This window comes from Nocardia jiangsuensis, from assembly GCF_042650385.1.
GTDB lineage: Bacteria > Actinomycetota > Actinomycetes > Mycobacteriales > Mycobacteriaceae > Nocardia > Nocardia jiangsuensis.
In genome coordinates, this window is sequence record NZ_JBHSAX010000023.1 from 57,672 (window position 1) to 170,117 (window position 112,446).

General features: G+C 71.0%; 106 protein-coding genes and 1 tRNA gene (2 of these 107 running past the window's edge). 36 read left to right on the top strand and 71 right to left on the bottom strand.

Features of this window, described 5'->3' with window-relative positions; translation table 11 throughout:
• Nucleotides 1–536: the 5' portion of a helix-turn-helix domain-containing protein gene (locus tag ACFO0B_RS27675; protein WP_378615960.1), read on the bottom strand. 613 nt of this gene lie to the left of the window's left edge; 536 of the gene's 1,149 nt are visible here — the first part of the coding sequence; the start codon lies at nt 534–536; the stop codon falls past the left edge of the window.
• Between the two features lie 18 nt (nt 537–554).
• Here ACFO0B_RS27675 and ACFO0B_RS27680 point away from each other — a divergent pair, with 18 nt between their 5' ends.
• The 4 genes from ACFO0B_RS27680 to ACFO0B_RS27695 all read left to right on the top strand — a co-directional run bounded on the left by ACFO0B_RS27680 (nt 555) and on the right by ACFO0B_RS27695 (nt 3,717).
• Nucleotides 555–749 carry a hypothetical protein gene (locus ACFO0B_RS27680; protein ID WP_378615962.1) on the top strand — a complete coding sequence of 65 codons (195 nt, stop codon included), beginning with the start codon at nt 555–557 and terminating at the stop codon, nt 747–749.
• Nucleotides 737–997, top strand: coding sequence for a hypothetical protein (locus ACFO0B_RS27685; protein ID WP_378615963.1), 261 nt, complete (start codon nt 737–739; stop codon nt 995–997). The genes ACFO0B_RS27680 and ACFO0B_RS27685 overlap by 13 nt, the downstream gene beginning before the upstream one ends.
• Nucleotides 998–1,167: 170 nt before the next feature.
• Entirely contained in the window at nt 1,168–1,389 is a 222-nt protein-coding gene (locus tag ACFO0B_RS27690; protein ID WP_378615965.1) for a hypothetical protein, read from the top strand.
• Nucleotides 1,390–1,632: 243 nt separating this feature from the next.
• Entirely contained in the window at nt 1,633–3,717 is a 2,085-nt protein-coding gene (locus tag ACFO0B_RS27695; protein WP_378615967.1) for a hypothetical protein, read from the top strand.
• A gap of 97 nt (nt 3,718–3,814) precedes the next feature.
• Here the strand turns inward: ACFO0B_RS27695 and ACFO0B_RS27700 are convergent, their stop codons facing one another.
• Together ACFO0B_RS27700 and ACFO0B_RS27705 are read right to left on the bottom strand one after the other, a co-directional pair.
• Nucleotides 3,815–3,925, bottom strand: coding sequence for an IS3 family transposase (locus ACFO0B_RS27700; RefSeq protein WP_378615969.1), 111 nt, complete (start codon nt 3,923–3,925; stop codon nt 3,815–3,817).
• Between the two features lie 214 nt (nt 3,926–4,139).
• On the bottom strand, nt 4,140–4,412 hold the full coding sequence (locus tag ACFO0B_RS27705) for a transposase (protein ID WP_378615971.1): 273 nt from the start codon (nt 4,410–4,412) through the stop codon (nt 4,140–4,142).
• Nucleotides 4,413–4,604: 192 nt separating this feature from the next.
• On the opposite strand from ACFO0B_RS27705, the gene ACFO0B_RS27710 reads away from it, so the two are divergent.
• Nucleotides 4,605–5,180 carry a HEPN domain-containing protein gene (locus tag ACFO0B_RS27710; protein WP_378615973.1) on the top strand — a complete coding sequence of 192 codons (576 nt, stop codon included), beginning with the start codon at nt 4,605–4,607 and terminating at the stop codon, nt 5,178–5,180.
• 80 nt (nt 5,181–5,260) lie between these two features.
• Here ACFO0B_RS27710 and ACFO0B_RS27715 read toward each other — a convergent pair whose 3' ends face one another.
• From ACFO0B_RS27715 to ACFO0B_RS27725, 3 genes are read right to left on the bottom strand one after another with little or no spacing between them, the layout of a single operon-like run.
• The gene (locus ACFO0B_RS27715) at nt 5,261–5,680 is read right to left on the bottom strand and encodes a hypothetical protein (protein WP_378615975.1); all 420 of its coding nucleotides are present in this window, start codon (nt 5,678–5,680) and stop codon (nt 5,261–5,263) included.
• Complete coding sequence (locus tag ACFO0B_RS27720; protein ID WP_378615977.1) at nt 5,680–7,029, bottom strand: hypothetical protein; 1,350 nt, start codon at nt 7,027–7,029, stop codon at nt 5,680–5,682. Before ACFO0B_RS27720 ends, ACFO0B_RS27715 begins: the two co-directional genes overlap by 1 nt.
• On the bottom strand, nt 7,026–7,325 hold the full coding sequence (locus ACFO0B_RS27725; RefSeq protein ID WP_067655985.1) for a WXG100 family type VII secretion target: 300 nt from the start codon (nt 7,323–7,325) through the stop codon (nt 7,026–7,028). The genes ACFO0B_RS27720 and ACFO0B_RS27725 overlap by 4 nt, the downstream gene beginning before the upstream one ends.
• Nucleotides 7,326–7,545: 220 nt before the next feature.
• Here ACFO0B_RS27725 and ACFO0B_RS27730 point away from each other — a divergent pair, with 220 nt between their 5' ends.
• Together ACFO0B_RS27730 and ACFO0B_RS27735 are read left to right on the top strand one after the other, a co-directional pair.
• Nucleotides 7,546–13,854, top strand: coding sequence for a DEAD/DEAH box helicase (locus tag ACFO0B_RS27730; RefSeq protein WP_378615979.1), 6,309 nt, complete (start codon nt 7,546–7,548; stop codon nt 13,852–13,854).
• Nucleotides 13,854–16,043 (top strand): 3'-5' exonuclease, encoded by a 2,190-nt coding sequence (locus ACFO0B_RS27735; protein ID WP_378615981.1) that lies wholly within the window; start codon nt 13,854–13,856, stop codon nt 16,041–16,043. The genes ACFO0B_RS27730 and ACFO0B_RS27735 overlap by 1 nt, the downstream gene beginning before the upstream one ends.
• A gap of 41 nt (nt 16,044–16,084) precedes the next feature.
• On the opposite strand, the gene ACFO0B_RS27740 is transcribed toward ACFO0B_RS27735, so the two are convergent.
• From ACFO0B_RS27740 to ACFO0B_RS27765, 6 genes are all read right to left on the bottom strand, one after another.
• Entirely contained in the window at nt 16,085–16,678 is a 594-nt protein-coding gene (locus tag ACFO0B_RS27740; protein WP_378615983.1) for a hypothetical protein, read from the bottom strand.
• Nucleotides 16,656–17,936 (bottom strand): hypothetical protein, encoded by a 1,281-nt coding sequence (locus ACFO0B_RS27745; protein ID WP_378615985.1) that lies wholly within the window; start codon nt 17,934–17,936, stop codon nt 16,656–16,658. The genes ACFO0B_RS27740 and ACFO0B_RS27745 overlap by 23 nt, the downstream gene beginning before the upstream one ends.
• Nucleotides 17,933–18,226, bottom strand: a complete 294-nt coding sequence (locus ACFO0B_RS27750) for a type VII secretion target (protein ID WP_378615987.1) — start codon at nt 18,224–18,226, stop codon at nt 17,933–17,935. Before ACFO0B_RS27750 ends, ACFO0B_RS27745 begins: the two co-directional genes overlap by 4 nt.
• Nucleotides 18,227–18,422: 196 nt before the next feature.
• A complete protein-coding gene (locus ACFO0B_RS27755; protein WP_378615989.1) occupies nt 18,423–18,947 on the bottom strand; it encodes a DUF3558 family protein in 525 nt (174 codons plus the stop codon).
• Nucleotides 18,948–18,961: 14 nt separating this feature from the next.
• On the bottom strand, nt 18,962–19,621 hold the full coding sequence (locus tag ACFO0B_RS27760; protein ID WP_378615991.1) for a hypothetical protein: 660 nt from the start codon (nt 19,619–19,621) through the stop codon (nt 18,962–18,964).
• Nucleotides 19,614–19,925, bottom strand: coding sequence for a hypothetical protein (locus ACFO0B_RS27765; protein ID WP_378615993.1), 312 nt, complete (start codon nt 19,923–19,925; stop codon nt 19,614–19,616). The genes ACFO0B_RS27760 and ACFO0B_RS27765 overlap by 8 nt, the downstream gene beginning before the upstream one ends.
• Before the next feature lie 147 nt (nt 19,926–20,072).
• Here ACFO0B_RS27765 and ACFO0B_RS27770 point away from each other — a divergent pair, with 147 nt between their 5' ends.
• The 4 genes from ACFO0B_RS27770 to ACFO0B_RS27785 are packed head-to-tail and all read left to right on the top strand — an operon-like array spanning nt 20,073 to nt 28,118.
• Complete coding sequence (locus ACFO0B_RS27770; protein ID WP_378615995.1) at nt 20,073–21,605, top strand: TIGR02677 family protein; 1,533 nt, start codon at nt 20,073–20,075, stop codon at nt 21,603–21,605.
• Nucleotides 21,602–22,771, top strand: coding sequence for a TIGR02678 family protein (locus ACFO0B_RS27775; protein WP_378615997.1), 1,170 nt, complete (start codon nt 21,602–21,604; stop codon nt 22,769–22,771). Before ACFO0B_RS27770 ends, ACFO0B_RS27775 begins: the two co-directional genes overlap by 4 nt.
• On the top strand, nt 22,762–26,889 hold the full coding sequence (locus ACFO0B_RS27780; protein ID WP_378616248.1) for a TIGR02680 family protein: 4,128 nt from the start codon (nt 22,762–22,764) through the stop codon (nt 26,887–26,889). Before ACFO0B_RS27775 ends, ACFO0B_RS27780 begins: the two co-directional genes overlap by 10 nt.
• A complete protein-coding gene (locus ACFO0B_RS27785; RefSeq protein WP_378615999.1) occupies nt 26,889–28,118 on the top strand; it encodes a TIGR02679 family protein in 1,230 nt (409 codons plus the stop codon). The genes ACFO0B_RS27780 and ACFO0B_RS27785 overlap by 1 nt, the downstream gene beginning before the upstream one ends.
• 23 nt (nt 28,119–28,141) lie before the next feature.
• On the opposite strand, the gene ACFO0B_RS27790 is transcribed toward ACFO0B_RS27785, so the two are convergent.
• From ACFO0B_RS27790 to ACFO0B_RS27830, 9 genes are all read right to left on the bottom strand, one after another.
• Nucleotides 28,142–28,576 (bottom strand): PIN domain-containing protein, encoded by a 435-nt coding sequence (locus tag ACFO0B_RS27790; protein ID WP_378616001.1) that lies wholly within the window; start codon nt 28,574–28,576, stop codon nt 28,142–28,144.
• Complete coding sequence (locus ACFO0B_RS27795; protein WP_378616003.1) at nt 28,573–28,824, bottom strand: CopG family transcriptional regulator; 252 nt, start codon at nt 28,822–28,824, stop codon at nt 28,573–28,575. Before ACFO0B_RS27795 ends, ACFO0B_RS27790 begins: the two co-directional genes overlap by 4 nt.
• 30 nt (nt 28,825–28,854) lie before the next feature.
• A complete protein-coding gene (locus ACFO0B_RS27800) occupies nt 28,855–29,367 on the bottom strand; it encodes an arginine repressor (RefSeq protein WP_378616005.1) in 513 nt (170 codons plus the stop codon).
• On the bottom strand, nt 29,364–30,308 hold the full coding sequence (gene argF / locus ACFO0B_RS27805; RefSeq protein ID WP_378616250.1) for an ornithine carbamoyltransferase: 945 nt from the start codon (nt 30,306–30,308) through the stop codon (nt 29,364–29,366). Before argF ends, ACFO0B_RS27800 begins: the two co-directional genes overlap by 4 nt.
• 95 nt (nt 30,309–30,403) lie before the next feature.
• Nucleotides 30,404–31,594 (bottom strand): acetylornithine transaminase, encoded by a 1,191-nt coding sequence (locus tag ACFO0B_RS27810; RefSeq protein WP_378616007.1) that lies wholly within the window; start codon nt 31,592–31,594, stop codon nt 30,404–30,406.
• A complete protein-coding gene (gene argB, locus ACFO0B_RS27815) occupies nt 31,591–32,487 on the bottom strand; it encodes an acetylglutamate kinase (RefSeq protein ID WP_378616009.1) in 897 nt (298 codons plus the stop codon). Before argB ends, ACFO0B_RS27810 begins: the two co-directional genes overlap by 4 nt.
• A complete protein-coding gene (argJ, locus tag ACFO0B_RS27820) occupies nt 32,484–33,695 on the bottom strand; it encodes a bifunctional glutamate N-acetyltransferase/amino-acid acetyltransferase ArgJ (protein ID WP_378616010.1) in 1,212 nt (403 codons plus the stop codon). Before argJ ends, argB begins: the two co-directional genes overlap by 4 nt.
• On the bottom strand, nt 33,692–34,747 hold the full coding sequence (gene argC, locus ACFO0B_RS27825; protein WP_378616012.1) for an N-acetyl-gamma-glutamyl-phosphate reductase: 1,056 nt from the start codon (nt 34,745–34,747) through the stop codon (nt 33,692–33,694). Before argC ends, argJ begins: the two co-directional genes overlap by 4 nt.
• 78 nt (nt 34,748–34,825) lie before the next feature.
• On the bottom strand, nt 34,826–35,320 hold the full coding sequence (locus tag ACFO0B_RS27830) for a pyridoxamine 5'-phosphate oxidase family protein (protein WP_378616014.1): 495 nt from the start codon (nt 35,318–35,320) through the stop codon (nt 34,826–34,828).
• A gap of 62 nt (nt 35,321–35,382) precedes the next feature.
• Here ACFO0B_RS27830 and ACFO0B_RS27835 point away from each other — a divergent pair, with 62 nt between their 5' ends.
• Nucleotides 35,383–36,351, top strand: a complete 969-nt coding sequence (locus ACFO0B_RS27835; protein WP_378616016.1) for a helix-turn-helix transcriptional regulator — start codon at nt 35,383–35,385, stop codon at nt 36,349–36,351.
• A 154-nt stretch (nt 36,352–36,505) separates the two neighbouring features.
• Here ACFO0B_RS27835 and ACFO0B_RS27840 read toward each other — a convergent pair whose 3' ends face one another.
• A complete protein-coding gene (locus ACFO0B_RS27840; protein WP_378616018.1) occupies nt 36,506–37,636 on the bottom strand; it encodes an FAD-dependent monooxygenase in 1,131 nt (376 codons plus the stop codon).
• 84 nt (nt 37,637–37,720) lie between these two features.
• On the opposite strand from ACFO0B_RS27840, the gene ACFO0B_RS27845 reads away from it, so the two are divergent.
• From ACFO0B_RS27845 to ACFO0B_RS27860, 4 genes are all read left to right on the top strand, one after another.
• Nucleotides 37,721–38,293 carry a TetR/AcrR family transcriptional regulator gene (locus tag ACFO0B_RS27845; RefSeq protein ID WP_378616020.1) on the top strand — a complete coding sequence of 191 codons (573 nt, stop codon included), beginning with the start codon at nt 37,721–37,723 and terminating at the stop codon, nt 38,291–38,293.
• A gap of 36 nt (nt 38,294–38,329) precedes the next feature.
• Nucleotides 38,330–39,139, top strand: coding sequence for an NmrA family NAD(P)-binding protein (locus ACFO0B_RS27850; protein WP_378616022.1), 810 nt, complete (start codon nt 38,330–38,332; stop codon nt 39,137–39,139).
• Nucleotides 39,140–39,181: 42 nt separating this feature from the next.
• Nucleotides 39,182–39,511, top strand: a complete 330-nt coding sequence (locus tag ACFO0B_RS27855; RefSeq protein WP_378616024.1) for an MmyB family transcriptional regulator — start codon at nt 39,182–39,184, stop codon at nt 39,509–39,511.
• Nucleotides 39,512–39,590: 79 nt separating this feature from the next.
• On the top strand, nt 39,591–40,139 hold the full coding sequence (locus ACFO0B_RS27860; RefSeq protein ID WP_378616026.1) for an SDR family oxidoreductase: 549 nt from the start codon (nt 39,591–39,593) through the stop codon (nt 40,137–40,139).
• On the opposite strand, the gene ppc is transcribed toward ACFO0B_RS27860, so the two are convergent.
• The 12 genes from ppc to infC all read right to left on the bottom strand — a co-directional run bounded on the left by ppc (nt 40,067) and on the right by infC (nt 52,753).
• A complete protein-coding gene (gene ppc, locus ACFO0B_RS27865) occupies nt 40,067–42,829 on the bottom strand; it encodes a phosphoenolpyruvate carboxylase (protein WP_378616028.1) in 2,763 nt (920 codons plus the stop codon). The two genes, ACFO0B_RS27860 and ppc, sit on opposite strands and share 73 nt — an antisense overlap.
• Nucleotides 42,830–42,911: 82 nt before the next feature.
• Nucleotides 42,912–44,030 carry an AAA family ATPase gene (locus ACFO0B_RS27870; RefSeq protein WP_378616030.1) on the bottom strand — a complete coding sequence of 373 codons (1,119 nt, stop codon included), beginning with the start codon at nt 44,028–44,030 and terminating at the stop codon, nt 42,912–42,914.
• Nucleotides 44,031–44,138: 108 nt separating this feature from the next.
• Nucleotides 44,139–45,164 (bottom strand): hypothetical protein, encoded by a 1,026-nt coding sequence (locus ACFO0B_RS27875; protein WP_378616032.1) that lies wholly within the window; start codon nt 45,162–45,164, stop codon nt 44,139–44,141.
• A 34-nt stretch (nt 45,165–45,198) separates the two neighbouring features.
• The gene (locus tag ACFO0B_RS27880) at nt 45,199–45,705 is read right to left on the bottom strand and encodes a PspA/IM30 family protein (RefSeq protein WP_378616034.1); all 507 of its coding nucleotides are present in this window, start codon (nt 45,703–45,705) and stop codon (nt 45,199–45,201) included.
• Between the two features lie 9 nt (nt 45,706–45,714).
• Nucleotides 45,715–46,518, bottom strand: a complete 804-nt coding sequence (locus tag ACFO0B_RS27885) for an alpha/beta hydrolase (protein ID WP_378616036.1) — start codon at nt 46,516–46,518, stop codon at nt 45,715–45,717.
• The gene (locus ACFO0B_RS27890) at nt 46,515–46,796 is read right to left on the bottom strand and encodes a DUF427 domain-containing protein (protein ID WP_378616038.1); all 282 of its coding nucleotides are present in this window, start codon (nt 46,794–46,796) and stop codon (nt 46,515–46,517) included. The genes ACFO0B_RS27885 and ACFO0B_RS27890 overlap by 4 nt, the downstream gene beginning before the upstream one ends.
• Before the next feature lie 31 nt (nt 46,797–46,827).
• The gene (gene pheT / locus ACFO0B_RS27895) at nt 46,828–49,329 is read right to left on the bottom strand and encodes a phenylalanine--tRNA ligase subunit beta (RefSeq protein WP_378616040.1); all 2,502 of its coding nucleotides are present in this window, start codon (nt 49,327–49,329) and stop codon (nt 46,828–46,830) included.
• Nucleotides 49,330–49,359: 30 nt separating this feature from the next.
• The gene (pheS, locus tag ACFO0B_RS27900; RefSeq protein WP_378616042.1) at nt 49,360–50,418 is read right to left on the bottom strand and encodes a phenylalanine--tRNA ligase subunit alpha; all 1,059 of its coding nucleotides are present in this window, start codon (nt 50,416–50,418) and stop codon (nt 49,360–49,362) included.
• A gap of 82 nt (nt 50,419–50,500) precedes the next feature.
• Nucleotides 50,501–51,307 carry a TrmH family RNA methyltransferase gene (locus tag ACFO0B_RS27905; RefSeq protein WP_378616044.1) on the bottom strand — a complete coding sequence of 269 codons (807 nt, stop codon included), beginning with the start codon at nt 51,305–51,307 and terminating at the stop codon, nt 50,501–50,503.
• Nucleotides 51,308–51,386: 79 nt separating this feature from the next.
• Complete coding sequence (rplT, locus tag ACFO0B_RS27910) at nt 51,387–51,767, bottom strand: 50S ribosomal protein L20 (protein WP_378616046.1); 381 nt, start codon at nt 51,765–51,767, stop codon at nt 51,387–51,389.
• A gap of 115 nt (nt 51,768–51,882) precedes the next feature.
• Nucleotides 51,883–52,077, bottom strand: a complete 195-nt coding sequence (gene rpmI, locus ACFO0B_RS27915) for a 50S ribosomal protein L35 (protein WP_378616048.1) — start codon at nt 52,075–52,077, stop codon at nt 51,883–51,885.
• Between the two features lie 55 nt (nt 52,078–52,132).
• On the bottom strand, nt 52,133–52,753 hold the full coding sequence (gene infC, locus ACFO0B_RS27920) for a translation initiation factor IF-3 (RefSeq protein WP_378616252.1): 621 nt from the start codon (nt 52,751–52,753) through the stop codon (nt 52,133–52,135).
• A gap of 374 nt (nt 52,754–53,127) precedes the next feature.
• On the opposite strand from infC, the gene ACFO0B_RS27925 reads away from it, so the two are divergent.
• Both ACFO0B_RS27925 and ACFO0B_RS27930 read left to right on the top strand, forming a co-directional pair.
• Nucleotides 53,128–53,625 (top strand): DinB family protein, encoded by a 498-nt coding sequence (locus ACFO0B_RS27925; RefSeq protein WP_378616050.1) that lies wholly within the window; start codon nt 53,128–53,130, stop codon nt 53,623–53,625.
• 5 nt (nt 53,626–53,630) lie between these two features.
• A complete protein-coding gene (locus ACFO0B_RS27930; protein WP_378616052.1) occupies nt 53,631–54,008 on the top strand; it encodes a DUF1844 domain-containing protein in 378 nt (125 codons plus the stop codon).
• Nucleotides 54,009–54,567: 559 nt separating this feature from the next.
• On the opposite strand, the gene uvrA is transcribed toward ACFO0B_RS27930, so the two are convergent.
• Entirely contained in the window at nt 54,568–57,651 is a 3,084-nt protein-coding gene (gene uvrA / locus ACFO0B_RS27935) for an excinuclease ABC subunit UvrA (protein ID WP_378616054.1), read from the bottom strand.
• Nucleotides 57,652–57,871: 220 nt separating this feature from the next.
• Here uvrA and ACFO0B_RS27940 point away from each other — a divergent pair, with 220 nt between their 5' ends.
• Nucleotides 57,872–58,504 (top strand): response regulator, encoded by a 633-nt coding sequence (locus tag ACFO0B_RS27940; RefSeq protein ID WP_378616056.1) that lies wholly within the window; start codon nt 57,872–57,874, stop codon nt 58,502–58,504.
• On the opposite strand, the gene ACFO0B_RS27945 is transcribed toward ACFO0B_RS27940, so the two are convergent.
• Nucleotides 58,501–59,328, bottom strand: coding sequence for a sigma 54 modulation/S30EA ribosomal C-terminal domain-containing protein (locus ACFO0B_RS27945; RefSeq protein ID WP_378616058.1), 828 nt, complete (start codon nt 59,326–59,328; stop codon nt 58,501–58,503). The two genes, ACFO0B_RS27940 and ACFO0B_RS27945, sit on opposite strands and share 4 nt — an antisense overlap.
• Before the next feature lie 276 nt (nt 59,329–59,604).
• Between ACFO0B_RS27945 and ACFO0B_RS27950 the strand changes: the two genes are divergently transcribed.
• The 3 genes from ACFO0B_RS27950 to ACFO0B_RS27960 all read left to right on the top strand — a co-directional run bounded on the left by ACFO0B_RS27950 (nt 59,605) and on the right by ACFO0B_RS27960 (nt 65,244).
• Nucleotides 59,605–61,326 (top strand): sensor histidine kinase, encoded by a 1,722-nt coding sequence (locus ACFO0B_RS27950; RefSeq protein ID WP_378616060.1) that lies wholly within the window; start codon nt 59,605–59,607, stop codon nt 61,324–61,326.
• A gap of 206 nt (nt 61,327–61,532) precedes the next feature.
• Nucleotides 61,533–62,882, top strand: coding sequence for a diguanylate cyclase domain-containing protein (locus ACFO0B_RS27955; RefSeq protein WP_378616062.1), 1,350 nt, complete (start codon nt 61,533–61,535; stop codon nt 62,880–62,882).
• 91 nt (nt 62,883–62,973) lie between these two features.
• Nucleotides 62,974–65,244, top strand: a complete 2,271-nt coding sequence (locus ACFO0B_RS27960) for a HelD family protein (protein WP_378616064.1) — start codon at nt 62,974–62,976, stop codon at nt 65,242–65,244.
• 153 nt (nt 65,245–65,397) lie between these two features.
• Here the strand turns inward: ACFO0B_RS27960 and ACFO0B_RS27965 are convergent, their stop codons facing one another.
• The 3 genes from ACFO0B_RS27965 to ACFO0B_RS27975 form a co-directional block, all read right to left on the bottom strand.
• The gene (locus ACFO0B_RS27965) at nt 65,398–65,850 is read right to left on the bottom strand and encodes a universal stress protein (protein WP_378616066.1); all 453 of its coding nucleotides are present in this window, start codon (nt 65,848–65,850) and stop codon (nt 65,398–65,400) included.
• 325 nt (nt 65,851–66,175) lie between these two features.
• Nucleotides 66,176–66,592 carry a DoxX family protein gene (locus tag ACFO0B_RS27970; protein ID WP_378616067.1) on the bottom strand — a complete coding sequence of 139 codons (417 nt, stop codon included), beginning with the start codon at nt 66,590–66,592 and terminating at the stop codon, nt 66,176–66,178.
• A 67-nt stretch (nt 66,593–66,659) separates the two neighbouring features.
• On the bottom strand, nt 66,660–67,595 hold the full coding sequence (locus ACFO0B_RS27975) for a DUF6597 domain-containing transcriptional factor (protein ID WP_378616069.1): 936 nt from the start codon (nt 67,593–67,595) through the stop codon (nt 66,660–66,662).
• Here ACFO0B_RS27975 and ACFO0B_RS27980 point away from each other — a divergent pair.
• Nucleotides 67,594–68,064: a VOC family protein gene (locus ACFO0B_RS27980; protein ID WP_378616071.1), complete on the top strand. Its 471-nt coding sequence runs from the start codon at nt 67,594–67,596 to the stop codon at nt 68,062–68,064. The two genes, ACFO0B_RS27975 and ACFO0B_RS27980, sit on opposite strands and share 2 nt — an antisense overlap.
• Before the next feature lie 115 nt (nt 68,065–68,179).
• On the opposite strand, the gene uvrB is transcribed toward ACFO0B_RS27980, so the two are convergent.
• Complete coding sequence (gene uvrB / locus ACFO0B_RS27985) at nt 68,180–70,342, bottom strand: excinuclease ABC subunit UvrB (protein WP_378616073.1); 2,163 nt, start codon at nt 70,340–70,342, stop codon at nt 68,180–68,182.
• A 69-nt stretch (nt 70,343–70,411) separates the two neighbouring features.
• Here uvrB and ACFO0B_RS27990 point away from each other — a divergent pair, with 69 nt between their 5' ends.
• Entirely contained in the window at nt 70,412–70,936 is a 525-nt protein-coding gene (locus tag ACFO0B_RS27990) for a DUF402 domain-containing protein (protein ID WP_378616075.1), read from the top strand.
• Here ACFO0B_RS27990 and coaE read toward each other — a convergent pair.
• The gene (gene coaE, locus ACFO0B_RS27995; RefSeq protein WP_378616077.1) at nt 70,923–72,098 is read right to left on the bottom strand and encodes a dephospho-CoA kinase; all 1,176 of its coding nucleotides are present in this window, start codon (nt 72,096–72,098) and stop codon (nt 70,923–70,925) included. The genes ACFO0B_RS27990 and coaE overlap by 14 nt on opposite strands.
• A gap of 304 nt (nt 72,099–72,402) precedes the next feature.
• Here coaE and ACFO0B_RS28000 point away from each other — a divergent pair, with 304 nt between their 5' ends.
• Both ACFO0B_RS28000 and ACFO0B_RS28005 read left to right on the top strand, forming a co-directional pair.
• Nucleotides 72,403–72,573: a hypothetical protein gene (locus tag ACFO0B_RS28000; RefSeq protein ID WP_378616079.1), complete on the top strand. Its 171-nt coding sequence runs from the start codon at nt 72,403–72,405 to the stop codon at nt 72,571–72,573.
• Between the two features lie 112 nt (nt 72,574–72,685).
• Nucleotides 72,686–73,537: an alpha/beta fold hydrolase gene (locus ACFO0B_RS28005; protein WP_378616081.1), complete on the top strand. Its 852-nt coding sequence runs from the start codon at nt 72,686–72,688 to the stop codon at nt 73,535–73,537.
• 63 nt (nt 73,538–73,600) lie between these two features.
• Here the strand turns inward: ACFO0B_RS28005 and rpsA are convergent, their stop codons facing one another.
• A complete protein-coding gene (gene rpsA / locus ACFO0B_RS28010) occupies nt 73,601–75,076 on the bottom strand; it encodes a 30S ribosomal protein S1 (RefSeq protein WP_378616083.1) in 1,476 nt (491 codons plus the stop codon).
• Nucleotides 75,077–75,439: 363 nt separating this feature from the next.
• Between rpsA and ACFO0B_RS28015 the strand changes: the two genes are divergently transcribed.
• Nucleotides 75,440–76,285 (top strand): class I SAM-dependent methyltransferase, encoded by an 846-nt coding sequence (locus ACFO0B_RS28015; RefSeq protein WP_378616085.1) that lies wholly within the window; start codon nt 75,440–75,442, stop codon nt 76,283–76,285.
• A 3-nt stretch (nt 76,286–76,288) separates the two neighbouring features.
• Here ACFO0B_RS28015 and ACFO0B_RS28020 read toward each other — a convergent pair whose 3' ends face one another.
• From ACFO0B_RS28020 to ACFO0B_RS28035, 4 genes are all read right to left on the bottom strand, one after another.
• Nucleotides 76,289–76,876 (bottom strand): hypothetical protein, encoded by a 588-nt coding sequence (locus ACFO0B_RS28020; RefSeq protein ID WP_378616087.1) that lies wholly within the window; start codon nt 76,874–76,876, stop codon nt 76,289–76,291.
• 55 nt (nt 76,877–76,931) lie between these two features.
• Nucleotides 76,932–77,132 (bottom strand): hypothetical protein, encoded by a 201-nt coding sequence (locus tag ACFO0B_RS28025; RefSeq protein WP_378616089.1) that lies wholly within the window; start codon nt 77,130–77,132, stop codon nt 76,932–76,934.
• An 11-nt stretch (nt 77,133–77,143) separates the two neighbouring features.
• Nucleotides 77,144–78,025 carry an SPFH domain-containing protein gene (locus ACFO0B_RS28030; protein ID WP_378616091.1) on the bottom strand — a complete coding sequence of 294 codons (882 nt, stop codon included), beginning with the start codon at nt 78,023–78,025 and terminating at the stop codon, nt 77,144–77,146.
• A gap of 67 nt (nt 78,026–78,092) precedes the next feature.
• The gene (locus ACFO0B_RS28035) at nt 78,093–79,358 is read right to left on the bottom strand and encodes an FAD-binding oxidoreductase (protein WP_378616093.1); all 1,266 of its coding nucleotides are present in this window, start codon (nt 79,356–79,358) and stop codon (nt 78,093–78,095) included.
• A gap of 70 nt (nt 79,359–79,428) precedes the next feature.
• Here ACFO0B_RS28035 and ACFO0B_RS28040 point away from each other — a divergent pair, with 70 nt between their 5' ends.
• Nucleotides 79,429–80,322 (top strand): LysR family transcriptional regulator, encoded by an 894-nt coding sequence (locus tag ACFO0B_RS28040; RefSeq protein ID WP_378616254.1) that lies wholly within the window; start codon nt 79,429–79,431, stop codon nt 80,320–80,322.
• A gap of 75 nt (nt 80,323–80,397) precedes the next feature.
• On the opposite strand, the gene ACFO0B_RS28045 is transcribed toward ACFO0B_RS28040, so the two are convergent.
• From ACFO0B_RS28045 to ACFO0B_RS28060, 4 genes are all read right to left on the bottom strand, one after another.
• Complete coding sequence (locus ACFO0B_RS28045) at nt 80,398–81,150, bottom strand: amino acid ABC transporter ATP-binding protein (RefSeq protein ID WP_378616256.1); 753 nt, start codon at nt 81,148–81,150, stop codon at nt 80,398–80,400.
• Nucleotides 81,151–81,158: 8 nt separating this feature from the next.
• A complete protein-coding gene (locus ACFO0B_RS28050) occupies nt 81,159–82,085 on the bottom strand; it encodes an amino acid ABC transporter permease (RefSeq protein ID WP_378616095.1) in 927 nt (308 codons plus the stop codon).
• 1 nt (nt 82,086) lies between these two features.
• Nucleotides 82,087–82,956, bottom strand: a complete 870-nt coding sequence (locus ACFO0B_RS28055; protein ID WP_378616258.1) for an ABC transporter substrate-binding protein — start codon at nt 82,954–82,956, stop codon at nt 82,087–82,089.
• A gap of 173 nt (nt 82,957–83,129) precedes the next feature.
• Nucleotides 83,130–84,212 carry an isocitrate/isopropylmalate dehydrogenase family protein gene (locus tag ACFO0B_RS28060; RefSeq protein WP_378616097.1) on the bottom strand — a complete coding sequence of 361 codons (1,083 nt, stop codon included), beginning with the start codon at nt 84,210–84,212 and terminating at the stop codon, nt 83,130–83,132.
• Between the two features lie 63 nt (nt 84,213–84,275).
• On the opposite strand from ACFO0B_RS28060, the gene ACFO0B_RS28065 reads away from it, so the two are divergent.
• Complete coding sequence (locus ACFO0B_RS28065) at nt 84,276–84,794, top strand: 2'-5' RNA ligase family protein (protein WP_378616100.1); 519 nt, start codon at nt 84,276–84,278, stop codon at nt 84,792–84,794.
• Between the two features lie 46 nt (nt 84,795–84,840).
• On the top strand, nt 84,841–85,209 hold the full coding sequence (trxA, locus tag ACFO0B_RS28070) for a thioredoxin (RefSeq protein WP_233016870.1): 369 nt from the start codon (nt 84,841–84,843) through the stop codon (nt 85,207–85,209).
• A 69-nt stretch (nt 85,210–85,278) separates the two neighbouring features.
• Here the strand turns inward: trxA and ACFO0B_RS28075 are convergent, their stop codons facing one another.
• A complete protein-coding gene (locus ACFO0B_RS28075; protein ID WP_378616102.1) occupies nt 85,279–85,713 on the bottom strand; it encodes a 2-keto-3-deoxygluconate kinase in 435 nt (144 codons plus the stop codon).
• A gap of 585 nt (nt 85,714–86,298) precedes the next feature.
• On the opposite strand from ACFO0B_RS28075, the gene ACFO0B_RS28080 reads away from it, so the two are divergent.
• Nucleotides 86,299–86,805 (top strand): hypothetical protein, encoded by a 507-nt coding sequence (locus tag ACFO0B_RS28080; protein ID WP_378616104.1) that lies wholly within the window; start codon nt 86,299–86,301, stop codon nt 86,803–86,805.
• 257 nt (nt 86,806–87,062) lie between these two features.
• Here ACFO0B_RS28080 and polA read toward each other — a convergent pair whose 3' ends face one another.
• From polA to ACFO0B_RS28120, 8 genes are all read right to left on the bottom strand, one after another.
• Nucleotides 87,063–89,798 (bottom strand): DNA polymerase I, encoded by a 2,736-nt coding sequence (polA, locus tag ACFO0B_RS28085; RefSeq protein ID WP_378616106.1) that lies wholly within the window; start codon nt 89,796–89,798, stop codon nt 87,063–87,065.
• Between the two features lie 51 nt (nt 89,799–89,849).
• Entirely contained in the window at nt 89,850–90,845 is a 996-nt protein-coding gene (locus ACFO0B_RS28090) for a neutral zinc metallopeptidase (RefSeq protein WP_378616108.1), read from the bottom strand.
• Between the two features lie 192 nt (nt 90,846–91,037).
• Nucleotides 91,038–91,769, bottom strand: coding sequence for an ABC transporter ATP-binding protein (locus ACFO0B_RS28095; protein ID WP_378616110.1), 732 nt, complete (start codon nt 91,767–91,769; stop codon nt 91,038–91,040).
• Nucleotides 91,769–92,737: an ABC transporter ATP-binding protein gene (locus ACFO0B_RS28100; protein ID WP_378616112.1), complete on the bottom strand. Its 969-nt coding sequence runs from the start codon at nt 92,735–92,737 to the stop codon at nt 91,769–91,771. Before ACFO0B_RS28100 ends, ACFO0B_RS28095 begins: the two co-directional genes overlap by 1 nt.
• Nucleotides 92,734–94,110, bottom strand: a complete 1,377-nt coding sequence (locus tag ACFO0B_RS28105) for a branched-chain amino acid ABC transporter permease (RefSeq protein ID WP_378616260.1) — start codon at nt 94,108–94,110, stop codon at nt 92,734–92,736. Before ACFO0B_RS28105 ends, ACFO0B_RS28100 begins: the two co-directional genes overlap by 4 nt.
• Before the next feature lie 92 nt (nt 94,111–94,202).
• Nucleotides 94,203–95,240, bottom strand: a complete 1,038-nt coding sequence (locus ACFO0B_RS28110; protein ID WP_378616114.1) for a branched-chain amino acid ABC transporter permease — start codon at nt 95,238–95,240, stop codon at nt 94,203–94,205.
• Nucleotides 95,241–95,343: 103 nt separating this feature from the next.
• Entirely contained in the window at nt 95,344–96,546 is a 1,203-nt protein-coding gene (locus ACFO0B_RS28115) for a branched-chain amino acid ABC transporter substrate-binding protein (RefSeq protein ID WP_378616262.1), read from the bottom strand.
• Nucleotides 96,547–96,851: 305 nt separating this feature from the next.
• Complete coding sequence (locus ACFO0B_RS28120; protein ID WP_067655508.1) at nt 96,852–97,469, bottom strand: ANTAR domain-containing response regulator; 618 nt, start codon at nt 97,467–97,469, stop codon at nt 96,852–96,854.
• A gap of 144 nt (nt 97,470–97,613) precedes the next feature.
• On the opposite strand from ACFO0B_RS28120, the gene ACFO0B_RS28125 reads away from it, so the two are divergent.
• Nucleotides 97,614–97,700, top strand: a tRNA-Leu gene (locus tag ACFO0B_RS28125).
• 46 nt (nt 97,701–97,746) lie between these two features.
• On the opposite strand, the gene ACFO0B_RS28130 is transcribed toward ACFO0B_RS28125, so the two are convergent.
• Nucleotides 97,747–98,343, bottom strand: a complete 597-nt coding sequence (locus ACFO0B_RS28130; protein WP_378616116.1) for a hypothetical protein — start codon at nt 98,341–98,343, stop codon at nt 97,747–97,749.
• 263 nt (nt 98,344–98,606) lie between these two features.
• On the opposite strand from ACFO0B_RS28130, the gene ACFO0B_RS28135 reads away from it, so the two are divergent.
• Together ACFO0B_RS28135 and ACFO0B_RS28140 are read left to right on the top strand one after the other, a co-directional pair.
• Nucleotides 98,607–99,224, top strand: coding sequence for an arsenate reductase/protein-tyrosine-phosphatase family protein (locus ACFO0B_RS28135; protein WP_378616118.1), 618 nt, complete (start codon nt 98,607–98,609; stop codon nt 99,222–99,224).
• Nucleotides 99,225–99,397: 173 nt separating this feature from the next.
• The gene (locus tag ACFO0B_RS28140; protein WP_378616120.1) at nt 99,398–99,811 is read left to right on the top strand and encodes a hypothetical protein; all 414 of its coding nucleotides are present in this window, start codon (nt 99,398–99,400) and stop codon (nt 99,809–99,811) included.
• A gap of 21 nt (nt 99,812–99,832) precedes the next feature.
• On the opposite strand, the gene ACFO0B_RS28145 is transcribed toward ACFO0B_RS28140, so the two are convergent.
• The 11 genes from ACFO0B_RS28145 to ACFO0B_RS28195 form a co-directional block, all read right to left on the bottom strand.
• Entirely contained in the window at nt 99,833–100,744 is a 912-nt protein-coding gene (locus tag ACFO0B_RS28145; protein WP_378616122.1) for an acyl-CoA thioesterase, read from the bottom strand.
• A 52-nt stretch (nt 100,745–100,796) separates the two neighbouring features.
• Nucleotides 100,797–102,215, bottom strand: coding sequence for a pyruvate kinase (pyk, locus tag ACFO0B_RS28150; protein WP_378616124.1), 1,419 nt, complete (start codon nt 102,213–102,215; stop codon nt 100,797–100,799).
• A gap of 70 nt (nt 102,216–102,285) precedes the next feature.
• A complete protein-coding gene (locus tag ACFO0B_RS28155) occupies nt 102,286–102,954 on the bottom strand; it encodes an amino acid ABC transporter permease (protein ID WP_378616126.1) in 669 nt (222 codons plus the stop codon).
• A gap of 6 nt (nt 102,955–102,960) precedes the next feature.
• Complete coding sequence (locus ACFO0B_RS28160; RefSeq protein ID WP_378616128.1) at nt 102,961–103,728, bottom strand: amino acid ABC transporter substrate-binding protein; 768 nt, start codon at nt 103,726–103,728, stop codon at nt 102,961–102,963.
• A gap of 101 nt (nt 103,729–103,829) precedes the next feature.
• On the bottom strand, nt 103,830–104,369 hold the full coding sequence (locus ACFO0B_RS28165) for a TM2 domain-containing protein (protein WP_378616130.1): 540 nt from the start codon (nt 104,367–104,369) through the stop codon (nt 103,830–103,832).
• 73 nt (nt 104,370–104,442) lie between these two features.
• Nucleotides 104,443–105,747: a prolipoprotein diacylglyceryl transferase gene (lgt, locus tag ACFO0B_RS28170; protein ID WP_378616264.1), complete on the bottom strand. Its 1,305-nt coding sequence runs from the start codon at nt 105,745–105,747 to the stop codon at nt 104,443–104,445.
• A 91-nt stretch (nt 105,748–105,838) separates the two neighbouring features.
• Complete coding sequence (trpA, locus tag ACFO0B_RS28175; RefSeq protein ID WP_378616266.1) at nt 105,839–106,666, bottom strand: tryptophan synthase subunit alpha; 828 nt, start codon at nt 106,664–106,666, stop codon at nt 105,839–105,841.
• Nucleotides 106,630–107,880, bottom strand: coding sequence for a tryptophan synthase subunit beta (trpB, locus tag ACFO0B_RS28180; RefSeq protein ID WP_378616132.1), 1,251 nt, complete (start codon nt 107,878–107,880; stop codon nt 106,630–106,632). The genes trpA and trpB overlap by 37 nt, the downstream gene beginning before the upstream one ends.
• Nucleotides 107,880–108,698: an indole-3-glycerol phosphate synthase TrpC gene (gene trpC / locus ACFO0B_RS28185; RefSeq protein ID WP_378616134.1), complete on the bottom strand. Its 819-nt coding sequence runs from the start codon at nt 108,696–108,698 to the stop codon at nt 107,880–107,882. Before trpC ends, trpB begins: the two co-directional genes overlap by 1 nt.
• Before the next feature lie 205 nt (nt 108,699–108,903).
• The gene (locus ACFO0B_RS28190; protein ID WP_378616136.1) at nt 108,904–109,791 is read right to left on the bottom strand and encodes a TIGR02234 family membrane protein; all 888 of its coding nucleotides are present in this window, start codon (nt 109,789–109,791) and stop codon (nt 108,904–108,906) included.
• Nucleotides 109,788–111,344 carry an anthranilate synthase component I gene (locus ACFO0B_RS28195; RefSeq protein ID WP_378616268.1) on the bottom strand — a complete coding sequence of 519 codons (1,557 nt, stop codon included), beginning with the start codon at nt 111,342–111,344 and terminating at the stop codon, nt 109,788–109,790. Before ACFO0B_RS28195 ends, ACFO0B_RS28190 begins: the two co-directional genes overlap by 4 nt.
• Nucleotides 111,345–111,433: 89 nt before the next feature.
• Here ACFO0B_RS28195 and ACFO0B_RS28200 point away from each other — a divergent pair, with 89 nt between their 5' ends.
• Together ACFO0B_RS28200 and ACFO0B_RS28205 are read left to right on the top strand one after the other, a co-directional pair.
• Nucleotides 111,434–111,895: a peroxiredoxin gene (locus tag ACFO0B_RS28200; RefSeq protein WP_378616139.1), complete on the top strand. Its 462-nt coding sequence runs from the start codon at nt 111,434–111,436 to the stop codon at nt 111,893–111,895.
• Nucleotides 111,896–112,043: 148 nt separating this feature from the next.
• Nucleotides 112,044–112,446 carry the 5' portion of a permease gene (locus tag ACFO0B_RS28205; RefSeq protein WP_378616141.1) on the top strand. Its footprint extends 170 nt past the window's final position, so 403 of the gene's 573 nt are visible here — the first part of the coding sequence; its start codon is at nt 112,044–112,046; the stop codon falls past the right edge of the window.

Consider the following 112,446-nt stretch of genomic DNA (forward strand, 5'->3'; position numbering starts at 1 on the left):
TCATCCAACCACGACGGCGTCTTCCCCTGAGCAGCCAGCGACTTCAACACGGGCAACATATCCACCCGCTGATACAACTGGCACAACCGCCGCAGATCCGCATCCCGCACGACGACATTCGGCGCCCCGGTCTCCAACCGGTGCAACGTCCCCGCCCCGCGCCCGATCGCCCGCGCCGCCACCTCGATCGACAACCCCGCCTCCTGCCGCATCCCGCGCAGACACCGCCCCAAGCTGCGGTGTGGAACGCCCCCGGTCCCCCGAATCCCCGCGCTGAGCTGGCGATCATCAGCACCGGCAACCCGCTCCCCCATCCTGTTTGCTCCCCTCTGTGGAATATCCGTCCACACGATATGGAATATCGCCGAAAACATTGTGGAAGAACATTTTTCGGCCGTCTGGAAACAATTCTGCCGGGTCGCTGGAAGATGTCCAGGGCATTCGCGACTTTCTTCCGGCAATTTCCATCGGAGCATTCCCCGCGGCCCGTCTCCGGTGCTCTGCTGACCCGGCCGGGCTGCCCCGCCCGCCCCCATTCGACCCGCGGAGGGCACATGACCAACGCACTACCGCGCCGGGTTCCGTTCCCCCGGTCGCGCGCACCCTACCGGGCCGTCCCGGCCCCCGTGCTCGCCCGCTACGCCCGCGCGCTGCGGCAGTGGGCCGCCGCACCCGAACGTCCCGGAGGCGGGGTGCCCACTCCCCCGCCTCCGGTGACCCTCACCGAGGCGCTCTCGTGGATCGACTGACCCGCTACCGCGTCGATGTCCACTGCTGCGGCCCGCGCTGGCTCATCCATGTTCCGTCCGTGGCGCGATGGACCATCACCGGGGAGAAAGCCGCGATCCGCGCCACCGCCCGGCGGATGATCGTCGCCACCACCGGGCGGCGTGCGGAATCGGTCGAGTTGGATCTGGTCGCGGGGCGGGCGCTGCGCAGTGTCGAGGAGTTCACGGCGGTGCATTCGGTGCGGACGCGGTGGAACCGGATCGGGTAGCTGGCGCTCGATGGCGTCAGATCACCGATCGGGCCGAGGTCGCCGCCTCGCGTCGGGATCGCGCGAAGCCGTGTTCGAGTTCGATGTCACTGCCCGGACGAGCCCAGATCGTCCGCGGGCTGCTGATCGGTGGCCTATAGCCTGCCGATCGCCGCAAGGAGGGTGTCGCAATGATCGCGGGCAATGGCGATGTGCTGCTCAAGCCGTTGACCGCCGAATCATCAGCGTCGTCCGAGCGGCCGGCGACAGCCTTGGCCTCTGGCTTCCGGCGGATCGCCTGGGCAGTGGGAGAGTCCCCAGCCGGTGAGGCGATCCCAGTTCGCCGCCCGCCTCTGCTGGGTCCCGAGCTCGGCAATGTAGCGGTCGGCGGCACCGGCTTTACCGCTGCGTGAGGCGGGCGATGCGCGAGCAACCGCAGCAAATGAACGCCACGCCCGCCCCGAGCCTGCTGCGGTTGCGTCGCATCAATTCCCGTGCGAGGATCGGCGCTCCATAGTCTACGTAGCGATGGCAACCTCAGATCGCACATTGCCGCTGATCGCATCAGGTTCGCAAACCTTCAAACCGAACAGTCCGTATAGCGGGAATGACTCGGACCTACAATTACATTGAACACATAGAAATGAGACTCCCGATTGGGCAACCAAGAAAAGCTTGAGGTACTTCTCGCCGATTATGCTGCCGCCCGCGACGACGAGCGTGAATTTCCAAATCAGCAAGTCGCAATGTTCAGCGGCGTACTGGCCACACTAACACTCTTCGGAGTCTTCGCAGTCAGCATCGGCGGCCAAAACATCAGCCTGCCAGATCCTGTCGCAGCGGCAACTCCGCTGATTCCCCTCTCATTCTTTTGTCTGCTGCAAATTCTAGGCTCAGAAGCCACAATTCGAAGTTTCTATCTCCGGGCATTAGAACGAGAAATTCGCCGAACAGCATCTGTCACTATTCCACTTGCGGAATACCCACCACTGCGACCAATGATGTACCGCGAGTTGATCGATGAGGCGCGCTCACTGAGTCGTGGAGCGAAACGTCTCAGAGTCATCACTTATATAGTGTTTTTCTCCGTAACATTCGTCTTCATCGGCCTGGTCGCTTATATGGCACGCGACTTCAATGGCGCATTGAAGGCTGCGATGCTCGCCGTATATGGACCAGCCATTGTTCTGCTCTACCTAGAAGCTGTCCAAGCTACCGTGAAGGGCCGACAGTACTTCGAATCCGTAGTGAATAGTGCAGATTTACGCTTACACGAGTCGCTCAGGCCTCCGCCGTCCCCTCCTTCGGGCTCTTTGTTGAGGCAGCCAGGCCTGATCGCCTACCTAATCCTTCCACGGCCGAACGATTTACCAAAAGGACTGTTTTTCCCTGTTGGCGTTATGGTGTTGGTTACACTCAGGCCAGAGATCGCGGGGCAGTCCTTCTTCTGGCAGCGGGTATTGATTCTCTGGTTCATACTGGAGTTCCTGATCTACCAGGGTCGCTATCAGATAAATGACGTTCGCGGGATCAAAGAGGATGCGGTGTCGCCTGGAGCAGTACAGCGGCGACGAATACCAACAGCTTCACTCGACCCATCAACAGCCGTAAAGGTGGTACTTTTCACTGTTCTAGTTCGATTTGCCTTATCGGTTATATTGTGCGGACTCAGCTTTATTTCTTTCTTTCATCATGTTTTGCCAATGATAATCGGCGTTTGGCTCATTGCTGCCCTATACGAGTTTTTCCGGGGACAAGAGAGGAAAAGGTTCGAGGCGTCCACCTCGATATCCATACCACCCAAATCTACCATGCTAGCTGTTGTCGTTACCGTACTCGTCGGCCTAGGTTATCCCGTGCGGATGCTACTCGGAGTCTTCCTCCCTCCCACAAATGGTGAAGGGCAAGATGTTCCATGGGAGTGGAAGTGGCCGTGGAATTCTGAGTACGTATGGACGGATGGTGGCATCAACCCAATCGCGCTGGAACCTCAAGTCTCGTGGCAGCTGATCGCTACACTTTTCGCATATAGCTATCTTCTCGGCATTATCTTCGTGTCAATGACGTGGTGCCTAGAAGGCGGAAGCTACGTAACTCGATCCGCTGGTCCATTATCCTTCTCAACCGTTATAGCAGGTGCAACTTACTATTATGATCGCAAAATTTTCAAGAAGCCGCACTTGCCCCTGATGACTGGGCAGCTTATCTGCGATTTCAGCCTACAATCGACGCCTTTTGGCACCCCCGTAGATGGAAGGACCGTGAAGTGGTTGCTTCGCGGTTCGAAGAGGCGGGGTGTGTGGAACCTTGCTATATTCCCATGCTCGGTTCTCGCTGTAGTCCTGGTGCCTGAATTCTGGAAAGCGCCAGGCGGGGATTTGTATTGGTCGGCTGGCGCAATTTTTATTCTCGTGGAAGTTGTATGGATTTTCCACCGTCGACGAAGCGCACTATTGGGTCGTCTCTACCTGGTGATAACTGCCGCTTCTGGGCTCGTCATGATCGCAGCTTCGCTAGGCGCGGCTCACTCAAAGCAGGTCCCGCCGAATTCAACTCAAACAATCCTCTATACAGGTCTCAGCTTGGCCGCTCTCGCGTTACCTATGGGACTCTATAAGTTTTTCGAACTGCAATCATATGAACAAGTAATGAAGCCGATCGTACCGCCCGGCATTCTAAATAAATTCGCTCGCTTTTTGCTCCGTTTGATTGTAGGAAAGGAGACTGCTTCACTTCTCTGATCCGGGATTCGCTGGCTTCTCTGAGCAGTCCCCGATAGTGCGACCACCTGGGAGTAGAGCCTGTGTCCGGTGCGTCCGCAGTGACCGCTGGCACCGACTACGAGCCGGCACGTTTTCGTCGGTGACGGCTGCGCACCTGCAAGCCCTCCTGCTTCCACAAACGGTGGACCCGTTTGCGGTTGACCCGATGTCCTTCGTCGAACTGCAACCCGCCCAGGCCCGACGGAACCCGTGACAGGGGTTCTTGCGCGCGTATTCGCGCAGCCAGGCCCGTGCACCGACGTCGGGATCATCTGGTGTCTGGTCGAGGGGCAGCCGCCGGAAGGTGGACCGATGCACCCCGACGACCTTGCAGGCGAACCGCTCAGACACGCCCTTGACCTGCACGAGCATGTCCACCGCCCGCCGCTTGGCCGCCAGGCTCAGAAGTTTCCCTTCGCGATCTCCCGCAGCGCGTCCTTCTCCAACTCCGCATCCGCCAACAACCGCTTCAACCTGGCGTTCTGCTCCCGCAGCTCCTTCGCCGCGTCGGCGTCCACACCGCCATACTGGCGGCGCCAGTTGTACAGCGTCGCCGCCGAGATCCCGATCTCGGCCGCGACCTCTTCGCCCGTCCTACCGGCGGCGGTCAGCTCGTCGGCTCGCCGCAGCTTCCGCACGATGTCCTCCGCGGAGTGCCGCTTGCGTCCTGCCATGTCCCTCAGTGTCCCTTCTCGGCCCTCACCAGACCAAACAGGACTCTAATACCGGGCGGTCTCAATCACGGGGGACAGCTCACTCACGCCTGACAGACAAGCCAGGGCACGATGGAGAGACACAAGTTGCAGACCGAAAGCGGGGACATGGAATTTTATTCCAGCGCATACGTCATGACATACAAATCGCTCATGGAGGATGTCAAGAACCTGCTCGTTGCGCACCCGGCTCAGAGTGGATCGCCCGGTCGGCCAGCGGGAGACACTGGACCACTACTCCGGTCCTCGATAGTGCTGCTGCACACGGCTTGGGAGAATTACGTCGAGCAGATCGCGATCGAGGGGCTCAATGACCTGCTGAAGCAAATCGGCTCCGACCATACTAGGCTGCCCCATCGACTGCGCTCCGAACTTGGGGCAGCAAAGAACCCATGGGCGCTCGCTGGCGACAGCTGGAAGACGGAGGCCCGCGCCGCCGTCGAGCGTGAGGCTCACCGACTCAACACTCCCAACGTCGCGAATACAGAGAAGCTTCTCGACCTCGCGGTCGGCCTCCCGAATGCCCTCCACAGTGTTTCGTGGCGAGGTGTCAGCAACCAGAAGGTGCGAGACAACCTAGACGAATTCGTACATGAAATTCGGGGCGAGATAGTACACAAGGGCATTACGCCGGGACCACTCCACAAAGCTGGCGTCGAGGGGTGGATTAGATTTTTCGATCGTCTCGTTTCCCAGGTTGATTCGAAGGTGCTCAAGCATAAAATCTAACCCGACTGATCTACTTCAAGAAATGCGGGGCGACGCGGTCTGCGCGCCGCCGGGAGAGGCATGGTTCAAGATAGACAAACTCACGGATCTGCACGTGAATAGGGGTCGTCAATCCACGGGTCCCCGTACTTGTCGTAAGGGTCGCCGAGCTGACGCAGCCGAGCAAGCCCTGCCTCGGTGATCTCTGCGCGAAGAACCTCGTTAACGTAGATCTCACCGTCCGCGATCTGCAGGTAGCCGGGCTCACCATTATAGCCATTCGCTACACGCGCGATCGACTCGGCGACAGGAACGTCCCACGCAGTCCAAGGTCGGACCGGCGCGGTGAACGAACCGAACCGAATCAGGCCGCGTTCCCCTAGGTCTCGCATCACGTCCAAGACGTAAGCCCGGGAGTAGTTGTCGGGCTCAAGCCTCGCCACGAGGACATCGAAGTCGTTCAGAGGCGTCCAGTCATCAGCGATCGCGTACAGGAGAAAGTTCTCGGTCTTCTCGTCCATTAGGGCAGATGAACCTTTCGGATTTGACCCCCTGGGTATTTGATCTCGATCGTAACCCCTCCACTCGTACTGGATTCGCGCAACGCGATTTCCGTTCCGTCCGAAAGCCTGCTCCGCTCTCCAGGAGCATTGCTTCCCGTCACGGGTTTGCCATTGACAGTCAGGTCTTCGTACAGTTGCCGTATCTCGGCTTCCGTCTCCATTTGCCGATGAGGTTTGCTTCTTCCTCGATCGGTTCGGTCCAAGAGAATGCCTTGAACTTCGTCCCGGTTCGTGGGTCCGGTCGCCGGAACTGGTTTGCCGCTGGCGCTCTCATCACTCGCATCGGTTTCATCGTCCAGGTACACCCGCATTGCGATGATCGAGGCGAGTCCACTGCCGACCTCGGTCAGGCTGGGAATACCATGGAAGGCTGAGAGAGTGACGTAAGCAGTAGCGGTGGCCGCACTGAGCCCAACCAGCTCCAGCCATCTGGTCGAGACGTACGCGGTACGAATCGCGTTGACCGCGTTCGCGATCAACGCGACGGTCCCGCCCGACGCCGCCACCGCACTGGCCCCGAAGGTGAAGAACGCCGTCGCGACCCCGATCACCACCGTGGCGGCGATCGCCGCGGCGGCCGTCGTCACATCGGTCGAGATCTGATCGCGGATCTTCTCGGTCCCGTCACGGAACGCCGTGACCCGCTTCGACAACTCCATCGACGTCGACGCGAGCTGGGTCGAGGCACTGTGCAGGGAGTCGAAGTGCCGGAGGAGCGGATCGAGGTTGGGGTCCTGCATGGTGTCGAACATCGCTTTGATCGCGGCGATCTGGGCGGGGGCGCCGGTGATCGTCGTGTTCGCCGCGAACTTCTCCCAGCCGTCCTTCGCTTTCGAGAGGTCGGAGACATTGCCGTTGGGGAGCTTGCCGAACGCTTCGATGATCTTGTCGGCGAAGAGGTCGAACAAGCCCTCGCTGTCGGCGTCGTCGCGACTGGTGCCGAGGCCGTTGTCGCCTACCGCGCTGGGCAGTGCCACCCGGTGCTGTTCGAGTTCTCCGACAGCCGGGCGGGCCGGTGCGGGATTGCTGCGGTTGTTGATGCCGTGGTTGTAGCCGAAGGCGGCGATGACGTAGCCGAGGTTCGACAGGGCATCGGCCATATTGGTGCAAGTCTGCAGGGTGCTGGTGGAGAGAGCGTCGTAGTCGCTTCCCCACTCGCGGCAACCGGGTGCGTCACCGGCCATACCGCTGCAGTCGTTCTTCAGGACCGCGTGTAGCGGAGCGTCGGCCCGCCGGATCTCACCGGCCAGATCGTGGCACTTCTGAGCCGCTTCGTAGTACACCTGCCAGTCGATGAGCTGGCTCATTCGCCGCTGACCATCCGCCGATTCAGGTCGTTGGCGCGGGTGTAGCGGCCGTGCATGGTGCGGGCGGCGTCGCTCATGTCCCGCAGGCCGGTGACGAACTCGCGGGCGCCCGCGGTCCACTGGGTGTGGGCGTCGGCGTAGGCCGCCGCGGCGCGCCCCTCCCAGCCGGTGCCGGTGAGGGTGGCGATCTTGTCGTCGATGTCGTCGAGATTGTCGGCGATGAAGCCTGCGAGGCCGGAGATGCGCGCGACGATATTGTCGAGTTCTTCCAGATTCACCGAGAACTGTGAACTCATGGCGCACCCCGCAGGTTCATGGCGCATGCGCTGTAGGACAGCGCCCCCCGGTATCGCTCATGGAACGACGGTACCAGCAGCCTCCGGCACCGATACCGACCGGAAACATTACCCCGTCCCCACACCATGCCCTCCGGACAACCACGCACTCGCCCCCACTGCGATAGCGTCGAACCGCGGGGACCGGGTGATCGAAGACATCGACCGAGGAGCGAAGTACATGGGGGCACTCCTGCCTACGTTGCAGGCCAATCACCTGCGCGAAGGCTTGACCGACTACCTCGCGACCACCTTCGCCCTCACCGACCCGGACGCCCAGGCCGCGCTCATCGACTTCGTCGGCCACCCCCGCGACGGCATGTTCAAGGGCCCCTACGTGCGGCTCCGCCTCCCCTTCGCCCCGGCCCGCGGCAACTGGGGCATGCACCTGGACTGGCTGCCGAAGGGTTTCGTCCCCTACGGCCACCAGGCGAGGGCGTTCGAGCGGCTCTCCACCAAGTTCCAGCCGCGGCCGCAGCCGACATTGGTGACCACCGGTACCGGGTCGGGCAAGACCGAGTCGTTCCTCATTCCGATCCTCGATCACGTGCTGCGGGCGAAGAAGCGGGGCGTCGCGGGGATGAAGGCGCTGATCATCTATCCGATGAATGCGTTGGCGAACGATCAGGAGCAGCGGCTTGCCCGGTTGATCACCGGCAGTCCCGAACTGGCTGGGGTGAGTGCCGGGCTGTACACCGGGGAGCAGTCGTCGGGTGGCCGGACGATGGTGTCGGCGGACGGGCTGATCACGGATCGGCGGCTCATGCACGATTCCCCGCCCGACATCCTGCTCACCAACTACAAGATGCTCGACCACCTGCTGCTGCGGCCGGATCGGGCGGCGATGTGGCGGCAGTCGGCGGAGTCGCTGCAGTACCTGGTGCTCGACGAGTTCCACACCTACGACGGGGCGCAGGGCACCGATGTGGCGATGCTGCTGCGGCGGCTCGGGCTGGCGGTGAAGTCGTACTCGACGGACCACGGCGAGGTGCGGCCGCTGGGGCGGATCACGCCGGTGGCGACCTCGGCGACGCTGGGCGGTCAGGGTGAGCCGACGGCCATGCTGGAGTTCGCGCACACCGTGTTCGGCGAGGTGTTCGCGCCGGAGGCGCTGGTCGGAGAGACGCGGCTGGGGCTGGACGAGTGGCTGGCGGATCGCGCTACCGACCTGGACCGGCGGTACCTGCCGATCGCGCCCGCGGTCGAGGACGCGGTCAGCTCGCTCGACGCGCTGAAGCGGACCTCGCCGGGCAATGCGCAGCTCACGGCGGCGGTATTGGCGACGCTGTTCGAGCGCGCGGGCGACCGGCACCTCGAGCCGGGGGAGCTGGCTGCGGAGCTGCGGCGGCTCGACGAGGGCGAACAGCTCGACCTGCTGAAACAGCACCAGCTGTTCGTGCGGCTGGTGGAACGGGCGCAGGAGGCGGTGTCGCTGGCCGAGCTGGCCGCGGTGCTGCTGCCGGCGCCATCGGGGGAACGGGACAGCCCGAAGTCGCAGGCCACCCGGCAGCGGTACCTGGACTTCGTGTTCGCGGCGCTCTCGCACCTGCGGGCCGAGGTGGGGCGGTCGGCGCTGAATGTCGATGTGCACCTGTGGGTTCGGGAGCTCTCCCGGATCGACCGGGCGCTCGCGGTGTCGGCGGGGTTCCGCTGGGCCGATGACGGCGCCGCGGAGGGGGCGGAGGTCGAGTACCAGCCTGCGCTGTTCTGCCGGCACTGCGGGCGCTCGGGCTGGGGTGTGCGGATGGCGCCGACCGGCAGCTGGCTCGACCCCGACCAGGAGTCGGTGCGCAGCCTGCACCTCACCGGGGACGCGCGGATCCGCGCGCTGATCTCGGCGCCGCTGGAGGCCAGGCAGGAGGCGGCCGTCGAGGGGCTGCGCTGGCTGCGGCTCGGCGACCGGGAACTCAGCGACGAGACGCCCGACCCGGAGAGCGCCGAGGTGCTCGAGGGGCAGGCGTTGCCGGTGCTTGTCCTCACCGGGCCGGGCGCCGACGAGGAGTCGCAGAAGGACGTGTGCCCGGCCTGCAATGCCGCCGACGGCATCCGGTTCCTCGGCAGCGCGGTGGCGACGCAGCTCTCGGTGGCGCTGTCGAACATGTTCGGCGACGCCGATCTGGACGCCGACGAGAAGAAGGCGCTCATGTTCACCGACAGCGTGCAGGACGCCGCGCACCGGGCCGGTTTCGTGCAGGCCCGCTCACACACGCTGAGCCTGCGCTCCACGCTGCGGAACGCGCTGGGCGCGACGGCATCCGGCGGGGCGATGGTGACGCTGGCCGAGCTGTGCGACGCGGTGCTCGACCGCGCGGGGACCGATCCGGCCCGGCGCTACCACCTGCTCGCCCCTGACGTCGTGGAGCGGGACGAGTTCGTCGCCTTCTGGCAGCCGGACAAACCCGCCGCCGAGCGGCGCACGGCGCTGGCCCGGGTGCGCAGGCGGGTCCAGTTCGACATCGACCTCGAGTTCGGGTTGCAGTCCCGCCTCGGCCGCACCCTGGAACTCACCGGCAGCGTCGTCGCGGAGGTCGCGCTCGACGACGCCGCCGGGCTGGGGCGGCGGGCGCTCGACGGCGCGGAGCACCAGCTCGCCTTCTCCGAGCCCGCGGTCACCGCGGTCGGCCGGTGGGTGCGCGGCACTGTGGAGCGCATGCGCACCCAGGGCGCGATCCGCCATCCGTGGCTGGACACCTTCGTGCAGCGCGATGCCAACCGGCGTTGGGTGTGGGGCGGGCGGCCGCGTGGCCAGGGCATGCCCGCCTTCCCGAAGGGCCGCCCGGCGCCTGCGTTCCCGGCGATCGGGGCGCGCACCGTCCCGGAGGGCTTCGACCCGATCACCGCGCCCTCCTCCTGGTACGCCCGGTGGGCCGCGCGCTGCCTCGGGGTGTCGCCGTTCGAGGGTGGCTTCCTGGCGCGGTCGCTCTTCGCCGTGCTCGCCGAGGAGCGGGTGCTGACCACGGTCACCACCGAGAAGGGGCTCACGGCTTATCTGTTGAGCGACAGGGGCATTCTGGTCGGCGCCCCGGCGCTCGCCGATCTGGAGGCGGGCGGGCACCTGCTGGTGTGCGGGGTGTGCCAGACCCAGAATCCGGGCAGCGCGACCGTGGTCGACCAGCTCGACGGCGCCCCCTGCCTGCTCACCCGCTGCCCGGGCACCCTGCACCGCGCGCACCGGGGCGAGAACTTCTACCGCAGGCTCTACGACCGCTCGGAGATGAAGCGGGTGGTCGCCCGCGAGCACACCTCGCTGCTGCCCACCGCGACGCGGTTGGAGTACGAGACCAAGTTCAAGCAGGGCAGCGCCGACCCGACGGCGCCGAACGTGCTGGTCGCGACGCCCACCCTGGAGATGGGCATCGATATCGGCGACCTCTCCGCGGTCATGCTCGGCTCCATGCCGCGCACCGTCGCCTCCTACCTGCAGCGGGTCGGTCGCGCCGGGCGGCTCACCGGCAATTCGCTGGTGCTGGCCTTCGTGCGCGGGCGCGGCGAGCATCTGCCGAAGCTCTACGACCCGCTCTCGGTGATCTCCGGCGAGGTGCGGCCGCCGGCCACCTTCCTCACCGCGGAGGAGATCCTGCAGCGCCAATACGTCGCACACATCGTGGACCGGCTGGCCAGGCAGCCCGGCGCGCTGGACCCGGTTGACGCCCGCGCGGTGCTCGGCAGCCTGGACGAGAACAGCTGGATGGCCGGGCTCATCGGCACCGCGGAGGCCGAAGCGGACGAGCTGCTCAACGGCTTCCTCGCCCAGTTCGGCGCGCTGCTCGACGACCCCGCCCGCACCGGCCTGCGCGGCTGGGCGACGCCGGGCGGGGACGACGGCAGCGGGCTGCGGCGGCACCTGACCGAGGCGGTGCACCGCTGGCGGCGCGACGTCGACGAGCTCGTGGAACGCCGCACCGCCATCGACGCCGCCATGCCCGAGTTCGAGCAGCGCGCCAACTCCCCCGCCGCCACCGACGACGACCGGCGCGCGCTGCGCTCGGCGAAGGGCACCTTCCGGCTGATCGGCAGGCACCTCAACGACCTCACCACCGAGCACTGGGTCGGCGTGCTCGAGCGCTACGGCGTGCTCCCGAACTACACCCTGCTCGACGACTCGGTGACGCTCGACGTCGGCATCACCTGGATCGACCCGGAGAGCAACGAGTACCAGGGCGACACCGAGACCTATCAGCGCGGCGCCAGGAGCGCGCTCACCGAGCTGGCCCCCGGCGCCACCTTCTACGCCCAGGGCCTCGCCGTGCGGATCGACGCCATCGACCTCGGCGCGGGTGAAGCGAGCATCCACACCTGGCGCATGTGCCCGTCCTGCGGCTGGGCCGACATCAGCGCGGGCGGGGAGGCGCCGCGGCACCGCGGCAGCTGCCCGCGCTGCGGCGAGGGCGCCATCGCCGATGTCAGCCAGCAGCTGCGGGTGGTGGAGATGACGAAGGTCTCGGCGGAGGTGCGCCGGGACGAGGCCGCCATCACCGACTCGCGCGACGAACGCCACCGCGAGGTGTACTCGGTGCTCACCGCAGCCGACGTGAACCCGGACAACATCACCCGCCGCTGGTTCGCCGCCGAGCACGACTTCGGCGCGGAGTACCTGCGCCACATCGACATCCGCTGGCTCAACATGGGCAGGCGGACCTCGCAGGGCAGCAGGCGCACCATCGCGGGCACCGAGGTGACCACCGGCCTGTTCCGGGTGTGCTCGGGCTGCGGCCAGCTCGACCGGGTCGCCGGGCGCAACGAGGCCTACGAGCACCGCACCTGGTGCCGGTTCCGCCGGGCCGCCGACGAGGCGCACGTGCGCGATATCGCGCTGGCCCGCACGCTGCGTACCCAGGCGGTGCTGCTGCACGTGCCGCCCGAGCTGCGCTACGACACCTTCGCCTACCCGAGCCTGAGCGCGGCGGTGCTGCTCGGCCTGCGCCAGGTGATCGGCGGCGCCCCGGAGCACCTCGACGTCGTCGCCATCCCCGACGCCCTGCACGACCGGAACCAGCAGGCGCTGCTCATCCACGACACCGTCCCCGGCGGCACCGGATACCTGGCCGAGTTCGCCGACCCCGGCAAGGTGTGGTCGGTGCTGGCCGCCGCCAGGGAGCTGCTGCACGCCTGCTCCTGCGCCGAGGAGTCGCGGCTGGCCTGCCACAACTGCCTGCTCCCTTTCACGCCGCCCAACGAGCTGGACAGAGTCTCGCGCCGGACCGCGGCGAAGATCCTCGACCGGATTCTCGATGCCGAGGGCGCGGAGCCGTCCTGGCCCGCGTGGTCCGCCTCGATCGTCGAGGAGAGCCCGGCGAAGGCGGTCGGCAGCAGGGAGTCCCCGCTGGAGCGCCGGTTCTACCGGGCGTTCCTGGAGCGGCTGCGGCTGCTCGGCGCCACCATCAAGGAGACGCCGGGCACCTACGCCAACAAGGCCACCATCACCGTGCCCGGCCCGCACCCCAGGACCTGGACCCTGACGCCGCAGGTGCAGATGGGCAACAGCCTCCCGGACTTCGCGCTGGAGACCCTCGACCCGGACATTCCGGTGATCGCGATCTTCGCCGACGGCAAGCGGTACCACGCCGACCCCGCCGCGAACCGGGTCGGCGACGACGCCCGCAAGCGCGAGATCTTGCGCTCGGGCGGGGTCATGGTGTGGTCGTTCGGCAGCCAGGACCTGGACCGGTTCGAGGCCAAGGCGCACGTTGTGCCGTCCTGGTATTCGGCGAAGGGCAGCCAGTTCATTGTCAAGCAGGGCACCCTGCGCCGCGCTGTGGTCGACCTGGTCGTCCACGACCCGGTGACCCAGCTGTTCGAGTTCGTGGCCGAGCCCGATATCGTGGAGTGGGCGAAGGTCGGGCGGTGGCTGCCCGCCATGTTCCTGGTCGGCAACTACGTGCGGGGCGACGGCGGCACGCTCGGCGAGTGGGCGCTGGCCCTGCTGGATCGGCCCGATACCGCCATCGCCACCGGCGACCACGCCTGCGCGTCGTACGTGGACGGGCCGCTGACCCTCACCGCCGCCCTGCGCGCCGACACGAAGACGGTGACCGCGGTGCTCGTCCTCGATGACCGCGACGACGCCATCGGTGGCCGGGACGGCGACGGCTGGCGGGACTGGCTGCGGCTCTCGAACTGGCTCGGGCTGAACGACACCCACCTGGTCACCACCCGCAGCCTGCTCTCCGGCGATGCCACCGCGCCGGAGCCGCGTGCCGAGGCCGGAGATCTGACCCCGCAGTGGCAGCGGCTGGTCGACGAAAGCATCTCCGACGCGGAGCGCACCCTCGTGCTGGCTCTCGCGGAGGCCCGAACACCGCTGCCGACACAGGGCTTCGAGACCGACGACGGCGACGTCGTCGACCTCGCCTGGCCCGGCCCGCTGGTCGGCGTGCTATTCGACGGCGACGAGAGCGCCACCACGACCCTGACCGCCCAGGGATGGACGGTATGCCCGCCGGAGATGACCCCGATCATCGCGGCCCTGACTGCGAACGGAGCCCTGTGATGGCCAACATCGTCATGACCAACGAAAGCAAGGCCCCGGCCAAGCTCGACGGCTCACTCGTGCAGCGGGTCTTCGCCTTCCTCGCCAAACTGCAGGCCGACGACACCTCTCCCGGGCTGCACATCGAGCCGCTGAAGGGCGCGGTCGACCGGCGGGTGCGCACCGGCCGGGTGGACCTCAACCACCGCGCCGTGCTGTTCCGGGTCGACCCCAAGGAGGGCGGCACCACCTACGTCTACCTGGGGACCTGGAAGCACGATGTCGCCAACGGCATCGCCGAACGGGCCGTCCTGCAGGTCAATCCGGTCAACGGAATCCTCGAGGGTGTCGTCGCCGAAACTGTGGAGGTGCCCGCCGCCGAGCCGGAACGTCCCGCCGCCGAGCCGAAGCAGGCGCAGGGCTTCCTCGCCGCGGCCGGTTTCGGGCTCGGCGACCTCACCGACCGCCTCGGGCTCGACGCCTCGCTGGCGCGCCGCGCGCTCGCCGCCGCCGACGACTTCGAGCTCACCGACATCGCCGCCGACGCCGTCGAGTGGCAGGCCGACGCGCTGATCGAGCTCGGCAGCGGCACCAGCATCGACGACATCCGCGAGAAGTACCGCTTCCCCGACGCGCCGGTGGACACCACGGCCGACGAGGACGACCGGATCATCGAGGCGCTGACCAGGCCCGCCTCCCGGATGCAGTTCACCTACATCGAGGGCAGCGACGAGCTGCGCCGGGTGATCGAGGGCGGCGACTTCGCCGCCTGGCGGGTCTTCCTCCACCCCGAGCAGCGCGAATACGCCGAGAAGGACTACAGCGGCCCCTTCCGGCTCTTCGGTGGCGCAGGCACCGGGAAGACGGTCGTGGCGATCCACCGCGCGCGCAACCTGCTCGCCCGCAACCCCGCGGCCCGGATCGTGCTCACCACCTTCAACAAGACGCTCGCCAAGAACCTCGAGACCGACCTGCGCGCACTCGACCCCGGCATCGAGATCGCCAAGCGCCCCGGCGACCGCGGCATCTACGTCGCGGGGCTGGACAAGCTGGCCAACGACATCGTCCGGCAGGCCGACGACATCGGGCCCGCGATCGAGGCGGTGCTGGGGGTGCGCACCGAGATCCCGGTCGCAAGGACGCGGCAGGACCAGGTGTGGCGGGATCTGGTGCAGACCATCGACAGCGGCCTGGAGCCGCGGCTGGCCTCGGCCTGGTTCCTGGAGACCGAGTACACCTCGGTGGTACTGGCGAACAAGATCACGACAGTGGAGCAGTACGCGCGGGTCGCGCGGGCCGGGCGCGGGGTGCGGCTGTCCCGGCAGCAGCGGCTCGCGATCTGGAAGCTCGTCGCCGCGTATCGGCGGCGCAGCCGGATGGACGAGACGCTCGGCTTCGCGGAGATTCTCGCGATCGCGTCGGAGTACCTGCGGCAGCGGGCGAGCGCGGTCGCCGATCACGTCATCGTGGACGAGGCGCAGGATCTGCACGCGACCCACTGGCTGATGCTGCGGGCGTTGGTCGCCGAGGGGCCGAATGACCTCTTCATCGCCGAGGATTCGCATCAGCGGATCTATGGGCAGCCCGTTGTGCTCGCGCGGCTCGGCATCAAGATCGTGGGGCGGTCGCGGCGGTTGACGTTGAACTACCGCACGACGGCGCAGAATCTGGCGTTCGCGGTCGGGGTGCTCAGCGGGGCGGACTATCACGATCTCGAAGAAGGCAAGGAGACCGCGCACGAGTACCGCTCGGCGCGCACCGGGCCGATACCCGAACTCCTGGCCTGCGAGTCGGCGGCAGCCGAGCTGGAGGCGGTCGCGGGCCGGATCAACGAGTGGCTGGATGACCCGGCCGTCGAGCCGTCCACCATCGCGGTGCTCACCCGCGGGCTGGGTGATCGCGGTCAGCTGGTCCGGGCGCTCGCCGAACGCGGGATCAGCGCGCGGGTGCTGGACGACAACCCGGCGCTGCCGGGGCACGTCCAGGTGCTGACCATGCACCGGGCGAAGGGGATGGAGTTCTCGCGGGTGATCCTCGCGGGGATCGATGAGGCCCATGTGCCTGCGAAGGCCGGATTCGCCGGGGTGCCGGAGGAAGAGGTGAACGAGGCGCGGCTGCGGGAGCGGTCGCTGCTGTACGTAGCGGCGAGCCGGGCTCGAGATCAGGTGATCGTCACGTGGAGTGGGCGGCGGTCGGAGCTGCTCGGGTAAGTGCCATCGCTCGGCAGCGCCGAGGCCGCCCACAGCAGAGATCAGGCCTTGAAGTAATACCAGGAGTCACCGAGGTGGACGTACTCGTGATCGAGGTCGCTGACGGGGGCCGCACCGTTCGGTAGGTAGAGGAACCCGCTCCGCACTCCCGGGTAATGCTTCGACAGGTAGAACTCGCATTCTCCACCGGGCCCGCTCTCGACGTGGTGGAAGTCGTAGACGCCTACGGTTTCAGAGCTGTACGAGTCGTCCGATCGCTCGCCCTGCAGCGTGTCGCATTCCGCGGCGGCCCGATCCATCTCGCTTCGAGCCAGCAGCCAACCGATCCGGCCGGGGACCGCGAACTCGACCAAGACCACGGTCGCCACCACACAGAGGGGAACCAGAAGCCCCAGGCGCCACCAGCCCGCGTACCGCACGCAGCCGACGGCGATCAGTACGAACCACACTGCTGCGGGTACGGCGACCAGTAAACCGAATTGCAGCCAGAATTCCTCGTCGGCGAACACGGTCACATCCGCCCACACCTTCAGAGCGCAGCACAGCGCGGTCGCAGCGGCTGCCACCACCATCATCACCTTCCAGGCCGCAGGCACCGGCGGCCTGGAAGGCTCAGGCGACTCCCTCTTCGACATGTCTGTACTCCGTGTTCCCATTGGCCGGATTCTCGTTCACCAACGTATAACGCAGCGGAACCTGTTCACCGGTGTACTTGTCGGTCATGGACACGCCCATATCGGAGGTGAACCGGCTCCAGTCGTCTGGAGGCATTGTCTGGCAGCCCGCACTGGCCACGTCCCCTTCTCGCCCGCAATGCCAGAACATGGACTCCCCACCCGGGCCGGTGGCATTGTCGGCGAAGAATCCGTCGTGGTTCGTATCGTATTCCGCCGCGACTCGAGCGCCTTCTGGCATGGTGAAGACGTTGCCGTCCCCTACCGTGTCGTGCTTGTTCTTGAACCAGTTGTGTCCGTACTCGTAGGTTCCTGCGGGAAGGCGGCCCAGTTCTCGCGTTCCATCGCCGTTCACGTCCCGGGTCTCACTGGGGTTGTCGATGTACCGTGCCGTGGGGTCCGTGTTCGCCCGGTATTCGCTCACGTGCCGGACGCCGTGGTCATCGACCCAGATCAGGACAGCTTTGTCGTCATAGACTCCCTGTCCGTTGTTCGCGAAGACATTGGTTTCCCGGCGAATCGCGATCATATTCTTCCGGTCCGGTCCGGAGTCGACAGAGCCACCATTCTTCTCGATGAGGGACGCGTAGTAGTCGTACTTTGCATCGATCTCCTGCTGGGCGGGCGAGGTCTGCCCAGGAGCGAGAATTACCGGATCCGACACCCCGAGCAGCTGACTGCTCGCGTTGTCCGCGCTGTCACCTTCGCCGAGATTGTCGCCCCGGGCGCGGACTTCCTCCGCCGCAGCAGTAATGGCCGTGTGAATCCCGACCTGGGCTCCGAGCAACTCGTTGAGAGCGGTGGCGACAGCCGTCTGGTGATCCGCGCGATCGGCTTCGCGATCGGCCGTGGAGCTGCCCGGGGTGACCACCGTCCAGCTGTCGGACACGGTGAAACCGTCTTCAGTGGCGAGAGCGACCTTGTCGAGAACGACCCGGCGATAGTCGGTGAGCACCCCGCCACCGTGAATCATGGCGTCGGCAAGCTCATCGACCGCTTGCTTGACCTTGTTGCCATTGTCGCGATCCCCGACGACTCGGTCATAAGCCGACCAGTACGCGTCACCCTCCCACTGTTTGCCCGCATCCCGGATTTGCGCGGCGGTGCTGTCGATGAGACCGAGGAAGTCGGTGTTGCGCGCCTTGACTTCGTTGCCGGCTTCGGAAAGTTTCCACGGTTCCCACGATCCGAGCTGGATACGAGTCGGGATCTCGGTCACAGGTCCTCGCCCATCTGCGCGAGCTGGTCGCGAAACTCGTTCTCGGTGACCTCGTAGTTGTCGGCGCTACCTCGGCACAGGTTGGCGACTCGCCGATGCCGCATGGCCATCCGCAGCCACGCGCCCTCGATGTACTCGGTCGCCGTCGCGCAGGCAGCACCGAGCGGAGATCCCGGCAACGCCGCGGTGACCGTGTCTCCTTTGGTGCGGACGTCGAGCGCGTCGACTTTGCCGCCGATGTCTGCCATCGACTGCGCGAGCGCGCGTAGCTGCTGTGGATCGACCTGCATATCCGTCCCCCCTGCGATACCTTCCCCACCACATCACATCCCGATGGCCACCGGCAAGCCGAAGTACTGATCGACGAACTCCAGCAGTTCAGCGCCGTCGCCCCGGTAACCGATCCCACCGAGCCCGTTACCGCCCGGATTCGAAACGTCGATTTTCCGCTGAAAGCACTTTGAAATCGTTGGCAGCGAGCGAATATCAGCTTCCAGGCGGGAGCGTGATGACCACCTCGGTGGCTATCTCGGCCAAATCCGCACACGGGTCACCCGGGTGCACGCTGTGCCGCGTGAAAAGAAACCACAGTCCACCCACGGCCATATCGACGAGCAATCGACACTTGTAGACGTCCGAGCTCCCGGTCTGCGGGCCATTCTGCACCGCATCTCTGCCACCGATCCGCACCGGCTCGAAAGTCTCTTTGTACGCGATCTCTGGATAGCCGAGTTCAGCGGCCGTGGTAGCGATGAGAAGTGCGTAACCATCTGTCGAATTGAGATAACGGCATACGCGCCCCGGCTCGCCTCCTATCACATTCTCCGATCGATAGCCGCCAAGCATTTCGAGGCCACGTCGCTCCACGATATCCGGTGACATGTCATCACAGGGTCCGAAATCGGCAAGCACCGGCTGCGAGGAGGTCGCGGAAGTCGAAGTCTCGCCATCGACCGCGCCACAAGCAGACAGGCTTAAAACGGCGGCGATGACGGCCGAACCGGAAGTCACGACACGACTTCGATTCATACTCCTGCCCTTCCAGGGCTCAGGACGGGCTGCGGGAGTTGCGCGGTGATGCGGTCGATCGCCGCCTCGTCGTTGCGGCGCACCGCATCGGCGAGGTCGGCTCCGTCGCCGCGGCCGAAGCAGGCGGCCTGGGTATCGGCGTCGGCCACGTCCAGGCTGGAGCCGAGCAGATCACCGGCGGAGCGGGTCTCGACCGCCTGCTCGGTGATCCGCTGCGCGGCCTTGGACACCGCGTCCTCGAACGGCCAGCGGGCGCCGTCGATCAGCTCCTGGTGCGCCTGCCTGACCTCGGGCTCGGCGGTGTCGTAGTCCATCACCTTCCACACGTCGTCGATCACCATGCCGAGCGCCTGCGCGTCCGCGACCCGGCCGAGCAGCGACTGCCGGTGGTATTCGACGTCGTTGGCCGCGGCCTCCACCACGCCGACCAGCTCGTCGATCTCCGTCGCGAGTTTGCGCACCTGGTCGTGGTCCTGCGCCACCCGGTCGTAGGCGGCGTCGTAGGCACGGCCCTGCCATGCGCTCGCGGCCGCCTGGAAATGGTTGCGGGTCGTGTCGGCCTCGTCCATTTCGTTGCCGCGAGACTCGGCCAGCTGCCGCGCCCAGGCCCGCACCGGCTCGACGTTCCAGGATTCGACGGTGGAGCGCCTAAGCACGGTGCACGTCCAGGGCGGCGAGTTTGCCCGCGAACTCTTCCTCGGTGGTCTCCGTCCGGTCGGCGCAGACCACGCACACCGTGCCGACCTGGCGGTAGCGTTCCGCCGCGCGGAGGTAGGCGCCCTCGACGAACTCGGCGGCCTGCCCCAGGGCCTGCGCGAGCACGGACGGTCCGCTCCAGTCCGGCAGTGCTGATCCCAGCGCGTCGGCGCTGGTGCGGACATCGACCAAGTCGATGTGATCACCGGCCTCGCCCAGCTTCCCCGCGAGAATTCGTATCTGCTCGATATCGGCATGCAGCATCCGCCCGGCCCCCTTCGTACGCTCACGTCCCCGGCGCGGACAGCGTAGCTGTGAGCGAGGGAACCAGACAATGCGGTCGGAAGGGTTCGGGTTCCCGCCGGGCACAAGCTCGGCACGATGTCGGTGCCCGGCTCTATCGTGGTCGCTATGCGCAACGGGGGTGGTTCGCAATCGGAGACGGAACCGGGCGGGGTGGCGAACCTCGACCTGTTCCGCTACTTGGCTGCGGAGGAGCGCGGCGATTACCTGGCGATCATGTCGCTGTTCACGGCGTCGCTGCTCGCCGACATGTCGGCGGCGGCGGTAGCCGAGCAGTTGGCAGCGGCGGGAACCACGCTGCCTGCCGAAGTCGTGGAGGCTCGGTGTAAACAGCTCGTCCGCTGGGGGAATCTCATCCCTTCACTGCGGGACGCCCGGGTCGGCACGGTGGCCGAGTATCTGCGGGCGCGCTCGCGCTACCAGGTGTCCACCCTCGGTGGCCGGGTACATCGGAGCGCGCTGGAGATCATGGCCACCGCCGATGGCGCGCGTGAGGTCGCCCGCGAGCTGCTGGGGCGGATCGCGGATGCGCTCGCGGAGATTCCCGGGTTGCTGGACGCCGCCGCGACCCCCGAGCGGGACGAGCGGCTGGCGGGCATCGTGACCACGATCTTCAACAACCAGCGGCTGTTCACCGCCAGCGTCACCGACTTCTACGCCTACCTGTCCGGCGTGCTCTCCCGGTTCGATCTGGGCGGCGACGAGTACGCCCGGTTCAAGGAACTGCTGCTGGACTACGTCGACCTGATCAATGCCGATGTCAACCGGCATGCTCCGCTGATCGCCCGTGCGCTGGACCGGGTGCTGCCCCGGGGCGACGAGCTGCTGGCCGTCCTGGACGCGCTGCCGGGGCTGAGCCTCGGCGACGAGGTCGCGGTCGAGCGCTCGGCGGGCCGGTCGCGCACGGACTGGACGCAGCTGCACCAGTGGTATTCGGGAGCGGATTCGGGCCCAGGGCAGCTGCGCAATGCCGCCGGGCAGGCACTCGGACAGCTGATCGCCAATGCCAAGCGCATTCTCGACTCGTCCCGCACCGGGTACTCGCGCCGCGCCGACCTACTGCGCCTGGCGAAATGGCTCGAGCACTCCGCCGACGACGAGGCGAGCCGGTTGTTCGCGGCGGCGTTCGGCGCCTGGCCGACCAGGCATCTCGGTCTGGGCCCCGACGAGCCCGACCCGCGGGTGTCGCCGACGACATCGTGGCGCGCCGCGGACCCCATCGAGGTTCCGGTCTCGCTGCGCGAGCGGGGAAACCGGGTGTCGCGCGGCCGGGTGTCCCGCGTTCCCGATTCCAGCGCCGATCGCAGGGCTGTCGAGGCCGCGGCCCGTGCCGAGGCGCGGCGGCACCGCGAAGCCGCCGCGGAACTGCTCGCCTGCGGGAAGCTCGACGGCGGGAGGCTCTCGGCGGCGGCCCGCACGGTCCTCCTCGACCTGCTGGCCAGGCTGCTGGCGGTGCGCACGGATTTCGCGGACGACATCGTCCTCGTCGACCACGACCTCGGGCTGGTGGTCGCGGCCGTGGCGGGCGGGCACACCCGGGTGGAATCCCCGGACGGCACGCTGACCGTCGACGGGTACACGCTCTCCGTCCGCCCGGTGGCGGAGGCGGGCGGCGCCGGGGCTCTGCGGGTGGCCCGATGAACGACGACACCGGTCGGCCCAGGTCGCTCGGCACCCGGTCGTACGAGGCGGCCGCGGTGCGCGAAGCCGCCCGCGTCCTGCTGGAGACGCCGATCGTGACGGCAGCGCGCGCCCCGGATTCGCTCGCGCTGATCCGGCGCCATGCGGCAGCGCTGCGCACGATGTTCGGCGCCCAGCTCGGCTACCAGCTCGTCGTCGAGCCGGGCTTCGCGCGGCTGGCCAAGTCACCACCGGAGGCCGATGCCCCGCTGCGCAATCTCGCGCGCCGCAGCGGGACGCCGCTGGACGCCGCGACCTACACGCTCGTCGCGCTGGCCTGTGCGGCACTGCTCGCCCCCGGTGTCGGGGAGCAGATCCTGATCTCGCAACTGGTCGCCCAGATCCGTGCCGATGCCGCCGAACAGCGGATCGCGCTCTCCGACGGGCTGCCGGGGCGCAGGCGGCTGGTGGCCGCCCTCGGGGTGCTGATCGAGTGGGGGGTGCTGACCGAGACCGACGGCACCGTCGCGCAGTGGGGTGACAGTCAGGACAGCGAGGGGCTGCTGACGGTGTGCAGGCCACTGCTGCCGCACATCCTGATTCGATCGATCGGGCCCGCCGTCGGGCCGGACGACGTGCTGGCCCCGGAGACCGGGGCTCCCCGCCAGCGGCTCCGGCGCAGGCTCACCGAGAACCCGGCGGTGCTGCGGGAGAACCTGAGCCCAGAGGAGCTCGACGTGCTCTCCAGGGAGCGGAACGAACTCGCCCGGCTGCTCAACGACAACTTCGGCCTGACCCTCGAGGTCAGGGCCGAGGGCGCGCTGGCCTACGACCCGGCCGACGCACTCGGCGATGTTGCCTTTCCCGGCCCCGGCACCGTCAAGCAGGCCGCGCTGCTGCTCATCGGCGAACTCGCCGATCGTGGCGATGGCGAGTACTTCCCGTTCGATCTCGTCGACACCGTGCTCGGCACGCTGATCGAGCGGCACCGGCGGATCTGGAAGGCCGAGTACGGCGCGGCTCCGGGCCGGCTCCGCGAGGACATCGTCGAGCTGCTGCGGTCGCTGTGCCTCGCCGAACGGCACGACGGCGGGCTGCGACTACTGCCGCCCGCCCACCGGTATCGGCCGCGGATCACCGTGAGCACGCAGCTCACCCTCGAGGTGCGGGGGGAGGAATCGCCGTAAACGCCACTCCGGTCAAACACTTCGAGGAGCGCTGGCGGCTCGTCCGCGCGGGCGTCGTCAATGTCTGGCACTACCTGGACACCGAGTTCGCGATCTCCGGTGGCAGGCTCATCCTGCGCGGCGCGAACGGCTCCGGGAAGTCGCGGGCGCTGGAGATGCTGCTGCCGTTCCTGTTCGACGCGGACCGGCGGCGGATGGACGCGACCGGGTCGCAGAAGGTCAGCCTCGACGAACTGATGCGCACCGGCGCCCGCGGCCAGACCAACCGGATCGGCTACCTGTGGCTCGAGCTCGCGCGCCCCGACGGCCATCTCACGCTCGGCGCGCACATCAGGTACAGCGCATCGGCACACCGATCGGAGGTGCAGTTCTTCGTCACCGGCCGCCTGGTCGGCGCGGAGCTGCCGCTGCTCGACGACGACCGGCAGGCGCTCTCCAGGGAACGGCTGCGCGACCTGATCGGCGCCGACGCGCTGACCGACGCCGAGCAGCATCGGGAGCACGTCCGCGCCCGGGTCTTCGGGCTGCGCGGCGACGGTGACCGGGACAGGTTCACCGGGCTGATCCAGCTGCTGCACACGCTGCGCTCCCCCGATGTCGGCAACCGGATCGACGAGGGCAAGCTTCCGCAGATCCTCTCCGACGCGCTGCCACCGCTGAACGAGCGGACCCTGGAAGCGGCGGGGGAAAGGCTGGACGGGCTCACCGCGACCCGATTGGCGCAGGAACAGCTGGCCGGAACCCTGGAGCAGGTCAGGCGCTTCCACGCGGTCTACCGCGGGTATGCCGCGGGCGTGCTCACCCAGAGCGCCGCAGCGCTGCGAACGGCGGCCGCCGGCCTCATCGAAGCCCGACGTACCCGCGATGAACTCGCCGGTACGCGCGATGGATTCGAGGCGGCCGAGAGCGCCGCCGAGGTCGAGGTGACCGAGCTGACCGCGACCAAGGCCGAGTTGAAGGACGCCATCACCGCGCTACGCGAACGTCCGCTCTTCGACGACCTGAAAGACCTGGAACAGTACGAGTCGACGGTGGCCGCGCTGCGTAACGGTGCGGAGCAGGGCCTCGGCACCGCGCGGCGTTCACGGAAGGCGGAGGAGACCGCCGCGCAGCGGTACGCCGACGCCGCGGCGGGGTTGCGCGAGGCCGCAACCGAGGCGGGCGCGGCGCTGCGCGAGGCGGCGGCCGCGCTCGCCGCCGTCGATCTCCCGCACGGCAGGTTGCCCGGCTCGATCGGGGTGGAATCCACCGGCGAGGAGCAGACCATCGACGCCGTCATGGACTCCCTCGACCAGGCGCCGATCCCGATCACCCGCCCGCGGGCGGCCGTACTCACGCTCGTCCCCGGCGAGCTCGCCGAGACGCGGGCGGGTGCGGAGGCGTCGCACCGGGCAGCGGCCGACCGGCGGGACAAGGCCGACCGGCGGGTGCGGGAGGCACGGCGGCTCGACGACGAGCACCGCCGGATCCGGGGTCTGGAGGATGTCGCCGCGGACCGGGAGGACAGCGCCGCCGACGCGGCGGCGCGGACCGAGGCCGACGCCACGGCCAGGGATCAGCTCGCCGTCGAGATCAACCGCGGCTGGCGCGATTGGCTCGCCGCGCCAGGCACCATGCGGTTGCTGCCGGAGGTGGACCGTGCGCACCCCGTCCTCGCCGCGCTACTCGCCGATCCCGAGGCACTCTGCGGCGACGCCGACGACACACAGCTCACCGGTCTGGACGCGCTGGCCGCCGAGCTCGCGCAGCCGGTCAGGGACGAGCTCGTCGGGCGCTCGGCCGCGATCACGCTCCAGGTCGAGCAGCACCGCGCAGGCATGCGTGCGCTGCGGGAGCGGCAAGTGCGACTGCTGGCCGCCGAGGACCCCGAACCACCGGCGGCGCCGTGGCAATCCACCGGCCGCGGCATTCCGCTCTGGCGGGCCATAGATTTCCGCGAAGAAACGCCCGAATCCGAGCGCGCGGGAATCGAGGGCGCGCTGCTCGCCGCCGGGCTGCTGACCGCCTACTGCACCACGGCGGGCGAACTGCACGCCGAAGACGGCGAGGTCCTGCTGCGCGCGGGGCAGCCGGCCGCCGCCGTGCCGCTCTCTCTGGTACTGCGGCCCGATCCCGCCGCACCAAAGGCGACCACCGCAGTCGAGCAGATTCTGGCCGCGATCGGGTGGCGGGATCCGGACGCGGTGACCGCCATCGGCGGGGGCGGCAGCTGGCGCAACGGCATGCTCAGCGGCAGGCACCACCCGCCCGCCGCACGCCACATCGGCGCGACCGCCAGAGCCGCGGCGCGCCGCGCCGAACTGCTCGAGATCGAGCGCGAGCTGGATGAGATCGCCACCGCGATCGAGGAATTCGAGAGCGAAGAGCTGGAGCTGCGCGGCCGCCGCGACGAGCTGGACGACCTGGTACGCAACGCACCGCGCTCGCAGAAACTGGTGGCCGCCAGGCAGCACGCGCGGACGCAGGAAGGCCACGCGACCCGGCTGCGCGCCGAAGCGGTCACCGCCAGGGCGGCCGCCACCGCGCACCGTGCGGCGTGGAGCGCGGCTGAGCGCGAACACCGCGCGCTGTGCGAAGGATTCGGTCTCCCCGCCGAGCTCGACGACCTCGTCCGGTCACGCGATGGGTGCGAGACCGCTCGCGCCGCCTGCGCCGCGCTGGAACGGAGCTGCCGGGACACCGAACGGCAACGTGCCGCGGCGGACAGCGCCTACCAGCGGCTCCTCGACAGCCGCACCCAGCGGGCGGAGGACGAGGCGACGGCAGCCCACGGGCGCGACCTGTGGCAGCGCGGAGCCGTCAAGCTGGAGGCGCGCCGGGAAGCGCTGGAGCTCCCGCTGCAGCAGCTGAACGCGGAAATAGCGCGCAGCGAAGAGGAACTCGGGCGCACGCGAGTCGAGCTCGGCGCGGCGACCACGCGCCGCGACGAGGCCCGCGCGAAGAAGATCCAGGCGACCTCCGACCACCGTTTCGCGGAGGTGGCCGTGCGCGAGGGCGCTGTGGCACTGCGCCGGGCGGCCGAACTCCTGGACGCGCGGCTCCGGCTCCCCGGACTCACCGCCGCCGCGACCGATACCGCGCTCCCCCCGATTCCCGACCCGCAGGACGTGGCGGCCTGCGTCGATACCGCGGACACGATCATCGCCCACCTGCGCGGCCACAAGGCGACGACCGACGCGCAGCTGGGGAACGCACTCGCCCGCTTCGGGGCCGATACCTCCGGTCAGCTCGATATCTCGCAGACCGACGGGCCCGGCGTGATCCTGGTGCACATCGAGGGCGCCGAGCACCACCACGACCTCCCCGCGGTGCTGGCGCACCTCACCGACAAGGTCGAGCGCGGCCGACAGGCGCTGACCGAGCGGGAACGCGAGGTCTTCACCGAGTTCATCCTCGGCAATGTCACCGACGAGCTGCGCCGCCGCGCGCTGCAGGCCGGGCAGCTCGTCGACGCGATGAATGCCAGCCTGGCCCACACCAGGACCAGTCACAACATCGGCGTACGGCTCCGCTGGGAACTGAACGACGCCGACCCCGAGCTGCGCAGGCTCATGGAGCTCGTCGGCAAGGCCGACGAGCTGCGTCCGGACGACGACAGCGAGGAGCTGGTCGCGCTGGTCCGGGCGCGGGTGGAGCGGCAGCATGCCGCCGACGCCGCCGCCGGGTACGCCGCCCACCTGCGCGAAGCGCTCGACTACCGCTCCTGGCACGCGGTCGAGGTCACCATCCTCGGCCCGGAGCAGGGGCAGACCAGGAAGATCTCGCGGCGCGCCAAGATCTCCCAGGGCGAGACCCGCTTCGTCTCGTACGTGACGCTCTTCGCGGCCGCGGACGGCTACCTCTCCGGGCTCCCCGATGCCGCGGGCGCCCTGCGCCTCGTCCTGCTCGACGACGCCTTCGCCAAGGTCGACGAGCGGGCGATCGGCGAGCTCATGGGGTTGCTGGTCCGGTTGGACATCGACTTCGTGATGACCGGCCACGCGCTGTGGGGTACCGTCCCCGAGGTGCCCGCGCTGGACATCTACGAGATCCGCCGGATGGGCGACAGCTGCGTCGTCCCCACCCACATCCACTGGGACGGACGCAACAAACACTTCCTCACCACGGTGGGCCGCTGATGGCCATCCCGCCGCGGGCCCGCGAATTCCTCGCCGCACCGAGCCTGGACGAGTTCTGGGCGAAACTGCGCGAACGGCTCGAACGCACCGGTCACGCCATCAGCGGCACGGTCAGGACGGATCTCGATTCCGATGCGGCGGAGCGGATTTCCGGTCTGCTCGCCCGCAGGGTGGCCCCCGGCCGGCGCACGGTGTCGATCTCCGAACTCGACGCGGCGCTGCGGCACAGCGCCGCCGGAGCCGGGTTGATCACCGTGCTCGCCGAGCTGACCGGCGGCCAGCTGCGCGATCGCCCCTCGGAGCGGATGGCCCGCCAGGACATCGTGAGCGCGCTGTGGGCCGAGGTCGAGCGGGTGCTCGAGGACACCGGGCTGGCGGCGGCGCCCTGGGCCGAGACGTGGAAGCAGTGGCTGCACGGCACCGGTCTGCTGCTGCGTGCGGCCGCTCCCGGGCACGCCGAATTCGCCACCGCCGCGCAAGCTGTCGCGACAGCGCTGGACGACCGGCGGCAGCCACCCCGGATGCTCGGCCAGCTGGCCACCGAGGTGGCCGGTGACGCGCACGCGCTGGACAGCGACCGGCTCGCCGGCCGCCTGGCGATCCGCGCGCTGAGCCTGGCCTTCGATCGGCCCGACCCGCTCACCCCCCGCGATCGCAGCACGCTGTGGCAGCTCGCGGGCATTACCGTCGACGCGGTCTCCGGCACCGTCCTCACCTGGGGGCTGCGCCCGCCCGGGCGCGATCAGTGGTCGGCGATGCTCCGCACCCGTACCGAGCTGGGGCTGGTCACCCACCTCACACTCGCCGAACTCACCGCCTACCCCATCCCGCTCACCGCCCCGGACATCACCGTCGCCGCCTGCGAGAACCCGCAGGTGCTCCAGCGCGCGGCGGAGAGCGGGGTGTCGTCGCCGCTCGTCTGCTTCAGCGGCAATCCTTCCGCCGCAGGCATTGCGCTCGCCGAACGTGTCCGCATCCGCTACCACGGCGACTTCGACTGGCCCGGCATCGGCATCGCCGCCCGGCTGCATGCCCTCGGCGCCGAGCCGTGGCGGATGTCCGCCCGCGACTACCTCGCCGCCATCGACTCCGGCGTGCATCGGCTCCCGCTCACCGGTCAGCAGGTACCGACGCCATGGGATCCCGAACTCGCACCGACCATGCGCCGTACCGGGCTCGTCGTGCACGAGGAGTCCCTTCTGGAGGTGCTGCTCGCCGACCTTCGGTGATCCTCGCCCTCCGCCGCCATCGGTCAGAGATCGTCGGGCAGCAGGCGGAACGCGGAATGGCTGGAGAGCGGGGTGATCGCACGAAAATCGCGACGGTCGAGCGTCAGCACGTCCGCCGTCTCGTATCGCTCGGCCACGGCGACGTTGACCGCGTCGGCGAGGTCCAGATCCAGAGCCAGGTAGCGGTTCTGCACCTTGTGCGCGACCCGCAGCACCTCCGCCGTGACGGCGGGCACCTCCACCCGCCCGGCACGTTCTTGCGCCAGGAGCCAATCATTGACGGCGTAGGCAGCCCGACGATTGATATTGCGGGTGGTGATGTGCTCGATCTCGAGCATCACGAGCGGCGAGACAACTGTCAGCGCGGCGTGCTGTAGCGCCACGCGCGCGTTGGAATGCTCCGGATCGGAGGCATTGAAGGCGGCGACCAGACCCGAGGTGTCACCGACGACGATCATCCGGCGTCGGAGCCGGAATCAGCGATCCCGTCGCGCACGACGCTGTCGATTTCCTCCGCGGTCACCGCGTGCCCATAGTCGAGCACCGGGATGTCCCAGGCATCGTCCCACCTGCGAGTGCGTACCGCGGCCAGGTGAAAGGCCTCGCGGAAGTACTCGGACTCGGGCCGTCCCTCGCGGGCTGCGGCGAGTTTCACCAAAGCGAGATCCGCCTCATCGACCATCACCGTCGTCTTCTTCAGAGCCATATGGTTATGGTACCTGCACCATAACCCACTTCAGGCCAGCTCCTCGATCTTCGCGGCCAGCTCTGCGCCGGTCAGCGGCTCTCGCGCGATGACCGCGATCGTGTCGTCCCCGGCAATCGTCCCCACAATCCACGGCAGCGCCGCTCGATCCAACGCGCTCGCCAGGTAGTGTGCAGCCCCCGGCGGGGTGCGGAGGACGGCCAGGTTTCCACTGGCGTCGGTGGAGACGAGCAGGTCGCCGAGGAGTTTGGAGAGGCGGTCGGTGCCGCCGGTGACGCCGCGGACCGGGCTCCCGTCCTCGGGAACGACGTAGACGCCCGCTCCCCCATCGGCGGCGCGAAGCTTGACGGCCCCGAGCTCGTCCAGATCACGGGAGAGGGTGGCCTGGGTGGTCTCGATGCCTTCGGCCGCGAGCATGGCGGCCAGCTCGCCCTGGCTGCGAACGGGATTGGCGGCGAGCAGCTCGATGATGCGGGATTGCCGTCCGGCCCGGGTCCGCGCGATGGCGGGGCCCCGGCCGGACTGGCTTCGGGGAACGCTCACTGTCGGGCCCGTTTCTCCAGCAGCCAGACCAGCAGCGCCTTCTGGGCGTGCAGGCGGTTCTCGGCCTCGTCCCAGACGGCGCTGTGCGGGCCGTCGAGCACCTCGTCGGTGACCTCCTCGCCGCGGTGCGCCGGGAGGCAGTGCAGGACAACGACGTCCGGGGCGGCCAGAGCGAGCAGGGCGGCGTTGATCTGGAAGGGGCGGAAGGGGCCGACGCGGTCGAGGCCGTCGTTCTCCTGGCCCATGCTGGTCCAGGTGTCGGTGACCAGGACGTCGGCGCCGGTGGCGGCGGCGATCGGGTCGTCGGTGACGAGCACGGTCGCGCCGGTCTCGGCAGCGCGCTTCGTGGCTGCGGCGAGGACCGCGGGGTCGGGGACGAAGCCGGTGGGCGCGGCGATCACCACGTTCAACCCGGCGGTTACGCCGCCGAGCAGCAGGGAGTGCGCCATGTTGTTGGCGCCGTCGCCGAAGTAGGCCAGGGTGCGGCCGGACAGCGAGCCCAGCCGTTCACGGAGGGTCAGCAGATCGGCGAGGACCTGGCAGGGGTGGAATTCGTCGGAGAGGGCGTTGACGATCGGGACGGTGGCCGCCTCGGCCATCTGCTCCAGGCGGGCCTGGGCGAAGGTGCGCCACACGACGGCGTCGACGTAGCGGGAGAGGACGCGGCCGGTGTCGGCGAGGGTCTCCTCGCGGCCGAGCTGGGTGTCGCGGCCGTCGACGACCACCGCGTGGCCGCCGAGCTGGGCGATGCCGACCTCGAAGGAGAACCTCGTGCGGGTGGAGTTCTTCTCGAAGATCACGCCGACGCCGCGCGGGCCGTCGAGGGGCCTGCGGGAGAACGGGGCTGCCTTGAGTTCCGCTGCGAGGGCGAGGATCTCGGCTTGCTCGGCGGGGGTGATGTCGTCGTCGCGGAGGAAGTGGCGCAGTCCGGCGGCCGGCACGGCGCCCACCTCGGAGGCGGGGCCGGTGCCGGTGAAGGCGGCCGAGGCGGCGGCTCCGATCGGTGTCACGGAGCCGGTGTCGGCGGATTCCGAGGTCACGCTTCCTCCTTGGCGTCGGCGGCGGCGGCATCCAGGATCGCGGGCAGATCCGCGACGAAACTCTCCGCCTGGGTTTCGGTGAGCACGAGCGGCGGGGCGAGCCGGATGGTGTCCGGCTTGGGGGCGTTCACCAGGTAGCCGGCCTCGCGGGCACGCGCCTCGACGAAGCCGGAGATACCGCGGCGAAGCCCGATGCCGAGCAGCAGCCCGGCACCGCGCACGTGATCCACCTCGGGGTGCTCGAGCAGCTCGATACCGTCGACGAGCCGCTTGCCCACCGACTCGACGTGCGCGAGCAGCCCCTCCTCGTCGATGGTGCGCAGCACGGCCAGCGCGGCGGCCGCGCAGACGGGGTTGCCGCCGAAGGTGGTGCCGTGCGCGCCGGGCTGGAGCAGGTCGGCGGCGGTGCCGCGGGCGAGGACGGCGCCGATGGGAAGGCCACCGCCGAGGCCCTTGGCCAGGGTGATCACATCCGGGACGATGCCGGCGGTGTGGTGGGCGTAGAAGGCGCCGGTGCGGCCGATGCCGGTCTGTACCTCGTCCAGGATCAGCAGGGCGCCGTGCCGCGAGGTGATCTCGCGGGCCTTGGCGAGGTAGTCGATGGGCGGGACGATCACGCCGCTCTCGCCGAGGATGGGCTCCAGCACCACAGCGGCGGTGTGCTCGTCCACCGCGGCCTCCAGCGCGGCGGCGTCGCCGTACGGGATGTGCCGCACGCCGGGGGGCATGGGCGCGAACGGCTCTCGCTTGGCGGGCTGGCCGGTGAGCGCCAGCGCGCCCATGGTCCGGCCGTGGAACGCCTCCTCACAGGCCACGATGTTCGGCCGCCCGGTCAAACGCGCGATCTTGAACGCGGCCTCGTTGGCCTCGGCGCCGGAGTTGCAGAAGAAGGCGCGCCCCTCGCCGAACTGGGCGAGCAGCCGCTCGGCCAGCTCGATCACCGGCTCGCTGACATACAGGTTGGAGACGTGCCCGAGCGTCCCGAGCTGCTGGGTGACCGCGGCCAGGATGGCGGGGTGCGCGTGGCCGAGGCTGTTCACCGCGATGCCGCCGAGGAAGTCGAGGTAGCGCTTGCCGTCGGCGTCGTAGACCACGGCGCCCGCGCCGCGCACCAGCGCGATCTCGGGGGTGCCGTAGTTGTTCATCAGGGCGGCGTTCCACCGGCCCTGCAGGTCGGCCGAGCTCATATCGTCTCCTCGGGGGTCACCATGGTGCCGATTCCTTCTCCGGTGAACAGTTCCAGCAGCACCGAGTGCGGAACGCGGCCGTCGATCACGTGCGCGGTCGGGACGCCGCCCTGCACCGCGCGCAGACAGGCCTCCATCTTGGGGACCATGCCCGCGTCCAGCCGGGGCAGCAGCGTGGCCAGCGCGGCGGCGCCGATCTCGGTGGTCAGCGAGGAGCGGTCCGGCCAGTCGGTGTAGAGGCCCTCGACGTCGGTGAGGACCACCAGTTTCTCGGCGCCGATGCCTTCGGCGAGCGCGGCGGCGGCGGTGTCGGCGTTGATGTTGTGCACGACGCCGTCGATGTCGGGGGCGATGGTGGAGACCACCGGGATGCGGCCCGCGCCGATCAGGTCGAGCACGGCGTCGGGGTTGACCTCGGTGACGTCGCCGACCAGCCCGATATCGGTGGCCTCGCCGTCCACGAGCACGGTGCGGCGGGTAGCCGTGAAGAGCCCGGCGTCCTCGCCGGAGATCCCGACGGCGTACGGGCCGTGCGCGTTGATCAGCCCGACCAGCTCGCGGCCGACCTGCCCGAACAGCACCATCCGCACCACGTCCATGACCTCGGGCGTGGTCACCCGGAAGCCACCGCGGAACTCACCCTGCAACCCGAGTTTGCCGAGCATGGCGGTGATCTGCGGGCCGCCGCCGTGCACCACGACCGGGTGCACGCCGACGGTGCGCAGGAAGGCCATGTCGGCGGCGAAGGCGCGCTTGAGCCCGTCGTCGACCATGGCGTTGCCGCCGTACTTGACCACGACGACCTTGTCCCGGAACTTCTGCAGCCAGGGCAGCGCCCCGGCCAGCACGTGCGCCTTGTCCAGCGCGCTGAGGTCGTGCGCGATCCCGGTCACGAGCTGTAGGCCGAGTTCTCTTCGACGTAGCCGTGCGAGAGGTCGGTGGTGCGGATGGTCGCGGTGCCGTCGCCGAACTTCAGGTCGACGACGACCTCGATATCGGGGCCGGAGAGGTCGGCCTCGCGGGCGCCGGGGACGCCGGCGCCGTCCACGCAGACCGGTCTCCCGTTGAAGGACACGGTGATCCGCTCGTGCTCCAGCGTCACCGGCGCCATGCCGACCGCGGCGAGCACCCGGCCCCAGTTCGGGTCGGAGCCGAAGAGCGCGGTCTTGACCAGGCTGTCCCTGGCGATGGTGCGCGCGGCGGTCAGCGCCTCGTCCTCGTCCAGCGCGCCGGTCACGGTGACCAGCACCCGCTTGGTGACGCCCTCGGCGTCGGCCATGAGCTGGGCGGCCAGGTCGTCGCAGACCGCGAAGACCGCGGCATCCAGCTCCTCCTGCGACGGGGTGACCTCGCTGGCGCCGCTGCCGAGCAGCAGCACGGTGTCGTTGGTGGAGCAGGAGCCGTCCACGTCGAGCCGGTCGAAGGTGCGCGCGGTGGCCTTGCGCAGCGCGGAGTCCAGCTGTTCGGCGGTGACCGCGGCGTCGGTGGTGAGCACGACCAGCATGGTGGCGAGCGAGGGGGCGAGCATGCCTGCGCCCTTGGCCATGCCGCCCACGTTCCACTTGGCACGGTGGTGGTAGGCGGCCTCTTTCGGCACGGTGTCGGTGGTCATGATGGCGTGCGCGGCGTCGGTGCCGCCGGAGAGCCCGCCGCCCATCTCGCGCACGATCTCGGTGATGGCGGGAACGATCTTGTCCATCGGCAGCCGGTCGCCGATCAGGCCGGTGGAGCAGACCGCGATCTCGCCCGCGCCGGTCTCGGTGCCCCAGCTGCTCAGCGCGGCGGCCAGCTCCTCGGCGGTGCGGTGCGTGTCCTGGAACCCGGCCGGGCCGGTACAGGCGTTGGCGCCACCGGAATTCAGGATCACCGCGCGCAGCCTGCGGGCGGTGAGCACCTGCTGCGACCACAGCACCGGCGCGGCCTTGACCTTGTTCCTGGTGAACACCCCGGCGGCGGCGTACTCCGGGCCCTCGTTGAAGACCAGCGCCAGGTCCGGCCTGCCGCTGGCCTTGATCCCGGCGGCGATCCCGGCGGCGCGGAAGCCGAGCGGCGCGGTCACCCCCTGGGTGCGGACCAGCCTGCCTGCTTCGGTCGTCGTCACGGTGCCACTCCTACGGTGGGAAGCCCGGCGGTCTCGTCGAAACCGACGGCGAGGTTCATGGATTGCACCGCGGCGCCCGCGGTGCCCTTGGTCAGGTTGTCGATCGCGCCGACCACCACCAGCAGCCCGGCGTCGGTATCGACGGCCACCTGCAGGGTGACGGCGTTGGAGCCGAGCACGGCGCCGGTCGAGGGCAGCGCGCCCTCGGGCAGCAGGTGCACGAAGGGTTCGGCGGCGTAGGCCTTCTCGTAGGTGGCGCGCACCTCGGCGAGATCGGCGGTGGTCGGGGCGGTGCAGGTGGCGAGGATGCCGCGCGGCATCGGGGCGAGCACCGGGGTGAAGGAGACCGCGACCGGAGTCCCCGCGGCGGCGCTCAGGTTCTGCGCGATCTCGGGGGTGTGCCGGTGCGCGCCCGCGATGCCGTAGGCGCGGGCCGAGCCCATGACCTCGGAGCCGAGCAGCCCGACGTCGAGTTTCCTTCCGGCGCCCGAGGTTCCGCTCACCGCGACCACGGTGGCGTTCGGCTCGGCGAGCCCGGCGGCGAAGGCGGGGGCGAGCGCGAGGCTGGCGACGGTCGGGTAGCAGCCGGGCACCGCGATCCGGCGGGCGCCGCGCAACTGTTCCCGGTTGTCGCCGAGCTCGGGCAGGCCGTAGGGCCAGGTGCCCGCGTGCTCGCCGCCGTACCAGCGCTGCCAGGCGGCGGCGTCGTGCAGCCGGAAGTCGGCGCCGCAGTCGATGATCACGGTGGACTCGGGGAGGGTGTTCGCCAGCGCGGCGGACTGGCCGTGCGGCAGCCCGAGGAAGACCACGTCGTGCCCGGCCAGCTCGTCGACGGTGGTGGCGGTGAGCACCCGGCCGGCCAGCGGATGCAGGTGCGGCTGCAGCGAGCCGAGCGGCGCCCCGGCATTGGAACCCGCGGTCAGCGCCCCGATCTCGAGGCGCCCGCGTCGGTACTCGGGGTGCTCCAGCAGTAGACGCAGGACCTCACCGCCCGCGTACCCGCTCGCTCCGGCCACCGCGACCCGCAGGGTCCCGTTCGAGGAATCAACCATGTGATGATTATGCACGACTGTGCAAGCTCATTCACGCCCGGGGCGCACCTCCAGGGTACGCAGGAGTGGTACGAGTTCTCAGTTCTTCCGCTCGACCCGCTCCCCCGCGCCCGGGGTCCACACCGCGATCTCCATCTGGCCGTCGACCAGCTCCACGGTGGAGCCGCCGGTCAGCCGGTCGGCGACGAAGAAGTGATCGAATTCCCTGCCCCGGATGTCGAAGCCGGTCTCCTCGAACAGGTGCTGCGCGAAGCGGGTGTGCAGCTCCCGGTCCGGCAGGTCGGTGACGCTGCCGAAGAGCTTGGCGTCGCCGTCGCCGACCATCGGATCGGCGGTGGCGGTGTGCAGGCAGAACCGGGGGTCGCGGAGCAGATCGGCGAACTTGCGGGTGTTCGGCATGCCCGCGAGCACCAGCATGTCCTCGAAGACGCGCGGCTCGATCGGGCTGATCCGCGGCGAGCCGTCGGCGCGCAGGGTGCCGAGCAGGCAGAGGTTGCCGGTGGCGCGGTGCCTGCGGGTGAAGACTTCGGCGACCCGCGGCGCTTCGTCCAGGAACTGCTTCCAGGTGGTCATGGGGCGACGGTACGACCGCATGTTGACACCTGCTGTCAGGGTTGCCCGGATAGTGTCGGTCGATGCGCGCGAGCCGACTCCTCCGCCTGCTGCTGCTCCTGCAGACCAGGGGCCGGTGCACGGCATCCCAGCTGGCCGCCGAGCTGGAGGTGTCGGTGCGGACGGTGTACCGCGACGTCGACGCGCTCTCCGCCTCCGGGGTCCCGGTCTACACCGAGCCGGGCCGCGCGGGCGGCATCCGGCTGCTGGACGGGTACCGCACCCGGATCACCGGACTGAACCCGGACGAGGCCGACGCGGTGCTGCTCGCCGGGCAGCCCGGTGCCGCCGCCGACCTCGGGCTCGGCACCGTGCTGGCGACCGCGCAGCTCAAGGTGCTCGCCGCGCTGCCGCCGGAGCTGCGCGGGCGGGCCACCCGGATCGCCGAGCGGGTGCACGTGGACGCCGCGGGCTGGTTCCACCGGCCGGACCGCACGCCGGCGCTGGCGGTCGTCACCGAGGCGCTGTGGGCGGACCGGCTGCTGGAGATCGGGTACGAGCGCGGGGACGCGGTGGTGCGGCGGCGGGTCGGGCCGCTCGGGCTGGTGCTCAAGGCGGGGACCTGGTACCTGGTGGCGCTGGCCGGTGGTTCGGTGCGGTCGTACCGGGTCGGGCGGATCGCCGAGGCGACCGATACCGGCGAGACCTTCGCCCGGCCCGCCGATTTCGACCTCGCCGCGCACTGGGAGCGGGCGGCGGACGAGTTCGCCAGGACCATGCTCCGGGTGTCCGCGCGCTGCCGGATCGACGCCGCGCAGCTGTCGCTGCTCCGGCTCGGCTTCGAGCCCGCCGCCGTGGCGGACGCCGTCGCCTCGGCGGACGAGCCCGATGCCGAGGGGTGGGTGCGGGTGACGGTGGCGGCGGAGTCGTACGAGGTGATGGCGCACGGGTTGCTGCCGCTCGGGGCGTATGCGGAGGTGCTGGAGCCGCCGGAGTTGCGCGCGGTCATGGCCGGGACGGCGGCGGCGATGGCGCGCCGGTACGCGGAGTGATGCCGCGCAACTCCTGCGGGTCGACCTGGAAGCTGCCGCACCGCCGGCTCCGGCGTCCGACGAGCGTGACGATGCGCGACGGATGGCTCTCGGCGATCTCGGCGGCGGACAGTGCGGGGGCGTCCCGCGTGACACCGCCGCACAGTGACGCCGGTCACGCTACCTCCGCCGCGACCTCCTCCGGAGACCACTCCAGCATCGCGGCCATGGCATTCAGCTGCGCACGCGCCGGGGTGCGCCGCATGACCGCGTCGCGCAGCGCGACCACCGGGCCCGCCGACAGCTGCCCGGCCCGGCCCAGCCGCCGCGCCCGCGCGGCGATCCACTGGGTGCGCGGGCGGCGCAGGGCGTCGTAGCGGCGCAGGTCGCCGTCGGCGGCGAGGATCGCGCCGAGCGTGACCGCGTCCTCCAGCGCCTGGCAGGCGCCCTGGCCGAGGTCGGGGGTCATGGCGTGCGCGGCGTCGCCGACCAGGGCGATGCGGCCCGCGGTGAAGCGCGGGAGCGCGGGGAGGTCGTAGATGTCGTGGCGGAGGACCCCGGCCGGGTCGGCGGCGGCGAGGAGGGCCGGGATGGGGTCGTGCCAGTCGGCGAAGCGGCGGCGGAGTTCGGCGAGTTCACCGGCCGCGGGCTCGGTCGACGGGGCGGCGTTCGCGGTGGCGAAGCAGTAGACCCGGCCGCCCGCCAGCGGCGCGAAGCCGAAGCGCTGCCCGCGCCCCCAGCTCTCACCGAACTCGGTGACCGGCGCGGACGGCGTCACCACCGTGCGCCACGCGGTGTACCCCGCGTAGCGCGGCGCGACCTCGCCCGCCACGGCCCGCCGCAGCACGCTGCGGATACCGTCCGCGCCGACGACCAGCTCGGCGGCGCGCTCCCCCTCCGCGGTGACCACCCGCCCGGACTCGTCCGCCCCCGTGACCCCGACCCCGGTGCGCAGCACCCCCGCGGGCAGCGCGTCCCGCAGGATCGCCATGAGCTCGGCCCGGTGCACCACGATCGGCTCCCCGAACCGCTCCCGCAGGGCAGCGGCGTCCGCCCGCAGCAGCAACCGCCCGGCGTCGTTCCGGATCCCGCCGGAGGCACCGGAGACCGCGCGCGCCCGCACCGCCGCCCCCACCCCGAGCGCGTCGAGCGCCCGAATCGCATTGGGCCACAGCGAGAGCCCGGACCCGACCACGGCCTGCTCCGGCGCCCGCTCCAGCACCAGCGGCCGCTTCCCGGCCCGCAGTGCGGCGAGCGCGGTCGCCAGCCCGCCGATTCCACCTCCGACGATCAGTACCTCGTCCATCCGGCCCACTCCTTCTGTTCACTACCGATGTAGTGGAATCTACTACATCGGTAGTGTCTAGCACTACCCCTGTAGTATTCCGGCGTGACCGGCAAACGGACCCTCGTGCTCGACACCGCCCTGCGCCTGCTCGGCGAACGCGGCCCGCGCGCGCTCACGCACCGCGCGGTGGACGAGGCGGCCGGGCTGCCCGCGGGCTCCGCCTCGAACTACTTCCGCACCCGCGCCGCGCTACTCATCGGCATCACCGGGCGCCTGGAGGAACGCGACCGCGCGGCCTGGGATCGCGCCCCCACCCCGCGCGACACCGCCGAGCTGGTGGAGGTGCTCTGCGCGGTACTCCGCCACGCCGTCACCGCGGACGAACCAGCCACCCGCGCCCGCTACGCCCTCACACTCGAGGCGCGCGAGCTCCCCGAGGTGTGGGAGGCCCTGCGCGCCGGGCACCTCCGGCTCACCACCTGGCTCACCGGCCACCTCCGCGCGGCCACCGGCGACGCCGCGATCCCGGAGGCCGCGGTCCGCCCGCTGATCGACTACATCGACGGCTTCGCCCTGCACCACGCCCTGATCGGCGCCTTCGACACCGCGACGGTGCGATCGACGCTGCGCACCCTCGTCACCGCCGCGACCACCCTTGACCTGAAGCAAAGTTGAGCTTCTAGCGTCGTCGTCGACGAGAGGAGTTCGACGATGACAACACTGGTGACCGGCGCGACCGGCAACACCGGCCGACATGTGGTGCGCGAGCTGACGAGGCGGGGAGAGCGGGTCCGGGCGCTCACCCGGAACCCCGCCGCGGCCGCGGGGCTGTTCGCGCCGGAGGTGGAGCTGGTGGCGGGCACGCACATCGCTCCGGAGACGCTGGAGCCCGCCATCGACGGGGTCGACCGCATGCACATCACGGTGACCTCGGGGCTCGCCGAGGCCGGTCCCGAGCTGGTGCGAAGGGCGGTCGACGCGGGCGTGCGGCGGATCACCGTGGTGTGGGGCGGCGGGGTCGGGCCGGTCGAGCGGGCGGTGGCGGATTCCGGGGTGGAGTGGACCCGCCTGGAACCGCAGGAGTTCATGTCGAACACGCTGACCTGGATCGACGCCGTGCGCGGCGAAGGCATCGTGCGCGAACCCTACGACTTTCCCAGCGCACTGGTGCATGAGGCGGACATCGGGGCCGTGGCTGCGGTGGCGCTGCTCGACGACGGCCACGCGGGCCGTGCCTACAACCTCACCGGACCGCGGTCGCTCACGCCGCGGGAGCGGATCGCGATCCTGTCCCTGGCTACGGGGCGCGAGATCGCCTTCGTCCCGATCACGCACGAGCAGGCCGTCGACCGGCTGACGGCCACCGGTGTACCCCGGGCGGATGCCGAGTACGTGATCGGCTGGTACGCCACCTCCGACCCGGCCTCACGGACCGTCGACGACACCGTCGAGCGGGTAACCGGCCGTCCGGCTCGAACTTTCGAACAGTGGGCGGCCGAGCACGCGGACCGCTTCCGGTAGCCAGCGGTCACCGGCCGTCCGCCGACCGGCTGACGGATCGGGGTGCGCGGCGCGGGAAATCCCCGCGCGGCGCCCGGCGTGGTCGCGGCATTCCGTGCCGACGCCGCGCACGCGGCCGACGATCCCGGATTCCGTGCTGTGATCACCGAACTCGGTACCCGCAGCGCGGAGTTCGCCGAGCTCTGGGCACGACACGACGTGGCGGCGCCGGTGCAGGCGGTCAAGGAGGTGCACCATCCGGAACTCGGCGCGCTCACCTTCGACGCCACGGCCCTTGCCGTCGTGGACCGGCCCGGCCAGTTCCTCGAGCTCTACGACCCGCGCCCCGGCACCCCGACCGCACAGCGCATGGAGCTGCTGGCCGGGCGCTGAGCGGTCGCAGCGTGGTGTCGGCAGACCCATGATCAGCACGCTCTGGCCCCGGTGCCGCGCACTGCGCAGCCTGGATCCCATGACGCACAACGCTTCCGCTTCCCCCGACTCCGTCGCGCTGGTGACCGGAGGTACCAGCGGTATCGGCCTCGCCGTCGCGCGCAGGCTGCTCGACGAGGGCGCGTTGGTGGTGATCACCGGGCGCGACGAGCACCGGCTCGCGGCCGCTACGGCCGAGCTCGGCGAGCGCGCCCTCCCGGTCCGCGCCGATGTCGCCGAGCTCGGCGACCTGACCGCGCTCACCGAGCACATCCGGGACCGCTTCGGCAGGCTCGACGTCCTGTTCGCCAATGCCGGGATCGCCGCCATCCGGCCCGTCACCGAGGTCACGCCCGTCGAGCTCGACGAGTTCGTCGCGGTCACCCTGCGGGCGTGTACTTCACGGTGCGGCAGGCGATTCCGCTGTTCGCGGCGGGCGGTGCCGTGGTCGTCAACGCCTCGTGGACGCGGCTGCGCGGCCTGGTGGCCGCCGCTCCGCGCGCGCTCGGCCGAGCGCTACCCCGAGTTCCGCAGCGCCGTCGCCAGCCCGTTCATGGTGAGCAGGATCCCCCGCTTGACCAGCTCCTGATCGTCCCCGGCGCGCAGTCGGCGCAGCAGCTCGACCTGCATCTGGTTCAGCGGCTCCAGGTACGGGAAGCGGTTGTGGATGGACTCGGCCAGCGAGGCGTTGTCGGCGAGCAGGTGGTCGTTGCCGGTGACGGCGGCGTGCATGCGGATGGTGCGGGCGTGTTCGTCTCGGATCATGCCGAAGATGCGCTCCCGGAGCGCGGCGTCGGTGACCAGCTCGGCGTACCGCTCGGCGATCGCGAGATCGGTCTTGGCGAGCACCTGGGCCAGGTTGGAGAGCACCGTGCGGAAGAACGGCCAGCGCCGGTAGAGCTCGGTGAGCACGGCGAGCCGGTCCGGGTCGCCGTCCACCCACTGCTCCAGCGCGGTGCCGGTGCCGTACCAGCCGGGCAGCATCACCCTGGCCTGGCTCCAGGCCATCACCCAGGGAATCGCGCGCAGGTCGGAGACGGAGTTGGTGGGTTTGCGGGAGGCCGGGCGGCTGCCGATGTTCAGGTCGCCGACCTCGGCCACCGGGGTGGACTGGCGGAAGTACTCGACGAACCCGGGCTCGTCGTGCACCAGCGCGGCGTAGGCGGCGCGGGCGCGGGCGGCCAGCTCGTCCATGAGCTCGTAGGAGGGCTCCGCGGCCGGTCCGAGCCCCTCCACGTCGAGCAGCGTCGACTCCAGGGTCCCGGCGATGAGCGACTCCAGATTGCGATGCGCCGCACCGGGTTCCGCGTACTTGGCGGCGATCACCTCGCCCTGCTCGGTGAGGCGGAGCGCGCCGCGCACGGCCCCCGCGGGCTGGGCCAGGATGGCGTCGTAGCTGCGCCCGCCGCCACGGCCGACGGTGCCGCCGCGGCCGTGGAAGAGCCGCAGCCGGATCCCGGTCTCGCGCGCCACCTCGACCAGCTCCAGCTCGGCCCGGTAGAGCGCCCAGTTGGCGGCGAGGTAGCCGCCGTCCTTGTTGGAGTCGGAGTAGCCGAGCATGATTTCCTGGCGCATTCCGGCGCCGGCCACCAGCTCCCGGTACACCGGAACGTCCAGCGCCGCGGCCAGGGTCGTGGCGCCGGCGGCCAGATCCTCGATGGTCTCGAAGAGCGGCACGATGCCGACCGGAGACGACGCCGGGCTGCCCGGCTCCAGAATGCCCGCCTCCTTGAGCAGCACCGCCGCCTCCAGCATGTCGCTCACCGAGGTGCACATGCTGATGATGTAGTTCGGCACCGCCTCGGCGCCGAAGGTCGCGATCACCTCGGCGGCCGCGCGGACGATGCCGAGTTCCTGGGTGGCCTTCTCGCTCAGCGCCGCGTGCGGGCCGAGCAGCGGCCTTCGGGTGCGGAGTTCGGCGGCGAGCAGCGCCACCCGCTCGTCCTCCGGCAGGCTCGGGTAGTCGGCGTGCACCCCGGCCCAGGCCAGGATCTCGGCCACCACCTGCTCGTGCACCTCGGAGTTCTGCCGCATGTCCAGGCTCTGCAGGTGGAAGCCGAAGGTCTCCAGCGCGAAGCGCAGCGCGGCCAGCCGGTCGTCGGCGAGCAGCCCGTCGCCGGCGGCGCGCATGGACTCGTCGACCGCGTCGAGATCGTCGAGCGCCTGCTGCGGGGTGTCGTACGGCTCGGCGCCGACGTCCGAACCGTGCACCGGCGCGGTGCCGAGCGCGCGCAGCGCGGTGGCGGTGAGCCGGTTCCGGATGGCGTGCAGCGCACGGCGATACGGCTCGTCGGCGTGCGTCTCCTGCTCCGGGTAGCCCGCCGCGGCCAGCCCGGCGACGCGCTCCGAGACCGGGACCAGCCGGGCCGACTGGGCCAGCACCTTCTCCAGCTCGGCCAGCTCGCGCAGGTACCGCTCGAAGGCGACGCTCGCCGCCTGCCCGGCCGCGGTGCGCACCACCTCGGCGGTGACGAACGGGTTGCCGTCGCGGTCGCCGCCGATCCACGAGCCGGGGCGCAGGATCGGCCGCCGCAGCAGCTCGACGCCGGGCCACCGGGCCCGCAGCGCGGCCCTGACCTCGGCGTTGATCGCCGGGATGACGTCGAAGAGGGTGAGTTCGTAGTAGCGCAGCCCGACGGCGATCTCGTCCTGGATCCGCAGCCGCGCCAGCCGGATCAGCGCGGTGCGCCAGAGCGCGAGCACCTGCCGCCGAATGTCGAGTTCCAGCGCGGCGCGCTCCCGCTCACCCTCGGCGAAGCGGCCGCGCTGCCGCATCAGCTCGGTGATCCTGGCCTGCCCGTCGAAGACGGTGCGGCGCCTGGTCTCGGTCGGGTGCGCGGTGATGACCGGGGCGACGAGGGCGTCGGAGAGCAGGTCGGCGACGGTCGGGCCGTCCAGCGCGGCGGCGTCCAGCTTGCGGTAGGTGGCGGCCAGCGAGGAGTCCTGCGGCGGCTCGCCCGCGCCGATGTGCACGGCGCGGCGGCGGTCGCGCTGCAGATCCTCGGCCAGGTTGGCGAGCAGCACGAAGTAGCTGAAGGCGCGGATCAGCGGGATCGCCACCGCCACGTCGACCCCGCGCAGCATCTCCGCCACGGCGCTGCGGTCGACCTCCTCGCGGCGGATCCGGAACGCCTCCTTGCGCACCCGCTCGATGAGGTCGAAGACCTCCGGCCCCTCGTGGTCCCGGATCGTGTCGCCGAGCACCTCGCCGAGGAAGCGGATGTCGTCGCGCAGCGGCCGGATGGCCTCGGGTTCGGTCTCGATCCTCGGGTCGCTCATACGCCGAGCGTATTGCGGCGGCCGCCGCCCCGATATGCGACGCGGCGCACATCGGGGGGAATTCACACGCTGGTCACGCCGATCAGCGCATGGGCCAGGCCCACGGTGGCTCGTCGAGCAAACCCTGGCCGGCCAGGTAGCTGCGGCCGTCGTCCTTGCGCAGCTCCAGCACCGAGGCCCGCTCCTCGCGCGCGAAGGCGGTGAGCAGCGCCGCGGCGTGCGTCACCACGATCACCTGGGTGTGCGCCGACGCGGTGACGATGAGGTCGGCGAGCGCGCTCATGAGCTCGGGGTGCAGGCTGGTCTCCGGCTCGTCCAGCACCAGCAGCTCGGGCGGGCGCGGGGTGAGCAGCGCCGCCACCACCAGCAGGTAGCGCAGGGTGCCGTCGGAGAGTTCGGCGGCCTCCAGCGGACGGCGCAGACCGGGCTGGTGCAGCCGCACGGTGAACCGGCCCGCGTGCGCGGCCACCTCGACCCGGCTGCCGGGGAACGCCTTGTCGACAGCGGCGTCCAGCTCGACCGCGTCGCCGATCTCCCTGATGGTCTGCAGCGCGGCGGCCAGGTCGGCGCCGTCGTGGCCGAGCCGGACCGTGCGGGTGCCGATCTGCGGGGCCCGCGCCGGCGCGCCCGCGTCGGTGCGCAGCCGGTCGTAGAAGCGCCAGCCGCGCACCCGGTCGCGCACGCTGAGCAGGTCGGGGGCGCGGCTCGGGTCGGAGAGCTCGCCGAGCATGCTGTCGAAGGAGCGCAGCGTGTGCGGCACGGTGTTCCAGCGCCTGCCGGTGCGCACCCGGACCACCGGGCCTGCCCGCTCGGTGAGCACCGTGGCCGGGCGCAGCATCGGCCCCGACCACACCGCCTCCGCCTTGATCTCCGGGTCGCGGTCGAACAGGGAGTCGGCGGGCGCCGGGATGCCGAGGTCGGCGGCGTAGCCGAAGTCGTCCGCGGCGAAGCCGACGCGCAGCGCCACCGGGGTGCCGTCCGCGGGGCGCCCCGGGCCTGCCCACAGCGTGGAGTCCAGCCCGCCCTCCCTGGCCAGCGCCGCCACCGCGCCGTTGCTCGCGAACTCGGCGAGCAGCCGCAGCACCCGGTACAGGCTGGATTTGCCGCTGCCGTTCGCCCCGGTGACCGCGGTGAGCGGGGTCAGCGGCACGATGAGGTGGCGCAGGGACCGGTAGTTCTCGACGGCGAGGACGGTGAGCACGTCGGCCACCGTAGCCCGACCCACGGCGGCAGCGGCGCGTAAGTCCCGGCGACACGCCCAGCGGTTCGGGGCGCCGAAAGGCGGGAGACCGGGCGGTTTTTCGCCTGGTCAGCCCGCGCCGAGGATGGCGAGCACCGGCTCCGAGAGGTAGAACGGCTCGAGTCGCTCGCGGATGAGCCCGGCCAGCACACCGTCCGCCTTGGCCCGCTCGATGACCGCGGGGCCGTAGCGCAGGATCTCGGTGCGCAGGTCGTCGCCGGTCAGCCCGAGCTCGGGGAGCAGCGCGGCGAGCGTGAACTCGCCGTACTTGCCGAGGAAGACGTCGACGCACTCGTCGAGCAGCAGCCCGAAGTACGGCTTCTCCCTCGTGGTCACCGCGATCTCGTAGCTGAGCAGCACCAGATCGCGCAGGTCCTGCTTGGTCAGGTACTCGCGCAGCCCGTGCACCGGCTCCCCGGCGTGCAGGTCCCAGAACTCCATGGCGGCGCTGTGCACGGGAGCGTCGCGCAGCACCTCGCGGATGGCGTTGTTGGTGCGCTCCAGGGCGAAGCGCGCGCCCTTGTCCGCCATGTCGCTGAGGAAGGCGTTGTCGGCGGCGGCTTTCCGCGCCCGGTTGGCGGCCGACTGGCCCAGCGAGACCAGCGAGCCGACGCCGGGGATCTTCTCCGCGCGCTGCCGGTTGGCCTGCATGAAGTCGTCGATCAGCTTGTCCACGAACTTCGAGGCGACGGTGGCGACCAGCGGGCTCTCGGTGAGCCGGGTCAGAATCCGCTCCTGCGCCTGGTGCATGCCGAGAATCTTCTCCAGCAGCGCCTCGACCGGCTGCCGCTCGACCACCTCGCCGAGCGTGTACTCGTCGTTCTCCGCGATGTGGGTGTAGATCGAGTCGGCGAAGACGCCGGACATGTCGGCGAAGACCGGGCTGCCGCCGATCAGGTCGACCACGGTCGCCACGGTCTGCTTGGCCTGCTCCGGGGCGACGACGTCGCGGACCAGGATGGTCTCGGCGACGCCGAGCACGGACCCGACGTCGCGGGCAACGACCTCGGCGAAGCGCTCGCCGGTCACCTCCGCGAGCAGGAAGTCGACCTGGGCGTCGAGGAGTCGTTCGGCGATCTCGCGCGGCTCGGGCATGTTCTCCACTCTCGTGTCGCCGAGCCGGCGGGTGTCACGGCCCGGAGGGTTCGTCGCGCATCGACTTCCGGATCTTGTCGAGGCGGTCGCGGGCCGCGTCCTCGCGCGCCTGCCACTGTTCTTCGACGCTGCGCTGAACGCTTGTCTCGCGTTCGAGCTCCTCCCGGCCCTGGGCGGTGCCGAAGCGCTGCTCGACCTTATCGCGAACGGAGTCGAATGTCGGCACGCCGGAGGCGGTATAGCCGCCGGTCGGCGGCGTTCCGGACATACCCTGCGGCGGTACCGGTACCGGCGGTACCGCGAACCCGCCGCCGACCTGCTGCGATCGGGGTGGCTGCTGCGGGACGGCACCGGCACCCGGCTGCGGGGTGTCCGGAATCACAACGGTGTCGAGCGGCCCGCCGGAGGTGGCCTGCTCGGTGAGCGCGGCGTAGACCCGCGCGAAGGAGGGGCGCTGCGCGGTGGCGCTGCGCAGCACGGCGAGCAGTTCGTCGTCCGGGAGCGCGGCGAGCAGCGCGGCGATTCCGGCTGAGTCGGTCATGCCACCAGGCTACGGAGTCCGGCCGAGACCGCACTCCGCGCGCGCCCACTCGGCGATCAGCCCGACCCAGCGGCGGCCCGCGCCCATGATGAGGTCGTTGTGGCCGCAGCCGGGGAAGATCTCCAGGCGCTTGGGGTCGGGGGCGGCGGCGTACAGCCTGCGGGAGTGCTCGACGGGGAGCAGTTCGTCCCGGTCGCCGTGCATGAGCAGCAGCGGGACACGCAGGTCGCCGATGCGGCGCAGGGTCGGGTAGGCGTCCGGCACCAGCGGGGCGGGGATGACCGGGAAGACCGAGCGGGCCGCGGCACGCAGCCCGGTGAAGGTGGACATGAGCACCGTACCCGCGGGCGGGTGCGCCGCCGCGAGCTCGGTGACCACCGCCCCGCCGAGCGATTTTCCCAGGTAGACGATGCGCGCCGGATCGACCTCCGGCCGGGCGAGCAGCGCCGCGCGGGCGGCGCGGGCGTCCAGGTAGGTGCCGCGCTCGCTGGGCCGGCCGGTGCTGCGGCCGTACCCGCGGTAGTCGAAGGAGAGCACGTCGAACCCGGCCGCGGTGAGCAGCGCGAAGATCGGCAGCCGATCGCCGATATTGCCCGCGTTGCCGTGCGCGAAGAGGATGTGCGCGATCGGCTCGCCTCGGGCGGGCAGCCACCAGGCGTGCAGCGTCTCCCCGTCCGCGGTGCGCGGCGCGAGCTCGGCGAAGTCGAGCCCGAGCAGGTCGGGGGTCCAGGCGATCTCCCTGGTCGGGTGGTAGGTGAGCGCGTGCATCACCGGGTTCGCCGGGTGCCGCGCCGCGCGCACCGCGAGCGTCATCCGGTGATCTCGACGCCGCGCCAGAACGCCACCCGGTCCCTGATCTCCTCGGCCTCCGGCTTCGGGTCCGGGTAGTACCAGGCGGCGTCGGGGTTGCGCGCGCCGTCGACGGTCACCGAGTAGTACGACGCGGTGCCCTTCCACGGGCACACCGAGTGCTTGTCGCTGTCGCCGAAGTACGCCCGGTTCAGCGACGACGCCGGGAAGTAGTGGTTGCCCTCCACCACCACGGTGTCGTCGCTCTCGGCCAGGACCGCGCCGTTCCATTCCGCTCGCATGATGCGCCTTTCGCCGGGGACTCCCCCGACGTTACCCGCGCAGTTCCGCGCCGACGGCGCTCGCCGCTGCGGCCACCGCGGCATCGCGGGCGGCGCTCGCCTCGTCCTCGGTGAGGGTGCGGTCGGGCGCGCGGAAGCGGAGCGCGTAGGTGAGCGAGCGACGGTCCGCGCCGGCCTGCGCGCCCTCGTAGACGTCGAAGAGCGCGATCTCCTCCAGCAGCGTGCCGCCGCCGTCGCGCAGCGCCGCCTCGACGGTGGCGGCGGGCACCGAGCGCGCGACCGTCACCGAGACGTCCTGCAGCACCGCGGGGAACGGCGACACCACCGGCACCGGGCGGGTGTCGCGCAGCGGCAGCGCGTCCAGGTCGAGCTCCAGCGCGCAGGTGCGGGCGGGCAGCCCGGTCCGTTCCAGCACCGCCGGGTGCAGCTCACCCGCGTAGCCGACGACCACGCCGTCCACCACGAGCTCGGCGCAGCGGCCCGGGTGCCAGGGCAGGTGCGCGGCCGGGCGGCGCTCGATCGCGACCCCCGCCGCGTCGCCGATCGCGTCGGCCAGCGCGAAGGCGTCGGCGGCCTCGGCCTGCCTGCCCGGACCCCACGGCCCGCGCGGCTCGCGGCGGCCGGTGAGCACCGCGCCGACGTGCACCGGCTGCGCGGGCAGCGAGTCGAGCAGCTCGGCGATCTGCTCCGGGGCGGGCCTGCGGTCGACCGGAAGCGGCTCGACCGGCCTGACGTTCGGCCCGGGCAGCACCACCTGCGCGATGCCGTAGAGCGTGAGGTCGCGGGCGCCGCGGGAGATATTGCGCGCGGCCACCTCGAGCAGCCCGGGCAGCAGCGTGGTGGCGAGCTCGGGTCGCTCGGCGTCGAGCGGGTTCAGCACCCGGGTGGTGGCGCGGCGCGGGTCGTCGTCGTCCAGCCCCCACAGGTCGAAGACCCCGGCGGGCAGGAAGACCGGCGGCGGCACCTCGACGCAACCGGCGAAGGCGAGCGCCCGGCTCACGGCCCGGCGGCGGCGCTGCGCGGGGGTCAGCCCGCGCCCGGCCGGTGCGGTGGGGACGACGGACGGGATCTGCTCGAGCCCCTCCAGCCGCAGCACCTCCTCGACCAGGTCGGCGGGCTGGGCCAGGTCCGGCCGCCAGCTCGGCGGGGTGACCAGCAGCTGGCCGTGCCCGACCTCGCTCACCGCCACCTCGACGGTGCAGCCGATCTGGGCCAGGCGGCGCGCGGCGGTGCCGGTCGGGTAGGTGACGCCCGCGACGCGATCGGGCAGGTCGATGTCCATGGCGATGGCGGGCGCGGGCTCGACCGGCACCCGGATATCGCTGAGCACGTCCCCGACGGTGCCGCCCGCGATCTCGGCGAGCAGCGCGGCGGCGCGGTCGAGCGCGACCACGTTCAGCTCCGGGTCGACCACCCGCTCGTACCGCTTGCCCGCCTCGGAGACCAGCCTGTGCCTGCGCGCGGTCCGGTAGACGAGCAGCGGGTTCCAGGTGGCGGCCTCCAGCAGCACGTCGGTGGTGCCGTCGTGCACCTCAGTGCTCGCGCCGCCCATGACACCGGCCAGCGAGACCACGCCGGACTCGTCGGCGATCACCACGTCCTCCGGGTCGAGCGTGCGCTCGACGTCGTCGAGGGTGCGCAGCTTCTCCCCCGGCCGCGCCTGCCGCACCACCAGCTCACCGCGGACCGCGGCGGCGTCGAAGGCGTGCAGCGGCTGGCCGAGCTCGAGCATGACGTAGTTGGTGACGTCCACCGCGGGCGAGATCGGCCGCACCCCGGAGAGCAGCAGCCTGCGCTGCAACCACCACGGCGACACCGCCTTCGGGTCGATCCCGGTGACCCGGCGGGCCGCGAAGCGGGTGCACTTCGACTCCGGCTGCAGCGTGATCGGCCACGCGGGCGCGGCCGAATCCGGCAGCGTGCGGACCGCCGGGTCGGCGTACTCCAGGTCGAAGCCGCAGGCCAGCTCGCGGGCGAGGCCGCGCACCGAGAAGCAGTAGCCGCGGTCCGGGGTGATGTTCAGCTCGATGACGGTGTCGTCCAGCCCGAGCAGCTCGTTGGCGTCGGTGCCGGGGGAGGCGGTGCCCGGCTCCAGCACCAGGATGCCGGAGTGGTCCTTGCCGATACCCAGCTCGGCGACCGAGCAGATCATGCCGTGCGAGGTGTGGCCGTAGGTCTTGCGCGAGCTGATCTGGAAACCGCCCGGCAGCGTCGCGCCGGGAAGCACGACGACGACCAGGTCGCCGACGGCGAAATTCCGCGCGCCGCAGATGATCTCCTGCGGCTCCGGGTTGCCGACGTCGACCTTGCAGAACCGGATCGGCTTCTTGAACTCGGTGAGCTCGGTGATCTCCAGCACCCGGCCGACGACCAGCGGCCGCTCGATGTCACCGGTCACCCGCTGGAGCCGGTCGACCTCCTCGACCTCCAGCCCCACCCGGACGAATCCCGCGTCGAGCTCCTCCGGCGTCACCGACCACTCCGGGACGGTGCGGGCGATGATCTCGGTCAGCCAGGACTGCGCTACTCGCACGTGACGTGTCGCTCTCTCGTATCGGAAGGGTCAGGACCGGACGCCGAAGGGCAGGGTGAACCGCACGTCGCCCTCGACGATGTCGCGCATGTCGGGAATCCCGTTGCGGAACTGCAGGGTTCGCTCCAGCCCCATGCCGAAGGCGAAGCCGCTGTACTCCTCCGGGTCGATCCCGCTCGCGATCAGCACCTTCGGGTTCACCATGCCGCAGCCGCCCCACTCGACCCAGCCCGCGCCGCCCTTCTTGTCCGGGAACCAGACGTCGACCTCGGCCGACGGCTCGGTGAAGGGGAAGTAGTTGGGGCGCATGCGGGTGCGGGTATCCGGGCCGAAGAGCGCGCGGGCGAAGGCGTCCAGGGTGCCGCGCAGGTGCCCCATGGTCAGCCCCTTGTCCACCGCCAGCCCCTCCACCTGGGAGAAGACCGGGGTGTGCGTGGCGTCCAGCTCGTCGGTGCGGAAGGTGCGGCCCGGGCAGACCACGTAGATCGGCAGCTCGCGCTCCAGCAGCGAGCGCACCTGCACCGGCGAGGTGTGCGTGCGCAGCACCTGGCGCGACCCCTCCGGCGCGATGTGGAAGGTGTCCTGCATGGTGCGCGCGGGGTGGTCGGGCAGGAAGTTGAGCGCGTCGAAGTTGAAGTGCTCGGTCTCCACCTCCGGCCCCTCGGCGACCTCCCAGCCCATGGCGACGAAGACGTCGGCGATCTGCTCGGAGATCACGGTGATCGGGTGCCTGGCGCCGACGGGCGACCGCCGGGCGGGCAGCGTGACGTCGATGGCCTCGGCGACCAGCACGGCGGCATCGCGCTCGGCGAGCAGCGCGGCGCGGCGGGCGTCGAAGGCATCGGAGACCCGGGTGCGGGCGGCGTTGACCCGCTTGCCCGCCTCCTTCTTCTCCTCCTTGGGCAGGGTGCCGAGCGCGCGCTGGGCCAGCGCCAGCGGCGCCTTGCCACCGAGGTGCTCGGTCTTGGCGACGGCCAGAGCGTCCAGATCCGCCGCGGCGGCGAACGCCTTCTCGGCGGCGGCCGCGGCCGCGGCGAGTGCCTCCTCGGTCAGCGCGGTGCCCTGCTCGGCGGCGGTGTCGTCGGCCACGGTAGCTCGTCTCTCCCTGCGGTCGGGTGCGGAATTGTCCCGGTCGAATCGTATTCGATGGGCCGTGCGGGCTTCACCCGCATTACCCGGCGTGCCTGATCCGCGAGCTCGCGTACAGGCAGATGGCCGCGGCGGCGGCCAGGTTCAGGCTCTCGGCGCGGCCGCGGATCGGGATGCGCACCCGGTGGTCGGCGCGCTCGGCGAGCTCGGGCGCCAGCCCGTGCGCCTCGTTGCCGAAGAGCCAGGCGACCGGGCCCGCCAGCACCGGGTCGGCGTCGTCCAGGTCGAGTTCGCCGCGCGCGGTGGTGGCGAGCAGGGTGACGCCGGCGGCACTGAGCGCGTCCAGCGCGGCGGTGACGTCGCGCTCGCGCGCCACCGGGACGTGGAACAGGCTGCCCGCGCTGGCCCGCACGCACTTGCCGTTGTGCGGGTCGACGGTGTCGCCCGCGAGCAGGACGCCGTCCACCCCGACCGCGTCGGCCACCCGGATCAGGGTGCCCGCATTGCCCGGCTCGGCGATCTCGACCGGAACCGCGAACAGCGCGGGCGCGGCGGCGCGGATCAGCAATTCGTCGAGCGGGATGTCGAGCAGGTCGCAGACGGCGACGAGGCCGGGCGCGGTCACGGTCTCCCCCAGGTGCTGCGCCGCGCGCTCGCTGACCACCGTGGTTCGCACCCCGGAGGCCGCCGCGCCTGCGACCAGGTCGTGCTCCCGCTGGGCGGCGCTCGCCGAGTAGAACAACTCGCGCACCCGCCCGGTCTCCAGCGCGGCGGTCACCGCGTTCGCCCCCTCGGCGAGGAACGAACCGGTCTTCCGGCGCTGCGCCGAGCGGTGCAACTTGGCGGCCGCGACGACCCGCGGGTTCCGCGGCTCCAGCGGCTCAGCCACGGGCACCGCCCGACACGGAAACGACCCGCGGGATGCTCCCAGCGGGTCGTTCCGGATATGCGTGGTTCAACGGGTGCCGTCAGGCGGCGGGGGCGTTGACATCCTCGGGCAGCGCCGCCTTCGCGAGCACGACGAGGCCGGCGAACGCCTCGGCGTCCGACACCGCGAGCTCGGCCAGGATCTTGCGGTCCACCTCGATACCGGCGGCCTTCAGGCCCTGGATGAACCGGTTGTAGGTGATGTCGTTGAGCCGGGCGGCGGCATTGATGCGCGCGATCCACAGCTTGCGGAAGTCACCCTTGCGCGCCCGGCGGTCCCGGTAGGCGTAGGTGAGCGAGTGCAGCTGCTGTTCCTTGGCCTTGCGGTACAGCCGGGACCGCTGGCCCCGGTAGCCCTTGGAGGCCTCGAGGATGGAACGGCGCTTCTTCTGAGCGTTGACGGCCCTCTTGACGCGTGCCACTGATCGATTCCTGTTCGAGGTTCGTGGGCGCGGCGAGGCACCCTGGTTCGATAGATTCTGGCGTCCGGGTCAGCGGACGCGGGGTCGCGCGGGCTCGCACCCGCGCCGGAGCACGTCAGATACCGAGCAGCCGCTTGACGCGGGGAGCGTCGGCCACGGAGACGGCCTCGACGCCGTCCAGACGACGAGTCCGGCGGCTCGGCTTGTGCTCGAGCAGGTGGCGACGGTTCGCCTGCTGACGCAGCAGCTTGCCCCGGCCGGACACCTTGAATCGCTTCGAGGCGCCGCTGTGGCTCTTCATCTTCGGCATGAGTGTCCTCAATCTGTGTGCCGGCGGCCCGTGGGCCGCCGAGTGCTTGTTCGTCCTACTGCGGCGCGGCCGTTTCGGCCGGCGCCGGCGCGGGGGCCGGTTCCGGGGCCGGGCCGGTCCGGGGGCGCGGCGCCGCGTCCTGCTGCGCCTTCACCCGGGTCTTCGCGCCCTTGTGCGGGGCGAGGACCATCGTCATGTTGCGGCCGTCCTGCTTGGCCGAGGTCTCCACGAAACCCAGCTCGGTGACATCGGATGCGAGCCGCTGCAGCAACCGGAAGCCGAGTTCGGGCCTGGACTGCTCACGGCCGCGGAACATGATCGTCACCTTGACCTTGGACCCGGCCTCGAGGAAGCGAACCACGTTGCGCTTCTTGGTCTCGTAGTCGTGGTCGTCGATCTTGGGGCGGAGCTTCTGCTCCTTGATGACGGTCTGGACCTGGTTCTTCCGGGACTCGCGCGCCTTCTGCGCCGTCTCGTACTTGAACTTGCCGTAGTCCATGATCTTGCAGACCGGCGGACGGGCATCCGGGGCCACCTCGACCAGGTCGAGATCGGCTTCGAGGGCGACGCGTAGCGCATCTTCAACACGCACGATCCCAACCTGCTCGCCGCCGGGCCCGATGAGCCGGACTTCGGGAACACGGATGCGATCGTTGATGCGGGTCTCAGTGCTGATGGGGCCTCCTAGGTCAAGCGGTGTCGTCGACGACCGCGTGCAGGTAACCCCGGTATCAACGCGAAAGCCCCGGTCCGGTATTTCACCGGCCGAGGCCCGAGTCGACCGATCACCACGGAACCCGGGCACCGAGGGGCGCACGAGAATTCCGGCCCCGGAGGGCTGGTGACCGGACCGCGTACCGGACACGAGGGTCGGCGGCGGTGGGAGTCGGGCTCCACTTGCGACCCCGGACGGAGAGTGAGCATGCGAATGACATGCTTACCACCGACCAGGGCGGTCGTCGCGAACAACTCTAGCAGTTATGCGCCCCGGCTCCCAATCGCGCCTTATTCCCTTGCGGGCGACGGCCCCGCGCTGGGACCGTTCCGCCCGTGACCGACCTGCTGCGCTGGCAATTCGACCTCACCTGGTCGCTCGCCACCATCCACCTCGACGACCTCACCGACGACGACGCGCTGTGGGAGCCGGGCCCGCTGATCTGGACCGTACGCCCGGACACCGGCGGGGTCTGGCGCCCGGACTGGGCGGAGACCGAGCCGTCCCCGATCCCGGTCCCGACCATCGGCTGGCTCACCTGGCACATCGACTGGTGGTGGTCGGGCGCGCTGGCCACCGCGCGCGGCACGGCGGCGCCGGGGCCCGGCGACGTCCCGTGGGCGGGCAGCACCGCCGCCGCGGTGGCCCGGTTGCGCACCCTGCGCAGCGAGTGGCTCGCCGCGCTGGAGACGCTCGGCCCGGACGAGCTGGCCGAGCCGGCCGGCGCGTGGCCGTCGGTGGCCCACCTGGTGGCCTGGGTGAACGCGGAGCTCATGAAGAACGTCGCGGAGCTCGGGCAGCTCCGGCTGGCCCGGCGGGCATCGCTAGCCTGAACGCCATGACCGACCAGCCCGAATTCGCCGCCGCCACCGAGACCGCCGCGCACACCGAACCCGATGTGCGCGAGCTGGCCGATATTCCGGCGGTGGAGGTGATCAGCCGGGCCGCCGTGATGCTGATGAGCTCGGCCGCGGAGAAGCTGGGGCTGGCCGACGAGGATCCGGCCGCCAGCCCGCGGCGCGATCTGGACGAGGCGCGGCGGGTGATCACCGCGCTGGCCGGGCTGGTCACGGCCTCGATCGAGTACCTGGGGCCGCACGCGGGGCCGATCAGGGACGGGCTGCAGTCGCTGCAGCGGGCCTTCCGGGAGAGTTCGGCGCACCCGGACGCGCCGGGCACCGGGCCGGGCGAGAAGTACACCGGGCCGGTGCACTGAGCACTGCCGGCAGTGCGCGACCGGGCGGAGCCGCCGATCGGCGGCTCCGCCCGGTGCCGTTCACAGCCCCGGCGGGGTTACCGAGATGGACGAGCCCGTGGCGATGACCTGGGCGAGGGCAGCGAAGATGCCCGCGATCCCGGCACTTCCGGTATCCATGTATTCGTATTCCTTTCGACGGACGCGCTCAGGCGCCGGTGCCGGGGTTGTAGTTGAGCGACGAGCCGGTGCTCAGGGCCGCTAGCACCGCAGCGACCAGCGCCGCGATATCGACGCCTTCCATGTGAATTCCTCTCTGGCGGAACCGATTCCGAGTCGTGCCGCCGCCGCGCCGGCGATCGGGAACGACTCGGATCGAACGGGTGCCGCTGCTGCCCGGGACACGATCCGGACGCGGCGCCGCCGATCTTACATACGCCTGTTTCAGATTGGGCCGGAATCTGGACGTTCGACCGATTGCGCACTCGGCATGACCGGAAATGCGGTGCCCGCGCACGGTGGCGCGGCCACCCGACGTGCTACTCGGCGGCACTCGCCGCCCGCGTCGGAGAGCTCCTGCTCAGCGCAGGGCGGCTGCCTTGCGCGAGAGGCGCTTGGCGGTCGCCGCCGCGCGCTGCGCCGGCTCGGCATCGGTGGCCGCCACCTTCTCGACAGGCGCTTTCTTGGCCGACGCCTTCCGCGCGCTCGCCTTCGCCGGCGCGGCCTCGCCGCGAGCGGCCTTCGCCGGCGCCGCCGCAACCGCCTTGCGCGACTTGCGCGCGGGCGCCGCGACAGCCCCGCGCCGCTCGGCGGCGGCCAGCGCCTCCCGCAGGAACCCGCCGGTGTAACTGCCGTCGACCCCGGCCACCTCCTCGGGCGTGCCCTCGGCGACGACGGACCCGCCCCCGGAGCCACCCTCCGGCCCCATGTCGATGATCCAGTCGGCGGTCTTGACCACATCCAGGTTGTGCTCGATCACGATGACCGTGTTGCCCTTGTCCACCAGCCCGTTGAGCACGATGAGCAGCTTGCGGATGTCCTCGAAGTGCAGCCCGGTGGTCGGCTCGTCGAGGATGTAGGCGGTGCGCCCGTTCGAGCGCTTCTGCAGCTCGGCGGCGAGCTTGACGCGCTGCGCCTCGCCACCGGAGAGCGTCGGCGCGCTCTGCCCGAGCCGCACGTACCCGAGCCCGACGTCGACCAGCGTCTTGAGGTACCGGTGGATCGAGGTGACCGGCTCGAAGAACTCGGCCGCGACCTCGATCGGCATGTCCAGCACCTCGGCGATGGTCTTGCCCTTGTAGTGCACCTCCAGCGTCTCCCGGTTGTACCGGGCGCCGTGGCACACCTCGCACGGGACGTAGACGTCGGGCAGGAAGTTCATCTCGATCTTGAGCGTGCCGTCGCCGGAGCAGGCCTCGCAGCGCCCGCCCTTGACGTTGAAGGAGAACCGCCCCGGCTGGTAGCCGCGCACCTTGGCCTCGGTGGTGGCCGCGAAGAGCGTGCGGATCTTGTCGAAGACGCCGGTGTAGGTGGCCGGGTTGGAGCGCGGGGTGCGGCCGATCGGCGACTGGTCGACCTGGACCAGCTTGTCCAGGTGGTCGAGCCCGGTGATCCTGGTGTGCCTGCCGGGCACCTGCCGCGCGCCGTTCAGCTTGTTCTGCAGCACGGTGGCCAGGATGTCGTTCACCAGGGTGGACTTGCCGGAGCCGGAGACGCCGGTGACGGCGGTGAGCACGCCGAGCGGGAAGTGCACGTCGATCCCGCGCAGGTTGTGCTCGGTGGCGCCGACCACGGTGAGCCTGCGCTTGCGGTCGATCGGCCTGCGCACCAGCGGCAGCGCGATGCTCTCCCGGCCCGCGAGGTAGGCGCCGGTCAGCGAGGTCTCGTTGGTCAGCAGCTCCCGGTAGGTGCCGCTGTGCACCACCCGGCCGCCGTGCTCGCCCGCCATCGGGCCGATGTCGACCACCCAGTCCGAGGCCCGGATGGTGTCCTCGTCGTGCTCGACCACGATCAGCGTGTTGCCGAGGTCGCGCAGCCGGGTGAGCGTCTCGATCAGCTTGCGGTTGTCCCGCTGGTGCAGCCCGATCGACGGCTCGTCCAGCACATAGAGCACGCCGACCAGGCCGGAGCCGATCTGGGTGGCGAGCCGGATGCGCTGCGCCTCGCCACCGGAGAGCGTGGCGGCGGCGCGCGAGAGCGACAGGTACTCCAGCCCGACGTCGAGCAGGAATCCGAGCCTGGCCTGCACCTCCTTGACGATCTGCCCGGCGATCGCGGCCTGCCGCTCGCCGAGCGTGAGCCCGTTCAGGAAGGCCGCGCAGTCGCCGATCGACAGATCGCTGACCTCGGCGATGGAGCGCCGCTCCGACCCCGAGGCGATGGTCACCGCGAGGATCTCCGGACGCAGCCTGCTGCCGCGGCACACCGGGCACGGGATGTCGCGCATGTACCCCTCGTAGTGCTCCTTCATCTGCTCGGACTCGGTGTTCTCCATGCGCCGCTGCAGGAAGGGCATGACGCCCTCGAAATCGGCGTAGTAGGAGCGCTTGCGGCCGTAGCGGTTGGTGTAGGAGACGTGCACCTGGTCGGTGCTGCCCTCGAGCACCGCCTTGCGCGCCCTGACGGGCAGGTTCTTCCACGGCGTCTCGATGGAGAAGCCGTTGGCTTCGGCGAGGCCGGACAGCAGCCGGGTGAAGTACTCCGCGGACTGCCCGCGCGACCACGGCGCGATGGCACCCTCCGACAGACTCAGCTCCGGGTCGGGGACCACCAGCTCCGGGTCGACCTCCTTGCGGATGCCGAGGCCGGTGCAGTCCGGGCAGGCGCCGTACGGCGAGTTGAAGGAGAAGGAGCGCGGCTCCAGGTCCTCGATGTCGAGCGGGTGGCCGTTCGGGCAGGCCAGCCGCTCGGAGAAGCGGCGCTCGCGGTCGTGCGCGTGCTCGTCGCGGTCGACGAAGTCGAGCACGACGATGCCGTCGGCCAGCCGCAGCGCGGTCTCGATGGAGTCGGTGAGCCGCTGCTTGGCAGTGCCCTTGACGGCGAGCCGGTCGATCACCACCTCGACGTCGTGCTTCTCCTGCTTCTTCAGCTTCGGCGGGTCGGTGAGCGGATACACGACGCCGTCCACCCGCACGCGCGAGTAGCCCTGGCTGTTCAGCTGGTCGAAGAGATCGACGAACTCGCCCTTGCGGGTGCGCACCACCGGGGCGAGCACCTGGAAACGCAGCCCCTCGTCCATGGCGAGCACCTGGTCCACGATCTGCTGCGGGGACTGCTTGGCGATCAGCTCGTGGCAGACCGGGCAGTGCGGGGTGCCCGCCCGCGCGTAGAGCAGCCGGAGGTAGTCGTAGACCTCGGTGATGGTGCCGACGGTCGAGCGGGGGTTGCGGTTCGTCGACTTCTGATCGATGGACACCGCGGGCGAGAGCCCCTCGATGAAGTCCACGTCCGGTTTGTCCATCTGGCCGAGGAACTGCCGGGCGTACGCCGACAGCGACTCCACGTAGCGCCGCTGGCCCTCGGCGAAGATGGTGTCGAAGGCAAGACTGGACTTGCCGGAGCCGGAGAGCCCGGTGAACACGATCAGGCTGTCCCTGGGCAGATCGAGGTCGACCCCCTTCAGGTTGTGCTCCCGAGCTCCGCGAACGGTGAGGCGTTCCGCCACCAGAAGTCCCTTCTCGATCGTGTTCCTACATGCACAGGTGCCCCCGGCGGCGATGCTAGAGGCGACCACCGACAAGTAGCGGCCGCGAGGTCGGGGCGGGGGCTAAGGTGGGGTCGCAGAACACGACGACCGCGGCCGCCGGGGTGCAGGCGCCGCACGTATTCGTCGTCCAGCATACGGACGCGGCGCCGCGTCGGCGGCGGGCGGAGCGGAGGGCGGGATGCTCGGGGTGTTCCTGGTCGACGATCACGAGATCGTCCGGCGCGGGCTGGTGGACCTACTGCAGAGCGATCCGGAGCTGACCGTTGTCGGTCAGGCCGGTACCGTCGCGGCCGCGCTCGCCGGGGTGCGCGCGGTGCATCCGGACGTCGCGGTGCTGGATGTGCGGCTGCCGGACGGCAACGGCATCGAGCTCTGTCGCGATCTGCTCGCCGAGCACGACGGGCTGCGCTGCCTCATCCTCACCTCGTTCAGCGACGAGCACGCCATGCTGGACGCGGTGCTGGCCGGGGCGGGCGGCTATGTGGTGAAGAACATCAAGGGGATGGAGCTGGCCGAGGCGATCAAGCAGGTCGGCGCCGGGCGCTCGCTGCTCGGCGGGCGCTCGGCGGAGACGCTGGAGGCGCGGCTGCGGCACGCCAGCGGCGCCGCCACCCTGGAGCGCCTCACCGAGCAGGAGCGGCGGTTGCTCGCGCTGCTCGGTGAGGGGCTCACGAACCGGCAGATCGCCGCGCGCATGTTCCTCGCCGAGAAGACGGTGAAGAACTACGTCTCCCGGCTGCTCGCCAAACTCGGCATGGAGCGCCGCACCCAGGCGGCGGTGCTCGCCAGCAAGCTCGATCCGGGGAACTAGCCCGCGGCGGCGGGCGTGACCAGCGTCAGGTCGCCGTCGTAGCGGCGGTAGAGCAGGGCGCCGCGGCCGGTGGCGGTGTCGGTGAAGAACAGGAACGGCAGGCCGGCGCGGCAGAGCCGGTGCGCGGCGGCGGCCTTGGCCAGCACCGGCGCCGGCTCGGTGCTGGTGCGCACCGTGAGCGCCCCGACCTGCAGCGGCCCGGTCATCGGGGACGGCGCGGGCCGGGTGGAGCGCTGCCGGATGAGCCCGGCGCCCACCCCGTCGACCCAGTGCACGACCGCGTCCTCACCGGTCTCGGCGTCGACGAACAGGTACGCCTCGTAATCCATGGCGTCCAGCACGGCGGCCGCCTCGGCGACGGTGCCGTCCAGCAGCAGGCACTGCTTGCCGCGCACGATCGGCCGCACCGCGGTGACCGCGGTGAGCGGCGGCCGGGCCGGGTCGGGCCAGGCTCGCGCCTCCCCGGCGGCGGCACGGGCCAGCCTGCGGTCGAGCCGCTCGGCGGCGAAGGTCACCGCGAAGCCGCGCGGGCCGGTGACCTGCACCCGGGTCGGCAGGTCGCGCAGGCAGAGGTTGGCCTGCACCAGGGTCGGCTCGCCGGGGCGGGCGGGCGCCGTCACCCTGACCCTGGTGGTGGCGTCCAGCCGGTGCCTGCGCAGCACCCGGCCGATGGCGCGCACCGCCCTGGTCACCTCGGCCGGCTCCACCTCGCCCGAGGTGGTCACCGCGAGCACCGGATCACCGGCGGTCGTCCACTGCTGTACCGCCCGCTCCGGCGCGGGCGTGCTGCGGATCCGGCCCGCCGCCACCGGACGGCGGCGCATCGCCACCGACCGCGGCGCGGACGACCGGCCCACTCGTTTCGACGAATCCATCTGCCACACCCCACTTCCGATTCGTTCCCGCTGACCATGGAACAGCCGCCCACAGCACCGGGCCAGGGTCGAAAGTCCTCTGTCACCGGCCCGGGTCTGCGACACGGCCCCCGCACGCGGCCGGCTCGCGACCCCGGCGTTCTAAACTGGACCCGCGCGGCCGGTGCCGCGCAGCAGGGGTTTTCGAGTTCGGGCGCCGATGCCCGGCAGCAGGGGAATGCGCGGATGACCGACGAGAACGGCAGCGATCCCTTTTCGGTGCGCGACACCCTCTCCCAGCTGCGGCTGCGCGAGCTGCTCGGCGAGGTGAAGGAGCGGGTCGAGCTCATCATCGACTCCAGGGACCGGATGGACGGCCTGGTCGAGGCGATGCTCACGGTCACCAGGGGGCTGGATCTGGACGACACGCTCCGGGCCATCGTGCGCGCCGCCACCCAGCTGGTCGACGCGCGCTACGGCGCGCTCGCGGTGCGCGGCCACGACGAGCAGGTGGTGCAGTTCCTCGACGAGGGCATCGACGACGCGACAAGGGCGAAGATCGCGGCCCAGCCCGCCGGGCACGGGGTGCTCGGCACGGTCTTCGGGCACACCCGCCCGGTGCGGCTGGACGACCTCACCGCGCACCCGGATTCGGTCGGGTTCCCGCCCGGCCATCCGCCGATGCGTACCTTCCTCGGCGTCTCGGTGCGGATCAGGGACGAGGTGTTCGGCAGCCTCTACCTCACCGAGAAGGCAGGCGGCCAGCCCTTCACCGAGGACGACGACGTGCTGGTGCAGGCGCTGGCCGCGGCCGCGGGCACCGCGGTGGACAACGCCAGGCTGTACGAGTCGGCGCGGACGAGACAGGCCTGGATCGAGGCGACCCGCGACATCGCCACCGAGTTCCTGGCCGGCACCGAGTCGGATCGGGTGCTGGCGCACGTGGTCGACCACGCCCGCACGCTGAGCGGCTCGCACCAGGCCTTCCTGGCCAGCGCGCCGATGCGGGTCGCGGGCGGAACCCCGGTGCGGGAGCTGGTGGTGACGCAGTGGGTCGGGCCGGACGCGGGCGCCGACTGGCAGCCGGTCCGGGTGGCGGGCACGGCGCTCGGCGAGGCCTTCACCCGGCGCACCCCGCTGCGCTGGGACGAGCTCGGCGACGCCGACCTCGGGGTGCCGCTGCGCAATGCCGGGCCGGTGCTCGTGCTTCCCCTCTGCACCCCGGACAGCACGCTCGGCGTGCTGGTCACCATCCGCCCCGCCGGGTTCGCGCCGTTCGACGACGAGCTGGTCGAGCTGACCGCCGCCTTCACCGACCAGGCCGCGCTGGCCATGCAGCTCGCCGACGCCCAGCAGCGGGTACGCGAACTGGACCTGGTCGCCGACCGCGACCGGATCGCCCGCGACCTGCACGACCACGTCATCCAGCGGCTCTTCGCCATCGGCCTGTCGCTGCAGAGCACGCTGCCGCAGGTGCGGGGGCCGGAGGTGCGGGAGCGGCTCGGCGCCACCATCGACGACCTGCACGAGGTGGTGCAGGAGATCCGCACCTCGATCTTCGACCTGCACGGCGGCGTCGGGCTGCCGCAGCGGCTGGCCGACGCGGTGCGCCAGCAGACCGCGGAGACGGCGCTCCACGCCGACCTGCGGATCAGCGGCCCGGTGGACGGGCTCGCGCCGGAGCTGGCCGACCACACCGAGGCGGTGGTGCGCGAGGCGGTCAGCAATGCCGTGCGGCACTCCGGCGCCGACACCGTGCTGGTCGAGGTGGCCGCGGGCAGCGCGCTCACGGTGGTGGTCACCGACAACGGCTGGGGCATGCCGCACCACGTCGCCCGCTCCGGGCTGCGCAATCTGGAGCAGCGCGCCGAGTCGGCTGGCGGTTCGCTCGCGGTGGCGACCGCGGGCCCGGACGCCGACCCGAGCACCTTCCCCGGCACCAGGCTGCGCTGGTCGGTGCCGCTCTGATCGGACCGGTGCGTACTGTGCGGTAACGGGAACGGTGCGCGCGATCGACATATGATCGAGTACTGCTCTGGACGGCTTCTGCGGCACCGGGCAATATCTGTGCTCCTCCGCCGGCTCCCCGGCGGACGAACCGGTTACCCCCGTGGCCAGGGTGCGGGTGACTGCCGTCGGCGAGTGTGGCGCGGGACGAGCGATCGGGGAGCGACGTGGGTGAGGACGGCACCGTCGATGCTGCCGGCACGCCGGCCGCCGACGCGCGGCTCGCCGGCGCCGAGCTGCTCGCGCAGCGCTACCGCTCGCTGGTCGAGCACATCCCGGACGGCGTCTGCGTGCACGAGCGCGGCGCCGTCGTCTACGTGAACCCCGCCGCCGTCCGGCTGCTCGGCGCCGGGTCGGCCGCCGAGGTGGTCGGCCGGCCGCTCACCGACTTCGTGCACCCCCGCTTCGTGCCCGCCATGCTGAACCGGATCGCCCTGCTCACCGAGGAGGGCTCGGCCTCGCCGCCCGCCGAGATGACGCTGCTCCGGGTGGACGGCGGCACCGTCGACGTGCAGACCGTCGCCGTGCTCACGCCCTGGCACGGCCACCTCGCCTACCAGGTGGTGATCCACGACCTCACCGCGCAGCGCACCGCGGAGGCCGCGCAGCGCCGCGCCGAGCAGCACTTCACCACGGTGGTCGAGCAGCTGGAGGAGGGCGTGGTCTGCATCGACCGGGACGGCCGGATCGAATCCATCAACCCGGCCGCGCGGCGCATCTTCGGCGTGCGCACCGGGCTCGACCCGATCGGCTGCCGGATCGAGGAGCTGCCGCTCACCCTGCTCGACGCCGCCGCCCGCCCGCTGGCCCCGGCCAGGCACCAGGTGGCGCGCACGCTGGCCACCGGCGAGACCATCACCGGCTACGTCTTCGGGGTGGACCGGCACGACGGGCAGCGCCGCTGGCTCTCCGGCAGCAGCAGGCTGCTGAACCCGGACGACCCGGACTCCTCCGCCGTCTCCTCGTTCGCCGACATCACCGAGTTCCGCGCCAGCCGCAGGCAACTGGAGTACCAGGCGACACACGACTCGCTGACCGGGCTGGCCAACCGCTCGCTGGTGCTCGCCCGGCTGGCCGAGGCGCTGGCCGCGGGCGACGAGCAGCCGGTCTCGCTGGTGCTCTTCATCGACCTGGACGGCTTCAAGGCGATCAACGACAGGCTCGGGCACGCCATCGGCGACACCGTGCTGCAGATCGTGGCGCAGCGGCTGCAGCGGGCACTGCGCGCCGACGACGTGGTCGGCAGGCTCGGCGGCGACGAGTTCCTCGTCCTGGTCGCCGGGCGCACCCGCGCGGCCGATCAGGACGCGCTCGTGCACCGGCTGCGCGCCGCCATGGCGGAGCCGATCATCGCGCGCGGGCACCGGATCGAGGTGGACGCCTCGGTCGGCGCCACCGATCTGCTGCCCGGCGACGACCGCACCCCGGAGGCGGTGCTGCACGATGCCGACGTGGCGATGTACCAGGCCAAGCCCGGCGGTGACCGTGGCCACCCGACGAGCACGCACGCCTCTTGACCGGCGTTTCCCGGAGTAGACTCGATCGTTCCGTTCTCCGGCTGCGCGCGCCGCGCGCAGCGACTCCCACCCGGCCGAGAAGGAGTTCAGTGTGCCCGAAGGCCGCGACGACGACCTGGTAACCGAGCAGGAGTACCTGACCGCGCTGTACGAGCGCCTGGACGCCATGCGCGAGTACGCGCGCACCCGGCTGCGCACCGTCCTGCTCGAGGCGGGCGGCACCCCGCAGGCGCGCAGCGAGCGGGAATCGTTCACCCAGCTCTACAGCGAGGACCTGGCCAAGTACGACGCCGCCGAGCACGGGCTCTGCTTCGGCCGGATCGACCTCGACCCCGCGCAGTCCGAGGACGCCAGCCGCTACGTCGGCAGGCTCGGCATCCTGGACGAGGAGCACGACTACGACCCGCTGCTGCTGGACTGGCGCGCGCCCCTGGCCCGGCCCTTCTACCTGGCCACCACCGCCATGCCGGAGGGGGTGCGGCGGCGCAGGCACATCCGCTCGCGCAACCGCAGGGTGACCGCGCTGCACGACGAGTACCTGGCGGTCGAGGCGCTGGAGGCGGCGGGCGCCGCGCAGCCGGACGAGGGGGTCGGCGGCGAGAGCGCGCTGCTCGCCGCGCTGAACGCCGCCCGCACCGGGCACATGAACGACATCGTCGAGACGATCCAGGGCGAGCAGGACGCGATCATCCGCTCCGAGCACAAGAGCGTGCTCGTCGTGCAGGGCGGGCCGGGCACCGGCAAGACCGCGGTGGCGCTGCACCGCGCCGCCTACCTGCTCTACACCTACCGGCAGCAGCTGGCCAAGAGCGGCGTGCTGATCATCGGCCCGAACGCCACCTTCCTCGACTACATCGGGCAGGTGCTCCCCTCGCTCGGCGAGACCGGCGTGCTGCTCTCCACCATCGGCGACCTCTACCCCGGGGTGAAGGCCGCCAGGGAGGACAGCCTGCGCGCGGGCCAGCTCAAGGGCTCGCTCGCCATCCTGGAGGTGCTCAAGCAGGCCGTGCGGGACCGGCAGGAGGTGCCCAGGGAGCCGATCCGGCTGCGCTTCGACAGCTACCCGGTGACGCTGGACCGCGGCATCGCGACGAAGGCGCGCGGCCGCGCCCGCTCCTCCCGGCGCCCGCACAACCTGGCGCGGCCGGTCTTCGCCGCCTCGGTGATCGACGCGCTCACCGAGCAGCTCGCCGCCACCATGGGCGCGAACCTGGTCGGCGCGGAGAGCCTGCTCGCCCCCGCCGAACTGAACGACATCAGGGACGAGATGCGCTCCGACCCCGAGGTGCAGGCCGCCATCTCCCGGCTCTGGCCGATCCTCTCGCCGCAGGAGGTACTCGCCGACCTGCTGGCCCAGCCGGAGCGGCTGGCCCGGGTGGCGCGGACCATGCCTGCGGCTGACCGGGCCGAGCTGCACCGGCAGGCCACCGGCGAGTTCAGCGCCGCCGACGCCCCGCTGCTCGACGAGCTGGCCGAGCTGCTCGGGGTGGACGACGCCGAGGAGCGGGAGCGCTCCCGGCGGCGCTACCGGGCCAAGCTGGAGGAGGCGCAGGACGCGCTCGACATCCTCGCCGGCTCGGCGCCGCAGGATCTGGAGGACGAGCTCGATCCGGAGATCCTGATGGCCTACGACCTGATCGACGCCGGGCAGCTGGCCGAACGGCAGAACGTGCGCACCAGCCAGACCACCGCCGAGCGCGCCGCGGGCGACCGCACCTGGACCTACGGCCACGTCATCGTGGACGAGGCGCAGGAGCTCTCGGCGATGGCCTGGCGCATGGTCATGCGACGGATCCCGAACCGCTGGATCACCGCGGTCGGCGACGTGGCGCAGACCGGCGACCCGGCTGGCGCCTCGTCCTGGCAGGAGATCCTGGAGCCCTACGTGGCGCGGCGCTGGAAGCTCGCCGAGCTGACCGTCAACTACCGGACACCGGCCGAGATCATGGCGGTGGCGGCCGGGGTGCTGGCGGCGATCGATCCGGCGGCGACGGTGCCGCGCTCGATCCGGGCGACCGGGGTGGAGCCCAAGGCGGTGCGGGTCGCGTCCGGCGAGCTGGCCGACGCGGTGGGGAAGGCGGTGGCGGCGGAGACCGGGCCGGGGACAGCGGCGGTGATCGTGCCGCACGCGCTGGTCGGCGCGCTGCCCGAGCCGCCGCGGGAGTCGGTGCGGGTGCTCACCGTCGCCGAGGTGAAGGGGCTGGAGTTCGACGCGGTGATCCTGGTGGAGCCGGCCGCGATCCTCGACGAGTCGCCGCGCGGGCGGAACGACCTGTACGTCGCGCTCACCCGCGCCACCCAGCGGCTCACCGTGCTGCACAGCACCGATCTCCCCACCGAGCTGAGCACACTCGCGCCCTGAGGCGCGCGGGCGCTCCGCGGCGCTCGAACGGTGTACCGGCCTCCGGCCGGCGCCTGCCCCAGCGCGCCCGCTGACCCACGCGCGGGCGGCCCGGACGCACCGCGGCCCCCGTCCGATTCGACTCGGACGGGGGCCGCGGTGCGGAACTGCGCGTCAGCGCACGGTGTGCACGATGAGCACGTCCGAGCGGGACTTGCGCGCGACATCCGAGGGCACCGAGCCGAGCAACCGCCCGGCCAGGGTGTTCAGCCCCCGATTGCCGACGACGAGCAGATCGGCGTCGACCTCGCGCACCAGGTTCAGCAGCGAGTCGACCGGCTCGCCGACGATGGACCGTTCCACGATGTTCTTGGCGCCCGCGGCCGTGGCCCTGTCCCGCGCGACGCGCAGGATCTCGTTGGTCGGCGCGGAGCCGCGCACCTGGTAGGCCTCGTCCTTGAGCACGTCCGCCGCGGCGGCGACATCACGATCGTCCGTCGGGTAGAACGCGCAGGCCACGATCAGGGCGGCGTCGGAAACGCCGGCCAGCGCCGCGGCCTTCTCCACGGCCACGTACGACGAGTCCGATCCATCGGTACCGACGACAATGGTCCGGTAGGCGGTCATCTCTCCTCCAACGACTCAGGGCGGGTGCCGGTCCGGTGCCTGGCTGAGACACGCACCGGGCGGTGACTGCGACCGACCATAGCGGCAAAACCCCGCAGAATTTAAGAAATCGCAACACATCACATCCGCGTCCCCGTCTCATTCCGGTGATCCGCCGCACCCCGAGTTCGCTGACCGGCCCGCGACAACCTGCGCCGACGCGGTGCCGGCGGGGGCCGATCTGTGAAGTGTCACAGGCCGATCGAAGCGCCTTGCCGCGGTAAGACATTCGTCACAGCACCGGAACCTCGCCGGTTTCCGGCCGGAAATGCGTACCGCGCCGGGGTCAGTTCAGGTGGAAGAGCGGCCCGGTGATCGTCAGCCCGAGCTCGGGCGTGTGCGCGAAGAAGGCGAAGAGCGCCAGGGCGGCACCGCCGAGCGCGACATCCTTGTTGAAGCCGATCATCTCCATCTGCTTGGTCTCCGCGTCGGTCTCCTTCCAGAACGGGTGCATGAGCACCGCGGTCGGCAGCAGGAACAGCACGAGCAGCAGCGATCCGAGGTCGGCCCAGACGCCGAGCAGCACGCTCAGCGCGCCGACCAGGATGAGCACTCCCGAACCGAGCACGGCGAGCTTCGGCGCCGGTATCCCCCGGCTCGCCGCGTACCCGGCCATCCCGTCCGCCTGGGTCAGGTGCCCCGCGGCGGAGCCGAGGAACAGCACCGCGAACAGGATCCGCCCGATCAGCACAACGACATCCATGACCCGCTCCTTCGAGACATCGGAATCCGACCGGGACAATTGTCCCGCCGCGGCCGCCGGATATCCCCTAACGACCCGAAGAATCGGCCGAATCGTGTCCGGGGATCGGGCTGCGGGCGGAATTACGCGCGTATTCCAGCGGCGGCATCCCGATTTCGGCGGTGAATTCCCGGCAGAAATGCGCCTGGTCGAAATAGCCGAGCTCGAGCGCGAGCGCGGCCAGGTCGGCGCTGCGGCCGCAGGCGAGCAGGTGCGCGCCGTCCTGCAGCCGGTAGCGGCGCAGCACCCACTTCGGCCCGGCGCCGACGTAGCGGCGGAACAGCCGCTGCAGGGTGCGGGCTCGGATGTCGAACCGCTCGGTGACCTGGTCGACCCGGGTGAGCTCGCGCTCCCGCTCCATGGCCGCGACGACGGTGAGCACCAGGTCGTACTGCGGGTCGGCGGCGGTGACCCGGCCGGTGAAGTACTCCTCGACCAGCGCCGCGCGCCCGTCGTCGTCGGCCGCGGCCAGCACCGGCCCGGCCAGCTCGTCGGCGCCGGGCAGCACCGCGCCGAGCGGCAGCCGCCGGTCGCGCAGCGCGCCGACGTCGAGCCCGGTGAAGGCGCCGAAGCCGCCGGGGTGGAAGCGCAGCCCGAAGGTGTGGCCGCGGCCGGTGAGCTCGCGCTCGAAACGGGTGGTGCAGACCCCGTTGACGAAGCCGCCGCGCTCTTGCTCGCTCGCCTCGAAGGTGACGTTGACGCACGGATGCGACAGCACCTCGGCCCGGTACGGCTCGCGCAGGTCCCAGTGCACCGCCCAGTACCAGGCCACGTAGCGGCGCAGCGCCGGGCCGACCGGCAGCCGGCTCAGCGAGCGGTGCCTGGCCTGCTCGCCGGGGTGCAGAATGCCCTTCAGGCTCTCCCCGGCGCTGACTCCGCCGCGAATGGGCGCGGCGCGCTCGTCAGCCACCGTGTCGCTTTCTTCCAAGATCGGCGCGGGCGGGCGGGGCAGGGTGGTTCCCATGACGAACACCGTGAATCCCGTCCCCGCCGGCTACCACTCGATCACCTGTTTCCTCGCGGTGCCGGACGGCAACGCCGCGCTCGATTTCTACACGGCGGTCCTCGGCGCCGAGGTGGTGAGCCGCAACGACCTGCCGGACGGCCAGCCCGCGCACGCCGAGGTGAAGGTCGGGGACGCCACCTTCCAGGTCGGGCTGCCGATGCCGGAGAACGGCGTGCGCGCGCCCGAGCAGGGCTGGGTGCACACCTCGATCGTGCACTACTGCCCGGACGTGGACGGTGTGGTCGAGCGGGCCGCCGCGCACGGCGCGACGGTGCTGGAGCAGCCTGCCACCTTCGTCACCGGCGACCGGTTCGGCGTCTTCATCGACCCGTTCGGGCACCGCTGGGTGACCATGACCCGGGTCGAGGACGTCTCCCCCGCGGAGGCCGAGCGCCGGGTGAACGAGTGGATGGCCCAGCAGGGCTGAGCCGCTCGCGAGCACCCGGCGGGTCGCCCCGCCCGCGGCAGCACGCCGGGCCCGCCCGCTCACGAAGCCACGGCGGCTCGCCCCGCCCGCGCACCCGGCCACGGCGCGGGCCCGCTCACGACAGCCCTGCCGCGTCCATGCCGCGCAGCTCCTTCTTCAGGTCGGAGATCTCGTCCCTGAGCCGCCCCGCGAGCTCGAACTGCAGCTCGCGGGCGGCGTTCATCATCTGTGCGGTGAGCTCGGCGACCAGGTCGGCGAGCTCCGCGCGCGGCATGGACGAGGTGTCGCGGCCCTCGTACACCCCCGCGCTCACCGCGCGGCCCGGCTCGCCCTGGGCCCGCCTGCCGCGGCTGGCATTGCGGCCGGAGCCGCCGACCTGCACCGTGTCCTCGGCCTCCTGGTAGACCTGATCCAGGATGTCGGCGATCTTCTTGCGCAGCGGCATCGGGTCGATGCCCTTCTCGGTGTTGTAGGCGACCTGCTTGGCCCGGCGCCGGTCGGTCTCCTCGATGGCGTGCCGCATGGAGTCGGTGACCTTGTCCGCGTACATGTGCACCTGCCCGGAGACATTGCGGGCGGCGCGGCCGATGGTCTGGATCAGGCTGGTGCTGCTGCGCAGGAAGCCCTCCTTGTCGGCGTCGAGGATCGCCACCAGGGAGACCTCGGGCAGGTCGAGCCCCTCGCGCAGCAGGTTGATGCCGACCAGCACGTCGTACTCGCCGAGCCGGAGCTGGCGCAGCAGCTCGACCCGGCGCAGCGTGTCGATCTCCGAGTGCAGGTAGCGCACCCGGATCCCGAGGCCGAGCAGGTAGTCGGTGAGATCCTCGGACATCTTCTTGGTCAGCGTGGTGACCAGCACCCGCTCGTCCCTCTCGGTGCGCAGCCGGATCTCGTGCACCAGGTCGTCGATCTGGCCCTTGGTCGGCTTGACCACCACCTCGGGATCGACCAGCCCGGTCGGGCGGATGACCTGCTCGACCACCTCGCCGCCGGTCTGCCCCAGCTCGTACGGGCCCGGCGTGGCCGAGAGGTAGACCGCCTGGCCGATCCGCTCGGCGAACTCCTCCCAGGTGAGCGGGCGGTTGTCCACCGCGGATGGCAGCCGGAAGCCGAACTCCACCAGGTTCCGCTTGCGCGACATGTCGCCCTCGTACATGCCGCCGATCTGCGGCACGGTGACGTGCGATTCGTCGATCACCAGGAGGAAGTCCTCCGGGAAGTAGTCGATCAGGGTGGCCGGGGCCGAGCCCGCGGGCCTGCCGTCGATGTGCCGCGAGTAGTTCTCGATGCCGGAGCAGAACCCGACCTGGCGGATCATCTCCAGGTCGTACTGGGTGCGCATGCGCAGCCGCTGCGCCTCCAGCAGCTTGCCCTGGCGCTCCAGTTCGGCCAGCCGCCCCTCCAGCTCGGCCTCGATATCGCCGACCGCGCGCGCCATCCGGTCCGGCCCGGCGACGTAGTGCGTGGCCGGGAAGATGCGCACGGTGTCGACCTGGCGCACCACGTCGCCGGTGAGCGGGTGCAGGTAGTACAGCGCCTCGATCTCGTCACCGAAGAACTCGATCCGGATCGCGAGCTCCTCGTAGGACGGGATGATCTCCACGGTGTCGCCGCGCACCCGGAACGAGCCGCGGGTGAAGGACATGTCGTTGCGGGTGTACTGCACGTCGACCAGCAGCCGGAGCAGCGCGTCCCGGTCCACCTGGCCGCCGACCTCCAGCTGCACCGAGCGGTCCAGGTAGGACTGCGGGGTGCCGAGGCCGTAGATGCAGGAGACCGAGGCGACCACGATCACGTCGCGCCGGGAGAGCAGGCTCGAGGTCGCCGAGTGGCGCAGCCGCTCCACGTCGTCGTTGATCGAGCTGTCCTTCTCGATGTAGGTGTCGGTCTGCGCGATGTACGCCTCGGGCTGGTAGTAGTCGTAGTACGAGACGAAGTACTCGACGGCGTTGTGCGGGAACATCTCCCGTAGCTCGTTCGCCAGCTGGGCGGCGAGCGTCTTGTTCGGTGCCATCACCAGCGTCGGCCGCTGCAGCTTCTCGATCAGCCAGGCCGTCGTCGCCGACTTGCCGGTGCCGGTGGCGCCGAGCAGCACGACATCGCGCTCCCCCGCCCGCACCCGGCGCTCCAGCTCGGCGATGGCGGCGGGCTGATCACCGGCGGGTTCGTGGTCGCTGACGACCCGGAACTGCCCGTCGGCACGCTCGATCTCGCCCACCGGACGGAACTCCGAGTGGGCCAGCGGCGTCCCCTCGGGGATCTCGGTTGCGAATGCCATGCTCACCAGGGTAGGCGGAGCCACCGACACACTCCGGCGCGGTGACCGGAGCCCGGTACATTTCCGGGCATGACAGAGGCGCAGGGGGTATCGGTGCATCGGCCCAAGGTCGAGCACTTCGATCTGGCGGCGCGCACCAACACCGACAACAAGGGGTTCGTGCGGCCGGTGGAGGTGTACCGGGAGGAGCCGTGGGGGCTGTACATGTCGCGCACCGCCGACCATCCCCGGTTCGAGCACATGGAGTCCTGGCTGCTCCCCGACCTGGGTGTGCGCGCGACGATCTTCCACTTCCGGGCGGGCGAACGCCCCGATCAGGACGTCTACCTGGACATCGGGGTGTTCCGCCCGGTCGCCCCGCAGCGCTGGCGCGCGCTCGACCACTACCTCGACATCGCGGTGCAGAACGGCAGGGAGGCCGAGCTGCTCGACACCGACGAGCTGCTCGCCGCGCTGGAGGCCGGGCTGATCGACGCCGCCGCCGCCGAGGCCGCCGTGCTGAACGCGACCTACGCCATCGAGGGGCTGGCCGCGCACGGCTACTCGGTCGACGCCTGGGCCGGCTCGCTCGGCATGGCGCTCAGCTGGCGCTGAGCCGCGCGTAGACCTCGTCGAACCAGGGCTCCTTGACGGCGAGGTAGGCGTCCATCGCCGCCCGGCCGGTCAGCCCCTCCGCCTCGGCCTCGGCCTTGCGCTTGACCGCCAGGTACTCGGCGCGCAGCTCGGGATCGGCGCGCAGCGCGTCCCGGAGGGCGATGACGAAGCGGGCGCCGGGCGAATCGGCCACCCGCAGGTGGATATTGGCCGCCCGCCCCGGGTCGGCGCTGTTGTGCAGCCGCTTCTCCCAGCGGGCCGGGTCGTCGTCGGCGGGCTCGAGGTTGTCGAAGCGGTGCTCGCTGACCGGGAACCCGGCGGCGGTGAGCCCGTCGCGCAGCCCGTCCGCGACCTCGAGGCTCGGCACCGTGATCTGGACGTCGAGCACGTCCTCGGCCGGGAAGTCCGGCACCGAGGTGGAGCCGGTGTGCTCGATGGCTGTCGCCGCGCCGCCGCAGGCCAGCCGGAGCCGGGCGATCAGCCGCTGCGCCTGGGCGGGCCACTCCGGGTCCGACTCGGCCAGCCGGACGGTCTCCGGCTCGGCCGCGGTACCCGTGCGCAGGTTGCGCTCGAAGGGCAGCAGCCGCTCGGACCAGAGCGCGCGCACCACCGGCTCGAGCGCCTCCGGCTCGCCGCTGTTGTCCAGCCAGACGTCGGCGGCGGCGCGGCGCTGCTCGTCCGTGGCCTGGCTGGCGATCCGCGCCCGTGCGTCGGCCTCGTCCACGCCGCGGAACTCGACCAGCCGGCGGAGCCGCAGCTCGGCGGGGGCGTGCACGACGAGCACCAGGTTCGTCATGGGCGCGAGGTTGTTCTCCACGAGCAGCGGCACGTCCTGCACCACGACGGCGTCGGCGGGCGCGGCGGCGAAGAGCTCCGCGGTGCGCTTGCCGACCAGGGGGTGCACAATGCTGTTCAGCGCGGCCCTGGATTCGTCGCTCGCGAAGGCGATGGCGGCCAGCGCGGGCCGGTCCAGGCTGCCGTCGGCGGCCAGGATGCCGGCACCGAAGCGCTCGACCAGGGCGGCCAGCCCCTCGGTGCCGGGCGCGACCACCTCGCGGGCGATGGCGTCGGAGTCGATGAGGACGCCGCCGAGCTCGGTCAGGATCCGCGCCACCGTCGACTTGCCCGCTCCCATGCCTCCGGTGAGGCCGATCCGCAACATGGAAGACAGTCTCGCACGAGGTGCCGATCAGTCTTGGTACCCATGGCGCGCTCCGAATTCACCTGAATTCCGGCCGCTGCCCGATCCGTGACGATGCCGAGATCATTTCGCAACAATTTCCGTGCGACCCGCGTCGGCGACGATAACTTTCCGACACGCGGCGGCGTTTTCCAGGACGAAGTACTGGGCCGATCGGAAGTTTTCCGATACTGTTCGGCCTGGCGAATTCCGGCCGCTCCAGCATCGAGGCAAAGGACGTTCATTGCGCACCGAACTCAACCGAGCGGGTCGCCACCGCCTCGGTATGGCGGGGGGAGTGCACTGCATCCGCTACCCCGCCGTGGCGGCGGCGATCGCCGAGTACCGCAGGCCGTGGCTGACCGCGCTGCTCAGCCCGTCGCGGCACAGCTTCGTGTCGTCGCGAAGACGCCCGCTGTTCGCGGTCGCCCGCTGGATTCCGGCCACCGCCAACTGAACTCGCGCGAGATGTGGCCCGGCCCCCGCGGCCGGGCCTTTGTCGTCCCGGTGTCCCGAAATGCCACCGCGGGAATCGACAGGCGGCGCCCACCCCCGGTTACCGTCGCGGCATGACCCGGCTGACCTCGTACACCAACGACGGGCTCGTCTTCGACGTGGCGGACTCCGGGCCGGCGGACGGCACCCCGGTCGTCCTGCTGCACGGCTTCCCGCAGAACGCGCGGCAGTGGGACCGGCTCGCCCCCTTCCTGCACGAGCGCGGGTATCGCACGATCGCCCCCGACCAGCGCGGCTACGCACCGGGGGCGCGGCCGCGGGGCCGATACGCCTACCGGGTGCGCGCGCTGGTCGGCGACACCGCCGCCCTGATCGAGACGCTCGGGTGCGGCCCGGTGCACCTGGTCGGCCACGACTGGGGTTCGATCGTGGCCTGGTCGGCCGCGGCCGCCCGCCCGGATCTGGTGCGCACCCTCACCTCGGTCTCGGCGCCGCACCCGATGGCGTTCCTGCGCTCGCTCGGCAGCAGCACGCAGGCGCTGCGCACCGGGTACATGCTGCTGTTCCAGCTGCCGGTGCTGCCGGAGTTCGTGCTGGCCCGCGCGTTCCGGGCGGCCGCGGCGCCGCGGCTGCGGCGCTACGCGGCCAGGCTCTCCGGCCTGGACGGCGAGCAGTGGGACCGGCTGCTGCGCGAGGTGGTCGACGGCGGCGCGCTGCACTACGGTCTGCAGTGGTACCGGGCCATGCCGATCGTGGACCCGCGGCAGGCGCGGCGCCCGGTCGCGGTGCCGACCACGCACGTGCGCGGCAGCCGCGACGTGTTCATGTCGCGCCGCTGCGCGGAGCTGACCGCGCGCTACGCGACCGGCCCGTTCCGCGCCGAGACCCTGGACGCCGCGCACTGGATTCCCGAGGAGCGCCCCGCCGAGCTGGCCGCGATCATCGCGGCCCGCGCCGCGGGCTGACCCCGGAAAGCCCGAAGGCCCCGATCCGCGCGGATCGGGGCCTTCGGTGTACTGCTGAGCGGATCAGGCGTTGCCCGACAGCTTCTCGCGCAGCGCGGCGAGCTGCGCGTCGCTGGCGAGCGAGCCACCCGACGACTCCGGCACGGAGGAGGACGCGGACTGCGAACCGCCGCCGGACTCCGACGAGTAGTTCGACGAGCCGCCACCGTTCGCGGCCTCGGCCGCGGCGTCGGCCGCCATCTTCTCGATCTGCGCGGTGTGCATCTTGTGGCGACGCTCCGCCTCGGCGTAGCGACCCTCCCACTCCTCGCGCTGCTTCTCGAAACCGTCGAGCCATTCGTTGGTCTCGGAGTCGAAGCCCTCGGGGAAGATGTAGTTGCCCTGCTCGTCGTAGCTGTCGGCCATGCCGTACTTCGACGGGTCGAACTCGGAGTTGTAGTCCTCGTTCGCCTGCTTCAGCGAGAGCGAGATCCGGCGCCGCTCCAGGTCGATGTCGATGACCTTGACCATGGCGTCGTCGCCGACCGCGACGACCTGGTCCGGCACCTCGACGTGGCGCTCGGCCAGCTCGGAGATGTGCACCAGGCCCTCGATGCCCTCCTCGACGCGGACGAAGGCGCCGAAGGGAACCAGCTTGGTGACCTTGCCCGGCACGATCTGGCCGATGGCGTGGGTCCGGGCGAACTGCCGCCACGGATCCTCCTGGGTCGCCTTCAGCGACAGCGAGACGCGCTCGCGATCCAGGTCGACGTCGAGCACCTCGACGGTGACCTCGTTGCCGACCTCGACGACCTCGGACGGGTGGTCGATGTGCTTCCAGGACAGCTCGGAGACGTGCACCAGGCCGTCGACCCCGCCGAGATCGACGAAGGCGCCGAAGTTGACGATGGAGGAGACCACACCCTTGCGGACCTGGCCCTTCTGCAGCTGGTGCAGGAACTCGCTGCGCACCTCGGACTGGGTCTGCTCCAGCCAGGCGCGGCGGGAGAGGACCACGTTGTTGCGGTTCTTGTCCAGCTCGATGATCTTGGCCTCGATCTCCTTGCCGACGTACGGCTGCAGATCGCGGACCCGGCGCATCTCGACCAGCGAGGCCGGGAGGAAGCCGCGGAGGCCGATGTCGAGGATCAGGCCGCCCTTGACGACCTCGATGACGGTGCCCTTGACGGCCTCGTCCTTCTCCTTGAGCTCCTCGATGGTGCCCCACGCACGCTCGTACTGCGCCCGCTTCTTCGACAGGATCAGGCGGCCTTCCTTGTCCTCCTTGGTGAGGACCAGGGCTTCCACCTCATCGCCAACGGAAACGACCTCGTTCGGGTCGACATCGTGTTTGATGGAGAGCTCGCGGGAAGGGATGACGCCTTCGGTCTTGTAACCGATGTCGAGCAGGACCTCGTCGCGATCGACCTTGACGATGGTTCCCTCGACGATGTCGCCGTCGTTGAAGTACTTGATCGTGGCGTCGATGGCGGCGAGGAAATCCTCGGCGGAGCCGATGTCGTTGACGGCTACCTGCGGCGAGGTGACGGTGGTGGGCATGTGTCGGTGTGCTCCGGACGGATTGTGGTCGGTTGCGGACATTGGAACTTTCGGTACGCTGCGAAATCACCGCGACGATGCGACGACGGACACAATGAACGTACCGCACGCATCGCCTGACGAAACCCGGCGTGGCCGCCGGATATTCCGAGCGCGGAGTGTTTCGGGAGGCGCGCCGAGTGTACCCGGCCCGACACCCTGTGCTACGACCGGCTCACCCCCCGGAAAACCCTGCCTTCGAGAACCCCGGTGATCGGTACGCCAGTACAGTTGACACTCGTGGATCAGCGTACGGCACCTGATCACGCCCGGGCAAACCGGGCCGGAAGCGCCGAAATCCGCAGCAAGACTAGGCTCACCCGAGTGTCCGACCACCGCCACGCGACCGCAGAGGCCGAGCTCGGGGTGACCGCCGTCACCCGTACCCCGGCCGGCTCGGCCGCCAGCAGCAGGGCCAATCGGCGCTGGTGGGACGCCGATGCCGCCGACTACCACCGCGAGCACGCGAACTTCCTCGGCGTCGACACCCCCGGCGGTGAGTTCGTCTGGTGCCCGGAGGGGCTGCACGAGGGCGACTGGCACCTGCTCGGCCCGGTCGCCGGGCGGGACGTGCTGGAGATCGGCTGCGGCTCGGCGCCCTGCGCGCGCTGGCTGGCGAGCAACGGCGCGCGCCCGGTCGGGCTGGACATCTCGGCGGGCATGCTGCGCCGCGGCGTCGCGGTGATGGCGCGCGGCGGGCCCATGGTGCCGCTGGTGCAGGCCGACGCCGAGGCGCTGCCGTTCCCGGACGCGAGCTTCGACCTGGCCTGCTCGGCCTTCGGCGCGGTGCCCTTCGTGGCCGACTCGGCGGCGGTCATGGGCGAGGTGGCCAGGGTGCTCCGGCCGGGCGGGCGCTGGGTGTTCGCGGTGAACCACCCGATGCGCTGGATCTTCCCGGACGATCCGGGCCCGGCCGGGCTGGTCGCGCAGCAGTCCTACTTCGACCGCAGCCCGTACGTCGAGACCGGCGCCGACGGCACCCCGGTCTACGTGGAGCACCACCGCACGATCGGCGACCGGGTGCGCGAGATCGTCGGGGCCGGGCTGCTGCTCGACGACATCGTGGAGCCGGACTGGCCGGAGTGGCTGGATCGGGAGTGGGGGCAGTGGAGCCCGCTGCGCGGCGAGATCTTCCCCGGCACCGCCATCTTCGTGACCCGCAAGCCCTGACGCTCAGCCCGGGTACGGCTCCAGCGCGGCGAACTCCGGGTCGACCCGGACCGTCGGCACGGTCTGCACCACCCAGCGCCTGGCGCGGCTGAGCGGGTGGTCGGGGAAGCTCTCGTCCCAGCGCACGTCGTCCGCGGAGGTGAAGGGGAGCCTGCCCTGCAGCCCCGGCGCGTACGGGTGCCCGCGCCTGCGGTTCCTGGTCTCGGCCTGCTGGGTGACCACCACCTCGCGGGCGATCGGGTCGCCCACCTCGGGGCAGATGATCTGCAGAACGGCGCTGCACCGCGCCCGCGGCACCAGGATCGAGGCGGAATAGGCCAACTTGCCCGGCGCGAAGGGCATCGGCACCTTCTCCACCCGGAGCAGTGCGGGCAGCGAGTCCACCCAGATGACGAGCGCCTCGATCAGGCAGCCGGAGGCGGCGTGGTGCTCGGCGAGCCTGCGCCGCAGCGTCTCGGCGTCGTCCAGCCCGGCGGGCAGCTCCGGCGCGATGTCGAAGTAGTGCACGGCGACCACGTCGCGGGTGACCGGATCCCCCCAGGTGCTGTCGTCCAGCGCGTGCATTCCGGTGAGGTCGAAGGAGAGCGGCACGCGGACACGGTAGCGGAGCGGGTGCCGATGGCACGCGCTCCGCTGCCCGCGACCCTCAGGGCTCCGATTCGTCCGCGGCGGCCGAATCCCGTCCGACCCGACCGCTTTTCGGATTCCGGCCGGCCTGGTCGAGCGCGAGCCGGAGGGCGAATTCGATCTGGGCGTTCACACTGCGCAGGTCGTCTGCGGCCCACCTGGCGATCGCGTCGTACACCGCCGGGTCGAGGCGGAGCAGGAGTTTCTTGCGTTCGGCCATCCGGGCCCCGCTCAGTTGTAGAGCGAGCCCGCGTTGACCACGGGCTGCGTCGCGCGGTCGCCGCAGAGCACCACCAGCAGGTTGGAGACCATCGCGGCGCGGCGCTCCTCGTCCAGCTCGACCACGCCCTGCTCGCTGAGCCGGTCCAGTGCCATGCCGACCATGCCGACCGCGCCCTCCACGATCCTGGTGCGGGCCGCGACCACCTGCGCCGCCTGCTGCCGTACCAGCATGGCCTGGGCGATCTCCGGCGCGTAGGCGAGGTGCGTGATCCTGGCCTCCAGCACCTCGATACCGGCCAGCGCGGTGCGCTCGCGCAGCTCGACGGTGAGCTCCTCGGCGATCTCGGCGCCGTCCCGCAGGCTGGTGCCCGCCTCGTGCGAATCGTAGGGGTGCGTGGTGGCCAGGTGCCGGACCGCGGCCTCGGACTGGGTCTCCACGTACTCCTCGTAGTCGTCCACCGCGAAGGCCGCCTTGAAGCTGTCCACCACCCGGTAGACCACCACCGCGGCGATCTCGACCGGGCTGCCGTCGGCGTCGTTGACCTTCAGCTTCTGCGTCTCGAAGTTGCGCACCCGCAGCGAGATGCTCTTGCGGTCGGTGAGCGGCAGCACCGCGAAGAACCCGGGCTCGCTGACCGAGCCGATGTAGCGGCCGAAGAACTGGACCACCTTCGCCTCGTTCGGGTTCACCACGATCAGGCCGCTGGCCAGGATCAGCACCACGACCGCGAGCACGGTCGCGGCGATCGCCGCGACCAGCGCCGGGGTGCTGCCGTCGCGCGCCGCGACCACGAAGCCGTAGGCCGCCGCCGCGCCGAACCCCAGCGTGAGCACGAACCACGCCACCAGGACCGCGAACCCGTTGACGTGCCATGCGGGTCGAAACTTCATGACATCCTCCCAGTATCAAAGTGATATCACCACGATAGCAGGGAGTGCGGCTCGCCGGAAGGTCGGTTCAGTGCGCGGGCACGATGGCGCGGGTGGCGCGGAAGCGGGCGGCGGGGTCGTACTCGGCCTTCAGCGCGGCCAGCCTGCGGTAGGTCTCCGGGGTGAAAGCGGCTCTGGTCTGCGCCTCGTCGGCGACATCGCCCGCACCGTAGAGGAAGCCGAGCTGGTGACCGAGGGTCCACGGTTCCAGGGCGGTGCGCACCGCGTCGAGCGCGGGGACCGGGCCGGGCCCGTCGGCGGCGGTGATCACCCGGACCAGGAACTCCGCCTCCCGGAAGTCGATGGCCGCGCCGGACCTGCCCGGCTCGCGCAGCGCGCCACCGAGTTGCCTGATGTCGACCACGGTCGCCGGGCCGGTGGCGGCGAGCAATGCGCGCTGAGCAGCGGCGTCGAAGCGGGCGATGAGCGCGTTGGTGGCGGCGTAGCCGTGCGGCTCCGGTGGCTCGCGGTGGATGCTGCCGGACTCCGCGTACGGCATGATCCGCAGGTCTGCGGTGATCGGCTCGCCGACCGCGCGCAGCGGCGCGACCAGCCGCTCCCCCTCGGCCGCGGTGCCTTCGACGGCGATCCGCAGGCTCACCACCGAGCGGCCGCGCAGGAACGGCGGCAGCTGTTCCAGGTCGGGGTAGGTGAGCAGCCCGGCGGAGGTGGTCACGGTGTCCGGCGCGGTGGCGGCCCAGGCGCGCCAGGCATTCAGTACCGGCTCGGTAAGGGCGGCATCGAAGACGAGCTGGCCGCCGTAGATCTCGGCCACCGGGAGCAGTTCGAGCTCGACGGCGGTGACGACGCCGAAGTTGCCGACGGTGCCGAACACCGCGCCGAACAGCGCGTCGCCCGGCTCCAGCCGGTGCTGCGCGCCGTCGGCGGTGACCAGCTCCAGCGCGCGGACCCGGTCGGCGGCGTAGCCGTAGCGCCTGGCGAGCAGCCCGAGGCCGCTGCCGAGCAGGTAGCCGACCACGCTCACCGAGGGCGAGGAGCCGGAGAGCGGGGCGAGGCCGTGCTCGGCGGCGGCCTCGAGCAGGGTGCCCGCGCGGACGCCCGCCTCGACCCGGGCGATCCGGGTGTCCGGGTCGATCCGCAGGCCGCGCAGCCGGGCGGTGTCGATCAGGATGCCGCCGTTCAGCGGAACGGAGAGGCCGTGGCCGGTGGCGTGCACGCCGATCGGCAGGTCGTGCTCGGCGGCGTGCCGGACGGCGGCGGCGACCTCGGCGGCGGTGCGTACCTCGACGGTCAGGCCGGGGCGGTGGGCGTAGGCGGTCTGGAAACTGTCCATCACTCCACCCTCGCGCGCCGTAGACTAGAAGTGAAACAGATAGTTCTGATGGATCGGATAAGTGTCAGTTATGGAGTTGCGGCACCTGCGCTACTTCGTCGCCATCGCCGAGGAGGGCGGCTTCACCCGGGCCGCCGAGCGGCTGCACATCACCCAGCCGGGGCTCAGCGCGCAGATGGCGCAGCTGGAGAAGGAGCTCGGGCTGCCGCTGCTGCACCGGGGCGGCAGGCGGGTCACGCTCACCGAGGCGGGGGCGGCGGTGCTGCCGCACGCGAGGGCGGCGCTGGCCGCGGCGGAGCGGGCCGGGCGGGTGGCCGACGAGTTCACCGGGCTGCTGCGCGGGCAGGTGCGGATCGGGCTCATCTCCGGCGCCACCGCGGACGAGTTCGACGTCGCCGGTGCGCTCGCCGGGTTCCACGCCGCGCACCCGGGGATCTCGATCGGCCTCACCGAGGACATCTCGGCCGAGATGGTGGCGGCGGTGCTGCGCGGAGAGCTGGACGCCGCGCTGGTCTCGCTCACCAGCGACCCGCCCGACCCCCGGCTCGGGCTGCAGATCATCCTGGACACCCCGGTGGTCGCGGCGGTCGCCGCCGATGCCGACGGGTACGGGACGGCGCTGCGGGTGCGGGCGCTGCGCGACCGGCCGCTGATCTGCCTGCCGACCGGCACCGGGGTCAGGGCCGAGCTGGAGAAGGCGTGCGCGGCGGCGGGGTTCCGCGCCGAGGTGGCGTTCGAGGCGGCCGCTCCCCCGCTGCTGCTCCGGCTCGCCGCGCGCGGGTTCGGGATCGCCGTCGTTCCCGGGCTCGGCCCGGAGGAGGCGGAGGCCTTCGGCGTCCGCGCCATCCCGCTCGTCCCCGCGATCCGCGGCCGCCTGGCCCTGGCCTGGAACGCCGAGCAATCCCGCGGCCCCGCCGCCGCGGCCCTGGTCACCGCGCTCCGCACGGCCTTCGCCCCGGCCTGAGGCCCGGCGCGCCCGCACGCGACCACCGGCTCCGCACCCGGCGCGCGAATGCCGGTCGACGCCGTCGGCGGCCCCTTACAGCAGCCGCGACAGGAATGCCTGCGTGCGTTCCTGTTTCGGCGCCGCGAGCACCTCCTTCGGTTTCCCCGACTCCACCACGACCCCGCCGTCCATGAACACCAGCTGGTCGGCGACCTCGCGGGCGAACCCCATCTCGTGCGTCACCACCACCATGGTCATCCCGGAGGCGGCCAGCTCGCGCATGACCGTGAGCACCTCGCCGACCAGCTCCGGGTCGAGCGCGGAGGTCGGCTCGTCGAAGAGCATGAGCTTGGGGTCCATGGCCAGCGCCCTGGCGATGGCGACCCGCTGCTGCTGCCCGCCGGAGAGCTGCGCGGGGTAGGCGTTCGCCTTCTCCACCATGCCGACCCGGTCCAGCAGCTCCTTGGCCCGCGTCACCGCGTCCGCCCTGCGGACCCGCTTCACCTGGGTCGGCGCCTCGATCAGGTTCTCCAGCGCGGTGCGGTGCGGGAACAGGTTGAAGTGCTGGAACACCATGCCGATCTCGCGCCGCTGCCTGGCCGCGACCCGCGGGTGCAGCTCGTAGAGCTTGCCGTTCTTCTCCCGGTAGCCGACCAGCTCGCCGTCCACGTAGAGCCGGCCCGCGTTCACCACCTCCAGGTGGTTGATGCAGCGCAGGAAGGTGGACTTGCCGGAGCCGGACGGCCCGATCAGGCAGAGCACCTCGCCGCGCGACACCTCCAGCGAGATCCCGCGCAGCACCCGGAGCGCACCGAAGCTCTTGCACACCCGGTCCGCCCGGATCATCGGTTCGGTCACCGCGGCTCCACCACCTTCTGCGCCTCGGCCAGTTCCCGCAACTGCTTGGCGGTGAGCTGGCGGGAGGCTCCGCGCGAGTAGTACCGCTCCAGGTAGTACTGCCCGACCATGAGCACGCTGGTGATGGCCAGGTACCAGGTGGCGGTGACCAGAAGCAGCGGGATCGGCTGGAAGTTCACGCCGTAGATGTCGCGGGCCCGGCCGTAGAGGTCGGTGCTGAGCGGGATCGCGGTCACCAGCGACGTGGTCTTGAGCATGCCGATCAGCTCGTTGCCGGTCGGCGGGATGATCACCCGCATGGCCTGCGGCAGCACCGTGCGGCGCATGGTCTGGCCCCAGGACATGCCGAGCGCCACCGAGGCCTCGCGCTGCCCCTCGCCCACCGAGTTGATCCCGGCGCGCACGATCTCGGCCATGTACGCGGCCTCGTTCAGCCCGAGCCCGATCACCGCGAAGGTGAACGCGGCCTGCAGCCCCTGTACGTCCAGCTCGAAGAAGCTGGGCCCGAACGGCACCCCGAGCTGGATCTGCCGGTACAGCGAGGGGAAGAGCCCCCAGAACACCAGCTGCACGAAGACCGGGGTGCCGCGGAAGATCCACAGGTACACCCAGGCGCTGGCGCGCAGCACCGGGTTCGGCGAGAGCCGCATGACCGCCAGAACCGTGCCGAGCAGCACCGCGATCACCATGGCGAGCACGGTGAGCTCGAGCGTCACCACCGCGCCCGCGACGATGCGCTCGTCGCGCAGGTAGGCCCAGTAGGTGTCCCAGCGGTAGGCCTCGTTGGTGGCGGCGCCGTAGAGGAAGAGCCCGACCAGCGCCAGGATCAGCGCGGCCGCGAGCCAGCGGCCGGGTCTGCGCAGCGGAACCGCCTTGATCGGCTCCGGCTCGGCGCTCTCCGGCTTGATGGTGTCGACCGTCATCTCAGTTCGTCGCGCCGTTGATCACCGAGGTGGTGATGGCGCCGTCCTGCACACCCCAGTTGTCGGTGATCGTCTTGTACTGCCCGTTGTCGATCAGGTGCTGCACCGCCCGCTGCAGCGCGGCCGCCAGCGGCGAGCCCTTCGGCACGGCCCAGCCGTACGGCGCGGAGTCGAAGACCGGCCCGGCCGATTCGATCTTGCCGCCGCCCTGCTTGATGGCGTACGCGGTCACCGGCGAATCGGCGGACATGGCGTCGACCTGCCCGAGGACCAGCGCATTGGTGGCCTGGCTCTGCTCGTCGAAGGCCTGGATGTCGATGGCGGGTTTGCCCGCGGCCACGCAGGCCGCGCTCTTGGCGGGCACCTCGTCGGTGTGCTCGACGGTGGTGGCCTGCACCGCGACCCGCTTGCCGCAGGCGTTCTCCGGGTCGACCGGCTTGCCCGCCTGCTGCGCCCACTGGATGCCCGCGTTGAAGTAGGTGGTGAAGTCGACCTGCTCCTCGCGCTCCTTGGAGTCGGTGATCGAGGACATGCCGACGTCGTAGGTGCCTGCCTGGATGGCCGGGATGATCTTCTCGAACGCGGACTCCACGTACTCGGCCTGCAGCCCGAGCACGGCCGTCACGGCGTTCATCAGGTCGACGTCGAAGCCGACGATCTTGCCGGAGGCATCCTTGTACTCGTTCGGCTGGTAGGGGACGTTCACCCCGATCACCAGCTTGCCCGCCTGCTTCTGCTTGTCCGGCAGCTGCGCGGCGATGGCGTCGACCTTGTCGACCTGGACCTTCTCCGCCTCGTTCCCGGAGCCCGCGTCCTCGGTATTGCTGGTACACCCGGTCAGGACCAGCGCGCCCCCGGTGATCACACACATCACCCGCAGGGCACGCCTGCCGAGCACCGATCGAACAGCCACAGCAGACCTCCACGCACGTCGGAATCGCACAACCCGGGCGGCACCGCCCGTCCGGCAAATCTAGGCGACCGGCACCGTCCGTGCTGGCACAGTAACCGAACATTAATGCCGGACGGTTCCCGCCGGTGGCATTACGGTCTGCCGAGCGCGCGCTCGACCGCCCCGGTGAACTCGCTGGTGGTGGCGGTGCCACCGAGGTCGGGGGTGGCCACTCCGGCGGCGAGCACGGCGCCGAGCGCGGCCTCCAGCGCACCGGCCGCCGTCAGCACCCGTTGATCGGCGCCGCGCTCACCCAGCCGCCGCAGCAACAACGCAGCACTCCCTTGCAGCGCAACCGGATTCGCGATGCCGCGGCCGGCGATGTCCGGTGCGGCGCCGTGTACCGCCTGCGCCATGGCCTTGCGCGCCGAGCAGTTCACCGACGGCGCTATGCCGAGCGATCCGCTCAGCTCACCGGCGAGATCGGAGAGGATGTCGCCGAACAGGTTCTCGGTCACCAGCACGTCGTAGTCGGCGGGGGCGCGCACCAGGTGCGCCGCGGCGGCGTCGACGTGCTCGTCGGTCACCGTGACGTCCGGGTACTCCGCGGCGATCTCGTAGCAGACCGACCGGAACAGCCCCATGGTCAGCGGGAGCACATTGGCCTTGTGCACGATGGTCAGCCGCCCGCGCCGCGCCCGCGCGGCCCGGAGCGCCTCGTGCGCGATGGCGGTGCTGCCCGCCCTGGTGATCAGCCCGACCGAGAGCGCGACGTCCGGGGTCGGGGCGAATTCCCCCGACCCGATCGCCATGTTCCGGTCGGCGTAGAAGCCCTCGGTGTTCTCCCGCACGATCACCAGGTCGATATCGGGGGCCGCCGCCCGCACGCCGGGATACGCCCTGGCCGGGCGGATATTGGCGAAGAGCCGGAAGTGCCTGCGGATCCTGCCGCTGGGCGGGTCGGCATGCCCGCCGGGGTAGGAGGCATTGTCGTGCGGACCGAGGATCCAGGCGTCCAGCCGCTCCAGCTCGCGCAGCGTCCGCTCCGGCACCGCGTCGCCGAACTCGTCCAGCGCCGCGCGCCCGAACGGCAGCGGCACCCACTCCACCGGCGGCACCCCCGCCGCGCCGAGCGCCGCGTCGACCACCGTCGTGGTGGCCGCCACCACCTCCGGCCCGATCCCGTCGCCGTCCAATACGCCGAGCCGCAGCCCGCCCTCCGTGCTCCCGCTCACCCGTTCATCGTGGCGCGCGGTTCCGGCGCGCGGGTTCGCGGGGTCGGTTACCGTCGGACGATCATGGTGCAGTCCGTCGAACTGCTGCTGGACGCGGCGGCCGAGTCCGCGGTGCGGGCGCAGTGGCGGGCGCTCGCCGCCGCCGGGCTGCCGAGCCAGGCCGCGCACACCGGGGCCTCGAACCGGCCGCACATCACCGCCGCGGTCGCCGCCGAGCTGACCCCCGAGGCCGAGGCCGCGCTGTCCGAGCTGGAGTTCGAGCCGTTTCCGATCACGCTGGGCAGCCCGGTGGTTTTCGGCACCCGGCGGCTGATCCTGGTGCGGCTGGTGATCCCGACCCGGGCGCTGCTCGCGCTGCACCGCCGGATACACGTCGCTGTCGGCGGCGCGCCCGGCATTCTGCAGAACTCGGAACCGGACTCCTGGACCCCGCACGTGACGCTGGCCAGGCGGCTGCCGCCGGAGCTGCTCGGCGCGGCGGTCGGGCTGATCGCGGCCGACGGTGATTCCCCGGCGACGGTGGTGGGTATTCGCCGATGGGACGGCGTTCGGCGCCGCGAGTGGACTGTCCGTGGAACATAGAACGGTAGGCCCGCGTTACAGCAGGCACACGCAACGAGAGGACGACATGGCCACCCAGACGCTGACCCAGCAGAACTTCGACGAGGTTGTGACCGGGAACGACGTGGTACTCGTCGATTTCTGGGCCTCGTGGTGCGGTCCGTGCAAGAGCTTCGCGCCCACCTTCGAGGCGTCCGCGGACAAGCACCCCGACGTGGTGCACGGCAAGGTGGACACCGAGGCCGAGCAGAGCCTCGCCGCCGCCGCCAACATCCGCTCGATCCCGACGATCATGGCCTTCCGCGAGGGCGTGCTCGTCTTCGCGCAGCCCGGCGCGCTGCCCCCGGCCGCGCTGGAGGACCTGGTCTCCCAGGTGAAGGCGCTGGACATGGACGACGTGCGCAAACAGCTCGCGGAGCAGCAGCCCGCCGAGTAGGCGCGCGCACCGACGACGAGGGCCGCTCACGATCCGTGAGCGGCCCTCGGTTCGTTCGGGAGGCGCCGGTCAGGCACCGAGCCCGTTCACGCCCGCGATCATGGCGCGGACGGTGGATTCCAGGCCGTCGTCGGCGAGCGCGGCGCCCCAGCCCCTGCGGCCGTTCAGCTCGCAGCGGACGAAGGTCGCGGTTCCGGCGGCGGTCGTGCGCTGGTGGAACTGCAGGAGCTCGACCGGGTACCCCTCGCTGTAGAGGGCGGAGGTCAGCGCGGCCACCGGGCTGCCGGTGGCGACCACGCTGCGCAGCCGGTCGGCGAATTCGATGGTGGCGGTGAAGCAGGCGCTGCGGCTGTCCGCGGGCGACCAGTCGCCCAGCCGGATCGGGCCCTGCTCAGCGCAGTAGCGGGCGCGGAAGTCGGAGTCGGTGAGACCGGCGCACTCGGCCCGAAGGGCGGCGGGGGCGGCGGTCCGGAAGGTATCGATGTCGAGAGTCAACATGGTCATGGCAGGTTCGGTCTTCCCGGAGAGTGTGTCCGAATGAAACAGGGGTGACCAGCGGTAACGTTCGAGGTAAGCCCGCAGCGAGGGGGCTGGTCCGGATCAGACCTCGCTACGGCGAGCTACTACGAGCAGTCGCCGCGCCACCATCGCGGTGAGCGGAATGCGCGCGGCGCGATCGCGGTCTGCGATATCGAGCGCTGCGGCGCGGTGGCGGGCGGGGTACGGCACGGCTTTCACAATAGGGATGTCGTCCGGGGATGGCAACCGCGTTAACACCCCGTGTCCGCGCTACCCGCAAGTAGTGTTCGCGCAGCTCACGGCGGTGCTGTGCGCGGGGTCACGCGCACGGCGCGGTAGTGCGCGGCGCGCATGAGGGCCGCGCGGTCCGATCCGGACCCGCACCCGGCGGCCCGGGGCTCCGCAACTCATGCGCCATCCGGTCGAACGTCGCACCGGTCACAGTGCGGAACCGCCGGTTCACCCCGCGCGTCCAACCCAGTGTCGGACGGCGTAGCCGGCGTCGTGCCGAAAGAAGAAGTCCGCGAATCGCTTTCGCGGGCAAGGCCGTGGGGGAAGAGAAGAGCGAGCATGATCCAGCCGACCGACGACACAGTGCGCGCCGAACACCATCTGACGGAGCTCCTCGGGCCGGGGCTGACGTTCCGCTCGGTGCCCTTCGAGCGCGGCTGGGTCTGCACGCCGCTCCCCGAGGAGGCGGCGGCACTGCGCTTCGTGGTCGACTCGGCCAGCGGGGAGGTCTACGAGTACACCGCGCTCGGCGAGTACGAGGTGGCCGCCGATTACAGCGCGGCGGGCGAGAGCGGCCGGGAGCCGCGCGGGGTCCGGATCCACCCGGTGCGCTGGCGGGTCGAGTACGAGCTCGGCAACGGTGACGACCGCTCCGCCCGCTACCTGGTCGCGGCCCGCTGCACCGGCCGCTCCCCCGAGCCGGACGAGGATTTCGAGCTGACCCTCGACCTGGACACCAACCGCTACCAGCCGGCCGGGACGGCGGCCTGGCAGGTCTGGGTCCGGGTGGTGCAGCAGCACCGCGCCGACGGCGCCTGGCCCGCGCGGGGCACGCTGGAGTTCTGACACGGACCGGCCCGCGCGAGCCGGGGGCTCGCGCGGGCCGGTCGCCGCGCGCGAGGGGTCAGACGACCTCGTTCAGCTTGCCGGTGGCGACGTCGACGACGAAGCCGCGGATGGCGTCCCTGTGCGGGATGTACGGGCTCGCCTCGATCCGCGCGACGGACTGCCGCAGGTCGGTGTCCAGACCGCCGAACGCCTGCGACCGGATCTCGTCCGCGGTGACGCGCCGCCGGCGTTGCGGATGACGTGCGGAAAGGGGGTCAGTGCGCGGCGGCGTTCCAGCTGCGTCCGGTGCCGACCGAGACGTCCAGCGGCACCGACATCTCGAGCACCGCCGACATCTCCTCGCGGGCCAGCCGCTCCAGCTCCGCCCGCTCGCCGTCGGCGACCTCGAAGACCAGCTCGTCGTGGATCTGCAGCAGCATCCGCGAGCGCAGCCCGGCGGCCTCGATCGCATTGTGCACATTGATCATGGCGACCTTGATGATGTCGGCGGCGGTGCCCTGGATCGGCGCGTTCAGCGCCATCCGCTCGGCGGCCTCGCGGCGCTGCCGATTGCTGGTGTCCAGATCGGGCAGGTAGCGGCGGCGGCCGAAGAGCGTCTGCGTGTAGCCGACCTTGCGGGCCTGCTCCACCACCTCGTACAGGTAGTCCCTGATCCGGCCGAAGCGGGCGAAGTAGGTCTCCATCTGCTCCTTCGCCTCGGCGGTGCTGATCTTGAGCTGCGCGGAGAGGCCGAAGGCGCTGAGCCCGTAGGCCAGGCCGTAGGACATGGCCTTGATCCGCCGCCGCATCTCCGGGTGCACCTCGGAGATCGGGATGTCGAAGGCCTTCGACGCCACGAAGGTGTGCAGGTCCTCGCCGGAGTTGAAGGCCTCGATCAGCCCCTCGTCGCCGGAGAGGTGCGCCATGATCCGCATCTCGATCTGGCTGTAGTCGGCGGTCATCAGCTCGGCGTAGCCCGCGCCGACGACGAAGGTGTCGCGGATCTGCCTGCCGGTGTCGGTGCGGATCGGGATGTTCTGCAGGTTGGGCTCGGTGGACGACAGCCTGCCGGTGGCGGCGATGGTCTGGTTGAAGGTGGTGTGGATGCGGCCGTCGTCGGCGACCGACTTGAGCAGCCCGTCCACCGTGACCTTGAGCCGGGTGGCGTCCCGGTGCGCGAGCAGGTGCTCCAGGAAGGGGTGCTCGGTCTTCTCGAAGAGCGATTCCAGCGCGTCGGCGTCGGTGGTGTAGCCGGTCTTGGTGCGCTTGGTCTTCGGCATGTCCAGCTCGTCGAAGAGCACCACCTGCAGCTGCTTCGGTGAGCCGAGGTTGATCTGCTTGCCGATCACGCCGTACGCCGCCTCGGCGGCGTCGTTCACCTTGTCCGCGAAGGTGCGCTGCAGCGTGCCGAGCTGGTCGGTGTCGACCGCGATGCCGGACTCCTCCAGGGTGGCGAGCACGCCGAGCAGCGGCAGCTCCATCTCGGTGAGCAGCGGCACCGACTCGATCTTCGCCAGCTCCTCGTCCAGCGCGTCGGCCAGGTCGGCGACGGCGCGGGCGCGCAGCATCTCGGCGGTGGCCAGCTCGACGTCGGCGGCGTCCTCGGAGTCCAGCAGCGAGAGCTGCGGGGTCTCGTCCACCTCGGCGCGCAGCTCGCGGCGCAGGTAGCGCAGCGAGAGATCGTCCAGGTTGAAGCTGCGCTGCCCCGGGCGCACCAGGTAGGCGGCGAGCGCGGTGTCGGTGGCGAGGCCACCGAGGCTCCAGCCGCGGCCGCGCAGCGCGTGGATGGCGGCCTTCGCCTCGTGCAGCGCCTTCGGCACCGCCGGGTCGGCCAGCCAGGCGCCGAGCGCGGCCTCGTCCTCCGGGGTGAGCACCGTCGTGTCGATGTAGCCGCCCTCGCCGTCCGCCGCGGCGATGGCGAGCGCGCGCACGTCACCGGCGGCCGGGCTGCCGCTGCCGACCACCGAGAGGCCGTGCCGCGCACCGGCTTTCGCGTGCTCGGCGAGCCACTCGCCGACCGCGCCGACCTCCAGCGCACCGCCGCTGATCTCGAAGCCGGATTCGGCCTCCGGCTCCGGCGGGGCCAGCGTCTCGAAGATCCGGTCGCGCAGCACCCGGAACTCCAGGTCGTCGAAGAGCTGGTGGATCCGGTTCCGATCCCACGGCGCCTTGGCCAGCTGCTCTGGGGTGTACGGCAGCGGGACGTCCTTCACCATCTCGGTGAGCTGCCGGTTCAGCACCACGCTGCTCAGGTTGGCGCGCAGTGCCTCGCCGACCTTGCCCTTGACCTCGTCCACCCGGTCGACCAGCGCGGCCAGGTCGCCGTATTCGCGGATCCACTTGGCCGCGGTCTTCTCGCCGACGCCGGGGATGCCGGGCAGGTTGTCGCTCGGGTCGCCGCGCAGCGCCGCGTAGTCCGGGTACTGGGCGGGGGTGAGGCCGTACTTGGCCTGCACCTCCTCGGGGGTGAAGCGGGTCAGGTCGGAGACGCCCTTGCGCGGGTAGAGCACGGTGACGTCGTCGTTCACCAGCTGGATGGCGTCGCGGTCGCCGGTGACGACCAGGATCCGGAAGCCGTCGCGCAGCGCCTGGGTGGTGATGGTGGCGATCACGTCGTCGGCCTCGTAGCCCTCGATCGCCATCACCGGGATGCCGAGCGCGGCGAGCACGTCCTTGGTCAGCTCGACCTGGCCGCGGAACTCGTCCGGGGTGGCGCTGCGGTTGGCCTTGTACTCCGGGTACGCCTCGGTGCGGAACGTCGCGCGGGAGACGTCGAAGGCGGCGGCCACGTGCGTCGGCTTCTCGTCCCTGAGCAGGTTGATCAGCATGGCGGTGAAGCCGTAGACGGCGTTCGTGGTCTGCCCGGTGACGGTCTTGAAATTCTCCGCGGGCAGCGCGAAGAAGGCGCGGTAGGCGATCGAGTGCCCGTCCAGCAGCAGCAACGTCGGCCGGTCACCGCCCGCGGTCGGGGCGGCGGCGGAGGTGGCTGGCTGCGTGGTCGGTGAAGTCACACCGTGAGTCTAGGGACCGGCTCCGACATCGGAGGCCGGGACCCGCGCGGCTCAGCCGACGTGCGGCGCGGCCGCGTACCAGCTGTTGCACTCCCAGGTGTCGCCGGTGTCCGAACCCCAGCGCCACCAGCCCCACACCGACTCCCCGCTGCCGAGCAGCCGCGGCTCGCCGGGCCGGTCGCCGCTGGTCCGGACCGCGCTCGCGGCCTCGTCCCAGGTGCGCCGATCGATGTCGCCGCGGCCGTGGTTGGTGCCGAGGAACATGCCGGAGAAGCACCATGCCTGCAGGTCGAGCCTGCGGCTCTGCTCCTGGCCGCGCTCGGAGCTCCAGCCTGCCGCGGTGCGCGCGTCGGTGTAGGCGCGCACCACGCCGACCAGCTGCTGCACGTGGTGGCCGTACTCGTGGCCGAGCACCGCGAGCTGGGTGCCGAGCCGGGAACCGGCGCCGAGCGGCCGCAGCGCCTCGGCGGGGACGACGATGCTCTCCTCGGCCGGACAGTAGAACGGCCGGTCGGCCGGGCCTGGCAGCCGGTCCGGGCACGCACTGCGGGCCCCGGCCGCGGGCAGCGCCAGCCGCGGCGGACGGAAGGGCAGCCCGGCATTGCGCAGCGTCACCGCCCAGCTGTCGTCCAGGCAGTCCAGCGTCGCCCGCAGGAACGCCTCGGCGCCGCGCGGCTCGTCGTGCCAGGGCGGCAGCTCGCAGCTGATCCTGGCCAGCCCGGCGTGCCTGGCCAGCAGGGGGTGGTCGGCGAGCGCGAAGACCGGGCGCGGGTCGGGGGCGCCGGGCCCCGCGCGCAGCGGCACCCCGGCCAGCGGCAGCTCGGCCACCGGTGGCGCGTCGTCACCGGCCGGGCGACCGGCCTCGTCGAGCAGGCCCGCGAAGCCGGGGCCCGCCGGGACGCCGCGCGCCGCGCGCAGCTCGGTCGGCGGCTCCACGGTCCGGTGCGCGGGCCGGGAGACCCCGGCGGCCAGCACCAGCCCGATCACCGCCGCACCCGCCGCGAGGGCGATCAACCGGCGCGGCCGGCTCCACCACGGCACGCTCATCGTTCCCCCTCGCTCCGTGGTGGCACCGGCGCCGTTGCCCGCGCCACCGGCTCCATGGAAGCGGAGCGCCGTGCGCACCGCAAGCGCCTCCGGAGCGGCCGCTGCCGCGCCGCGACCGCCGCGTCGCCGCCCTGCGCGGCGGAAGACCCCGCGGAGCAGGCTCTTTCACCGCGCGGCCGCGGCGGACCCGGCTCAGCCGACGCCGAGGTACGCCGATTTCACGGCGGGATCGGTGAGCAGCTCGCGGCCGCCGCCGGTCTTGGTCACCTCGCCGGTCTCCAGGATGTAGGCGCGGGTGCTGCGCGCCAGCGCCTGCTGCGCGTTCTGCTCGACCAGCAGCACCGTCGTCCCCTCGGCGTTGATCTGTCCGATGATCCGGAAGATCTGCTGGATCACCATGGGGGCCAGCCCCATCGACGGCTCGTCCAGCAGCAGCAGCCGCGGCCGCGCCATCAGCGAGCGGCCGATGGCGAGCATCTGCTGCTCGCCGCCGGAGAGCGTGCCGCCGACCTGCTTGCGCCGTTCGGCCAGCCGCGGGAAGAGCTCGAACACCCAGTCCAGGGTCTTCGCGTACTCGGCCTTCTCCTTGAAGGGCCGGGCGTAGCACCCCATCTCGAGGTTCTCGACCACCGTCATGCCGGGGAAGACGCCGCGCCCCTCCGGCGCCTGGATGAGCCCGCGCCCCACCCGCTCGTGCGCCTTGACGTGCGTGATGTCCTCGCCGTCGAAGACCACCCGGCCACCGGTGAGCGGCAGCAGCCCGGAGAGCGCGCGCATGGTGGTGGTCTTGCCCGCGCCGTTGGCGCCGAGCAGTGTCACCAGCTCACCCTGCCTGACCTGCAGCGAGACCCCGTGCAGCGCCTGGATCCTGCCGTAGTTCACCACCATGTCGGTGACTTCGAGCAGCACGTCCGTGTCACCCATCACTGCCCCCCTTCTTCGTCGTCGGGCACGCCGAGGTAGGCCGCGATCACGTCCGGGTTCTCCCGGATCTCGGCGGGCAGCCCGTCGGCGATCTTGCGGCCGAACTCCAGCACCACGATCCGGTCGGTCACGCCCATCACCAGCCGCATGTCGTGCTCGATGAGCAGCACGGTGAAGCCGTCGTCGCGGATCTTGCGGATCAGCTCCATGAGCGCCGACTTCTCGCTCGGGTTGAAGCCGGCGGCCGGCTCGTCCAGGCAGAGCAGCTTCGGCTCGGTGGCCAGCGCGCGGGCGATCTCCAGCCGGCGCTGGTCGCCGTAGGAGAGGTTGCGCGCCTTCTCCACCGCGCGCGGCGCGATCCCGACGAACTCGAGCAGCGCCATGCCGCGCTCGATGGCGTCGCGCTCCTCGCGGCGGTGCCGCGGGGTGCGGAAGATCGCGCCGGGCACCGAGGTCCTGTGCCTGGCATCGGTGCCGACCACCACGTTCTCCAGCGCGGTCATCTCGCCGAAGAGCCGGATGTTCTGGAAGGTGCGCGCGATGCCGAGCCGGGTGATGGCGTTGCGCTTGGTCTTGGTGAGCGGCTTGCCGTCGAAGTACACCGTGCCCGAGGTCGGCCGGTAGACCCCGCTGATGGCGTTGAAGCAGGTGGTCTTGCCCGCGCCGTTCGGCCCGATCAACCCGAGGATCTCGCCGCGGCGGATCTCGAAGTCGACGCTGTCCAGCGCGGTCAGCCCGCCGAACTTCACGGTCAGCCCGTCGGTGCGCAGCAGCGCCTCCCCGACCGGGGTGTCGATCGTCCGGCTCGGCGCCACCACCTCGGCGACCGCGTCGGGGTCGGCAAGCACCGGAAGCACCGCCGTCACCTCGACGTCGCCCGCGTACTCCACCGGCTCCGGCGGCTTGCGGTAGCCCGCGGACATGTCCTCGTTGTCGAACAGCGCGTCACCCGCACCGGGCCCGGTCATGCCCGTTCTCCGTTCGGTCCGGCGGCCGGTCTGCGGACCGCCTGGTAGATCTGGCGGCCGTAGGTGAGCAGCTTCTGCCGCGCCGGGAAGAGCCCCTGCGGCCGGAAGATCATCAGCACCACCAGGGTGATGCCGAAGAAGAGGTACTTGAAGTCGCCGAGCGACTGCGCGCCCTGCTGCTGGGTCACCAGCGTATCGCCGAGCACGACGAACAGCCCGACGAGCACCGCGATCGATCCGAGGACGTAGCCGTACCGCACCCCCGTCGACTCCTGGTGCCGCGCCCACTTCCGCCACCCGACGACGGCCGCGATCAGCACGACGATCGTGAGCGCGAGCAGCGCGTAGCCGGTGGCGCTCTGCTCCACCAGCTGCACCGACATCAGCCGGTTCGGCAGCCAGACGATGATGAAGGCGCCGACGATCACGCCGAGCTTGTTGCCCTGCCCGCCGATCACCACCGCGCAGAGGAAGAGCATCGAGTTGATGATGTTGAAGCCGGTCGGGTTGATGAACTGCACCTGGCCCGCGTAGAGCGCGCCGGAGAGCCCGCCGATGGCGGCGCCGATCATGAAGGCCCAGAGCTTGAACTTGAAGGCGGGCACCCCCATGACCTCGGCGGCGTCCTCGTCCTCGCGGATCGCCACCCAGGCGCGGCCGACCCGGCTGCGCTCCAGGTTGCCGACGATCAGCAGCACGATGATCACCAGGATCATGCCGATCCAGAACCACCAGACCCCGGAGTTCGCCTTGTCCAGCAGGTTCGACGAGTTCGAGTCGCCGACATTGCCCGAGGAGAAGTAGCCGTTCGGCTGCTCCGCCGATTCGCCGACCCGCGGGTAGGCGATCCCGGAGAGGCCGAGGCTGCCGTTGGTGACGTCGCCGAGGTTGTCGGCGAGCAGCCGGACGATCTCGCCGAAGCCGAGCGTCACGATGGCCAGGTAGTCGCCGCGCAGCCGGAGTGTGGGCGAGCCGAGGATCAGCCCGGACATCGCGGTCACCGCGACCGCGATCGGCACGCAGGCCAGCCAGGCCCAGTCCTCGTTCAGCCAGCCGCCGTCGGTCTGGTTCCACGGGCTGTTCGGGCTGGTCAGCAGCCCGACGGTGTAGGCGCCGACGGCGTAGAAGCCGACGTAGCCGAGGTCGAGCAGCCCGGCCTGGCCGACCACCACGTTGAGCCCGATGGCGATCAGCGCGTACATGGCGAACTGCGCCATGACCCCGCCGAAGCTGGTGCCCGGCGTGTTCAGGAAGGGCGGCGGGAAGAGCGGGAGCAGCGCGAGCACGATCAGCGCGGGCACGCCGACGGCCCACTGGGCGGGCCGGGAGAGCCCCGCCCACCAGGAGCGCAGCGCGTCGCCGACGCCGTGCATCGGGCGCGCCCGCGGTGCGGGCGCGGGCGAGCTGTCCTTCGGCGGCGCGGCCTGCTGGATCGGCAGGCGCTGCGTCGCCGGATCGTGGTCGGTCATACGCGTGCCTTCCCGAGACTCTCACCGAGGATGCCGGTCGGCCGGAACATCAGCACCAGCACCAGCACCACGAAGGCGACCACGTCGCGCCACTCGGTGCCGAAGAGGATCTGGCCGTAGTTCTCCGCGAGGCCGAGCAGCAGCCCGCCGAGCAGCGCGCCGCGCAGGTTGCCGATGCCGCCGAGCACCGCGGCGCTGAACGCCTTGATGCCGAGCACGAAACCGCCGGAGTAGATGATGCCGTTCGGGATCTTGAGCGCGTAGAGCAGCGCGGCGGCGCCGGCGAGGACCCCGCCGATCAGGAAGGTCAGCATGATGACGCGCTCCCGGGAGACGCCCATCAGGGTCGCGGTGTCCGGGTCCTGCGCGACCGCGCGGATACCGCGGCCGAACTTGGTCCGGTTGATCACGATCTCGGTCGCGATCGCCAGGATCACCGCGGCGGCGATGATCACCAGCGTCACATTGGTGACGTCGGCGCCGCCGAAGCTGAACTGCACCTCCGGCTCGACCAGCATGATCGGCTGCTGGGCATTGGTGCCGCCCAGCCCCGGCCAGATCTCCGGGAGCACGAAGTGCACGAACTCCTGCAGCACGAACGACATGCCGATCGCGGTGATCAGGAAGATCAGCGGTTTCGCCCCGCGCCTGCGCAGCGGCCGGTAGGCCACCCGCTCCAGCCCGACCGCGGCGGCGCCGGAGACCGCCATGCCGAAGATCATCGCCAGCCCCAGGTAGGTGACGGTGAGCAGGATGCCCTGCGAGTAGACGTCACCGCTGGGCCCGAAGCCGAGCAGCATGAGCCCGATGTACTGCCCGAACAGCCCGAGCATGAAGACCTCGGAGTGGGCGAAGTTGATCAGCCGCAGCACGCCGTAGACCAGCGTGTAGCCGACGGCGACCAGCGCGTAGATCGCACCGTAGGACAGCCCGTCGACGGTGAGCCGCCAGAACTGGTCGATCACGCCCTCGTAGTTGAAGTCGATCGACCCGTCGGCGAGGTGGGCCGCGCCGAGCAGAGTTGATGTCGTCATTCGTAATTCGCCCTCATCTTCACCCTCACGGATTCGGCCCCGGACGAAACGGCACGTACGCCCCCCGGCAGGGTTCGCACGTGCCGTTTCGCCGGTCGTCCGGCTACTTGACCTCGTAGATCCAGATCAGCGCGTTGGACAGTTCACCGTTCGGATTCCACTTGTACTGGCGGGCCAGGCCCGCGCCGTCGTACGTCTTCACGTAGTCGAGCAGGGCGGGCCTGGTGACCGCGCCGCCGTCGATGCCCTTGGCCAGGATCGTGGTCAGGTCGTAGGCCTCGACCGAGTACACGCCCGGCGCCTGGCCGTTCAGCGCCTCGTACTCCTTGGCGAAGGTCTCCGGCGCCGGGCCGCACGGGCAGGAGAGCACCGCGCCCTTGGCCGAGCTGCCCGCCTGCGCGACGAACTGCGGGTCGTTGGTGCCGTCCGCGGAGACGAAGACCGCGTCCACGCCGCCCGACTTCAGCTGCTGGGCCAGCGGGGCGCCCTCGGAGTAGTAGCCCGAGTAGAAGATGGCGTCCGGCGCGGCGGCCGAGATCTGGGTGACGGTGGCCGAGAAGTCCTTGTCGCCCTTCTTGATGCTGGCGGCGCAGGCCGGGTCGGCGGCGGCGCCGAGGCCGGCCGTGATGCTCTTGGCCAGGCCGGTGCCGTAGTCGGTGTTGTCCTGCACGACGCAGACCTTCTTGTACCCGGCGGTGTTCACCAGGTAGTTCGCCACCGAGGGGCCCTGCACGTCGTCGTTGGCCAGACCGCGGAAGAAGGTCTGCCAGCCGTTCGCGGTGAGCGTGGCATTGGTCGCCGACGAGGTGACCGAGACCAGCCCGGCGTCGCTGAGGATCTGGCCGGTCGCCTTGGTCTCGCCGGAGAAGGCCGGGCCGACCAGTCCGATCACCGTCGGATCGTTGACGACCTGCGGGATCACCTGGGACGCCTTCTGCGGGTCACCCTCGGTGTCGAACTGCTTCAGCGCGATCTGACAACCCGGGTTCGCCTTGTTGTGCTGGTCCAGCGCCAGCTTCACCCCGTTGACGATGTTGATGCCGAGCGCCGCGTCCGGGCCGGTGAGCGCGCCTGCCATGGCGATCGAGGTGCCCGCCGGGCAGGTGGCGCCGCCCGCGCCTGCCGGATCGGCCGCCGTGGCCGCGTCCGCCTTCGGGATCTCCTTGCCCTGCGCGTCGACCTGCAGCACGGGCTGGATCGACAACCCGCCCGCACCCGCGGTGCCGGACGAATCCGCACCGTCGCTCGTCGACTTGTCGCCACATCCGGTCAGCACCAGCGCGGCGACGGCACCGAATGCCAGCACGCCGCGCGTGGAGCGCCTTCGCCATGTCGAACTCAGCACGCGTCTCACCTCTACGTTCCTGTGTTCCCCCGGTCGGACCGGGGAGGCCGACCGCGTCAGCCCGGTCAGAAACATAGCGTCGGTACGATGGATCCGCATCACAATCGCTACATGAAGACGACTTCGTGTCGAATTGTTCTCGCAGTTCAGGTTTCCGGCACGTAAAATTTCCGGCCGCGACGGCGGGATTTCCCCGCCACGATTCCGCGGACGCGTCGCTCAGCCCCCTGACACGCGTTCCGCGGGTATCGAAAATGCAGCGCAGATCACTGCGGCGCGAGATTCTCCAGCACGACCTCCGCGACCGCCTTCATGGTGGTGCGCCGATCCATCGCGGTGCGCTGGATCCACTTGAACGCCTGCGGCTCGGACAGCCCCTGGGTCTGCATCAGCACGCCCTTGGCGCGCTCGACCAATTTGCGGGTCTCCAGCCGCTCGGAGAGGTTCGCCACCTCGCTCTCCAGCGCGGTGATCTCGTGGAAGCGGCTCGCCGCCAGCTCGATGGCCGGAACCAGGTCGGACTTCGTGAACGGCTTCACCAGGTAGGCCATCGCCCCGGCGTCGCGCGCCCGCTCCACCAGGTCGCGCTGGCTGAATGCGGTCAGGATCACAACCGGCGCAACACGTTTCGACGCGATCTCGGCGGCGGCGTCGATCCCGTCCCGGCGCGGCATCTTGACGTCCATGATCACCAGATCGGGTTTCTGCTCCACCGCGAGGTCGACCGCCTGCTGCCCGTCACCGGCCTCGCCGACCACCTCGTAGCCCTCTTCGGTGAGCATCTCGACCAGGTCCATCCTGATGAGCGTCTCGTCCTCGGCGACGACGACCCGCTTCGCACCGGTGTCCCGCGTCGGGCCGGCGCCCCCTGCTGTAGTGCTCATTGGTAGACCCCTCTGGTTCCGCATGCGAGTGCTGTAGAGAGTACCGTTCAGCTCGCCGGACAACCCATATACCCTGCGCGAACCCCGCCCCGCCCCGCCGTTTCGCGGGCGGGGGCGCCGAGCGGCTATAGTCGCTTCCGGTGCGCCGGGTTGGCGGAACTGGCAGACGCGACGGTCTCAAAAACCGTTGCCCGAAAGGGCGTGTGGGTTCGAGTCCCACACTCGGCACCACGGCGGGCCCCGGAATTTCGATTTCGGGCGTTGTCGCTTTACGCGTTCACCGGGGTGGTGCTGCGGAACGTCGGCGACCCGAGAACGTCGCGGTGACGAACAGAATTCCGAACACGACGTAGAAGATGGCCCAGAAGACCCAGCCCCATCCCGCAGATGCGGCCTGGACAAGACAGTGGACAGTCAGCCAGACGAGTACACCCGCCGGGGCGAGGAGAGCCAGACCTGCCACCGGGATGACGGCTGGGCTGACATCTTGCCGGGCGAGCTCGTCGAGGGCCGGACGGTCGACTCCCCCGATGGCGTCCAGCCTCGACTGGAGGTAGCGCATCGTAGTCTGATTCGCTCCCGCCGATTTGGCCGCGACAAGCGCTATGGAAACAAGCACCCAGATCGGCAGCGGGACCATGGCTATACGGAATCCGTGAAAATCACCGGAGTGATTGCTGACGACGGTGAGCAGCACGCCCGAGAACGCGAAGGCTATGGTGTAGATACCAACGATTCCCGCCTGGATCGCGCTGTCCCGCTGCGCTGCGGCGGCGTAGAGAGTCGCTATGGCCGACAACCGTGCCTGGCCATCCCTCTGGAGCACCGAATCATCCACCGCTCGATGGAACCCCATGGCGTCGAGGTCGGGCAAGAACGCATGGTCTGATGCGGCCGAAGCGCGCGCGACCGCCGGCCGAGCCTCTGCCGATGCATTGCCTGCGGGGTGCGGCGGCGCCGGGTCGGCGGGAAGCCAGCCGATTGTTCGGCGCCGCTTCCGACCGATACAAACCCCCGGGAAGGGTTTCCCAGGGGGCGTGTACGGGATCCGACCTGCGGATGAACAGTTGTCGGGTGGGGTGTGATTTCCCGCTGCGCGGGGTCGTGACAGCGCTGTGACCTGCATACCGTTGTCGTATGCACGTCCTGTTCGTCTGCAATGGCAACGTTTGCCGTTCGGCGATCGCCGAGCGGCTCACGCGCGCCCTCGCGGTCGACTACGAGTTGCCGCGGCTCACCGCGGAGAGCGCGGGGACGCGCGCGCTGGTCGGGTTTCCGGTGGAACCGCTGGCGGCGCAGACGATCTCCGGGCTGGGGGGCGATCCGGATGGGTTCCGGGCGCGGCGGCTGACGCCGGAGCTGGTGGATCGGGCGGATCTGATCCTGGCCATGACCGATCAGCTCCGGGATCAGGCGGGCGGGATGGGGTTCGGGGCGCCGGCGCGGAGCTTCACGCTGCTGGAGGCGCGGCGGATCGCGAAGCTGACGGGGGCGCGGACGATCGGCGAATTGCATGCCGCGCGTAACGATCTGGCGTACGTGCACCGGGAGAACATCGCCGATCCGGTCGGGCTCTCGGCGCAGTCGTACTGCGAGGTGGGTGATCGGATCGCGGAGGCGGTGGTGCCGCTGCTGCTCGCGCTCGCGCCGTACGAGCAGGCGCGGCCGGTGGAGGAGGTCCAGCTGGGGCTGGTGATCCGGCCGCAGCCGCAGGCACCGCTCTCGGCGTTCCTCGCCGCCAACCGCACCCGGTGAGCGGCCGGCCGCGGCGACGGTGGCCGCCGCGCCCGCACCCGGCGGCACCACACCCGCGCCGCGACGACCGCCGCTCCGGCGTGGTGCCGGTTCCAGCCGAAGGCCCCGGCGCTACACTCCCCGCGGACGAGCCCTGCGCCGCTTCCGGCGCGCCCCGAGGACAGGAATCAGGCATGCCGAAGCGGATTTCGGATGTTTCGCTCCACGTCTACCTCACCCCCGAGACCCTCGACCACGTGGTGCGCGCGGTGCGCGACGCGGTCGACACCCACCTGGCGGAGCGGGACGTCTTCGCCTGGCGCTTCACCCTGCCGGTCGATGCCGACGACCCGCGCCATGCGGCCCTGGAAACCCGGTGGCGCACCGACAACCCGGGGCTCGACCCGGGGGCGCGCGGTAGCTACGAGATCGCGCTGAGCCTGGTCGGCGCACCGGCCGAGCTCACCGACGACGACATCGCCGCGCTGGAGCACAAGCTGCTGCTCGCGCTCTACGCGGCGCCGCGCGACGAGCCGGAGATCCCGTTCACGCTCAGCGCCACCCAGCGCACCGACGTCGACCTGGACACCGACCGAGAGCGGATCTGACCGGCGCCGTCGCCTACTCCCCTAGTTCTTCGGCCGACGCGGCGGGAAGTGCCGGATCACACCCTCCTGCACGGTGGTCGCGAGCAACTCACCGGTGCGCGCGTAGAACCGCCCGGTGGCGAGCCCGCGCGACCCCGCCGCCACCGGTGACTCGGTGGCGTACAGCGTCCACTCGTCGAAGCGGAACGGCCGGTGGAACCAGATGGAGTGGTTCACCGTCGCCGCGACGATCCGATCCAGCCCCCACGAGAGCCCGTGCGTGGTGATGATGGAATCCAGCACGGTGGTGTCCGACGAGTAGCCGAGCGTCGCGTTGTGCAGCAGCGGATCGTCCGGCAGCGTGCCGTCGGCCTTCATCCAGACCCGGTTGTGGTTGAGCTTCTCCCCGGTGCCCTTGAGGATCCAGGACGGGTCGTTGGTGTAGCGGAGGTCGATCGGCCGCGGGGCGTTCACGAACATCTCCAGCTTGTCCTCGAACCCGGCGAAGCTCTGCTCGATGCGCGGCAGGCTCTCCGGATCGGGCACGTCGGGGCGCTCGTGCGCGTGCTCCAGCCCGCGCCCCCACTCCTGGAACGCCGCGAGCATGACGAACAGCTCCTGGCCGTCCTGGCTCGCGGTGACCGTGCGGTTGGCGAAGGCGCGCCCGTCGCGGTGCCGCTCGACGTGGTACTCGATCGGCTTCTTGACGTCACCGCCCCGCACGAAGTGCGCGTTCACCGCGTGCACCGGGCGATCACCGACGGTGCGGCCCGCGGCGATGATGGCCTGCGAGACCAGCTGGCCGCCGAAGGTCCGGCTCCACACCTTCGCCGGGTGCTGCCCGACGAACACGTCCCCCCCGACCTCCTCGAGGTCGAGGAGGTCGAGCAGCACGGCGAGATCGGTCCCGATCTCGGTCCCGGCCGTCACCGCACCGGGAACCGCCGGGGTCACAGCCGCACACCGCCCGTCGCCGGGACGGACATGGCAGCGGATAGGTCACTCACTAATGGTCCTCCTCACCGATCCGGTGTACGTGGATCAGGTTAGTGGAACCGACGGTTCCGGGCGGGGAGCCGGCCACGATGACCACCAGGTCACCCCGCTGGTAGCGGCCGAGGGTGAGCAGCGCGGCGTCCACCTGCTTGATCATGGCGTCGGTGCTGTGCACCGTCGGGACCAGGAACGTTTCCGTTCCCCAGGTCAGCGAGAGCTGGCTGCGCACCTCCGGGAGCGGGGTGAAGGCGAGCAGCGGCAGCGGGGTGTGCAGCCGCGCGAGACGGCGCACGGTGTCACCCGACTGGGTGAAGGCGACCAGCGCCTTGGCGTTCAGCCGCTCGCCGATGTCGCGCGCGGCGTAGGAGATGACGCCGCGCTTGGTGCGCGGCACGTGGGTCAGCGGCGGCACCGTCGTCGACTCGGACTCCACCGCGTGCACGATCCGCGCCATGGTGCGCACGGTGTCGATCGGGTAGGCGCCGACCGAGGTCTCGCCGGAGAGCATGACCGCGTCCGCGCCGTCCAGCACCGCGTTGGCGACGTCCGAGGCCTCGGCCCTGGTCGGGCGGGAGTTCTCGATCATGGACTCCAGCATCTGGGTCGCCACGATCACCGGCTTGGCGTTCTCCCGCGCCATCTGGATGGCCCGCTTCTGCACCAGCGGCACCTGCTCCAGCGGCAGCTCGACGCCGAGGTCGCCGCGGGCGACCATGACGGCGTCGAAGGCGAGCACGACGGCCTCCAGGTTGTCGATGGCCTCCGGCTTCTCCAGCTTGCCGATCACCGGCACCCGGCGCCCGACCCGGTCCATGATGTCGTGCACCAGCTCGACGTCCGACGGCGAGCGCACGAAGGAGAGCGCGATGAAGTCGACGCCGAGCGCGAGGGCGAACTCCAGGTCCTCGATGTCCTTCTCGGAGAGCGCGGGCACCGAGACGTTCATGCCGGGCAGCGAGACGCCCTTGTTGTTGGAGACCGGGCCGCCCTCGGTGACCCGGCAGATCACGTCGTTGCCATCGACCCCGGTGACGGTGAGCCCGACCTTGCCGTCGTCGACCAGCAGCCGGTCACCCGCCTTGGCGTCCGCGGCGAGTTCCTTGTACGTGGTGGAGACCCGGTCGTGCGTGCCGTCGACCTCGTCGACGGTGATCCGCACCTCTTCCCCGGTGGCCCAGGTGGTGCGGCCCTCGGTGAACCGGCCGAGCCGGATCTTGGGCCCCTGTAGGTCGGCGAGGATGCCGACGGCGCGACCGGCGTGGTCGGAGGCCTGGCGAACCTTCTTGTAGTTCTCGGCGTGGTCCGCGTGCTCACCGTGGCTGAAGTTCAGCCGGGCAACGTCCATGCCGCTCTCGACGAGTTCGCGAATACGGTCCTCGGAGGCAGTGGCCGGTCCGAGAGTGCACACAATCTTCGTCCGTCGCATCACGGCGTCGAGACTAGTCCTGCCCGCGCCCTTCGCTCTCCTCGGCGCGGATGAAGCTCTCGTGAACTGGTGCTCACCGCGCGACGTGCCGGGAGAGCCGCGTCTCCAACCGGGTCTGGCCGAAGCCGAGCACCAGGCAGATGACCCAGTAGTACACCGCGGCCACGCCGTACAGCGCGAAGAAGTCGAAGGTCGGCGCCGCCGCCAGCTGGGCGGTCCTGAGCAGCTCGGTGACCAGGATCGTCGAGGCCAGCGAGGTGTCCTTGACCAGCGAGATCAGGGTGTTGCTGAGCGGGGGGACGGCGATCCGGGCGGCCTGCGGCAGGATCACCAGCCGCAGGATCTGCGGGTAGCGCAGCCCCACCGCCCAGGATGCCTCCCACTGCCCGTGCGCCACCGAGAGGATCGCCGCCCGCACCACCTCGGCCGCGTAGCCGCCGACATTGAGGCTGAACGCGATCACCGCGGCCGGGAAAGGGTCGATGACGATCCCGAACTGCGGCAGCGCGTAGAAGACGATGAAGAGCTGCACCAGCAGCGGCGTGCCGCGGATGATCGAGATGTAGACCCGGGCGGGCACCGAGAGCACCCACAGCGGCGACAACCTGGCCAGCGCGAGCAGCAGCGCGAGCACCAACCCGATGACGAAGCTGACGGCGGTGAGCGGGAGCGTCATGGTCACCGTGGCGCGCAGCATCGGCGCCAGGTTGTGCAGGATCAGCTCCCTGGTGGCGGGATCCATCCGGGGTCAGTTGCCCGCGGGGGCGCTGACGTCGGTGCCGAAGTACTTCTCCGAGATCCGCTTCAGGGTTCCGTCGGCGCGCAGCTCGTCCAGGGCGCGGTTCAGGTCGGCCAGCAGCGCGTCGTCCTTCCTGGTGGCGAAGGCCTGCTCGGTGGTGGAGCCGGTCTCGGCCGCCACCTTGACGCCGCTGTCGCCGGTGCGGGTGGTGTACTCGGCGACCGCGAGGTTGTCGTTGACGGTGGCGTCCACCCGGCCGTTCTTCAGCAGCTGCACGGCCTGCACGAAGCCCTCGACGGCCTCGACCTTCGCGCCGGCGTCGGTGGCGACCTGGTTCCAGTTGCTGGTGACCGACTGGGCGCTGGTCTTGCCGCGCAGGTCGGCGAGCGAGGTGATCGAGTTGTCGTCGGCGCGGGTGACGACGACGCCCTCGGAGACGGTGTACGGGGTGGAGATGCCGTACTTCCGGCTGCGCTCCGGGGTGACCGTCACCTGGTTGGCGACCACGTCGAAGCGGCGCGATTCCAGCCCGGCGAAGATGGCGTCCCACGGGGTCTGCACGAACTCGACCCGCTTGCCCAGCTTCTCGCCGACGGCCCGCGCGATCTCGACGTCGTAGCCGGTGAGCGCGCCGTCGGTGCCCTGGAAGCTGAAGGGCGCGTAGGTGCCCTCGGTGCCGACGCGGAGCACGTCGGGGTCGCTCGAGCCGCTACACGCCGTCAGGCCGGTGGCGGCGAGGACGGCGAGCAGAACGGCGGCGAACAGCCTGCGGCGCACGGCTGACCCCTTTCGACGGAGAGGCTCAGCCTATCGCTCCCCGGCCGGAAACGGCCCGAGACGCCACCGCGGGCGGCGGCGACGCCTCGGGAGGCGCGGAGTCAGTCCCGCAGCGGGCGGCCCTGGACGTCGGGCACCTTGCCCATGAGGATCATGATTCCGTCGATCAGCGGCCAGATCGCGCCGATGCCGCAGGTCACGATGCTCACCACGAGCTGGAGCACGCCGATCGTGGTGTAGCCGAGGTAGAACCGGCCGACCCCGAGGGAGCCGACGAAGATCTGCAGCAGGCCGGCGACGAGCTTCTGCTTGTCGGAGAACGGGGCGCCGTAGATGTCGCGGCCGTACGGGGCCTCCGGGTCGTTCGGGTTGTAACCCTGCGGCGGCGGAACCGGGTAGGCGCCCTGGTTCGCGTACGGGTCGGCGGGCTGGCCGTACTGCGGCTGCCCGTACTGCTGCGGCGGCTGGCCGTACTGCGGCTGGCCGTACTGCTGCTGGGGCTGACCGTACTGCTGCTGGCCGTACGGGTCCGACTGGGCGTACGGCTGCTGCGGCTGCTCGCCGGACTTGTTCAGGTCGGGGCCGGTGCCGGGCGGCCCGTACTGGGGGCCACCCGGATTGTTCTGATAGGGGTCGGTCACACGTCCTCCTCCGTCGTGCGGGCGCCTTGCTCAGGCCCCGTGTGCTGATCCGAGCGGCGGCGAGCCGCGACGGTCACGAGTCATTCTGGCGCGAACCACTCGGTTTCGTCGCGGTGGACCCCGCATCGCTCTCGGTTCCGTTATCGCGCGCACCCGCGTCGGCGTTGCCGGAATCCTCCGACGTTTTCGCGAGATCCGGATCCGGAGTGGTTTCGGTGGCCTTCGCCCCGGGCGAAGTCTTCGTCTCCGGCGCCTCCGCCGTGCCCGCCGCGGGAGGTTCGGGCTTCTCCCCCGCCGGTGCCGTTCCGGCGGTCGCCTTCGTCACGTCGACGGAGGCACCCTCGTCCTTCGCGTCCGCAGCCTCCGCCGCCTTCGCGTCCGCCTGCTCACCCTCGACCTCCGAATCCGCCGATCCGTCGACCCCGTCCGGGTCGCCCGGAACAGCCTCCGCGGCACCGTAGGTGCGCAACGCACCGAGCTGCCACGGCCACGGCCGCCCGGTGGCCGGCTGCAGCTGCTCCGCCCGCTCCCGCCCCTTGGTGGCGAAGACGAAGTAGGCGATGGCGAGCAGGAACACGACCGCCGCGGTGAACGAGTTGATCCGGATCCCGGCGATGTGCGTCGCCTCGTCGTCCCGCATGAGCTCGACGAAGAAGCGGCCGAAGCTGTACCAGGCGACGTAGAGCGCGAAGAGCCGCCCGTGTCCGATCCGGTACCGCCGGTCCAGCCAAACCAGGGCGATCACGATCAGCACGTTCCAGAGCAGCTCGTAGAGGAAGGTCGGGTGCACGACCTTGTCCACCACGCCGGTGGAGACCCCGCCCATCATGTCCAGCCGGCCGTCGTCGCCGACCCGGCGGTAGATCTCCAGCCCCCACGGCACCTCGGTCTCCCGGCCGTACAGCTCCTGGTTGAACCAGTTGCCGAGCCTGCCGATGGCCTGCGCCAGCAGGATCCCCGGCGCGACGGCGTCGCCGAGGGCGGGGAGCGGGATCTTGTAGATCCGGCAGCCGATCCAGGCGCCGACCGCGCCGAGCGCGACCGCACCCCAGATCCCGAGCCCGCCCTGGTAGATCTTGAGCGCGTCGATCGCGTTCCCGTCCGGCCCGAAGTACTTCTGCCAGTCGGTGGCGACGTGGTAGAGCCTGCCGCCGATCAGCCCGAACGGCACCGCGAACATGGCGACGTCGAGCACCGCCCCCGGCTGCCCGCCGCGCTCCCGCCAGCGCCGCTCACCCCACCAGATGGCGACGATGATGCCCGCGATGATGCAGAGGGCGTAGGCGCGCAACGGGAACGGCCCCAGCTGCCAGACACCCTGCGCGGGACTCGGAATGTAGGCCAGCACGTCGGCGGCGCCGGAAAGACTGTCTGCCAGGACTCGTGAGGTCACGGACGCCACCGTATCCGAGCCGCCGGGCAGACCGCCCGGGCAGGGGCGAAGGGGCGCACCTCCGGAGGAGGTGCGCTCAGGAAGTGACCGTCGCGGAGCGAACACCGTCGGCGAGCTCGGCGGTCAGGGCACGCACCGCCTCCAGACTTTCGCCCGCGGCGGTGACCAGCGCCGACCCGACGATGACACCGTCGGCATACGCGGCGATCTCGGCGGCCTGCGCACCGGAGCGCACCCCGAGCCCGACCCCGATCGGAATATCACTGTGCGCCCGAATCCGCGCGCACAGCTCCGGCGCCGCGGAGGAGACGGCATCGCGAGCCCCGGTGACGCCCATGGTCGACGCGGCGTAGACGAACCCGCTGCTCGCCTCGAGCGTCATGACCAACCGCTCCTCGGTGGAGGAGGGCGCGACCAGGAAGATCCGATCCAGCCCGTGCGCGTCCGAAGCGGCGATCCACTCTCCCGCCTCGTCCGGAATGAGGTTCGGCGTGATGATCCCGGCCCCGCCCGCGGCGGCGAGATCGCGCGAGAAGGCGTCGATCCCGTAGCGCAGCACCGGATTCCAGTAACTCATCACCACGGCCTGACCGCCGGCCCCGGTGATCGCCTCGACCACCCGGAACACGTCGCGCACCCGGACCCCGTTGCGCAGCGCCTGCTCGGCGGCGACCTGGATGGTCGGCCCGTCCATCACCGGATCGGAGTACGCGACCCCGACCTCGACGATGTCGCACCCGGCCTCGACCAGCGCGCGGCAGGCCGCGATCGACCCGTCCAGGTCCGGGTAGCCGGCGGGCAGGTAGCCGATCAGCGCGGCCCTCCCCTCGCCGCGGGCGGCCGCGAACGTGGCCGCGAGACGCGAAGTCACGCTTCCTGCCCCTCGTCGAAGAGCCCGAACCAGCGGGCGGCGGTGTCCATGTCCTTGTCCCCGCGACCGGAGAGGTTCACCAGGATGATCGCGCCCGGCCCCAGCTCCTTGCCGAGCCGCAGCGCACCGGCGACGGCGTGCGCCGACTCGATCGCCGGGATGATCCCCTCGGTGCGGCTGAGCAGCAGCAGGGCGTCCATCGCCTCGGCGTCGGTGACCGGCTGGTACTCGGCGCGGCCGATGTCCTTGAGGTGGGCGTGCTCGGGTCCGACGCCGGGGTAGTCGAGGCCGGCGGAGATCGAGTGCGACTCGATGGTCTGGCCGTCCTCGTCCTGCAGCAGGTACGAGTAGGCGCCCTGGAAGGCGCCGGGGGTGCCGCCGGTGAAGGTGGCCGCGTGCCGCCCGGTCTCGACGCCGTCGCCCGCGGCTTCGTAGCCGACCAGCCGGACCCCGGCGTCGTCGAGGAACGGGTGGAAGATGCCGATGGCGTTGGAGCCGCCGCCGACGCAGGCCACCACCGCGTCCGGCAGCCTGCCGGTGAGCGCCTGCACCTGCTCGCGCGCCTCCAGCCCGACGATCCGCTGGAAATCGCGGACCAGCAGCGGGAACGGGTGCGGGCCCGCCGCGGTGCCGAAGCAGTAGTAGGTGTCGTCGGCGTGCGAGACCCAGTCCCGCAGCGCCTCGTTGATGGCGTCCTTGAGCGTGCGCGAGCCGGTCTCCACCGAGACGACGCCCGCGCCGAGCAGCCGCATCCTGGCGACGTTCAGCGCCTGCCGCGCGGTGTCGACCGCGCCCATGTAGATCACGCACTCCAGCCCGAGCAGTGCGCAGGCGGTGGCGGTGGCGACGCCGTGCTGGCCCGCGCCGGTCTCGGCGATCACCCGCTTCTTGCCCATGCGCTGGGCGAGCAGCGCCTGCCCGAGCACATTGTTGATCTTGTGCGAGCCGGTGTGGTTCAGGTCCTCGCGCTTGAGCAGGATGCGGGCGCCGCCCGCGTGCTCGGCGAGCCGGACGCACTCGAAGACCGGCGACGGACGCCCGGTGTAATCGCGCTGCAGCCGGTCCAGCTCGTCGAGGAAGGTGCGGTCGGTGCGGCACTTCTCGTATTCGGCGGTGACCTCTTCGATCACCGCCATCAGCGCCTCCGGCACGTGCCTGCCGCCGTAGACGCCGAAGTGGCCGCCGGTGTCCGGCTCGTGCGCGCTGTGTTCGGCGACGCCCGCGCTGGCCTGGGGCAGCGCGGCCATCACCGCCCCCGCCGTGCCGGCTTCGGGCAGGACGGGTGGGTGCCCGCGGTGACCAGCTTGAGCACGGCGGCGCGCGGGTCACCGCTGGTCACCAGCCCCTCGCCCACCAGGACGGCATCCGCGCCCGCACCCGCGTAGGCGAGCAGGTCGGCGGTGCCGCGGACGCCGGACTCGGCGATCCGGATGACCTCGGTGGGCAGCCCGGGGGCGATCCGGGAGAAGACGTCGCGGTCCACCTCGAGCGTCTTGAGATTGCGGGCGTTCACGCCGATCACCGAGGCGCCCGCCTCCAGCGCGCGGTCCGCCTCCTCCTCGGTGTGCACCTCGACCAGCGCGGTCATGCCGAGCGATTCGGTGCGGTCGATGAGCGAGGCGAGCACGTCCTGCTGCAGCGCGGCCACGATCAGCAGGATGACGTCGGCGCCGTGCGCCCGCGCCTCGTGGATCTGGTACGGGCCGACGACGAAGTCCTTGCGCAGCACCGGGATGGAGACGGCGGCGCGGACGGCGTCCAGGTCGTCCAGCGAGCCGTGGAAGCGGCGCTCCTCGGTGAGCACGCTGATCACCCGCGCGCCGCCGTCCTCGTAGGCCTTGGCGAGCGCGGCGGGGTCGGTGATCGTCGCCAGCGAGCCCTTGGACGGGCTGGCGCGCTTGACTTCCGCGACGACTCCGATACCGTCCTCGAGCAGTGCTGCCTTGGCGTCCAGCGCGGGGCGGGCGGCGGCTCCCGCCGCCTTGATCGTGGCGAAATCCGTGACCGCTTCGCGGGTGGCCACGTCCGCACGGACCCCGTCGAGAATCGAGTCGAGTACCGTCATCTGGCTCGAATCCTTTCTGGGGAGACGGACCTGCTGCCTGAAAATCCCTCCAGGCGCTGTCTCACCGATGCCGACCAAGAATAAATGCCCGGGAACCGGGAGTCCGACTCGGGTCGGCGGTTGCCTCCCGCGGCGGCGCTCCCACCGGGCCGGACCTGCGCACCCGGGGCGCGCCGGGCGGCGCGCCGCCGGAACGTGTGCGCGGTCACTCGGCGCCCGCGCTGCGAGGCCGGTCACCGTCGACGTCACCGGACGCTCCGCCCGTGACGATCTCCGCCTGGTCGCAGGCAGTCCCGGGTGCACGCGCCGGGGCGGTGCCCGGCTCCGGGTCCGCCGGACCTCGAGCACGCGACGGCCCGGGGTCGACGGTGGGGTCGTCGCCTGCGTCGAGGGCGTCCCAGAGGACCCGCTCGGGGAGCTCGGCGTCCGCGCCGGACCGCGCCTTGTCCAGTTCCGCCCCGGCCGCGGCGCGGCGGACGGCGGGGGCGTCGTAGCGCCCGGAGAGCTCGGCGGACCCGCGTGGCATGCGGGCGAGCAGCACGCCCGCGGTGAAGGCGGCGAGCGCGGCGGCGACGGCGATCAGCGCCGGGAAGACAGCGGTCTGCGCGCCGGTGACGACGGCTCGCCCGGGCAGCTCGGCCAGGGTGGCGCCGCGCTGCCCCGGATCGCCGGAGCCGGTGAGCAGCGCGAAGGGTGGCACGGCGGTGACCGCGGCGACCAGGGTGACCACCACCCCGAGGAACCGCCGCAGCCACCCCCGCGTCGCGAAGACCGCCGCGATGGCGGCGAGCAGCACCAGCGCCAGCGGGGTGAGCGCGCCGAACCAGGTGCCGCCGTTCAGCTCGTCGGTGCGCGGCTCGGTGAGCCCGTCCGAGGAGGTCACGGTCACCCAGGTCATCCGCGAGGCCACCCACATGAGCCCCGCCGCGACGGCGAGCAGCACCACCGGCCCCACCGGATACCGCCGCCCGGCCTTCGCGTCGCCGGGCCGCCCGTCGACGGCGTCCGCGGGCGCGGCGACCGGCAGGCCCGACGCCGGTTCCGAGCGGTCCGGCTCCTCCGCAGCGGCGGGGGCGCCCGATTCCCCGCTCACAGCGCGCCGTCGCTGACCAGGGCCTCGGCCCCGAACGGCCGCACCGTCCGCGCGGCGGCGACCGCGCGCAACACCGCCATCGCCTTGTTCCGCGCCTCGTCGTCCTCGTACTCCGGCACCGAGTCGGCGACCACCCCCGCACCCGCCTGCACGTAGGCGATCCCGTCCTTGACCAGCGCGGTCCGGATGGCGATGGCGGTGTCGGCATCCCCGGCGAAGTCCAGGTACCCGACGACGCCGCCGTAGATCCCGCGCCGGGTCGGCTCCAGCTCCTCGATGAGCTGCATGGCCCGCACCTTCGGCGCCCCGGAGAGCGTGCCCGCCGGGAAGCAGGCGCGCACCGCGTCCAGCGCCACCTTCCCCTCCGCGAGCTGCCCGGAGACCGTGGAGACCAGGTGCATGACGTGGCTGTACCGCTCGATGTGCCGGTACTCGGTGACCCGCACCGTCCCCGGCCTGCACACCCGCCCCAGATCGTTGCGGCCCAGGTCGACGAGCATGAGGTGCTCGGCGTTCTCCTTCTCGTCCGCCAGCAGCCCCTTCTCCAGCAGCAGGTCGTCCTCCTCGGTGGCCCCGCGCCACCTGGTGCCGGCGATCGGGTGCGTCGTCGCCACCCCGTCCACCACGGTGACCAGCGATTCCGGGCTGGAGCCGACGATGGAGAAGGCGGTGCCGCCCGCGCTGTCCGGGATCTGCAGCAGATACATGTACGGGCTCGGGTTGGCGGCGCGCAGCATCCGGTAGAGGTCGATCGGCTCGCCGTCGAAGTCCATCTCGAAGCGCTGCGAGATCACCACCTGGAAGGCCTCGCCCGCCTCGATCTCGCCGATCAGCCTGCGCACGTCGGCGCCGAACTCGTCGCTGCTCCGCGCCCGGCGGTAGTCCGGCTCGGGCTGGTCGAAGACCGAGACGGTGGAGGCAGCGGGGGCGGCGAGCGCGGCGGTCATCCGGTCCAGCCTGGCGACGGCGTCGTCGTAGGCCTCGTCCACCCGGTCGGCGGTGCCGTTCCAGTTCACCGCGTTGGCGATCAGCGTGATCGCGCCCTCGTGGTGGTCGAAGGCAGCCAGGTCGGTGGCGAGCATGAGCACCATCTCGGGCAGCCGCAGGTCGTCGGCGGCGAGCGTGGGCAGCCGCTCCATCCGGCGCACCGCGTCGTAGCCGAGGTAGCCGACCATGCCGCCGGTGAGCGGGGGCAGCCCGGGGATCCGCTCGGTGCGCAGCAGTTCGAGGGTGTCGTGCAGCGCGGTCAGCGGGTCGCCGCCGACCGGGGCGTCGGCGGGAGTCGCGCCGAGCCAGGCGGCCTCGCCGTCGGCGACGGTGAGCGCGGACGGGCTGCCCGCACCGATGAACGACCAGCGCGACCAGGAGCGCCCGTTCTCCGCCGACTCGAAGAGAAAGGTGCCCGGCCGGCTCGCGGCCAGCTTGCGGTAGGCCGAGAGCGGAGTCTCGGAGTCCGCGAGCACCTTCCTGGTCACCGGGACCACGCGGTGCTCCGCGGCCAGCTCGTGGAAGCGTTCGCGGGACGTGGTGGCTGGGGTCGGCGCGGCGTGCATCGGGCCATCATCCCAGGTGGCCGCGAACGGATATCGGGCCCCCGCGACGGCGGCCCCGACCGGCCGCACGGCAGGTAGGGTCGGGGTTCATGCAGACAGGCCAGCTCGCTCCGCGGTTCGAGCTCCCCGATCAGTCCGGTACACCCCGTTCGCTCGACGCGCTGCTCGCCGACGGACCGCTGGTGTTGTTCTTCTACCCCGCCGCCAACACCCCGGTGTGCACCGCGGAGGCGTGCCACTTCCGCGACCTGGTCGGCGAGTTCGCCGCGCTCGGCGCGAGCTGCGCCGGGATCAGCACCGACTCGGTGGCGACGCAGTCCGGCTTCGCGGGCAAGCAGAGCCTCGGCTACCCGCTGCTCTCCGACGCCGACGGCGCGGTGGCGAAGGAGTTCGGCGTCAAGCGCGGGCTGCTCGGCAAGCTGGCCCCGGTGAAGCGGCAGACCTTCGTGATCGATACCGACCGCACCGTGCTCACCGTGATCGCCAGCGAGCTGCGCGCCACCGTGCACGCCGACGACGCCCTGCAGTTCCTGCGCGAGCGCGCGAAGTAGGAAGTAGACGGGCTGTGCCGGTCGGCGCCGCGCCGACCGGCACATCGGCATCGGGACCGCGGCGGTGGTCACCGGGGACGGCGTCGAGCACCGGACCCGCCGGGCGCGATATCGGGTCACGGAGAAGGCGCGCGCCTACCCTGGATCCATGACATCCAGCGAGGTCCCGGTCGATCGGCGGAAACCGGCCGCGACGGTGTGGCGCAACCGCGCGATCGCGGCGGTGGCGCTGCTCGCGGTGCTGGTCGTCGCCTACCTGATCCTGGCCGCGTTCCTGCCGCGCTGGTGGGCCCAGCGCCTGGCCTCGGCGGTGGACGGCAGCTTCGCCAAGGGCATCGGCTGGGGACTGCTCTACGGGGGCGTCGGCACCGCGCTCACCCTGTTCCTGCTGCTCGCCGCCGCGCTCGGCTGGCGGCGCAGGGGCGGGCGCTTCCTGGCGGGCGCGGCAGCGCTGCTCGCGCTGCTGGCCGCGATCCCCAACCTGCTCACGCTCACCGTGGTGCTCGGCACCAGCGATGCCGCGCACGCTGGCGAGCGCATCCTCGACGTCG

Excerpts from the sequence above, each read along its gene's own strand:
- ACFO0B_RS27680 (WP_378615962.1), top strand. The coding sequence starts at position 555 with ATGACCAACGCACTACCGCGCCGGGTTCCGTTCCCCCGGTCGCGCGCA.
- ACFO0B_RS27690 (WP_378615965.1), top strand. The coding sequence starts at position 1,168 with ATGATCGCGGGCAATGGCGATGTGCTGCTCAAGCCGTTGACCGCCGAA.
- ACFO0B_RS27705 (WP_378615971.1), bottom strand. The coding sequence starts at position 4,412 with ATGGCAGGACGCAAGCGGCACTCCGCGGAGGACATCGTGCGGAAGCTG.
- ACFO0B_RS27710 (WP_378615973.1), top strand. The coding sequence starts at position 4,605 with ATGGAGGATGTCAAGAACCTGCTCGTTGCGCACCCGGCTCAGAGTGGA.
- ACFO0B_RS27715 (WP_378615975.1), bottom strand. The coding sequence starts at position 5,680 with ATGGACGAGAAGACCGAGAACTTTCTCCTGTACGCGATCGCTGATGAC.
- ACFO0B_RS27720 (WP_378615977.1), bottom strand. The coding sequence starts at position 7,029 with ATGAGCCAGCTCATCGACTGGCAGGTGTACTACGAAGCGGCTCAGAAG.
- ACFO0B_RS27725 (WP_067655985.1), bottom strand. The coding sequence starts at position 7,325 with ATGAGTTCACAGTTCTCGGTGAATCTGGAAGAACTCGACAATATCGTC.
- ACFO0B_RS27730 (WP_378615979.1), top strand. The coding sequence starts at position 7,546 with ATGGGGGCACTCCTGCCTACGTTGCAGGCCAATCACCTGCGCGAAGGC.
- ACFO0B_RS27735 (WP_378615981.1), top strand. The coding sequence starts at position 13,854 with ATGGCCAACATCGTCATGACCAACGAAAGCAAGGCCCCGGCCAAGCTC.
- ACFO0B_RS27740 (WP_378615983.1), bottom strand. The coding sequence starts at position 16,678 with ATGTCGAAGAGGGAGTCGCCTGAGCCTTCCAGGCCGCCGGTGCCTGCG.
- ACFO0B_RS27750 (WP_378615987.1), bottom strand. The coding sequence starts at position 18,226 with ATGCAGGTCGATCCACAGCAGCTACGCGCGCTCGCGCAGTCGATGGCA.
- ACFO0B_RS27765 (WP_378615993.1), bottom strand. The coding sequence starts at position 19,925 with ATGCTGCATGCCGATATCGAGCAGATACGAATTCTCGCGGGGAAGCTG.
- ACFO0B_RS27770 (WP_378615995.1), top strand. The coding sequence starts at position 20,073 with ATGCGCAACGGGGGTGGTTCGCAATCGGAGACGGAACCGGGCGGGGTG.
- ACFO0B_RS27775 (WP_378615997.1), top strand. The coding sequence starts at position 21,602 with ATGAACGACGACACCGGTCGGCCCAGGTCGCTCGGCACCCGGTCGTAC.
- ACFO0B_RS27785 (WP_378615999.1), top strand. The coding sequence starts at position 26,889 with ATGGCCATCCCGCCGCGGGCCCGCGAATTCCTCGCCGCACCGAGCCTG.
- ACFO0B_RS27790 (WP_378616001.1), bottom strand. The coding sequence starts at position 28,576 with ATGATCGTCGTCGGTGACACCTCGGGTCTGGTCGCCGCCTTCAATGCC.
- ACFO0B_RS27795 (WP_378616003.1), bottom strand. The coding sequence starts at position 28,824 with ATGGCTCTGAAGAAGACGACGGTGATGGTCGATGAGGCGGATCTCGCT.
- ACFO0B_RS27810 (WP_378616007.1), bottom strand. The coding sequence starts at position 31,594 with ATGAGCTCGGCCGACCTGCAGGGCCGGTGGAACGCCGCCCTGATGAAC.
- argC (WP_378616012.1), bottom strand. The coding sequence starts at position 34,747 with ATGGTTGATTCCTCGAACGGGACCCTGCGGGTCGCGGTGGCCGGAGCG.
- ACFO0B_RS27830 (WP_378616014.1), bottom strand. The coding sequence starts at position 35,320 with ATGACCACCTGGAAGCAGTTCCTGGACGAAGCGCCGCGGGTCGCCGAA.
- ACFO0B_RS27835 (WP_378616016.1), top strand. The coding sequence starts at position 35,383 with ATGCGCGCGAGCCGACTCCTCCGCCTGCTGCTGCTCCTGCAGACCAGG.
- ACFO0B_RS27840 (WP_378616018.1), bottom strand. The coding sequence starts at position 37,636 with ATGGACGAGGTACTGATCGTCGGAGGTGGAATCGGCGGGCTGGCGACC.
- ACFO0B_RS27850 (WP_378616022.1), top strand. The coding sequence starts at position 38,330 with ATGACAACACTGGTGACCGGCGCGACCGGCAACACCGGCCGACATGTG.
- ACFO0B_RS27860 (WP_378616026.1), top strand. The coding sequence starts at position 39,591 with ATGACGCACAACGCTTCCGCTTCCCCCGACTCCGTCGCGCTGGTGACC.
- ppc (WP_378616028.1), bottom strand. The coding sequence starts at position 42,829 with ATGAGCGACCCGAGGATCGAGACCGAACCCGAGGCCATCCGGCCGCTG.
- ACFO0B_RS27875 (WP_378616032.1), bottom strand. The coding sequence starts at position 45,164 with ATGCCCGAGCCGCGCGAGATCGCCGAACGACTCCTCGACGCCCAGGTC.
- ACFO0B_RS27880 (WP_378616034.1), bottom strand. The coding sequence starts at position 45,705 with ATGACCGACTCAGCCGGAATCGCCGCGCTGCTCGCCGCGCTCCCGGAC.
- ACFO0B_RS27885 (WP_378616036.1), bottom strand. The coding sequence starts at position 46,518 with ATGACGCTCGCGGTGCGCGCGGCGCGGCACCCGGCGAACCCGGTGATG.
- ACFO0B_RS27890 (WP_378616038.1), bottom strand. The coding sequence starts at position 46,796 with ATGCGAGCGGAATGGAACGGCGCGGTCCTGGCCGAGAGCGACGACACC.
- rpmI (WP_378616048.1), bottom strand. The coding sequence starts at position 52,077 with ATGCCGAAGATGAAGAGCCACAGCGGCGCCTCGAAGCGATTCAAGGTG.
- ACFO0B_RS27930 (WP_378616052.1), top strand. The coding sequence starts at position 53,631 with ATGACCGACCAGCCCGAATTCGCCGCCGCCACCGAGACCGCCGCGCAC.
- ACFO0B_RS27940 (WP_378616056.1), top strand. The coding sequence starts at position 57,872 with ATGCTCGGGGTGTTCCTGGTCGACGATCACGAGATCGTCCGGCGCGGG.
- ACFO0B_RS27945 (WP_378616058.1), bottom strand. The coding sequence starts at position 59,328 with ATGCGCCGCCGTCCGGTGGCGGCGGGCCGGATCCGCAGCACGCCCGCG.
- ACFO0B_RS27950 (WP_378616060.1), top strand. The coding sequence starts at position 59,605 with ATGACCGACGAGAACGGCAGCGATCCCTTTTCGGTGCGCGACACCCTC.
- ACFO0B_RS27965 (WP_378616066.1), bottom strand. The coding sequence starts at position 65,850 with ATGACCGCCTACCGGACCATTGTCGTCGGTACCGATGGATCGGACTCG.
- ACFO0B_RS27970 (WP_378616067.1), bottom strand. The coding sequence starts at position 66,592 with ATGGATGTCGTTGTGCTGATCGGGCGGATCCTGTTCGCGGTGCTGTTC.
- ACFO0B_RS27980 (WP_378616071.1), top strand. The coding sequence starts at position 67,594 with ATGACGAACACCGTGAATCCCGTCCCCGCCGGCTACCACTCGATCACC.
- ACFO0B_RS27975 (WP_378616069.1), bottom strand. The coding sequence starts at position 67,595 with ATGGGAACCACCCTGCCCCGCCCGCCCGCGCCGATCTTGGAAGAAAGC.
- uvrB (WP_378616073.1), bottom strand. The coding sequence starts at position 70,342 with ATGGCATTCGCAACCGAGATCCCCGAGGGGACGCCGCTGGCCCACTCG.
- ACFO0B_RS27990 (WP_378616075.1), top strand. The coding sequence starts at position 70,412 with ATGACAGAGGCGCAGGGGGTATCGGTGCATCGGCCCAAGGTCGAGCAC.
- coaE (WP_378616077.1), bottom strand. The coding sequence starts at position 72,098 with ATGTTGCGGATCGGCCTCACCGGAGGCATGGGAGCGGGCAAGTCGACG.
- ACFO0B_RS28000 (WP_378616079.1), top strand. The coding sequence starts at position 72,403 with ATGGCGGGGGGAGTGCACTGCATCCGCTACCCCGCCGTGGCGGCGGCG.
- ACFO0B_RS28005 (WP_378616081.1), top strand. The coding sequence starts at position 72,686 with ATGACCCGGCTGACCTCGTACACCAACGACGGGCTCGTCTTCGACGTG.
- rpsA (WP_378616083.1), bottom strand. The coding sequence starts at position 75,076 with ATGCCCACCACCGTCACCTCGCCGCAGGTAGCCGTCAACGACATCGGC.
- ACFO0B_RS28025 (WP_378616089.1), bottom strand. The coding sequence starts at position 77,132 with ATGGCCGAACGCAAGAAACTCCTGCTCCGCCTCGACCCGGCGGTGTAC.
- ACFO0B_RS28030 (WP_378616091.1), bottom strand. The coding sequence starts at position 78,025 with ATGAAGTTTCGACCCGCATGGCACGTCAACGGGTTCGCGGTCCTGGTG.
- ACFO0B_RS28035 (WP_378616093.1), bottom strand. The coding sequence starts at position 79,358 with ATGGACAGTTTCCAGACCGCCTACGCCCACCGCCCCGGCCTGACCGTC.
- ACFO0B_RS28040 (WP_378616254.1), top strand. The coding sequence starts at position 79,429 with ATGGAGTTGCGGCACCTGCGCTACTTCGTCGCCATCGCCGAGGAGGGC.
- ACFO0B_RS28045 (WP_378616256.1), bottom strand. The coding sequence starts at position 81,150 with ATGATCCGGGCGGACCGGGTGTGCAAGAGCTTCGGTGCGCTCCGGGTG.
- ACFO0B_RS28050 (WP_378616095.1), bottom strand. The coding sequence starts at position 82,085 with ATGACGGTCGACACCATCAAGCCGGAGAGCGCCGAGCCGGAGCCGATC.
- ACFO0B_RS28055 (WP_378616258.1), bottom strand. The coding sequence starts at position 82,956 with ATGTGTGTGATCACCGGGGGCGCGCTGGTCCTGACCGGGTGTACCAGC.
- ACFO0B_RS28065 (WP_378616100.1), top strand. The coding sequence starts at position 84,276 with ATGGTGCAGTCCGTCGAACTGCTGCTGGACGCGGCGGCCGAGTCCGCG.
- trxA (WP_233016870.1), top strand. The coding sequence starts at position 84,841 with ATGGCCACCCAGACGCTGACCCAGCAGAACTTCGACGAGGTTGTGACC.
- ACFO0B_RS28075 (WP_378616102.1), bottom strand. The coding sequence starts at position 85,713 with ATGACCATGTTGACTCTCGACATCGATACCTTCCGGACCGCCGCCCCC.
- ACFO0B_RS28080 (WP_378616104.1), top strand. The coding sequence starts at position 86,299 with ATGATCCAGCCGACCGACGACACAGTGCGCGCCGAACACCATCTGACG.
- ACFO0B_RS28090 (WP_378616108.1), bottom strand. The coding sequence starts at position 90,845 with ATGAGCGTGCCGTGGTGGAGCCGGCCGCGCCGGTTGATCGCCCTCGCG.
- ACFO0B_RS28095 (WP_378616110.1), bottom strand. The coding sequence starts at position 91,769 with ATGGGTGACACGGACGTGCTGCTCGAAGTCACCGACATGGTGGTGAAC.
- ACFO0B_RS28100 (WP_378616112.1), bottom strand. The coding sequence starts at position 92,737 with ATGACCGGGCCCGGTGCGGGTGACGCGCTGTTCGACAACGAGGACATG.
- ACFO0B_RS28105 (WP_378616260.1), bottom strand. The coding sequence starts at position 94,110 with ATGCACGGCGTCGGCGACGCGCTGCGCTCCTGGTGGGCGGGGCTCTCC.
- ACFO0B_RS28110 (WP_378616114.1), bottom strand. The coding sequence starts at position 95,240 with ATGACGACATCAACTCTGCTCGGCGCGGCCCACCTCGCCGACGGGTCG.
- ACFO0B_RS28120 (WP_067655508.1), bottom strand. The coding sequence starts at position 97,469 with ATGAGCACTACAGCAGGGGGCGCCGGCCCGACGCGGGACACCGGTGCG.
- ACFO0B_RS28135 (WP_378616118.1), top strand. The coding sequence starts at position 98,607 with ATGCACGTCCTGTTCGTCTGCAATGGCAACGTTTGCCGTTCGGCGATC.
- ACFO0B_RS28140 (WP_378616120.1), top strand. The coding sequence starts at position 99,398 with ATGCCGAAGCGGATTTCGGATGTTTCGCTCCACGTCTACCTCACCCCC.
- ACFO0B_RS28155 (WP_378616126.1), bottom strand. The coding sequence starts at position 102,954 with ATGGATCCCGCCACCAGGGAGCTGATCCTGCACAACCTGGCGCCGATG.
- trpB (WP_378616132.1), bottom strand. The coding sequence starts at position 107,880 with ATGGCCGCGCTGCCCCAGGCCAGCGCGGGCGTCGCCGAACACAGCGCG.
- trpC (WP_378616134.1), bottom strand. The coding sequence starts at position 108,698 with ATGACGGTACTCGACTCGATTCTCGACGGGGTCCGTGCGGACGTGGCC.
- ACFO0B_RS28195 (WP_378616268.1), bottom strand. The coding sequence starts at position 111,344 with ATGCACGCCGCGCCGACCCCAGCCACCACGTCCCGCGAACGCTTCCAC.
- ACFO0B_RS28200 (WP_378616139.1), top strand. The coding sequence starts at position 111,434 with ATGCAGACAGGCCAGCTCGCTCCGCGGTTCGAGCTCCCCGATCAGTCC.